Source organism: Streptomyces sp. NPDC006516, from assembly GCF_040611875.1.
In the GTDB taxonomy this organism is placed as follows: domain Bacteria; phylum Actinomycetota; class Actinomycetes; order Streptomycetales; family Streptomycetaceae; genus Streptomyces.
Genome location: NZ_JBEXPD010000016.1, coordinates 1 through 115,343, shown reverse-complemented (window position 1 = coordinate 115,343; position 115,343 = coordinate 1). Strand labels below are relative to the sequence as shown.

Below are 115,343 nucleotides of genomic sequence, written 5' to 3'. Positions count from 1 at the left end.
GACGACGGCGGAGATCGCGTCGAGTTCCATGCCCACACCGACGATGGTGACGCCGGAGGAGAGCCTGGCCGCGTTGAGGGCGCCGGCGAGTCCGGCGAGCAGGCCGCTGAGTGTGTAGACGAGGATCTTCGTGCGTGCGACCGGCAGGCCCATCAGGGTGGCCGCGTCGCTGCTGCCGCCGACGGCGAAGAGCGTCTGCCCGAACGAGGTGCGCTGGAGGACGATCCCGCCTGCTCCGAAGAGCACCAGCGCGATCAGGATCGGGTAGCCGAACCCCCAGACGCTGCCCTGGCCGAGCTCGCCGAAGGCTGAGCCCTTGGGCACCAGGTAGGTGGTGGCGCCCTCGTCGGTGAGGGCCAGGAGCAGGCCGCGCGCACCCAGCAGGGTGGCCAGGGTGACGATGAACGGCGCCATGTTGCCCCGGGCGATCAGCAGCCCGTTGAGCAGGCCGATCGCGCCGCAGACGAGGAGTGGCAGCAGCAGGGCGGCGAGGATGCCCCATTGGGAGGCCCAGGCCGCGAGGACCCCGCCGAGGGCGAAGACCGATCCGACGGACAGGTCGATGCCGCCGGTGATGATGACCATCGTCATGCCTAGCGCGACCACGGCGAGGAAGGACGCCTGGATGGTGACACCGCGCGCGTTGTCCAGGGTGGCGAAGCTCGGGTAGATGAACGAGGCGGCGATCACCACGGTCAGCAGGACGGCGAGGACGCCCTGGCGTTGCAGGAGTTCGGTGACGCGCTGCCGGCCGCTCTGCTCGGGTCCGTCCGAGGGGCGGGGCGCGGTCGATTTCCGTGGTGCCGCGGCCGGGGCCGGGGCGACGGTGACGGGCTTGGTTTCGTTCATCGGGACCGACGCTCCCGGGCGACGTAGACGGCGGCGATGATGATGGCCGCCTGGGCGATCTGTGCGGTGGAGTCGGGCAGGTCGTGCTTGACGAGGGTGGCGCGCAGCAGCTGCATCAGCAGGGCGCCCGCCACGGTGCCGAGAACCCGGACGGATCCCCCGTTGAGGGGCGTGCCGCCGACCACGACCGCCGTGATGGCGGAGAGTTCCATGAGGGTGCCGAGCGAGGAGGGGTCGCTCGCTGTCAGCCTGGCCGTGGCCAGGATTCCGGCCAGCGCGGCGAGCACTCCGCAGAGCACGTAGACGCCGATGAGGACCCGCTTGACGGGCAGCCCCGCGAGCGCGGCGGCCGAGCGGTTGCCTCCGACTGCGACGATCTGCCGGCCGAACGTGGTGCGCTGCACCAGGAAGGCGACGGCGACGGCCAGTACGCCGGCGATCAGGACGACCAGCGGTATGCCGAGGAAGGAACCGGTGCCCAGCGACAGCAGGTCGGGGTTGACGATCTGCTTGAGCTGGCCGTCGGCCATGACCAGGGCCAGTCCCCGGCCCCCGACGAACAGGGCGAGTGTGGCGACGATGGGCTGGAGTCCGACGAGGGAGACCAGAGCGCCGTTGACCGCTCCGACGACCGCGCCTGCCAGCAGCGCGACGACGAGCGCGGGCACGAGCCCGTATCCGAGGTAGAGAGGGAGGAACGCGGCGGCGAGCGCCATGGTCGAGCCGACGGACAGGTCGACGCCCTCGGTGCCGATGACCAGGGCCATGCCGAGGGCGACGATGACGATCGGCGCCACCTGGACGAGCTGGGTGCGGAAGTTGTCGGTGGTCATGAAGTGGTCGGTGAACAGCGCGTTGAAGAGCAGCACCACGGCCACGGCCACATAGACGCCGTACCTCTGGTACCAGGCGGGATCACGCAGCCTGGCCAGGGGGTTCGCGGGCTTGTGCGGGGTGTCGCCCTTCGTGGGCGGGGCGACGGCGGTCTGGGTCATCGGAGGTCCTCCTGGGCGGCCGGGGCCCTGTCCGCCGGCTGCGGTGCGTGGTCGGCGAGCACTTCGAGCAGCCGGTCCTCGGCCACGTCGTCGCCGGACAGCTCGCCGGCGACGGCTCCGCCGCGCAGGACGACGATCCGGTCGGCGCCCTCGATGAGTTCCTCGATGTCCGAGGAGATGAGCAGGACGGCGAGGCCTTCGCGCGCGAGGTCGTCGATGAGGCTCTGGACCTCGGCCTTGGCTCCGACGTCGATGCCCCGGGTGGGTTCGTCGAGCAGCAGGACCTTGGGTTCCAGACACAGCCAGCGAGCCAGCAGGACCTTCTGCTGGTTGCCTCCGGAGAGCTCGCCCACCTTCTGTTCGGGGCTCGACGCCTTGATCCGCAGGCGCTTCATGAAGATGTCGACGATCCGGTCCTGCTTCGCGCGCGAGACGACACCGGCCCGGGAGAGACGGGGCATGGCGGCCAGCACGATGTTCTCGCGCACGGAGAGACCCGGGACGATCCCCTCGGCCTTGCGGTCCTCGGGCAGCAGGCTGATGCCTGCCCGTATGGCGGCGGCCGGGGTGAGGCGCTTCAACGGGACCCCGTCCACCGCGATTTCGCCCCCGTCCAGAGGCAGCGCGCCGGACAGCGCCTTCGCCGTCTCGCTGCGGCCGGAGCCCAGCAGCCCGCCGAGGCCGAGCACCTCACCCGCGTACAGCGACACGGATATGTCGTGGAGCTGGAGGCGGCTGGTGAGCCCGGTCGCGGTGAGGACGGGCGTGCGGGCCGCTTCGTGGCCCTCGGCGGCGAAGCTGGTGACGCCCGAACGGCGCACCTCGGAGAGGTCGCGGCCGAGCATCATCGACACGAGCTGCATCCGGTCGAGGTCCGCCAGGTCGCCGGTGTGGATGTGGCGGCCGTCGCGGAGGACGGTGACCCGGTCGCAGATCCGGTAGAGCTCGTCCATGCGGTGGCTGACGTAGAGGACGGCGATGCCCTGGTCACGCAGGTTGCCGATGACCCGGAAAAGGGTCTCCACCTCGCGCGGTTCGAGCGAGGAGGTGGGTTCGTCCATGATGACGACCTGGGCGTTGACGGACACGGCCCGGGCGAGGGCGACCATCTGCTGCGTGCCGATGCCGAGGGTGTGCAGGGGGCGGCGCGGATCGACGCGTACGCCGAAACCGTCGAGCAGCTCGCTCGTCTCCCTGTGCATGCGGGTGAAGTCGATGAGGCCGACGCGGTTCCTGGGTTCGCGGCCGAGGAAGATGTTGCGCGCCACGCTCATGAGCGGGACGAGGTTGACTTCCTGGTAGATCGTGGAGATCCCGGCCTGCTGCGCCTCGAACGGGCGGGCGAACCTGACCGGTTCGCCGGCCATCCGCAGTTCGCCACCGTCCGGCCGGTACACACCGGTCAGCACCTTGATGAGGGTGGACTTGCCCGCGCCGTTCTCCCCGACCAGTGCGTGGGTCTCCCCCGCGCGCAGGGAGAAGGAGACGTCGTCGAGGGCGACGACGCCGGGGAACCGTTTGCTCACCGAGCGGGCTTCGAGCACGCCGGAGGCCGTGGCGGCGGCCTCCGCGGGTGCGTGAGGTGTTGCTTCGGGTGGTGCCATGGGTCTTCTTGGCCTTCCGCTGTCCAAGGGGGGAGGGCCCAAGGCCGCCGTGGCCCGGTGCGGGCGGCCACGGCGGCGGGGGCCGGTGGGTTCAGGCGCGGATCAGTACGCCCCGCCGAGCGATTCCTTGGCGTTGGTCTCGTCGTAGGCACGGTCGGAGATGATGACGTTCTCGGGGATCTCCTCGCCGCCGTAGAACTTCTGGGCCGTGGCGAAGGCCAGCGGCCCGAAGCGCGGGTTGGACTCGATGACGGCGTTGTACTCGCCGTTGACCAAGGCCTGGACGGCGTTGCGGGTGCCGTCGACCGAGACGATCTTGACGTCCTTGCCGGGCTTCTTGCCGGCGGCCTTCAGGGCGGTGACGGCACCGAGGCCCATCTCGTCGTTCTCCGCGTAGACGGCGGTGATCTCCGGCTTGGACTGGATGAGCTGTTCCATGACCTGCTGGCCCTTGTCGCGGGCGAACTCGCCGGTCTGCTGGGCGACGATCTCGATGCCGGGGGCCTCGGCCGCGATCTGGTCGACGAAGCCCTTGGTCCGGTCGGTGGTCACGTTGTTGCCGGAGGCACCGAGGAGGATCGCCACCTTGCCCTTGCCGCCGGTCGCCTTGATCATCGCGTCGGCCGCCCGCTTGCCCTGCTCGACGAAGTCGGAGCCGAGGAAGGCCACGTAGTCCTCGCAGGCCTTGGAGTTGACCTTGCGGTCGATGGTGAGGACGGGGACCTTCTTCGCCGCGGCGGCCTTGAGCGCGGGCTCCAGGCCGTCGGAGTTCAGCGGGGCGATGATGAGGAACTGCGCGCCCTGGGAGAGCATGTCCTGGATGTCGCTGATCTGCTTGGACAGCTGGGACTGCGCGTTGGTGGTGAGCAGCTTCTTGACGCCGATCCTGGCGGCCTCGTCCTTGATGGACTGGGTCTCGGCGATGCGGAACGGGTTGGCCTCCTTCTCCGACTGGGAGAAGCCGACCACCGCGTCCTTGAGGTCGATCTTGGGCGCGCCGTAGCTCTGCAGCGAGCAGCCGGGGCCGGAGGCGGCCTCGGGGGACTTGGCCGCCTGTGCGCCCTGGCTGCTGTCACCGCCCGCGCTGTTCGTGGTCTCCGACTTGGAGCAGCCGGAAACGGCCAGCGTGGCGGTGGCGGCAAGCAGGCAGGCCGCGGCGAGGGTACGGGATCGACGCTGGGTCATCATGCGCGGGACGCTCCTTGGCGAGGTGACGGCACACCGTTCGGCGTGTGGTCAGGCATGGCGGGACGGCACGTCAGCCGCTCGGCGGCGGATGACGCTGACTCCCTCACGACCCGCTTCCAGCTGCGGAAACTTCGGTCATGAGGGCCTTGGGCGGCCTCTCGGCGGCTCGGTTTACAACGTTATATAAGCAAGGCGGCGGAAGCGGCAAGAGAGTTGCCGCTGCGTTTCCAAACTGTGTCACCCGGCGACCGGGGTCTTCGGCGCGCACGGCGGGACCCCGCAAGGCAACAGGTGCTGCGCCACCCCTGGACACTGACTTGACCGCGTGCTGTCATACCGCCGACATCAATTTTGCAACGTTGGAAGAACGGTGCCGCGTCATCAGGCCGGACGCGGCAGCCACCTTCGTCATGCGCCGGCCCGGTCCGGGTCGGTCGCCTCTCCCTGTCCTGCAGAGCAGAAGCGGAGTCCCCACGATGCCCCTGGACCGCAGACAACTCGTGACCGGCGCTCTGGTCACCGCCGCCGCGACCACCGCGGCAGGCCGCTGGGCCACCACGGCGACCGCCGCCGACGGCGTGGCGGCACCGTCGCGCGGAGGCCACTACTCCCCCAGCGCCGCCCCGCTGCACCCGACGGCGTTCCTCAGGCTGCCGCCGGGGCGGGTCACACCCCGGGGCTGGCTCGCCGGCCAGCTCAGGCTCCAGCTGGACGGACTCTGCGGCCGCTACGAGGAGTTCTCGCACTTCCTCGACTTCCAGGCCTCCGGATGGGTCCGCCCCGACCGGGCAGGCTGGGAGGAGGTCCCCTACTGGCTCAGGGGATACGCCGACCTCGCGATCGTCACCGGGGACGCGACGGCGTTGGCCGCCACGCGCAGATGGATCGACGCGATCCTGACCACACAGCAGTCCGACGGTTTCTTCGGCCCGAAGTCCCTGCGTACCTCGCTGAACGGCGGCCCGGACTTCTGGCCCTTCCTGCCCCTGATCCAGGCACTGCGCTCCTGGCAGGAGTACGACGGCGACACCCGGATCATCCCGTTCCTCAGCAGGTTCTTCCGCTACATGAACGCGCAGGGCCCCGGGGCGTTCGACACCAGCTGGATCGCGCTGCGCTGGGGCGACGGCCTCGACAGCGTGTACTGGCTGTTCAACCGCACCGGCGACACCTTCCTGCTCGATCTCGCCGACAAGATCCACCGGTACGGCGCCGACTGGGGCGACAACCTGGTCGACCCGCACAACGTCAACATCGCGCAGGGCTTCCGCGAGCCCGCCCAGTACGCCCTGCGCAGCGGCTCGCCGCAGGACACCCGGGACACGTACGGGACCTACGCCAAGGCCATGGCCCTGTACGGGCAGTTCCCCGGTGGCGGCTTCGCCGGGGACGAGAAGGCCCGGCCGGGACACGGCGACCCCCGGCAGGGCTTCGAGACCTGCGGGATCGTGGAGTTCATGGCGAGTCACCAGTTGCTCACCCGGATCACCGGCGACCCGCTGTGGGCGGACCGCTGCGAGGAGCTCGCCTTCAACTCGCTGCCCGCCTCGCTGGACCCGTCGGGAAAGGCGATCCACTACGTCACCAGCGCGAACAGCGTCGACCTGGACAACGTGCCCAAGCGTGACCGGCAGTTCCAGAACGGATTCGCCATGCAGGCTTTCCTGCCCGGCGTCGACCAGTACCGCTGCTGCCCGCACAACTACGGGATGGGCTGGCCCTGCTTCGTCGAGGAGCTCTGGCTCGCGACGCCGGACGGTGGTCTCGCCGCGGCGATGTACGCCGCCTGCGAGGTCACGGCGAAGGTCGCCGACGGCACGGAGGTCACCTTCACCGAGGAGACGGACTACCCCTTCACGGACACGGTCACGCTCTCCCTCACGGCCCCGCGCCCCCTGCGCTTCCCCCTGGCGCTGCGCGTTCCCGCCTGGTGCGCCGAGCCGGACATCAGGGTCAACGGTCAGCGGGTCACCGCCCCGGCCGGCCCCGCCTTCACCCGCATCGAGCGGACCTGGGCCCACGGCGACAAGGTCACACTGCGCTTCCCGCAGCGGACCGTTGTGCGCACCTGGACGGACAACAAGGGCTCGGTCAGCGTGGACCACGGGCCGCTCACGTACTCCCTGCGCATAGGGGAGTCGTACGAGCGCATCGGCGGGACCGAGCAGTTCCCGGAGTACGCCGTCCACGCGACGACTCCGTGGAACTACGGCCTCGTCCTGGACGGGGCCCGCCCGGCCCTCTCCTCGCGCCGCCGTTCCACCCGCCTCACCCCCGGCGACAACCCCTTCACACTCGAGAACACCCCGCTCGTCATGACGGCACGCGCCCGCCGCATCCCGGAGTGGAGCGCCGACGACGAGCACGTGGTGGCGCCACTCCAGCAGAGCCCCGCGCGCAGCGCCGAGCCGGTGGAGGAGGTCACGCTCGTCCCGATGGGAGCCGCCCGGCTGCGGATCACGTCGTTCCCGACAGCGAACCCGGATGCGGCCGCCTGGCTCGCGGACCGGTGGTACCGCATCGGCAACCGGCACTCCGGCAAGGTGCTGGGGGTGGATCTCATGTCGACCGCGAACAGCGCCCACGTCGTCCAGTTCGGGGACACGGGAACGGCCGACCATCTGTGGCGGCTGGTGCCGAACGGCGACGGTTGGTACCGCATCCGCAACCGGCACTCCGGCAAGGTGCTCGGCGTGGACCTCATGTCCACAGCCGACAGCGCCCACGTCGTCCAGTACGACGACAACGACACCGCGGACCACCTCTGGCAGCTCGTGCCCGACGGCGACGGTTGGTACCGCATCCGCAACCGGCACTCCGGCAAGCTGCTCGGCGTGGACCTCATGTCCACAGCCGACAGCGCCCACGTCGTCCAGTACGACGACAACGGCACGGCGGACCATCTCTGGCAGCTGATCTGAGAGCCGGTCCGCGACCCCCATGGACACTTCCCGCGCCGCTCCGGAGCGGGAAGTCCTTCCCTCCGTCGAGGAGATCCCGCAATGACATCCGCATCCGCACCGCGCCCTCGCACCTGGTGGAGACGGTTAGCCGCCGGCACCGGCCTGCTGGCGCTGCTCGCCACCGCACTGGTGGGAGCCGGCACCTCCCCGGCCTCTGCCGCACCCGCCGCCTGGACACCGAAGCCGGCACCCATGTCGACGCCCTGGACCAACCAGGTGCCCGTCGACAACCCTCTTCCGGAATACCCGCGCCCGCAGCTCACCCGCCCCGACTGGGCGAATCTCAACGGCATCTGGGACTTCGCGGTGACCGGCCGTGACGCGGGCCAGCCCGCGGCCTTCACCGAACAGATCAGGGTCCCGTTCGTCGCGGAGTCCTCGCTCTCCGGCATCAAGCGGAAGATCACCGAGAACGACAAGCTCTGGTACAAACGCACCTTCGCCGTGCCGTCGAACTGGAACGGCCGCCGCGTCGTGCTCAACTTCGGCGCGTCCGACTGGCAGAGCACGGTCTGGGTCAACGGCACCCAGGTCGGCGCCCACAAGGGCGGCTTCGACTCCTTCTCGTACGACATCACACCTCAGCTGAACGGCGGTACGAACACCCTCGTCGTCTCCGTCTACGACCCGACGCAGACCGGCGGCCAGGCCGTCGGCAAGCAGCGCATCAACGACGTGAACCCGCACGCGGGCGGCGGGATCTTCTACACCGCCGCCTCGGGCATCTGGCAGACGGTCTGGCTGGAGCCCGTCGCGGCGTCGCACGTCACACGTCTGGACATGACACCGAACCTCGGCAACAGCACCCTGCGCGTGAAGGTGCAGGCGGCCTCCGGGGCCGGCCGGACCGCACGGGTCACCGTGTCCGGCGGCGGCACCGTCGTGGGCACGGCGACCGGGACCCCCGGCAGCGAGATCTCGGTGCCCGTCCCGAGTCCGCGGCTGTGGAGTCCGGAGGACCCGTTCCTGTACGACGTGCGCGCCGAACTCCTGGACGGGACGGCCGTCGTGGACTCGGTGGGCAGCTACGCGGGCATGCGGTCCATCGCGGTGGCGAAGGTCGACAACATCCTGCGCCCGGTCCTCAACGGGAAGTTCGTCTTCCAGACCGGCACGCTCGACCAGGGCTACTGGCCGGACGGCATCTACACGGCTCCCACCGACGCCGCGCTGAAGTCCGATCTCCAGGCGCACAAGGACCTCGGGTTCAACATGGTCCGCAAGCACATCAAGGTGGAGCCGCAGCGCTGGTTCTACTGGGCGGACAAGCTGGGCCTCCTCGTCTGGCAGGACATGCCGGCGATGGACACCGGCAAGACGCCCGACAGTGCGGCACGGGCCCAGTGGGAGGCCGAGTACCACGCGATCATCGACCAGCACCGCAGTTCGCCCTCGGTGGTCATGTGGGTCAACCAGAACGAGGGCTGGGGGCAGTACGACCAGGCCAGGATCGCCGACGAGGTGAAGGCCTACGACCCGTCCCGGCTGGTGAACAACATGAGCGGGGTGAACTGCTGCGGTTCCGTGGACGGCGGCAACGGCGACGTCGTCGACAACCACATCTACGTCGGCCCGGGCAACACCGCGCCCACGGCGACGCGTGCCGCGGTACTCGGCGAGTTCGGCGGCCTGGGCTACAAGGTCTCCGGCCACGAGTGGTACCCGGGCGGCGGCTTCAGCTACGAGGACCAGGCGAGCATCGCCGCGCTGAACAACCGCTTCGTGGGACTGCTCGACGCCATCCGGATCGGCCAGCTGCCGGCGGGGCTCTCCGCCTCGGTCTACACGGAGATCACCGACGTCGAGAACGAGGCGAACGGGCTGCTCACCTATGACCGGCAGGTGGTCAAGGTGGACACCGCCCGGGTGAAGGCCGCCAACCAGGCCCTCATCCAGGCGTCGAGGACGCCGGCGCCGCCGGTCACCCTGCCCACCGGCCAGTACAGGTCCCTCCGGGTCACTACGCCGGGGCACACCACCAAGTACCTGCGCCATTCCGAGGCACTCGCCTACACCGCGGTCGTCGACAGCGGCAGCGGCGCGCTGCTGAAGAACGACGCCACCTGGAAGGTCGTCACGGGCCTGGCGAACAGCAACTGCTATTCGTTCGAGTCCCGCAACTACCCTGGCGAGTACCTTCGCCACCGGGACTTCCGGGTCCGCCGCGACGCGAGCGACGGCTCGGCGCTCTTCAAGGCCGACGCCACCTGGTGCACGGTCGCGGGTTCGGGCGGAGTACGGCTGACGAGCGTCAATCTGCCCGGCAGCTATCTGCGCCACATCGGCTCCGAGGTGTGGCTGGCCACGCCCGGCGGCGGTCATGCCTGGGACAACGCGGCCACCTTCACCGAGGACACCACGTGGGCGGTGGAGGCGCCCTGGGCACCGTGAGGTGAGTACCGGGGTCCGGTTGCCTCCGTGCCGCCGGACCCCTTCCCACCGGGCGTCGCCCCTGACCAGGCCGCCGGGCCCCTTCCCGTCAGGCGTCCCCCATGACGAGGCCCTCGATGGTGTGCTTCTGGACGATGGGCGTCAGCTCCTCCACCACCGGGCAGTGCAGATGGGCCCGGACCCGGCCGGGCAGCGATGCCCAGTACTCCCGTGTGACCGCCATGTCGTGCTGGGCGTCGTTGCCCGCGCCCGGGGCGTCCACGCCCAGCACCAGCACGGGCCGGGGGTCGGGCGAGTGGTTCGCCGTGCCTCGGTGGATCGTCAGGGCGGAGCGGGCGGAGATGTCGCCCCGCTGCGGGTACTTGCGCTCGGCGAGCGCGGTGTAGCGGGGGTAGTCCTCGCGGGGCGGGAACATGGCGTGCCCGAAGCGCGCGTCGTCGTCCCACTGGGTACCCGGCGCGATCTCGAAGGGACCCATGTCCTCGCGCGTGTCGACGGCGGTGAGGTTGAAGGCGAGCGAGGTCAGCCTGCGGTGGTGGCGGGTGGCGTCCGGCATGGGGAAGTCCCGGTGCCAGGGCTGGTTCACGGCCCCTGCCAGTGGCACGTCGAAGCCCAGCTCGACGATCCGGTAGTCGGCGCCGAGGACGGCCTCACACACGCTCCGGACCCACGGGTGGTCGACGAGCTCCACGAAGCCGCGCAACTGCTCGGGGTGGATCTCGACGTAGTAGCGGTGGGGGCCCCTGCCGACGGCTCCGCCCTCCCGGCCGCGGGCCTCGGCGAAGGCGATGTCGATGTCCTCCCGCATCCGGTCGGCCCACTCCGGGGCGAAGGCGCCCCGGTGCGCGGTGATCCCAGCCGTGTACAGGTCCCGAACAGCCGCGTCCGGGTGCGGGACCACAGCGGCGGAGGTGACGGCCTCATGCATGGGAGTGTCCTTTCATCGAGGAGCCGGAGCGCGACAGCCGTGCCTCAGTGGTGTGTCCACCACAGGAAGCGACGTGCGCCGCCACCCATGTTGCAACGTTGCAACCAACGTGGCAAGAGTGGTGGCGCACGAAGTGGGGCACCACCTGTTACGGTCACTGCGCAGAGGGCGCGGTCCGCCGCCCCGCGCACAAAGGGACAGGAGCACCGTGGCCGCGAGACTCAAGGACGTCGCCGAGCTCGCGGGCGTGTCCGTGCGGACCGTCTCCAACGTCGTGAGCAACACGGCCGCCGTCGCCCCGGACACGCGTGCGCGGGTCATGGCCGCGGTGGAGGAACTGGGGTACCGCCCCAATCTCGCCGCCCGCAATCTGAGGCAGGGGCGCACCGGGCTCATCGGACTGGTCGTTCCCGAGATCCACTCCCCCTACTTCGGGGCGCTGACGGGTCTTCTCATCGACGCGGCCCAGGCGCGCGGCTGGACGGTGCTCCTGGAGCGGACCGGCGGGCGGGCGGATCTGGAGAGACGGCTTCTCGACGGCTCGAAGGGCCAGCAGGTGGACGGGATGATCGTCAGCCCTTGGTCAACGCCTCCGGCCGAACTCGCCTCACTCGCGGGCAGCCTGCCCCTGGTCGTCCTCGGTGAACTGGACCCGCTCGGGTCGATCGACCATGTCGCCCTGGACAACGTGGCGGCGGCGCGAGCCGCCGCCCGGCACCTGGTCTCGCTGGGCCGCCGGCGCGTCGCCGCGATCGGGCTGCAGTCCGCACTCGGGCACGGCACGGCCGAACTGCGTGCCGAGGGCTTCCGGCTGGGGCTGGAGGATGCCGGGCTGAGCCCGGTGGCCGAGATCGAGGTGGCAGATCTGCACCGTGCGGAGGGCGCGCGAGCCCTGCGTGAACTGCTGCTCCTGCCCGAGTGCCCGGACGCCGTCTTCTGTTTCAGCGACGAACTGGCCCTGGGGGCCCTGCGTGTGGCGGCCGAACAGGGCGTGCGGGTGCCGGAGGACCTGGCGGTGATGGGGTTCGACGACATCGAGGACGGCCGGTTCTCCACCCCGTCGCTCTCCACGATCGCCCCGGACCGGGAGCAGATCGCCGAGCGCGCGGTGCAATGCCTCGCCGAACGCGTACTCGGCCGGCTCGACGCCCTGCCGGCGCGCCGGGTCGTCGTCCCGCACCGGTTGCTGGTCAGGGAGAGCACCGGAGCCGCTGTCTCCCCCGTGTGACCCGGATGCGGATGTGCCCGCGCTCCCGGCGGTGCGGCGCTGTCGCTCGCACCGCCGGGAGCGGTCGTCCGGGCCGGGGCCCTACGGCTGTTCGCCGTCGTGCAGCGCGGTCACCTCCTGGTCGGTGAGCGCCTTGTCGTACACCTTCACCTGGTCCACGGAGCCGTTCCAGAAGTCGGTGTTCGCACCGCCCCACTTGGCACGGCCGACGGACAGCGCGCCGGTGCTCACGTCGGCGGTACCGGCCGCCGCGGTGGCGGCGAGTTCGCCGTCGACGTACAGCTTGATCTCGTCACCGCTGCGCACGCCGACGAGGTGGTACCACTGGCCGAGCTCGGGCTTGATCTCCAGCCGGGCGCGGTGGGCGCCCGGAGTGGAGAAGGCGAACCCGCCCTGCCCGTACTGGAGGTAGAACGGGTTCTCCTGGCGTCGGCCGTCCTGGCTGACGACGGTGGCGTAGTTGCCCGGCAGCGCGTCCAGCGACGCCCAGGCCGAGACGGTGTAGTCACCGGTGGTGTCGACGACCGGTCCTTCGGTCTGGGCGTACTGGCCCTCGCCGTCGAACTTCAGCGCCGAACCCCGGACGCCCGGCGCCCAGGACGTGCCCTCGGAGAGGGTGAGGTCCTTGTGGTTGGGGCCGCTGTCGGCCGCCGTGGTGCCCCTGTTCTCGTCCAGGGACCAGGCGCCGCCGCCCTTGACCTCGTCGCGCTCGCCCGCGGCGGCTCCGGCCGCGATGACCTCCTCGTTGATCTTCCGCACCTTGGCGGCGTCGACCTTGATCTCCCGTCGGTCGTACGTCCAGAGGCCGTTGAGCTCGTTCTCCAGGTCGGTCACCTGGGTGTAGATGGAGCCGGACAGCTCGGCGCCGGCCGCCTCCAGGTAGTACGTGCGGGTGTTGTCGACGTACTTGGCGGTCAGGGCGTCCTTGTCGGCGACACCGCTGTAGATCGCGGTGGGGGCACCGGGCCACATGCGGCCGGGGATGCGCAGGGTGAAGCCGCCGTGCTCACCGTCGATCGCGGCACGCGTCTCGTCCGGGAAGGCCGGGTCGGTGTTGTTGTAGTCGTGGTGGTCGATGATGTCGCCCTTGCCGGAGTCACCCTTCGAGTTGCAGCAGTTGACACCGCTGTGGGCACTCACGACACGCGACGGGTCGGCGGCCTGGACCTTCTCGGTGATCTTGCCGGTCTCGGTGCGGTCCCACTCGCCCCAGCCCTCGTTGAAGACGATCCAGGCACCGATCGACGGGTAGTTGTGCAGCTGCTCCATCATCTCGGCGCCCTGGTCGAGGAAGGCCTTCTGGCCCTTCTCACCAGTGATGTTGCCGGAGACGAAGTCCTGCCACACCAGCAGCCCCAGCTGGTCCGCGTGGTAGTACCAGCGGGCCGGCTCCACCTTGATGTGCTTGCGGACGGAGTTGAAGCCGAGGTCCTTCTGCGCCTTCAGATCGAAGACCAGGGCCTTGTCGCTGGGCGCCGTGTTCAGGCCGTCGGGGTAGAAGCCCTGGTCGAGCTGGGCGAGCGAGAAGAACGGCTTGCCGTTGAGCACGAGCTTCTGGTAGCCGCCGACCTCGGCGACGCCGAACGAACGCATACCGAAGTAGCTGTCGACGGTGTCCTTGGAACGGCCGTCCTTGAGGGTCACCTCCAGGTCGTACAGGTACGGGTCGTCCGGCGTCCACAGGTGCTGCCTGGCGACCGGGAGGCTCAGCTCACCGTTGGCCGGACCGGTGACCGTCCCTACGACCTTGCCCTTCCTGTCACGGGCGACGGCCGTGACCCTGGCGGAGTCGGACGCGTTCTCGGAGTTGACCGTTACCGAGAGACGGCCCTTGCCGATGTCAGGAGTCGTCTTCAGCGAGTCGACCGCGGCCGGAGCGACGGGCTCCATCCAGACGGTCTGCCAGATGCCGGAGGACGCGGTGTAGAAGATGCCGCTGGGGTTCGCGGACTGCTTGCCCGTCGGCTGGTCGGCCCCGGTGGTGTCGGTGACCGCGACGACGATCTCCTGAGGGCCGCTGCCCTTGAGTGCGTCGGTGATGTCGGCGCTGAAGGCTGTGTAGCCGCCCGTGTGCTCGGCGACCTGCTCGCCGTTGACCCAGACCCGCGCGTGGTGGTCGACGGCGCCGAAGTTGAGCTTCAGACGGTCGTCACTGCCCCGCTTGCCGACGGACCAGCTCTTGGGCACCGTGACGAGCTTGCGGTAGAACATGTGGTCTTCGTGGCGCTCCAGCCCGGAGAGCTGGGACTCGACGGGGTAGGGCACGGTGATGCGCTCGTCGAGCTTCTTGCCGAAGACGGGCTGCTCACCGGCAGCGGCTCCCGCGAACTCCCACTGGCCGTTGAGGTTCTTCCAGTCGTCGCGGACCTGCTGCGGCCTGGGGTACTCGGGCAGCGGGTTGTTGCGGTCGACCTTGTCGCCCCACGGCGTGGTCAGCCGGTGCGTGGAGAGGTTCTTCGCCCTGCGGCTGATCTCCGGGACGGTCTCGTCACCGTTCTTCAGGCCGCCCTGACCGTCGTACGCGAACCGGACCTGCTGGCCCTTCTGGACGGCCGCGTCCAGCGTGACGACGAGCGCCTTGCGGTTGCCGGACGCCCTGACTGCGGACTTGACGGGCATCGGCGTCGTGTCCGCTTCGACCTCGAGGTGGTCCTTCAGGTCCTCGACGCCGCTGAGGTCGTGGTCGAACGTCGCCTGCAGCTTCAGACCGTTCTCGGCGACGCTCAGCGCGACCGGGTAGACCTCGAAGTCGGCGGGCGGGGTGAAGGCGGACTCGGGCACGATCTGCTTGGCGAGATCGGCACTCGACCAGCGCAGGAACATGTTCGCCCCGCCGACGTCCTGGAACATCTCCAGCCGGAAGGTGTGCTGCTCACCGGCCTTCAGGGCGACGGGCGCGCTCGTCTGCTCCTTGTCCCAGTCGGGCACCCAGTGGTCGATGACCGGCTTGTCGTCGATGAAGAGCCGGAAGCCGTTGTCACCGATCGCGGAGAAGGTGTAGTCGCCGTCCTTCGGCGCCGAGATCTGCCCCGTCCAGCGGGCGGTGGTGTGCTCGGTCCGGCCGGTGGCCGACTCGAACGCCCCGGTCAGACCCGGGAAGTTGATCTCCGGGTCGAGCGCGGTGGCGCCGAGCTCGGCGAAGTCACGGACGCCCGGCGCGGACATGGCGAAGTATTCGCCCTTGAGTCCGTGCGGCTCGGTGGACGGGTCGTCCTTCACGAACGCCGATGCCGAGGCGGCCCCTTCGGCGGGAGCGGCGGCGGGAGCGGCGGAGGCGGCGGTCGGGACCAGGGCGGCCCCGACGGGAAGCAGCAGCGCCGCCGTACAGGCGAGCGTTCTCAAAAACGTGCGTGGGCGGGCTAGTTGTCGTATCAAGGCGTCGTCCTCGTCGAAGAAGCCGGAGTGCTCCGAACCGCGAAGCACTGCACATAGTCGAACATTGAGCCACAGCCTCAAACACCTGACAACGGTCGTGCACGCAGAATTTTCAACGATAGAAAATCGAGACCTCGCTCCTGCCCGGCGCCGGGCATGCCGGACCCGGTGGCCGGCGCCTCGCCGCCCACCGGGTCCCGGTCCAGGCTCTGTCGGGGTGTTACCGCGGGAGACCCGCAGGTCCGGTGGCCCAGGACGTGTTCGGCCGGTCCGCGAGCCGGTAGGTCAGCGCACCTCCCCTGGTGACCAGCCGGGCGTCCGTCCACGACCTGTCGCTCGCCCGTCCGTCGACCGCCACCGCGTCGATGTACGGATGTGTCGCATCGGCCTGCGGGGCGCTGATGGTGATGTCCCCGCCCTGCGACCGGTCGAGCACGGCCGACGGGAAGAGCGGCGCCCCGAGCAGCATGGTGGCGCTGCCCGGCGTCTGCGGATAGATGCCCAGGGCAGAGAAGACGTACCAGGCCGACATCGTGCCGAGGTCGTCGTTGCCGGGCAGACCGCGCGGGCCGGTGCCGTACACCGTGCCGACGATCTCGCGTACGGTCTCCTGCGTCTTCCACGGCTGCCCGAGCGCGTTGTAGAGCCACGGGGCGTGGATGCCCGGCTCGTTGGTCGGGTCGTAGCGCAGCGCGTCACCGCCCTTGACCGACCAGGAGCCGTCCGCCTTGTGGAAGAACGCGTCCAGTCGCTTCGCCGCGATGTCCCGGCCGCCCATGGCCTCGGCCAGGCCCTGCACGTCCTGCGGGACCATCCAGGTGTAGGTGGCGCTGGTCCCCTGCGCGAACCCCCGGTCACTGCCCGGGCTGAACGGGGTCACCCAGGAACCGTCGAGGTTGCGCGCCTGGATGTAGCCGGTGGTCCCGGAGCCGTCGCCGGCCTCGGGGTTGAAGACGTTGCGCCACCAGGTGCCGCGCTCCTCGAAGGCGGCGGCCTCCTCGTCACGCCCCAGGAGCCGGGCCCACCGGCCGAGCGCCGCGTCGGCGACCGCGTCCTCCAGTGTCTCCGCCGCGCCGCCCCAGCAGTGGCAGACGTCCTGGGCCGCGTAGTGGGACTCCAGGTACTGGGCGAGGTTGGGGCGCTGCCCGGTGCACTGGCCGGGGCAGCCCGCGTCGGAGAGGCCGTCGGGGTGCGGCACCGTGGCCTGGCGGGCCAGCGACTCGAAGGCTCCCTCGTAGTCGAAGTTGCGTACACCCATGGCGTAGAACGTGGCGAGGGTGGCGGCCGTGGGGTCACCGGTCATGACGTGTGTGGCGCCGTTGACGTGCACCCAGCGGTCCCAGACCCCGCCGTTCTGCCGTGCGAAGTTGTACAGGGACTGGGCGAAGTCCCCCGCGATCCTGGGCTTGAGGAGCGCGAGCAGCTGGATCTGGGCGCGGTACTGGTCCCAGCCGGAGAAGTTGCTGTACTGCGCCTTCTGGCCGCGCGTCACACGGTGCGGCTTCCCGTCCATCCCGGGGTAGCGGCCGTCGGTGTCGCTGATCAGGTTCGGCTGCATCAGCGAGTGGTACAGCGCGGTGTAGAACGAGGTGCGCTGTGCGTCGCTGCCGCCTCCGATCCGTACGGAGGCGAGCTCGCGGTCCCAGGCGGCGGCTCCCGCCCGGGCCACGTCGTCGACGCTCCGCCTGGGCGCGATCTCCTTGCGGAGGTTGGCTTCGGCCCCGGCCTGACTGACGTAGGAGATGCCGATGCGCATGCGGACGTCGTCGTCGGCCGAGGTGTCGAACCCGACCCATCCTCCGGAGCCCCGTCCGGCGCGGTCGGCGCCCGTGGCGTAGCCCTCGCCGCCGCGGCCGCTGGTCGCACCCGGTGCGAGGGTGTTGTCGCGCCAGGTACCCGTGGAGGCGAAGTCGCGGTCGAAGGACGCGCTGAAGTAGAGACGGTAGTAGCTCTTGCGGTTGTTGGTGCCGCCGTTGGCACGCCGGCCGCAGAACGCTCCGGTGAGGACCGAGCCGGTCACCTTGCGGTGGGCGGTGTCGATCTCGATCTCGGCGTCCTCGCTGCCGTTGAGGGAGTTGGACACCCTGAAGAGCAGGTTGGCGGGCTTGTCGGCCGGGAAGCTGAAGTCGGCCACGCCGGCACGCTCGCTCACGGCCAGGTCTGCGGTGGCGCCCGAGTCCAGCCCCACGGTGTAACGGCCGGGCACGGCACGTTCGTTGTCGTGCGAGAAGCCGGAGGCGTAGACGGCGTCCTTGGAGTCGGCCGACGGCGAGGAGGTGACGTCGCCGACGAACGGCATGATGGGCACGTCACCCGCGGCGCCTGGGTTGCACCCGGCACCGTTGACGTGGGTGAGGCTGAGTCCGCGCATCCGGGTCACGCCGTACTCGTAACCGTTGGCCGCCCCGGTGCTCGTCTGGTCGCCGGTGGTGCTGGTGGGCGACCAGGCGATCATCCCGTAGGGGCGGACCGCGCCGGGATAGGTGTTGCCGCCGTTGGCCGTGCCGATCATCGGGTCGACGTAGGCCGTGGGGTGCGCGACGAGCGGGGCAGCCTGCGCGGCCGGGGGCAGGACGGCCCCGGCCAGGGCCCCGGTCAGGACGAGAGCGGCGGTCCGTGCGGTGAACCGCCGGGCCGGGGACGGTCTGGAGGGCATGTTCTCGGGATACCTCCGGTAGCGGGGACAACGTTGTCAGTACCGCTCGGTGCGCGGCGCGGGACAGCATTGATCGATTACGGCCGAGCGTAGATGCCCCTGACGTTCCAGGGAACGCCCTCGACGGTGCCGAGCGGTGAACGAGTGGTGAACGGGGCCGGGAGGGACGCCCCTGACACGATGTGACCTGCCGGACAGGCCGAGCCACCCCTGAAGGAGCATCGTGATCCTCTGGACGTACGCCTTCGTCGACCGCCCCGCCCCGACCGCCGGACGCGCCACCGCGTTCTGGGGCGCGGTCACCGGGACCCTTCCTTCCGCACCCTGGGGCGAGCGGGGCGAGTTCACCACACTGTCCCCGGACGGGGCGGACGCCTGCCTGGTGACACAGGCCGTGGGCGGGCCGGGCGGCGCCCATCCTGATTTCGCCGTGGAGGACATGACCGCGTTCGGTGCCCGGGCGCGGCAGTTGGGCGCAGTGTCCGTGTCGACGAGCCCGGAGCTGGCCGTGATGCGCTCTCCCGGCGGCCAGGCGTTCTGCGTCGTCCCGTGGCGCGGACAGCGGACCCGCCCGCCCGTCGTCACGCAGCCGGAGGGCATGACGAGCCGGCTGGACCAGCTCTGCCTGGACGTGGCACCCGCCGCGTTCGACGCCGAGGTGGCGTTCTGGGCGGAGCTGACCGGCTGGGACTCGCGCCCCGGCGACCACCGGGAGTTCCACGTGCTGCGCCCGCCGGCAGGCGTACCGGTGCGCCTGCTCGTCCAGCGCCTGGACGAGCCCCGCGCCGCTTCGGCCCATCCGGACCTCGCCTGCTCGGACCTCGTAGCCGGACGGATCCTGCACGAGCGGCACGGCGCGCAGTTCGTCGGCGACGGTGACGGATGGACGGTGATGCGGGACCCGGCTGGCGGCGTCTACTGCCTCACCGGACGCGATCCCGCCACGGGGGAATAGACCGCCCGGGCCGTCGCGCCCGGCCTCACCCCAGGCCGAGCCACCCCGCGACTCCGTTCCCCACCCCTTCACGCCCACAAAAACGTCAGGTAGCCTGACGATTCCATCGGAGCCGATCCCGGAGGTCCGCCGTGACCATGGAGTACGCCACCTCGTACCGCACCCGTTCCCACATCCCCCCGGAGCCGGGCAAGCCGTATTTCATCGAGAAGGGCATGGGTGACCGCGCCCACCTCTTCGGTGACCTCGTCACCGTCTACGCCGGCGGGGAGCAGACCGAGAACGCCTTCAACTTCTTCACCGTCGAAGGCGCGAAGGGCGACATCATCCCCGCCCACCTGCACGCGGACACCTACGAGGTCTTCTACATCGGCAGCGGCGCCGCGCGGCTCTTCGTCGAGGACCAGGAGGGCGAGCAGTACGAGAAGCTGCTGACCACCGGCGACTTCGGTTTCGTACCGAAGAACTGCCCGCACGCCTACCGGATCGAGCGCCACAACAGCCAGATCATCGGTGTGGCCGCGGGACCGGGCGGGACCTTCGAGCGCTTCTTCGAGAACCTCGGTACGCCGACCGATGAGCTGACCCTGCCGCGCGAGCCCTTCGTGCCCGAGCCGCACAAGTTCGGCACGGTGCCGCAGCGGTTCGATGTGCGCTTCATGCCCGAGCAGCAGTGGCGCACCCAGGGGTGACGGCCATGTCCTACGTCGGCGCGCTGGGCGCGGGCCTGTTCACAGGCGTGCTGTACGCGGTGCTCCGGGTGAAGTCCCCGGCGCCGCCGCCGACGGCCCTGTTCGGGCTGCTCGGCATGCTGCTGGGTCAGGCACTGCTGGCGGCCGTCCTGTGAGCGCGCGCGACGCGGGGCCCGCGTGGCGCGGGGCGGCCGTCTCGCTCGCCGCCGGTCTGCTGATGGGGGCCGTCTACCAGCTCATGGGCGTCACCTCCCCCGCGCCGCCGCTGATCGGCCTCACCGGGCTCCTCGGCATCGTCCTGGGCGAACGCGGTGTCGCGGCCTGCCGGGAGAGGTCCGCCCGGCGGGACTCCGGCCACCCGGTCACCCCCGCCGCCCCGAACAGCACCCGGCGCCCACCGCGCCCGGGTGAACACCCACAGGAGAGTCACGATGGCAGGCAGTGAGAACCCCGGACTCGTCGACGTCCACGCACACTTCGTGACCGACTCCTACGTGCGCCGCGCACGGGCCGCGGGCCACGAACTCCCCGACGGCGTCCCCGCATGGCCCAGCTGGTCGGCCACCGAGCATTTGGAGCTGATGGACCGCGGCGGAATCAGCACCGCCGTGCTGTCGGTGTCCTCCCCCGGGGTCCACTTCGGGGACGACGCGGCGGCGCGTGCCCTCGCCCGTGAGGTCAACGAGGACGGCGCGCAGACGGTCCGCGACCATCCCGGGCGCTTCGGGCTCTTCGCGTCCCTGCCGCTGCCCGACATAGAGGGTTCGCTGGCGGAGGCCGCCTACGCCCTGGACGTGCTGGGGGCGGACGGCGTCGTCCTGGAGACCAACACCCACGGCGTCTATCTGGGCGACCAGCGCCTCGAACCGCTCTTCGCCGAACTCGGACGCCGTGAGGCCGTGGTGTTCGTGCACCCCACGTCACCGGTGTGCTGGGAGCAGTCGGCACTGGGCCGGCCGCGCCCGATGGTGGAATTCGTCTTCGACACCGCGCGGACGGTCACCGACCTGCTGTTCGCCGGTACGCTGCTGCGTCATCCCGGGCTCAAGGTCGTGGTCCCGCACTGCGGCGGCGCGCTGCCCGTGCTGGCCGACAGGATCAACGGCTTCATGCGGTTGTTCATGCCGTCCCAGGACGGTGCCCCGGACGCGGTGGCCCAGTTGCGGGAGCTGTACTACGACGTGGCCGGCCCGGCGTTCCCCCGGCAGGTGCCGGCTCTGCTCAACCTCGCCAGGCCCGAACGGCTGCTGTACGGCAGCGACTACTGCTGGACCCCGGCGCAGGCCGCCGTCGCCCACGCTGCCGCGTTCACCGGCGCTCCGGACCCGGTGGAAGGCACGTCCTGGCCGGCGCTGACGACACGTAACGCCCGAGGGCTGCTCCCCCGCCTGTCCCGCTGACAGGCTGTCCCGCCCGCACCTCACGAAAGGCCGGCCATGACGCCACCCGATGTCCCGCCCGTACCCTTCGAGTTCCCGGCCCCGCCCGATCCCGCCGCACTGCCGCTGCCGCCGGCGGCGCATCCCGCGCCCGGGGTGAAGCTGCTGCGGGGCGTGGTGTACGAGATGCACAGGGGCAGCCGGCCCCTGGAGCTGGACCTGTGGCTGCCGGCGGGAGGTGACGCGCCCGCCCCGGTAGTCGTCTTCGTGCACGGCGGCGGCTGGCGCACGGGGCTCCGGGACGACATGGGGCCCCGTTTCCGGTCGTGGCGGCCCGGACCCTTCGCCCGGCTCGTCGAGGCCGGCTTCGCGGTCGCCTGCCCGGACTACCGCCTCAGCGGCGAAGCGCACTTCCCCGCGCAGCGGGACGACCTGGCCGCCGCGCTGCGCCTGCTGCACGGCCGGGCGGGCGAACTCGGCATCGACGCCTCCCGGACCGTCCTGTGGGGCGAGTCCGCGGGCGCGCACCTGGCCGCCCACACCGCGCTCACCACACGGGCGATGGGCATCGCGCCGGTGCGCGGGTGCGTGTGCTGGTACGGGCCCAGCGACCTCGGCGCTCTCGCCGAGGACCACGGGGGTGCCTTCGACCCCGACGACCCGGGCACCTTCGAGGCGCTCCTCCTCGGCACGGCGCCCGGCACCGACGCGGGGCGGGCGAGGGCGGCGAGTCCCGTGGCGCACGTCACCGCGCAGGCCCCGCCCTTCCTCCTCCTGCACGGCACGGCCGACACCGTGGTTCCCGCCCGCCAGAGCGTCCGGCTCGCCGAGGCCCTGCGCGAGGCGGGGGTGTCCGTCGACCTGCGCCTGGTCGAGGGCGCACAGCATCTGTGGACCGGGATCTCCGACGAGCGGCTCGCGGAGTGCTTCGGGACGTCCGTGGAGTTCGCCCTCGGGCGCACCCGCTGACGGGGCGGCAGGCGGGGGGCCGCGCGGGGGCGAGCGGTCGATATGCTCGGGTCTCCCCCTGCCCCACGAGGAACGATGACCGACGCCGCACGGAACATGCCCCAGCTGCTCAGCGAAGCCAAGCGCTGGTTCGACGACGCACTGCTGGCCGGGATGCGGGCCGCGGGTGAGCAGCCCGTGACCGCGGCGCAGGCGGCGGTCTTCGCGTCCCTCGATCCGGAAGGCACCTCGATCTCCGAGCTGGCCCGCCGGATGGGAGTCACCCGTCAGACCACGCACCAGGCGGTGCACAGCCTGATCGGCATGGGAATGCTGGACCAGACGGCGGATCCGGACTCCGCCCGGTCCCGGATCGTGCGCTTCACCCCCGACGGAGCCCGCGCCCACGAGCGGGCGCAGATCATGCTCGCCGAGATAGAGGCCATCCTGGCCGAGCGCATCGGGGACCAGGCCGGCCGGCTGCGCGACATCCTGTCGCGCCCCTGGGGCGAGCCGCCCCAGCTGACGGCCAGTTTTTGAACCGCACGCGAACGGGCTGTGGCCCCCTCGGGAGGGGCCACGGCCCGCTCGGTCGCGCTACGGCGTGGTGATGTCCGGCCGGGGCGCGGTCGCCATGCCGCTCCCGATGGCGAAGCTGGGGTGCGGCGGCTGGTTGTAGGCGGTGTTCTGCCACGCGAGCCCCGTGCGGTACATGGTGTCGTGCAGCAGTGTCGTGATTTTCGTACCGGTCTCGTGCGGCGTCGAGTAGATCCGCAGGGCCGTGTTGTCGGTGGTCGGCCAGACGACCTCCTCGCGCCAGTCGCCGAAGATGTCGCCGGAGAGGGCGGGCGTGGCCTTCGTCCCGTTGCTGGAGTGGACCGAGGCTCCGGTCAGCAGCCGGGTGTCGGACGAGGTGCCGTACTTGTCGATGTGGGTGCCGTCGAGGAGCTCACGGGTGGTGTCGCCGTCCCACCAGGACAGGAAGTTCGAACTGGACGGCTTACGGCTGCTGACGACGTCGCCCTTCGGGCCGCGCACCCCGGAGACGACGGACGACCAGGACTCGGCGCCCGCGCTGCCGGACCAGATGTCGGCGGACACGCCGCGCCCGTTGTCGCCGCTCGCCGGGGTGGACCAGAGGATCTGACCGGTCTTGACGTCCGCCATCCACGAGGACGGCTTCGAGCTGTCCTCGTCGACCTTGAACTCCTCGAGACCCGCCCTGGACGGGTCGAGGTCCCCCACGTGCATGGCGTCGCCGTGGCCGTTCTTCGTCGTCCACAGCCCGCTGCCGTTGTCGTCCACGGCCATGGCGCCGTAGATGATCTCGTCCTTGCCGTCACCGTCGGCGTCGGCGACGGACAACTGGTGGTTGCCCTGGCCGTCGTAGCCCTTGCCGGTGTTGGTCGAGCTGTTCGTGTCGAAGGTCCAGCGCCGCGTGAAGGCGCCGCCCCGCCAGTCCCAGGCCGCGATGACGCTGCGCGTGTAGTAACCGCGCGCCATGATCAGGGAGGGCCTCGCGCCGTCCAGATAGGCCGTGCCCGCGAGGAAGCGGTCGACCCGGTTGCCGTACGAGTCGCCCCAGGAGGACACCGTGCCGCGCGCGGGGACGTAGTCGACAGTGCCCATCGCGGCACCCGTCTTCCCGTTGAACATCGTCAGGAACTCGGGGCCGGACAGGATGTAGCCGGAGGAGTTGCGGTAGTCGGCGGAAGAGCTCCCGATGACCTTGCCTGCTCCGTCGACGCTGCCGTCGGCGGTCTTCATCGCCACCTCGGCCTGGCCGTCACCGTCGTAGTCGTACACCTGGAACTGCGTGTAGTGCGCGCCGGAGCGGATGTTGCGCCCCAAGTCGATGCGCCAGAGCCTGGTGCCGTCCAGCCGGACCCCGTCGATGATCGTGTTGCCCGTGTAGCCGGACTGGGAGTTGTCCTTGGCGTTGGTGGGCTGCCACTTCAGTACGAAGTCGAGGGCGCCGTCGCCGTCCAGGTCACCCACGGAGGCGTCGTTGGCCTCGTAGGTGTAGGCGACCCCGTCGGGTGTGGTGCCTCCGGAGGGCGGGCTGATGGGAACGTCCTTGTACCCGGCGCGGAACTGGATCGCGTGCACCGAGTCGGCCTGCTCCACCCCGTTGACGACCGCCCGCACCGTGTAGTCGGCGGTGGCGGGCGCGCCGGAGTGGAAGTAGTTGGTCGACGCGGTGACCGGCGAGGCGTTGACCTTGGTGCCGGCCCGGTAGACGTTGAAGGAGACGTTGTCGGGGTCGGTACCGAGCCAGCGCCAGCTGACGAGGTTGCCGCTGTCCGTGTGGACGCTCACGACACCGCGGTCGAGCGCCTCCGCCTGCCGGGCGGTGGCGGCCTGCGAGGTGGGGCTGAGGGCGACGAGCCCGCCTGCGGCGAGCAGCCCGGCCGTCAGTGCGCCGACGAGCGCACGCGTACGGGTGATGCGGTGTCTGCGGTGGGGAGGGGAGTCGGGGCGGGGAAGGGGAGGCTCCACGGGAGGCACCTTCTGGCAGGGGATGGCTTACGCCCCCTCAGTTGCTGCCCGACACCGAAAGGTTGCCGCCGGCTTCCTTCGGCGTGGCGCTCCCCCGTCCCCGCCCCGCGCCGGCCGCGTGCGCCGCTGCGTGCAGCGAGCGCAGGGCCAGCAGCAGGAAGCCGATGTCGTCCAGGTAGACGGGGTCCGGCAGAAGGTCGACCGGCGAGACCGTGTAGATCACGGCCGCCCAGACGAGGGCCTTGCCGCGGAAGGGGACTCCCGCGTCGACCAGCAGCTTCCTCGCCCGGATCACGCGCACCAGGAGGACGGCGGCGAAGCCCGCCACGAGCAGGAGGACGAGCGCGCCGATGCCGAGCCATACCCAGGTGTCCATGGCTCATCTTCTCCCGGCGCGGCGGCCGGGGCCGACGGGCGTCATCCGTGGCTCCTGGCCTGGCGCCGCGACCGGCGGCGCTTCAGGGCACGCCGTTCGTTCTCGTCCATGCCTCCCCACACGCCCGCGTCCTGGCCGTTCTCCAGGGCCCAGTCCAGGCACCGTTCCTGGACCGGGCAGGTCCTGCAGACCGCCTTGGCCTCCTCGGCCTGTACGAGCGCCGGGCCACTGCTGCCGATGGGGAAGAACAGGTCGGGGTCCTCTTCGCGGCACGCCGCGAGTGTGCGCCAGTTGTCCATCTTTCTCACTCCCTGTCGAGCGGGACGGTCCCGCCGATCGCGTGGTTCGCGCTTGGTTGCTACGGGTTCCGCACTGTGTCGCGTGACCGTCCCCGGCCGTTCGAAACCCCAACAGGCCCGTTCTTCAGAGGTTTCCGGCACTTCCGCCGTCGATCGGCAGGGGTGTGCCCGGGTGCGGAGCACTGGCGCAGGCGCCGTCGAGACGGATGCGGTAGTCCATGACGACGCCGGGTTCGTCGATGATGTCCACCTTGCTTCCGGGAATCTCCAGGACCGCGCGGTCACCGATCTCCGGGGCCGCCACCCGGAGCAGGTGCAGGGCCGGGACGCCGGTCATGGGGTGCGGCGGAAAGCCGAGGGGCACGACCTGGACCGTGAGGTGCTGCCGGTGTCCGGCCTCCTCGAGCAGCGCCCGCTGCCCCCGCATCACCTGCGGGCCCCCGACCCGGGTGTGCAGGGCCGCGGCGGGACAGAGGGCCCACAGCACCGCTCCGCTCTCCTGGAGGCGCCGCTGTCGCTCCCCGAGCAGCTCGACACGCCTCTCCCGCCGTGCGGGGGTCTCGTCGGGGTGCAGGGCGCGGCACAGCGCCGCCTCGTAGTCGGGAGTGCGCAGGAGCTCGGGAACCAGTGCGGGATGCCAGGTCCGCACGAGCCGGGCGGAGGACTCGATGCCGATGACCTCCTGCTGCCACGGCTCCATCGTGTCCCGCCAGCGATGCCACCAGCCGGGCAGGTTCGCCGCGGCAAGTCCCGTCATGATCGGCTCGGCCTGGGCGGCGGGCACCCCGTAGCGCTCCAGGAGGACACGGACCTGATGGGCGTCCAGCCCGGTCTCCGCACGCTCGATGCGCCGTACGGTGGCGGGGTGTGCACCCAGTGCCACGGCGGCGGCCTGGAGACTGACGCCCGCGCGCTCCCGCAGGATCCGCAGGCGCGCGGCCAGGACGCGGTGCTCGACCGTGGGGCCGGATCGGGGCCTCATCGACGCACCTTCCTCGCGGGCTCCCGCACGGGGTGGGCCCGGCGCGGAGCGGGTTCCCGGCGCGGAGTGGGTGCCGCCTGGACGTAGCACCGATGAACATAAGCGGAATTATTCGTTCATTCTGTCCCTTGCAAAGTATGCCCTTTGCACGGAGAGTACGAACATGTCGGAAATAGTCGCGTGCGTGCGCCTCGCCTCGGAGAGCTCGGGCGGGCGTAGCGCACAGAGCTGGTGGATCCCCCGCCTCCCCCATGGCGTCCCCGAAGCAAGGCACCGCGTGCAGGAAGCCATGCGGAGCTGGGGAGAGCCCGACGAACGCGTGGAGACCGCCGCCCTGGTGGTGACCGAGCTGGTCACGAACGCCGTGGAGCACACGGCGGGCCGCCGGATCCGGTGCCGCCTGCTGCGCACCTCCGGCCGGGTCCGCATCTGCGTGTGGAACCGTCGCCTGCGGCACGGGCCACCACTGCCCGGCCCGAGAGTCCCGGCCGCGAGGCCCCACACACACCGCGACGGGCGGCTCACCGGCCCGCACGGCACCGCCGGGGAGCGACTTCACGCTCCCCGCATGCCCGACGGCATGGAGGGCCCCGGTCCGGCGCCCCTCACGGGACGTGAGGGGACGGACGAGCCGGACGGATTCAGTCTCGCCTCGATAGCCGAAGGCGGACGTGGCCTGATGCTGGTGGACACGCTGGCGGCACGGTGGGGCACCCGCACCAGCGTCTCCGGCCGGCTGGTCTGGGCCGACATCTGAGCACCTGGACGGCTCGCCTCAGACGAGCGCCCGGCACTCCGGGTGGCCCCAGCCGTTCGGATTCTTCGCGATCATGTCCTTGGCGGCATACGGCTTCCCGCACTGGCACCGGCCGGCGAATCTCGCCTTGATCGTCGTACCGGACCGGGCCGGCGCACCGGAGCGCGCGGATCCGCTCCCCGCTCCGCCTCCTGCCGCGCCCGTGGACCGCGTACCGCCCGACCGGCTCTTCGTGGAGCGGGCAGGGGCCGGTACCGGCAGGTCAGCCGTGCCGTGGGCGGTCCCCGCCGCCTGCTGCGAGACGGCCACCTCGCTCGCGGCCTGGTCGGCCAGCGCGTTGAGCGGATCGCCGTCCACCTGATGGGCCGGCACGTAGCGGAACTCCACGCTGCGCCCGGACAGCAGTTCGTCGATCCCGACGACCAGTTCACGGTTGGCGACCGGCTTGCCCCCCGACGTCTTCCAGCCGTTGCGTTTCCAGCCCGGCAGCCACTTCGTGACCGCGTTCATCGCGTACTGCGAGTCCATGCGCACCTCGACGGGCACGGTGGGATCGGTGGACCTCAGCAGCTCCAGCAGGGCGGTGAGCTCGGCGACGTTGTTCGTGGCCGTGCCCAGCGGGCCCGCCTCCCACCGCTGGGGGCTGCCCTGGCCGTCTGCCACGACCCACGCCCAGGCCGCAGGCCCCGGATTGCCCTTCGATGCCCCGTCACACGCGGCGATGATGCGCTCGTTCATGCCCCTGATCATGCCAGCCCGAAGATCCGGGGCCGGATGTACCGCGTGCGGGGCCCCGGCCGGGAACATCCGGCCGGGAGCCCCGTCAGGTGCGTCAGAGAACGCCGGAGGCGGAGACCGCGATCCGCGCCTTGGTCTTGCCGGACTGCGAACCGTACGACTCGATCTTGCGGACGAGCTCCATGCTGGACTCGTCGGCGACCTCGCCGAACACCACGTGCTTGCCGTCCAGCCACGGGGTGACGACGGTGGTGATGAAGAACTGCGAACCGTTGCTGTTCGGGCCGGCGTTGGCCATCGAGAGCAGACCCGGCTTGTTGTGCTTGAGGGTGAAGTTCTCGTCGGCGAACTTCTCGCCGTAGATGCTCTTGCCGCCGGTGCCGTTGCCGTTGGTGAAGTCGCCGCCCTGGAGCATGAAGTCCGGGATGACGCGGTGGAAGGGCGAGCCCGCGTAACCGAAGCCGTGCTCACCGGTGGCCAGCGCGCGGAAGTTCTCCGCCGTCTTGGGGGCCACGTCGTCGAAAAGGTTGAACACGATCCGCCCAGCGGGCTGGTCGTCGATGCTGATGTCGAAATACGCCTTGATGGTCATGAGGCCATCCTGACATCACCGGCAGCCTCACGTTGCACAGCCCCCGCCCGACGCGGCCGCGGACCCGTGTGCGGACGGTCACGAGAAAGGCGTACCACGGGGGTGAGCCGTGGTACGCCCGTCACTCAGGGAGAACGCCGCTTCCCCCTAGTCACCTCGTTCAGCGGTTGCCGCGGTGCCCGCCGTCACGATGCCCGCCGTCACGGTGCCCGCCATCGCGGTGGCCGCCGTCACGGTGCCGGCCCCAGGACTCGGAGTCGATCTTGCGCCCGCGGTTGTCGCGGAGGGTGGCGGTGTCCCTGCTGTCCCACACGTAGTTGCGACGGTCCTGGTAGACGTCGTGCCGGGTGTCGCGGCCCACACCGGTGTGGACGCGGACCGAGGAACGGCCTGCGAGCCGCAGGTCGAAGGTGTACGAGCGACGGCTCTCGTCGGTGAGCGTCCAGCCACGGAGGTTGACGGTGTGGCGGCTGGTGTTGGTGACGGTGACCCACTCCGCGTTCAGGCTGCGGTTGGAGCCGTTGTCACGACCGGGGCTCTCGTACTGGATCTCGCCCAGGACGACCGCCGAGCGGTGGGCGGGCCGGCTGTGACCGTGGTCCCATCCATCGGCCGTGGCGGGCAGAGCCGCTGCTCCGAGCAGTGCGCCCGAGGCGAGCAGGGTGGCGGTGATCCGTCGTGCGGAACGGGACATGGAAACCCCTCATCATGCGGGCCCGGAATGGGACTCCAGGCGTTTTCTCCGATCCCGGCGTAGTGCCGGGAACGCAAACTTTGTCCCGCTTTCGAGGTGGCTGGAAGGTGTCCCGCTTCGTGTGACGAAGTACGGACATTTCTGTCACACACAACTGCATTCGGCATGAATTCCGGCGGTCGTAGACCTGTCAACCGTTGATCATTGCACCGACCCTTTCAGGGCCCCGTTCCGCAGGTCGAGGCGCCCCGTTCACCCCCGCTCCACCACCCCGGGCGCCCATGACCGGAACAGGCGGATCCGTGTAACAGGAGCGAGAGCGCTTGCCTGGACAGGCATTCCATTACCGCCTGGACAGGAGCTCACGCGTTCGAGCCCTCAGGACCCAGCGCGAGGGGGCGATTTTGGGCCGCTGCCCGCCGCTGGTGACCAGGGCGTTGACCGACGTCATCGGATCCATCGCCGACGCCCTGGCCAGCAGGACTCCGACGGCCAGCGGCAGCAGGGTCACGGCCAGCGCCGTTCCGGCCGTGGTCAGGGTCTGGATGCGAGGGCGCGTCGGCGCGTCGGGGAGCATGGTCCCCATTCCACCGGCACCGGGCCGCGCCGGTATCGGTCCGGGTACTCAGACGCGTGGCGCCGCCCTACTCATTCCGGCCCCGGCCTTCACCCGGCCTCGGACGGCGGGCCCCAGTGGGAGAAGCGCGGCAGCCACTTCACCCGGTAGTCGGGGTGCCCCGCGTGTTCGGCGGCCATCTGACGGACGACGAACCCGAGCCCGACGGCGCGGCCCGAGGCGAAGTCCTGGGCCGGCCGGTCGGTGTCCAGGGCCGCGATCTCCTCGTACTCGTCCAGCAGTACCCGAGTGGTCTCGATGCGGCGCAGGGTCCGGGCGGGGTCCTGGAAGGCGATGTGCCGGTCGTAGCCACGCGACCGCACGACGAACGCGATGCCGCTCGTCCGGTCGTGCACCTCGCCGGGCGCCTCGGCCGGGGTGCGCCAGCCGTCACCGCCGGCTTCCCGCGCGATGAGCTCCTCGTCCGCGAGGCGCGCCCGCACGAAGGCCAAGAGGTCCGAATTGTCTGCCATCTGGTTCCGCATCCTTCTTGGTAACCGCGGCCGATCCTCGTTCACCGCCGCGGACCCGTTCTGCCCGACCAGCAGAGGATGCCTCACCCGGGCGTCCGGCCCGCAGCCCGGGGCGAGGTTCAGCGGGCTGTGTCCCGGCGGGCGGCCAGCAGGAGCGCGATGTCGTCGGGGCGGTCGTCGTCCAGCCCCGCCCGTGCGATCACCCCGTCGGCCGCCTCGGCCAGCGGCAGGTGGCCGACGTCGGCCAAAGTGCTGCGCAGCCGCTCGATGCCCTCGTCGATGTCCGCGCCCGCCTTCTCCACCAGTCCGTCCGTGAACAGTGCCAGGACCGCGCCGGTCTCCAGCCGCAGCGCGGTGACGGGATACGACGCCTCGGGGGCCACGCCGAGTACCACTCCCCCGGCGAGGTCCAGCACCTCGGTGCCGCCGTCGGGGTGCCGCAGTACCGGCTGGGGGTGCCCGGCGCGCACGGCCGTGGCGTCGCCCGTGAGGGGGTCGAGCAGCACGTAGCAGCAACTCGCGAACTGACCGGGGTCGAGGCCGATGAGCAGCCGGTTCGTGGCGCTCATGATCTCCTGCGGCCCGTGCCCGATGAGCGCGAAGGCACGTACGGCGCTGCGCAACTGGCCCATGGTGGCGGCTGCCGCGACACCGTGTCCCTGCACGTCCCCGATGACCAGGGCGAGGCCGCTGCCGGTCTCGATGACGTCGTACCAGTCGCCGCCGACCTCGATGTCCTGGGTGCCGGAGAGGTAGCGCCCGACCGTGGCGACCTGTTCCACGTGGGGCAGCCGGTGCGGCAACAGCGCGTCCTGGAGCCCACGCGCCAGAGCGGACTCGGTGTCGTACCGCTGCGCGCGCTGGAGGGCCTGGGCGATGAGACCGGCGAGCGCGGTGAGGGCGGTGCGCTCCTCGGGGCTGAAGCCGCGCGGCTGGTCGAAGCCGAGGATGCACGAGCCGACCGGGCGGCCCGAGGCGATGAGGGGCAGGAAGGCACGGGCTCCGACGTCGGTGTCCATCGGGATGCCGGGGTAGGCGTCGGCCAGTTGCTCCATGGACTCGAAGAAGAGCGGCCGCCCGGTCGTGAGTGTCTCCACGCCGGGGATGTGGGCGTCGAGGCCGACCCCGTCGAAGCGGTCCAGGAAGCCCATGGGAAAGCCCGTCTCCCACGCCATGCAGAGGCGCCGCTCGTGCTGGAGGTAGATGGCCAGCTGCCTGCCGCCGAACGCGGGAAGGAGTTCCTCGGTCACCACGGCGGACACCTGACGCGCCGTGACGGCCTCCGTCAGCGCGATGGCCAGGGCCACCGGGCGGTACAGGACGGCGGTGCGCTCGTCCGACGCGCCGAACCCTCCTCCGGCAGCGGCGGTGGGCTCGGGCGCGTGACCGGGCCGGCCGGAGGGGCTGAGGGTGACCGTGACCCCGTCGCGGCCGGGGAACATCGCCACCGACAGCCACTGCGTCGGAGTGTGCCGGGCGAGGAAGTGGACCGGGTCGTCGGAGAACAGGGCGGCTCGGTGGTGGTCCTCGTACGCCGGGTTCGCGAAGAAGGGCAGGGCATCCCACAGGATCCGGCCGGTCAGCTCCTCCCGGGTGCGGCCCACGATCTCCTCGGCCCTGCGGTTGGCGTAGGTGATCCGGCCGGTGCGGTCGAAGGAGAGGATGCCGCGTGGGACCCGGCCGGCGGTCTCCGGGACGACGGGTCCCGATCCCGGGTCGAGCAGGACGCCCGCCAGCCGCCCCTCCGGTTCCCCGGTGCCCTCCTGGGGGACGCGGGTGAGTTCGGCCACGAGGGGGCGGGCGTCGGCCCCCCACAGGCGCATCCGGCGCACGGGGGGCTCTGCCGACCGCGCGGTCTGCCTCCCGAGGACGAGCAGGCCGTGCACGTCCTCCGGCCGCAGCTTTGCCGTCAGTGCTTCCATGGTGCGCGCGGGCGGCGTCGTGGACCCGAGACCGAGCAGCGCGTGGGCTTCGCCGTCCGCCGTGAGGGCCCCGCTGTCCACGTCCCACTCGAAGCGCCCGATCCGCAGCGGCCGGCCGGACTCCGAGGGCAGCCGCAGCAAGGCGGGCTCGCCGTCCCACTCGACCGCCGCACCCTCCTGTTCCAGGGCGGTGAGATCCTCGCCGAGCCGCCGCGCGACGGCCTCCATCGCGTGCCGGTCGGCTCCGCTGACGGGGACACCACGGGTGGCGTAGCGCAGCACGACGAGCACGCCGGCGGGTGCGGTTCCGCACAGCACGGGTACGCACAGGCATCCGAAGGGGAAGGGCAGCCCCGCCATGAGCTGCGGGAACCGCCGCATGCTGTCCTCCGCGTCGCCCAGGTACACGGGGGCGCCGGAGCGGTACGCCTCGGCCACGGGGAAGGGCCGGTTCACGTGCATGCGCCACCACGGCCGCATCAGCGAACCGGGCAGCCCCGCGAGCACCGCCAGCATCAGGAGGTCCGGCGTGCGGGAGCGCAGGTAGACGCCGCCGGCGTACCCTCCGCCGGCGTCGACGGCGCTCACCACGGCCTGGGCGAGCACCGCCGGCAGCCCGCCGGGCGTTCGGCTGCCATCGGGGCTCCAGGTCACACAGCCAGGATGCGCACCCGTTCCCGGGTGCGCATGTCCACGGCCGTGCTTCCCTCAGGTGCCCGCGGGTACCGAGGGCTCCGTACCGGCCCGCCCGCACACCGATGCGGCGGCCTCGGCGGCGAAGGACAGCATGTCCCGCACCGTCTCAGGGTCCGGGCTCGCCGTGAAGGAGCCGAGGTCTCCCATGCGGCTGAGCAGGCCCGCGGCGAACGCGTCGCCGGCCCCGATGGTGTTGACGACCTCGACGGGAACCGCCGGGACGGACACGGGCGGGGCGGTGGCGGTGTACGCCGTGCTGCCCCGGGCGCCCCGGGTCAGGACGACCAGCCGCCCTCCGGCGGCCAGCCTCCGGCAGGTCTCCTCGGGGCCGGCGCCGGGCCACAGGTGTTCCAGGTCCTCGTCGCTGGCCTTGACGACGTGTGCGAGGCCGCACAGTGCGCGCAGGGCCGCCGAGCCGTTGCCGGGGCCAAGGGTGCGGTCCCGGCGGACGTTGGGGTCGACCACCAGGAGGGAGCCGGAGGCGGCCGCGTGCGCGGTGGCCCGTACGGCGGTGGCCGCCGGCTCCACGACGGCCGCGAGCCCGCCCACGTAGACGGCGCCGAAGCGGGAGGTCTGCGCGGAGAGGTCGGGCAGCCGGAAGGTCGCCGTGTCCTGGAGGTGGAAGTGGTAGCCGGTGCCCTCCGTGCCGGGATCGGCGACGGCGAGCGCCGTGGGCAGACCGGAGCGTGTGCACGGCGTGAGGTCGACCCCGGCCGCCGCCAGCCGCGCCTCGATGGTGCGGGCGAAGCCGTCGCCGCCCAGACCCCCGGCGAACACGGTCGTGGTCCCGAGCCTCGCGAGCCCGACGGCGACGTTGGCCGCCGCCCCGCCGAACTGCGCGGCCCGCAGGTCCCCCTCCCCGGCCACGGGTACGAGATCGATGAGGGCCTCACCGAGCACGAGGACGGAGGCGGGCCGTCCGCCCCTCACGGTTCGACCACGATCTTGCGGCCGATGCCCGCCTTGAAGCGGTCGATGGCCTGCGGGTACTGGTCGAGCGGCAGCCGGTCGCTGATGAAGACGGCCGGGTCGAGGACGCCGGTGGCGAAGAGCGCGGCGGCGCGTTCGTAGCTGTGCAGGACCGCCATCGATCCGGTGATGGTGATCTCCTGGTTGTAGATGCGGTACGGCTCGATCACCGCCGTCGTGGCGTAGTCGGCCACCCCGAACTGGAGGAACGTCCCTCCCTTGGCCACCCGGCCGAGGCCGTCCTGGATGGCCGCAGCGTTACCGGTCGCGTCGATGACGACGTCCCAGCCGCCGGGCCGGTCCAGTTCGTCGGCCCCGGCCGCCGAGCGGGAACAGCCGAGGAGGGCGGCCGTGGCGAGGCGGTCGGGGTTGACGTCGAGGACGTCGACGCCCGCGGCCCCGGTGCGCTTGGCGAGCTCCAGCATCATCAGGCCCATGGTCCCCGAGCCGTAGATGAGCACTTCGGCGCCGAGCGTGCTGCTGAGGACGTCGTACCCCCGGACCGCGCAGGACAAGGGCTCGATCAGGGCCGCGTCCTTGACGTCGATGTGCTCGGGCAGCTTCACGCAGTTGGCCACGGGTGCGACGGCGTACTCGGCCGCGCCGCCGGCCACGGTGACGCCGATGGCGGCCCAGCGCTCGCAGAGGTTGCCGCGCCCGATGCGGCAGTAGCGGCACTCGTGACAGTGCAGGGAGGGGTCGACGGCCACCAGGTCGCCCACGGCCAGCTCCGTGACCTCCTGGCCGACACCCACGACCTCCCCGGCGAACTCGTGGCCGGGGACGAGGGGCAGGGACGGTGCGAACTCGCCCTGGAGGATGTGCAGGTCGGTGCCGCACAGTCCGCACGAGGCGACCGAGACGACGACGTCGCGCGGGCCGGGGTCGGGGTCGGGGACGGTGGTGACGGAGACCTTGCCGGGGGCTTCGACGATCGCTGCCCGCATTATTTCACTGCTCCAAGAGACAGGCCCTGGACGAGTTTGTCCTGGGCGGCGTAGCCGGCGGCGAGCACCGGCAGGGACACGACGACGGACGCGGCGCACAGCTGGGCCAGGAAGAGGCCCTGGCTGGTGACGAATCCGGTGAGGAAGACGGGCGCCGTCTGGGCGACGACGCCGGTGAGCACCCGTGCGAAGAGCAGCTCGTTCCAGCTGAAGATGAAGCAGATGAGGGCGGTGGCGGCGATGCCCGGCGCTGCCATCGGCGCGACGACCCTGCCCAGGACGGTCGGCAGCCTCGCGCCGTCGACCTGGGCGGCCTCGATGACGGAGACCGGTACGTCGGCGAGGAACGACTGCATCATCCAGACGGCGATCGGCAGGTTCATCGAGGTGTAGAGCAGGACGAGGAGCCAGATGTTGTCCAGCAGCCCGGCGTTCTTGGCGAACAGGTAGACGGGCAGGAGCCCGGCGACGACGGGCAGCATCTTCGTGGAGAGGAAGAAGAACATCACGTCCGTCCACTTGCGGACGCGGCGGATGGACAGGGCGTACGCCGCCGGGAGCGCCAGCAGGAGCACCAGAACCGTGGAGAAGAAGGAGGCGCCCAGGGAGTTGAGCAGCGGTGGCCACGGCGTCACTCCGGTGTCGGCTCCGAAGAAGGCCCGGTAACCGTCGAGGGTGAGCGGCGCGAAGAGGGAGGGCGGGTTGGTGGCGGCGTCCGGCTCCGCGTGCAGCGAGGTCAGCAGCATCCACAGCGCGGGCAGGCAGAAGGCGAGTCCTGCCGCCCAGGCCAGCAGGCCGAGCGCCGTGTTGCGCCGTTTGGCTCTGCGCAGGGCCCGTCGCGCGGACGGGGCCGGCGCGGGGACGGTGGCAGTGGTCATGCGCGGTTCGCCTCCTCACTGAAGAGGGACGAGACGGTCCGGAGCGCGAAGGTGGCGATGATGATCGTGCCGATCACCACGACGACTCCCGCGGCGGACGCCAGTCCGTATTCGTGGGCCTGGTAGAAGGTCTGGTAGATGGTGTACGGAAGGTTGGCGGTGCCGAGCCCACCGGCGGTGATCGTGAACACCGCGTCGAAGTTCTGCACGATGTAGACAGCACCGAGCAGAACCCCGAGTTCGAGGTATCTGCGCAGGTGAGGCAGGGTCAGGTAGCGGAAGGTCTGCCAGGCGCTCGCCCCGTCGAGCCGTGCCGCCTCGACCACCTCGGCCGGCCGGCTCTGGAGCCCCGCGAGCAGGATCAGCATCATGAACGGCGTCCATTGCCAGACCAGTGCGGCGATCACGGCGAGCAGCGGCATCTCGGCGATCCAGTCCGGCTGGCTCGGGCTCGTGTCGCCGAAGAGCTCACCGACCCAGCTCAGGGCGCCGTTGAGGAGGCCGTACTCGGGGTTGTACAGCGCGTGCTTCCACAGCAGGGCGGCGGAGACGGGCACGATCAGGAACGGGGTGATGAGCAGGGTGCGGACCATGCCCCGGCCGAAGAACGTACGGTCGAGGAGGAGTGCGAGGGCCAGGCCGAGCACCACGGTGGCGACGACCACGCCCACGGTCAGCAGGATCGTGGTGAGCACCGAGTCGCGGAGTGCCGCGTCGGTGAACACGGAGACGTAGTTGTCCAGTCCGTTGAAGGCGCGCTTGTCGGGCCTGAGGGAGTTCCAGTCGAAGAGGGAGATCACCAGGGTCGCCACGAACGGCAGCTGGGTGACGGCGATCAGGAACACGAGCGCGGGCAGGAGCGGCGCCCTGGTGGCCCAGGCCCGGGGGCCGGGCCTCCTGCGGGCCGGGGCGGCGGCCTGGCCGGGTGGTGACTGCGGGGTGGTGCTGACAGCTGTGGTCATCGGTACTCCTTGGCGACCTCTTCGGCCAGCTTCTGGGAGGTGGCCAGCGCCTTGTCGACGGACTGGCGGCCGGCGATGGCCGCGCTGATCTCCTGCGCGACCCGGGTGCCGAGATCGGTGAACTCGGGGATGCCGACGAACTGGATCCCGGGCACGGGGCGCGGCTGCGTGCCGGGATTCTCGGGGTCCGCCGCGGAGATGGCCTGCTCGGTGACGTCCGCGAACGCGCCTGCCGCCTTGCGGTACTCGGGGTTGTCGTAGGTGGAGGCCCGTTTGCCGGCCGGCGCGTCGGCCCAGCCGCTGGTCTCACCGACGAGCGATTCGTACTCCTTCCCGGAGGCCCAGGAGACGAATTTCCAGGCGTCGTCGGCCTTCTTGGACGCCTTCTGGATGCCCCAGGCCCAGGTGTAGAGCCATCCAGAGCTCTTCGTCTCCTCGACCGGGGCCGGTACGTAGCCGATCTTCCCCTTGACCGGGGAGCCGGCCGCCTCCAGTGAGCCCGCGCCCGCTGTCGCGTCGTACCACATGGCGGTCTTGCCCTGGGTCATGTTGTTGAGGCACTCGGCGTATCCGGACTGGGAGGCCCCGCGCTCGCCGTGCTCGCGCACGAGGTCGACGTAGAACTTGGTGGCCTTCTTGAACTCGGGCGAGGTGAGCTGCGGTTTCCAGTCCTCGGTGAACCAGGTGCCGCCCATGGTGTTGACGACGGTGGTGAGCGGAGCCATGAGCTCCCCCCAGCCGGGCAGCCCGCGCAGGCAGATGCCCTTCATGCCGGGCTCGGCCCCGTCGGCCTCCGCCGCGAGTCCCGCCACCTGTTGCCAGGTGGGGTGCGGGGGCATCGTCAGCCCCTTCGCCTCGAAGACGTCCTTGCGGTACATGAGGAAGGACGACTCGCCGTAGAAGGGTTCGGCGTAGAGCCTGCCCTCGGCGGTGAGCGATTTCCGCAGGGGTTCGAGGATGTCGTCCTGATCGAACGCGGGGTCCTGTTCGGCGTACGTGTCGAGGGGGTGCAGCCAGTCGTTCTCGGCGAAGAAGGGCACCTCGAAGTTGCTGATGGTGCCGATGTCGTACTGGCCGGCCTGGTTGGAGAAGTCCTGGCTGATCTTGTCGCGTACGTCGTTCTCCGGGAGCACCGTGAAGTGGACCTTGATGCCGGTCTCCTCGGTGAAGTGCTCGGCGGTGAGCTTCTGCAGTGCGAGCATCTGCGGGTTGTTCACCATCAGGACGTTGAGCGCGTCACCCCCTCCGAAGGCGGTGCCGCCCGCTCCCGCGCACCCGGCGGTGAGAAGGACCATCGCTGCCGTGCCCGCGACCGCACGCACGCGGATCCCACGGCGTCGTTGCTGGTGGGGCATAAGTAGATCTCCTGTATCGGTCGTAGCGGCTCGTGTGTCGGCGCCCCGTGCCGTCGGTGCTCCTGCCGTTCCGGGGCATGGCTGGTCCGCCCTCCGGCTCCTCACCGGGGCGAGGAGCCGGAGGGGACGGGCATCGGTGGGACGGCGGGCCCGGGCACCGCCGCCTGCGGGGTCAGACGCGGATGACGTTCGGGCCGAGGAGTGAGTAACGCTGGGCCTCGGCCGAGGGCAGGCCGGTGTCGGTGACGATCGTCTCGAAGTCGCCGACGCCCGCGAACCGGCAGAAGCTCACCGCTCCGAACTTCGTGTGGACTCCGGTGAAGACCCTGCGGCGGGCGCTGCGCATGGCCTGCGCCTTGACCTCGCACACCGTCGGGTCCGGGGTGGTCAGCCCGTACTGCCGGGAGATTCCGTTCGCGCCGACGTACGCCAGGTCGATGACGAAGTCGGCGAGCATGCGGGTGGCCCAGTGGTCGACCGTGGCCATGGTGCTGCCTCGCAGACGCCCGCCGAGCACGAGGACCGACGTCTTCTCCACGTCCGCGAGGACGGTCGCGACCGCGAGGGAGGCGGTGACCACCGTCAGGGGCCGGTCACGGGGCAGGGCTTCGGCGATGAGCTGGGGGGTGAAGCCCTCGTCGACGAACACCGTCTCGGCGTCACCGAGCAGGTCGGCGGCGGCCCTGGCGATCCGTGACTTCTGGGGTACGTGGTGCGTGGTGCGCATCGCGAGCGTGGTCTCGAACCCCGCGCTCTCGACCGGGTACGCACCACCGTGGGTACGCCGTACGAGGCCGTGCTCCTCCAGGATGTGCAGATCGCGCCGGATGGTCTCCTTGGCCACCTGGAACCGCTCGGCCAGCCGGTTCACGTCGACGGAACCGTCCTGCCGGGCGGCTTCCAGAATCCCTCGTCGGCGTTCCTCGGTGCCCACGGAACCATCCCTGCTCTCGTACGAATCCGGTGGAGGCCCTGCGTCCGTTCGGGCCCACGCACTGTTTGTACAAGCAGAAACGGTTGTTCGACCAGCTCCTTCGCCCGACGCGCTACGCCCGTTCGCGCCCGTTTCATCTCAGGTCTTCGCGCTGGTCACCCGCGTGAAGCGGGCGGCGGGCGGGCCCGGCTGCGCCCGATCGACCGATGCGGGCACCCGTTTCACGCCCGTTCCCGGTCACACCCGCACGCGGCCCCGCGGATTTCGGCCGCGCAGCCGGATGCCATGGGCCTTCGGCTGGATCGCGATGACAACGACCGCCCCTCGCCGTGGCGTTGCTGTGAAAGACTGCGCGGGCGGAGCGCTTCGCCTCGTCCGGGGTTCCAACTCTCCGCCTCCCTGCGCTCGGACGGCCCGCCGGAAGCGAGCGAGCCGTGTCGCGCCGTACCGCTCCGGAAGGGACCGTTCCATGACCGAGGCGCACCAGCACCCGGCAGCCCGGGCGTTCGACGCCATCGGCGCCGACTACGAGCGGGCCTTCGCCGGCTCGGCGGCGCACCTCGCCTCGCTGGACCGGCTGCTGGGCGCCCTGGCCCCGCGGAGCCGGGTCCTGGACGTCGGCAGCGGCACGGGCCGGCCGACCGCCGGGACGCTGGCGGACGCGGGGCACGAGGTGCTGGGGGTCGACGTCTCGCCCGTCATGGTGGAGCTGGCCTCCCGCCGCGTGCCCGGGGCGTCCTTCCGCTGCGCCGACATCCGTGAGGCCGCCCTGGAGGAGGAGAGCTTCGACGCGGTCTGCGTCTACTTCTCGCTCCTGCAGATGCCGCGCGAGGAGCAGCGCACCCTCGTGGGGCGGCTGACGAGGGCGCTCAGGCCGGGGGGCCGTATGGTCCTGGCGACGGTACCGCTGGACGTGGAGGATGTGAGCGCCGTGTTCATGGGCCAGGAGGTACGGGTGACCAGCTTCGGCCCCGAGTCGTTCAGGGCGCTCGCGACCGGCGCGGGGCTCACCGTCGAGCACGAGGACGACACGGTGTTCACACCGTCCCATCCGGCGGCGGGCCCCGAACCCCATCTCTTCCTGCACTGCCGCAAGTGATCCGGCGGCAGCGTCACACCGGGCCGTCGGTGTCCGTCGGCAGCGGCTGTTCCGTCCAGATGACCTTGCCGCCGTCGTCGGTGTAGCGGGTACCCCAGCGTTCGGCCAGCTGGGCGACGAGGAAGAGCCCCCGGCCGCCCTCGTCCATGCTGGCTGCCTGGCGCAGGTGGGGTGAGGTGCTGCTGCGGTCGGACACCTCGCAGATCAGCGTCCTGTCACGGATCAGCCGCACGCCGATGGGGCCGGTGGCGTAGCGGATGGAGTTGGTGACCAGTTCGCTGAGGATCAGCTCGGTCGTGAAGGCTTCCTCGACCAGCTCCCACTCGGCCAGCTTGCGGGACACGTCGGACCGGACCCTGGCGACCGCCGAGGGGTCGGACGGCACGTCCCAGTCGGCCACGTTCTCGGGGGCCAGCCGGAGGGTGCGGCCGACGAGCAGGGCCACGTCGTCCCGTGCCCTGCCGGGCACCAGGGCGCGCAGGACGGCCTCACAGGTCTCCTCGGGGGTCCGGTCGGGGTGGCCGGCCAGGGTCTCGCGCAGCAGTTCCAGCCCTTCGTCGATGTCACGGTGCCGCTCCTCCACCAGCCCGTCCGTGTAGAGCACCAGCCGGCTGTCCGGGGGAAGCTCCACGTCGTACGTCTCGAAGGGCAGGCCGCCGAGCCCGAGGGGCGGGCCACCGGGCACGTCGGCGAAGACCGCTTCCCCGTCGGGGCTGACGACGACCGGCTGGAGGTGGCCCGCCCGGGCCATCGCGCAGCGTCCGGTGGCCGGGTCGTAGATGGCGTAGAGGCAGGTCGCGCCGGTGACACCGCCGCCCTCGGAGCCGTCGGCGGCCTCGTCCTGGTCGATGCGGGCGACCAGCTCGTCCAGATGCCACAGCAGTTCGTCGGGGGGCAGGTCCAGGGTGGAGAAGTTGTGTACGGCCGTGCGCAGGCGCCCCATGGTGGCGGCCGCGTGGAGTCCGTGGCCGACCACGTCACCGACCACGAGTGCCACCCTGGCGCCGGGCAGCGGGATGATGTCGAACCAGTCACCGCCGACACCGCCGAGGCCACCGAGCCCCGCCTGTGCGGGGAGGTAGCGGTAGGCGGCGTCGATGGCGGTCTGGTCGGGGAGGCCGCGCGGGAGCAGGCTGCGCTGCAGGGTGACGGCCACGTTGTGCTCGCGCGAGTAGCGCCGGGCGTTGTCGATGCTCACCGCGGCGCGGGCGACGAGCTCCTCGGCCACGGAGAGGTCCTCGTCCTCGAACGGGTCGGGCATCCGGGCCCGCCAGAACATGGCCACGCCGAGGACCACACCCCTGGCCCGCATCGGGACGGCTATCAGCGAATGGAACCCGCATTCCACGATGTGGTCGGCGTTCGCCGGGTCGGGCTCCTGCCATCCCGACCTCGTCGTCAGGTCGGGGTCGAGTACGGCTTCCCCTCTGAGGAGCGCGGCGCCGATGTCCGTGCCCGGCAGGAAACGGATGACCGCCCCCAGGGGGGACAGGCCTGTGTCGTCCCGGGAGCCGCTGAAGGCGGTGCGGCGCAGGCCGTGGATGGCGGCTCCGGCTGCCGTGGGCTCCTCGCCGCGCAGCACCTCCTCGGCCACGTCGACAGTGGAGTAGTCGGCGAACCTGGCGGTGGCGAAGTCGGAGAGTTCCTCGCAGGTGCGCATGACGTCCAGGGTGGTGCCGATCTCGGTGCCCGCGTCGTAGAGCAGTTTCAGCCTCCCGCGCGCCATGGCGGCCCGGCCCGAGAGCGCCTGGAGCTCGGTGGTGTCGCGCAAGGTCGTCACGCTGCCGGGCGGTCCGCCGTTCCGGTCCGTGGACCGCTGGCTGACCGCGAGGAGCCGGTCGCCCACGGAGTGCACCTCGTCCGTCGCGCTGCGTCCCGAGGTCAGCAGCGTCGTGATGACGGGGTCGAGTCCGAGTTCGGCGACGGGCACCCCCTCGACCTCCGCGGGAAGACCGAGGAGCCTTCGCGCCTCGTCATTGGCCAGCAGGAGGCGCCCGTCACCGCTGACGATGACCACGCCTTCCCGTACGGCGTGCAGAACGGCGTCGTGATGCTCGTACATGCGGGTCATCTCGGTCGGGCCGAGACCGTGCGTCTGGCGTTTGAGCCGGCGGGTGACGAGCGCGGTGCCGCCCATGGTGAGCAGCAGGATCCCTCCGGCGGTGCCGAACAGCAGGGGGAACTGGCTCTCGGTGACCCCGCTGACGGTCTTGATCGTGATCCCGGCGGACACCAGGCCCACCACTTCGCCGTCCGCACCGAAGACGGGCACCACGGCCTGGACCAGCGGGCCGATGGTCCCGTCGACCTTCTCGGTGACGACCCGCCCGTCGAGAGCGGGGCCGACCTCACCGACGAACTTCTTGCCGATGCGGTCGGGCAGCGGATGCGTGTAGCGGACGGCGTCCAGATCCATGACCACGATGAAGTCGACGCCGGATCCCTTCCGTGCCGCCTCGGCCTTCGGCTGGAGCACCGCGGTGGGATCGGGGCTCCGCAGGGCCGCTTCCATTCCGGGGGCGTTCGCGAAGGTCTCGGCCACGGCGACCGAGCGATTGCGGGCTTCACGCTCACTGCCGGCCCGCGACTGCAGCACGAGCGCAGTCACGGAGGCAGCGACGAGCAACACCACGATCGCCACCTGCAGGAGAAAGACCTGACCAGCGAGGCTTCTCATCCCGAGAAACGAACGCGGGCGGCCGTAGCGTCCGGCCATGCCCCCCTTTCTACACGGCTTCCCGCTTCCTCGCCGCCCCGCCGCCCCCGTGGGCGGGCGGGTACGCCCGGTGGTCAGGCGGTCAGACGCCCGGGATGAGGGAGGCGACCAGCACGGACCGCACGACGGGGGTGTCCGTGGATCCGCGCGTGGATCGCCTCGGGTCCGATGCCGCGGGCAACCGGTCCCGGGGATTCCCTGGGATGCAGGCCGCACCCTCCCGCACCGCCGCCGGGCCTGTTCAGCGCCTTCCGGCGGGCTGCCGCCGGACGCGTACGGCGGGGTGTCCAACAGCCGGCGCGGCTACTGCAGGGCGCGTACGGCGGCCTTGAACACCAGGGGCAGGCGCTGGGCGGCCGGGACGATCAGGCCGGCGGAGAGCGGGTGTCCGGCCGTCGCCAGCAGCGCCTGGGTGAGCAGCCGATGGCGGCGCGTCAGGCGTGTCCACCGTGCGGGGTAGAGCTCGGGACGACCCGCCGCGAGGCAGTCGACCGCGGCCGAGGCGGTCGCCGTCGCCAGGGCGATGCCCTCGCCGGTGAGCGCGTCCACGTAACCCGCCGCGTCCCCGACCAGCAGCACGCGGCCGGCTCTCGGCGCGGCGGCGGTCCGGCGCAGGGGGCCCGCGCCCCGCACGGGGCCGGCGTCGAGACCCCGGAGCGCTCGGGCCAGGGCGGGGAACGCGGCGAGGTGCTGCTCGTGGGAGCACCGGTGACGGCTGAGCACGGCCACGCCGATCAGCCCCTCCCCCACCGGGGTCACATACGCCTCGCCGTGGCGTGACCAGTGCACCTCGACGAAGTCCGTCCAGGGGGCGACACCATAATGGCGGCGCAGCCCGTATCTGCGGGGCGCGGTGCCGGCCCGCTCCAGGCCCAGTGCGCGGCGCGAGGGCGAGTGCAGGCCGTCCGCCGCGATCAGCCAGCGTGCCGTCATGCCCGCCGCCGTGACGCTGTCGTGCCGCTGGCGCACCTCCTCAACCCGGCCCGTGACGACACGTACGCCGAGCTCCCTGGCCCGCCGGTGCAGGGCCGCGTGCAGTTCGGTCCGGCGCACGCCGAGTCCGGGGCCGCCGCTGAAGGCCGCCTCGGCCCGCCGGGCGCCCTCGACGTAGCGGATTCCGCGCAGTGCGCTGCCGGCCGGGGTGACGCCCAGTGCGCGCAGGGCCGCCACGCCGCTGGGCATGATGCCCTCGCCGCAGGCCTTGTCCACCGGGGCCGGGCGGGGTTCGACCACGACGGCCTCCAGACCCGCCGCGGCGGCCCGGATGGCCGCCGCGAGCCCGGCCGGTCCGCCGCCCGCCACCAGGATGTCGATCACGCGCGCGCGTCCGCCCCGGCGAAACGGGCCAGCGCGCTGTCCTCGCACCGGACGCGTACGGCCATGAGTGCCGCGTTGAGCACGGTGAACAGGACGGCGGTGACCCAGGCGCCGTGCACCAGCGGCAGGGCGGCTCCCTCGGCGGCGACGGCCACGTAGTTGGGGTGGCGGAGGAAGCGGTAGGGGCCGCCGGTCACCAGGGGCAGGCCCGGGACGACGATGACCCGGGTGTTCCAGCGGCGCCCCAGCGTACGGACGCACCACCAGCGCAGCCCTTGTGCGGCGGCCACCACAGCGACCATGCTCCAGCCGAGCCAGGGCAGGAAGGGCCGGTCCGCCAGCCATGTCTCGGCGAGGCAGGCGCCGAGCAGGGCGGTGTGCAGGGTCACCATCGCCGGGTAGTGGCCGCGTCCGGCTTCGGTGCCGCCCCGGGCCAGACTCCAGCGCGCGTTGCGCAGCGCCACCGCGAGCTCGGCGAGGCGTTCGGCGGCGACCGCCAGCACCAGGGCGGTGTACCAGATCATGTGTTCCTCCGGACTACCAGCGCAGCAGCACCAGTTCGCAGCAGAACCCGGGGCCCATGGCCATCAGGAGGCCGGGGCTGCCGGGTTCGGGCCTTCGCCGGTCCATCGTGTCCCGCAGGACGTGCAGCACCGAGGACGACGACAGGTTGCCGGTCTCGGCCAGCGATCTCCGGGTGACGTCGAGGGCGTCATCGGGCAGGTCCAGGGCGTCCGTGACAGCCTCCAGGACCTTGGGGCCTCCGGGGTGGCACACCCAGCGGGCGATGTCCTTCGGCTTGAGCCCGTGCGGTTCCAGGAAGCCGGTGACGTCCTCGGCGAGATACCGGCGCACGACGTCGGGGACGGCCGGGTCGAGCACCACGGTGAACCCGGAGCCCCGGATGTCCCAGCCCATGATGTGCCCGGTGTCCGGATACAGACGGCTGCGGGTGTCCAGTACCTCGGGACCGCCCGTGGCCGAGGGGTGTGCGCCGCCGACGAGGACCGCCGCCGCGGCGCCGTCACCGAACAGTGCGGTGGCGACCAGGTTGGCGGGGGTGGCGTCCTCGCGCTGGAAGGTCAGGGAGCAGAGCTCGACGGAGAGCAGGACGGCGACCTGTCCTGGGCGCCCGAGCAGGTAGTCGTGCAGCCGCGCCGTCCCGGCGGCGCCGGCGACGCAGCCCAGTCCGAAGACGGGGAGCCGTTTGACGTCGGGGCGCAGACCCAGGCGGCCGACGAGCCGCGCGTCCACCGAGGGCGCCGCGATCCCGGTGACGGAGGTGAACATCAGCAGGTCCACGTCGGCGGGCAGCAGTCCGGCCTTGCGCAGGGCGCCGCGTACCGCTTCAGCTCCGAGGTCGACGGCCGCGTCGATGAAGACGTCGTTGGCCGCGCCGAAGTCGTCCAGTTCGGCGTAGTCCCCCAGGGGCAGCACCGTGTTCCGGCTGCGCACTCCGGCGTTGCCGTGGATCCGGTCGAGCACACGACGGTCCGCCCCGTCCGGCAGGCAGGTGCGCGCCACCATGTCGGTGATCTCCCGCTGGCCGTGACGGTGCGGTGGCAGCACCCCGTGGACGGCCGCGATCCGGGTCATCCTGGCCACCGCTTCGGAGAGGTCATGACCCACATCCTGCCCGCAGAACGGGGCAAATCGCCGCAGGTGCGGCGCGCGGCTGTCGTGTTCGTGTGCTCAGGAGTACCTACGATCGGCCCGTGGACACCACGGACCGGCTCGCATCCCGGACAACGGCCGTACGGCTGCCGCGCCCGCTGACCGGCCTGCTCCGCTCCTGCCACCCGGGTCCGGTCGCGGCGGTGACCGCGCTGGTCGCGGCGCTGGGCGCCGGTGCGGGCCTCGGGGGCGGCCGTTGTGCGCTGGTCGCGTCGGCCGTGCTGGCCGGCCAGCTCTCGGTGGGCTGGTGCAACGACGCCTTCGACGCCCGCCGCGACGCCGACGCGGCCCGGCCCGGCAAGCCGGTGGCCCTGGGCGCGGTCGGAGCGGGCACCGTGTGGGGTGCCGCGTTCACCGGTCTGGCCCTGTGCGCGCTGCTGTCCTTCGCGTGCGGGGCCGCCGCGGGTTCCGCGCATCTGGCGGGAGTCCTGGCGGCCTGGGCGTACAACCTGAAGCTCAAGGAGACGGTGCTGTCCTGGCTGCCGTATGCGGTCGGCTTCGGCAGCCTGCCCTGTCTGGTCGCCCTGAGCCTGCCCGGCCACCCCTGGCCCGCCTGGTGGGCGGTGGCCGCGGGCGCCCTGCTCGGTGTCGCGGCACATCTGGGCGACGTACTGCCCGACATCGAGGCGGATCTGCGGGCGGGGATCCGCGGCCTGCCGCAGCGGTGGGGCGAGGCCCGCGCCCGGCGCCTGCTGCCGCTCCCCCTGCTGGCGGCCACCGCGGTCCTGCTCCTGGGCCCCCGCGCGAGCGGCGAGCCCGGCCCGCCCGCCCTCCTGGTCGCGGTTGCCCTCTGTGCCGTGGTGCTGGCGACGGCGTGCGCCGCTCCCCGGCCGGTCAGGACGTGGCGCAAGGCAGCGCTCGCGGGGACGGTCGCGGTGGCCGCCGCGGACGTGGCGCTGCTGCTGGCGCAGGGTACGTCGATCGCGTGACGGCCCGCGCGGACGGGGGGAGCCGTCCGTACGGGCCGCCGGCCTCGTACCGCTACTGCCCGGCGAGACCGGTGTGCGCGATGCCCCGCACGATCTGCCGCTGGAAGAACGCGAAGACGACCAGGAGCGGCATCCCCGCGATCACGAGCGAGGCCATGATCTGCGCGTAGCGCACACCGAAGGTCGACTGGACGTTGACGAGGCCCACGGGCAGGGTCATGCCGCCCGGGTCGGTGGTCACGAGGAACGGCCAGAGGAAATTGTTCCAGGTGGAGATGAAGGTGAAGATCGCCACGGCGGCGAGCACCGGCCGGGACAGCGGGATGACGATCGTCCAGAAGACCCGCCAGCGGCCGGCGCCGTCGACGAAGGCCGCCTCCTCCAGCTCCCGTGGCACGCCCTCGAAGAACTTGACCAGGATGAACACCATGGCGGGTACGGCGACCTGGGGCAGGATCACGCCCCAGTAGGTGTCGACGAGGCCGAGCTGGACCATCTCGCGGAACAGGGGCGCGATGAGGACCTGCGGCGGCACCATGATGCCGGCGAGCACCAGACCGTAGATGAGCCGACGGCCCCGGAAGTCGGTGCGGGTGAAGCCGTAGGCGGCCATGGCGCAGGTCACGACGGTCAGCAGCGTCGTCATGACGGAGATGTACGCCGAGTTCATGAGCCAGACCATGAGGTCGCCCGACTCCCAGACCTTGCTGTACGCCTCGAAGGTGACGCGCGAACCGATCCAGGAGAGCGGGGTCTTCGCGGTGTCCCCCTCAGGTTTGAGGGAGGTGGCGACGGCCCAGGCGAGGGGCAGGAGCCAGGCCGCGGTGAGCAGCAGGGCGATGGCGAGCAGGACGATCCTGCCGGGGGTCCACCGCGGGCGGCGGCCCCCCGCGTCGGCGGGCCGCCCGGGCCTCTCGGGCCGGGGGGTGCGGGACGGTACGACGGTGATGGAACCGCTCACTTCGCGGCCTCCTCAGCTCGGCGCCGGGACAGCAGCGGCTGCACCAGGGAGACGGTCAGGATCAGGGCGAAGAAGATGTAGGAGACGGCCGAGGCGTAACCGATGCGGTAGCCCGTGAAGCCCTGCTGGTAGACGTACTGGAGGATCGGCCGGGTGGACTCGTCGGGGCCGCCGCCGGTCATGATGTAGACCTGGTCGAAGATCTTCAGCGAGGCGAGCACCTGGAGGACGACGACCAGTCCTGTGGTCCGGCGCAGCATCGGCAGGGTGATGTGGAGCAGCCGCTTCCACGCGCCCGCCCCGTCGAGTTCCGCGGCCTCGTACAGGTGCGCCGGAATGGCCTGGAGGGCGGCGAGGTACAGCAGGAAGTTGAAGCCGACGGTCCACCAGACGGTGGTGGCCACGATGCTGAGCATGGCGTAACGCTCGTCGGTCAGCCAGCCGATCTCCGGGGTCAGGCCGACGGAGGCCAGCAGTTGGTCGGCGAGACCGAAGTCGGACGGCAGGATCATGTTGACGAACAGCAGGCAGACGACGCCGGAGGGCAGCAGGAACGGGGCGAACCAGCTGAGCCGCCACAGCCACTGCACGACCCGCAGCTGATGGGCGAGCAGTGCGAGGACCAGGCCGACGACGACGAGGGGGACGGTGGACAGGACCGTGAACCAGACGGTGTTCCACAGCGAGGACCACACCTCGGGGTCGCGGACCGCCTCGGCGTAGTTGTCGAGGCCGACGAACTCCCCTCCGCTGCCGGTGATGTTCTCGCTCGTCAGGCTCATGCCCAGGCCGGATATCAGCGGCCAGATGAGGAACATGGCGTACACGAGGAGGAAGGGCGCGATGAACACCAGGCCGTGTTCGGTCCACTTCCTGCGCACGGAGCGGGCCGGGCGTCCGGCCGCGCTCCCTGCGGGCTTCGACGCGGGCTCCGTCGCCGCGGCGGTGGTCGTGGTCATGACGCGTCTCCCGGGAGGGGGTTGCGGGTGTCGAGGAGGGTCCGCAGCCGGGCCTTCGCCTCGGTCAGGGCGTTGCGCGGGCTCCTGGAGCCGGTGAGGACCCCGGAGAACACTGCGCCGAGCTCGATCCACAGCCTGGAGGCCGAGCCGGCGAACCACGCGGGCTCGTCGAGTGCCACGTCGTCGATCACGGTGCGGTATTCGGACTGCGGCTTGAGCGCGAGGTAGGCCGGGTCGTCGAGCACCGGGAGGTAGGCGGGCACATGGCCGCCCTCGGCCCAGGCCACCGAGTTGCGCAGCATCCAGGCGACGAGGGTGTGCGCCGCCTCGTTGCCCGCACCGCCCCGGTCCGCCTGGTGCGGCAGGACGAAGGCGTGGCAGTCGGCCTGGGTGGCCGCTGTGCCGAACAGCGCGGGGATACGGGCCATGGAGAACGGGAGCCCGGTGGCCTTGAAGGTGCTGATCTCCCATTCGCCGTTGAGGTGGAAGGCGGTCTTGCCGCCGTTGAAGACGCCGACGGATCCGGCGTAGTCGACGCGGCGCACCATCAGCCCCTCCTCGATGAGCCGGGCCAGGTACTCCAGGACCCCGAGGGCCTTGGCGTCGTCGAGCGCGAGGCGCTTCCCGTCCGGGGAGAGCACCTTGCCGCCGGTCTGGGCGTAGAAGCTGGAGAACAGACGCCACGGGGTGATGCAGTCGGGGCCGAGCGTCTCGGTCACGAGCCCCGGCTGCCCGGTCGCCTTCTTCGCGGCGCGCAGGGCCTCGGCGAACTCCTCGGCGCCGCTGATCGGCTTGAGCCGGCCGCCCGACAGGAGTCCGGCCTTCTCGCAGACCTCGGTCTGGTAGTAGAGGACGAAGGGGTGGGTGTCGAGGGGTACGGCGTACTGCTTGCCGGCCACCTGGCCCCGGCGCCAGATGTCCGGCGGGAAGTCCGCCTCGCGCACCCCGTGTTCGGCCAGCAGGTCGAGGTCGAACGGGTCGAGGAGCCTGCCGGGGGCGAAGCCCGTGAGCCGGGCGAGGTGCAGTGCGGCGAGTTCGGGTGCCCGGCCCCCGGCACCCGCCATGCCGAGCTTGGTGTAGTACGGGGCGCCCCATTGCAGGGTCGAGGCCTCCAGGGCGATGCCGGGGTGCTCTCCGCGGAAATCGTCCAGCATGCCCTGCATGTTCACCCCGTCACCACCTCCGAAGAGGTGCCAGAACCGCAGCAGCGTCTGTCCCGGACCTGCTGCGGTGGCGGGGGCGGCACAACCGGACAGGGAACCGAGGGCTCCGGCGGCGGCCAGGGCGCCGGCACCGCCCGCGAGGGCTCGGCGCCGGCTGAGGAGGGGTGCATGCATGGCGGCTCGTCTCGACTCGTCTCTGAGGTGCGGGGACGCGGCGAAGGAGGGCGGGGTGTTCGATATTTCGGCTCCCGACCGCTACTTCGGACGGGACCGTAGGCCGGGGAAAACCCGGCGTCAATGACTCGCGCTGAAATTGCGAACAATGTTCGAAACCGCGAACGCCACGCTGCTCCACGCGCGCGGAAACGGCCACCGGAAGCACCCTCGCCGGGGCGCGGCGAGGAGATGTCGCGAGGATGCGCGCACATTTCTTACTGGGGGGTAGGCCCGCCGGGCATCCTTGCTATACCTTCCGTCTAACAAGAGGGGCGAGAAGGCGGAACGGCCGGGCGGACACCGGCCCTCCACGCATGCTGCCCGCACAACAGAGCTGCCCGACACCGTCTTTGCCGCTCCGTCACCGCAGCCACGCAATGTGAACGCACCAAGGAACATCGCTGACGAACCGAGGAGCCGCACCATGGCAAGCAGCACCGTTCGACCGGATGCCCAGGACCGGCCGCCCGAGGACGACCTCACCCGTCGCCTCCTCGAATCGGCCGCCACGCTCGCCTACGACCCCGCCACCGAGGTCGACTGGGAGACCCCGCTGGACAAGGACTTCCACGGCGCGAGCCCGGAGTGGAGCACTCTGTACGGCACCGCCTACTGGGCGGAGCTCACCGAGGAACAGCGCAAGGAACTCACCCGCCAGGAAGCCGCTTCGGTGGCCAGCACCGGCATCTGGTTCGAGATGATCCTGCAGCAGATGGTGCTGCGCGACGTGTACGCGAAGGACCCGACGAGCGCGGACGTCCAGTGGGCGCTCACCGAGATCGCCGAGGAGTGCCGGCACTCGATCATGTTCGCCCGAGGCGCGCAGAAGCTGGGCGCCCCTCCCTACCGGCCGCACCGGGTCGCCGTCGAGCTGGGACGGGCCTTCAAGACGCTCGCGTTCGGCGAGGCGGCGTACGCGGCGATCCTCGTCGCGGAGGAGGTCCTGGACGTCATGCAGCGCGACTGGATGCGCGACGAGCGCGTCGTGCCCTTCGTCCGCACCATCAACAACATCCATGTGGTCGAGGAATCCCGGCACATGAAGTTCGCCCGTGCGGAGACACGCAAGCACCTCAGCGGCGCGGGCCCGGTCCGGCGCAGGATCAACGCGCTCGTCATCGCGATCGCGTCGTACGTGATCGTCACGAGCATGGTGAACAAGGGCGTCTACGCGAACGCCGGGCTCGACGCGGAACGCGCGATCGGCGAGGCGAAGGCCAACGAGCACCACAAGGCGATGATGCGGTCCAGCTGCTCCGGCCTCATGGAGTTCCTGGCCTCCGCCCGGCTGCTGACCAAGCCCGCCCTGATGTTCTACAAGCGCGCCCATCTGATCTGAGCGGACGACATGACCTACGCCATCACCCAGACGTGCTGCAGCGACGCCACGTGCGTCACGGTGTGCCCCGTCAACTGCATCCATCCGACGCCGGACGAGCCGGATTTCGGCCGGACGGAGATGCTGTACATCGACCCGGCCTCCTGCATCGACTGCGGGGCCTGCGCCGACGCGTGCCCGGTGGACGCGGTCTTCCCGGTGGACGCGCTGCCGGCCGCGCAGCGGGAGTACGGCCCGCTGAACGCCGCGTACTTCGCGGGCAGGGAGGCCGTTCCGGCGTCCGAGGGGCCGAACTTCCACGTGTGGGGCGAGCCGGTCTTCGACCGGAACCTGCCGGCGGACTTCGCTCCCCTGCGCGTCGCGGTGGTGGGCACCGGCCCGGCGGGAATGTACGCCGCCGAGGACCTGCTGCTGCACACCGGCGCCGAGGTGACGCTGATCGACCGGCTGCCCGTCGCCGGCGGGCTCATCCGCTACGGTGTGGCGCCCGACCACCTCTCGACCAAGAAGGCCGGTGACACCTTCGCGAGGTTCCACACGCATCCGCGCGTGCGCATGCACCTGGGCCTGGAGGTGGGCCGCGACCTCACCCCGCAGGAGCTCGCCGACCACCACGACGCGGTGATCTACGCGGTCGGCGCGCCGGCCGGCCGCAGTCTCGGCATCCCGGGCGAGGACCTGGCCGGCAGCATCTGCGCGACGACGTTCGTCTCCTGGTACAACGCCCATCCCGACGTCGCCCCGGAGGCGGTGGACCTGTCGGCGGAGCGCGTCGTCGTGGTCGGCAACGGAAACGTTGCACTCGACGTGGCCCGCATCCTGGTCTCGGACCCCGCGACGCTGGCGGCGGGTGACATCGCGGGCCACGCGCTGGAGGCCCTGCGCGCGAGCGCGGTGCGCGAGGTGGTGCTGCTGGGGCGCCGGGGCCCCGCCGACGCGGCGTACACCCGGTCCGAGCTGCTCGCGCTGAAGCATCTGCCCGGCGTGGAGCTCGTCGTCGACGACCACGACCCCCGGACCGGCGCGGCGATCGACGCCGCGGCGCCGGGTGAGCGGGCGGCTCTGCTCCAGGACGTCGCCCGCGCGAAGGTGGACTGGCCGGGGCCGCCCTCTGCCGGGCGTCGCATCGTGTTCCGCTTCCACTCCGCGCCGGTGGAGGCGCTCGGTGACGGTGGTGTGCGAGCGGTCCGGGTGACCGGCGGGCCCGACGGCGCCGAGCGTCTGGAGATACCGGCGGGGCTGCTGCTGCGCGCCGTCGGCCAGCGCGGTGTGCCGGTCACCGGACTGCCGTTCGACGAGGTGACGGGCACGGTTCCGCACGAGAACGGACGCGTGGCGGACCGTCCCGGTACGTACGTCGTGGGCTGGATCAAGCGCGGGCCCTCCGGGGGCATCGGCGCCAACCGGACCTGTGCCGCCGAGACCGTCACCGCGCTCCTGGAGGATGCCGTGGCCGGTGCGCTGCCCTCCCCCGGACAGGGGGCGAAGGCGTTCCAGCGGCTGGTGCGGCGCCGTAACCGGCGGGTCGTGGACGCGCGGGGCCTGGAGCGGATCGAGCGGGCCGAACTGGCCCTGGGGCAGCGCGCGGGCCGGCCCCGGATCAAGCTGGCCACGGTCCCCGAGCTGGTGGCGGCGGCGAAGAGCCGTCGCGTCCCGGGCTGACCGGGGGCTGCCCGGAGGAGCCGTCGCGTCCCGGGCTGACCCGGGGCTGCCCGGGAAGGGGCCGTGATCGTCGTACGGACGGCTCCGGCGGGTCGTGAGGACCCGGCCGGAGCCGTGCCGGCGTCGCGGGCTCCCTCTTCTGTGGCCCGGCGTGCGGCGGAGCCCCGCTCAGGCCCTCGCCTTGGACTGGGCCTCGGCCTCGGCGCGGTAAAGGCGGCGCAACCGGACCACGCCGAGGTCGTGCTGGTACAGGTTCTCCTGCTGGTCGGCGTCGACGGGCATGGCCTCCAGCATGACGCGGTCCTGTTCCAGGACGTCCCAGTGGCGCTGCTCGATCAACGTCCGGTAGAGGAAGCGCCAGGACGCGCGCTGCCAGTCCGCGACCCGGCGGTAACGCCAGAAGAAGACCCCGCTGCGCTGTTCGTCGACCGGGCAGACCATGCCGACGATGCCGAACGCACCGCCGGGACCGGCCGACGGGGGGTAGGGGATGGAGAGGTCGACCCAGTCCACCCCGGTGCGGCAGAGTTCCACCCAGTCGAAGTTGACGCCCCGCTGGTCGGTCTTCTCGAAGAAGTAGCCCCGGGCGGTCTCCCGGATGCGGAACTTGGCGGTCGTGTCGCCGTCGAACATCGTGTGGGAGTCGTGGTGCAGGAACGCGCCGTGCATCGGGTCGAGCAGGTTCTCCACGGCGTAGCGCCAGGGCGTGTTCCACTCCGCGTAGCAGAGGAACGCCTCCACCTCGGGGTCGGTCAGCGGCTCCGGAAGCGTCAGTTCGGCGGGCTCAGGGTGCTCCTCGTCCCCGAAGTAGGCGAGGATCGCGCCCCCGACCTCGCGTACGGGCAGCGAGGTGACCAGCCGCTTGCCCTCCAGGCTGCAGCCGGGCAGGCCGGGCACCGAGGAGACCGTGCCGTCGGACTCGACCTCGACGCCGTGGTACCAGCACGCCACCCGGTCGCCGAGGTGCTTGCCGAGCGACAGCGGGGCGCCGCGGTGGGGGCAGCGGTCGGCGAGCATGGACAGGACACCGTCGGAGCGCCGGAACAGCAGCCACTGCTCGCCGAGCGCGGTCACCTTGCGCATCGCGCCCGGCGCGACGAAGTGGGAGGGGACGACAGGGTGCCACTGGTTGCGCAGGCCGGTCGCGTAGATGTGTTCCGCGGAGGCGGAGGACGACAGCGTCATGGTCAGGCTCCCAGTCGGTTCATCTCGGCGCGGAAGGACTCCTCGGTCCAGGGCGTGCCGTCGGCGGCGTGGACCTGGCGGGCGTTGAGCCCGCGCACCACGTCGGTCAGCTCGTGGCCCTCGCGGGTGAAGACCTCTTCGAGGGTCGCCGCGAGCTTGTACTCGTACGGCGTCGGCTCGTGCGTGCGGGACTGGTGGATGTCCAGGTACGGCCAGGTGTCGTTCACGGTGTCTCCTGAAAGTGCGGGGGAAGGGGTCACAGGTCGAGGACGAGCCGGCCGGATGCGCACCGCGAGACACAGATCATCATCGAGGCGCCCGCGGCCCGTTCGGCCTCGCTCAGCAGGAAGTCGCGGTGATCGGGCGTGCCTTCGAGCACCCGGGTCTCGCAGGAGCCGCAGATCCCGTCGCGGCACGAGTTGTTCACGGTGATCCCCGCGCCCTCCGCGGCCTCCAGCACCGAGGTCCCCGCGCCGACGGTGAGCGTCACCCCGGAGGTGCGGCACTCGACCTCGAAGGCCTCGTCGTCGCCGGTGTGTTCCACCGTGGGCGCCGCGAAACGCTCCAGGCGCAGCCGGTCCACGGGGCAGCGCTCTTCGACAGCGGCGAGCAGCGGCTCGGGGCCGCAGGAGTAGACGAGGGTGTTCGCGGGAAGGCCGGCGAGCACGGAGTCCAGGTCGATGTGGCCGTGTTCGTCCTGGGGAACGAGCGTGAGGTCACCGCCCAGTGCCTCGAGTTCGGCGGTGAAGGCCATGGACGACCGGTTCCTGCCGCCGTAGACCATCCGCCACCCTGCGCCCCGGCGCGCCGCTTCCCGGGCCATCGCCAGCAGCGGGGTGATCCCGATGCCCCCGGCGACGAACACGTAACTCTCGGCGTCCTCCAGCGCGAAGTGGTTGCGCGGCTCGGAGACGATGATCTGCTGGCCGGGCCGCAGCTGGGTGTGCACGAAGCGTGAACCGCCGCGCGAGGCGGGTTCGTTGAGCACGCCGATGCGGTACACGTCGGCGGCGAGGGGATCCCCGCACAGGCTGTACTGGCGGACCTGCCCGCCGGCGTGGACGTCGACGTGGGCGCCGGGGGTCCATGCGGGCAGCGGTTTGCCGTCGGGGTGGGTGAGTTCGACGGACAGGACGCCTTCGGCCTCCCAGGTCATACGACGGACGGTCAGCCGCAGCGAATCCTCGCTCATGGTCTGTTGCCTCCTTACCGGCAGTTCAAGGCGGCCGGGTTACTGGCCCGGGATCCGCACGGGCGGGGTGAACGGGTTCTTCATCGGGCCCAGCGCGGCCAGGTCGACCTCCACGAGCGTGGGGCCGTCCGAGGCGACCGCTGCGCCGATCACCGCGTCCGCGTCCTGCGCGGCGCCGATGCGTGCGTAGGGCAGGCCGCAGGCCTGGGCGAGCAGGGCGAAGTCGGGGGTCGTCAGGTCGACGCCCGAGCGCCGGCCGCCGTGATGGTCCTGCATGTTGCGCAGGACCCCGTAGCCGCCGTCGTTGAAGACGATCAGGGTCAGGCGGGGCCGCTCCTGGGCGAGGGTGAGGAGCTCTCCGAGGTGGACGGCGAGTCCCCCGTCTCCCGCGATCACGACGGTGGGCGCGTCGGGCCGCGCGAGCGCCGCGCCGATGCCCATGCCGAGCCCCTGTCCGATGCCGCCGCCGCGCGGGAAGACGTTGTCCTTGGGGTCGTACATCTCCAGGAGGCGGTTGCCCCAGCTGCTGGAGGGGATGGTGACGTCGCGTGCGACGACGGCCTCGCGGGGCAGTGCGGCGCGGATGGCGTCGCAGATCGCGGCCTGGGGCCCGATGGAATCGTGCAGGACCGCGCGCACCTCGGTGCGTACGGCGCCGACGCGGTCGGTCCAGCCGGGTTCGGCGGGCCGTGCGTGTCCCAGCAGGCCGGCCAGGGTGGCTGCCGCGTCGCCGTGCAGTGCGTGCGTGGCGGGGTGGACACGGCCGAGCGCCGCGGCGTCGACGTCGATCTGGATGTGCGCCTCGGGGAGCCCGAGCGTGTAGTCGGCGGTCTCGTTCGACCGGAAGTGCGTGCCGATCGTGAGCAGGAGGTCGGCGTCGGCGAGGAGAGCGCGTACGGCGGGCGTGGTGGCGAAGTTGCCGATGACCTGCTCGTGGTCCTCGGGCACGCTGCCGCGCCCGGAGTTCGAGGTGATCAGCCCGGCGCCGGTCGCTTCCAGCAGGGCGGCCAGCTCGCCGCGTGCGGTGTTCGCACCGCCTCCCGCCCACACGAGCGGGCGGCGGGCGACCGCCAGGAGTTCGCCCGCTGCGGCGAGTTCGGCCTCGGCGGGGGTCAGGGGGGCGGGCGTCGCGGGCTCGGCGGATTCGTCCGTCTGGGCCGCGTACTGGAGGTCGATCGGCCATTCCACGCTGGCCGGGCCGCCGGGGGCGGCGAGCGCCGCACGGGCCGCCTCGCGCAGGATGCTTCCGGCCTGTTCGGTGTCCGGCACGGTCCGCGCGTATGCGGAGACGGCCGTGAGCATGCCGAGCTGGTCCTTGGTCTCGTGGATGAACCCCCTTCCGCTGCCGAGGAACTCGCTCTCCACCTGGCCGGTGACGTGCAGCACGGAGCTCCCGGCGCTGAGCGCCTCGATCAGCGATCCGGCGGCGTTGCCGGCGCCGGTGCCGGTGGAGGTCAGGGCGCATCCGAGGGTGCCCCGGGCCCGCCCGTAGGCGTCGGCGGCGTTCACCGCGGACGCCTCGTGGCGCACGGGGACGAACCGCAGCTCACGGTCGACGGCTTCGACGAGCGGCAGGTTGTGGACGCTGACGATGCCGAAGACGGTGTCGATGCCGAGTTCGCGCAGGACGGTGACGAGGAGATCGCCTCCGTTGTCGTGACGCATGGTGGTGTCTCCTCAGAGGATGGAGCGGCCGACGCCGCCGCAGACGTCGATGCTGGTGCCGGTGATGTAGGAGGCGCGGGGCGAGAGCAGGGCGACGACCGCGTAGGCGACCTCTTCGGCCCTGCCCAGGCGGCCCAGCGCGATGCCGCGGTCCTCGGCCAGTCCGGCCTGCCATTCCTCGTACGTCAGGCCGGAGTCCGCCGCCGCGTGGCGGCGGGTCCACTGCCCGGTGTCCACCAGGCCGAGGCACACCGAGTTGACCCGGATGCCGTCACCGGCGAGCTCCACGGACAGGGACTTGGAGAGGTTGAGGATGCCCGCGCGGGCGGCGCTCGTCGTGATCAGCCGGGTCTCGGGCTGCTTGGCGAGGACGGCGTTGATGTTGACCACGCTCGCCGCACCGGACGCGGCGAGGTGGGGGCGCGCCGCCTGGAGGGGATGGAGGACTCCGGCGAACTTCAGCTCGAGCTCGTCGCGCCAGTCCTCGGCGGTGGAGTCGTCGAGGCCCTTCATGCGGGACTGCCCGGCGTTGTTCACGAGTCCGTCGATGCCGCCGAACTCCTCGGCGGTGCGCCCGACGAAGGCGCCGACCGCGTCGGCGTCCCGTACGTCGCACACGCCGGTCAGCAGGCGGTCGCGGTCGGCGCCGAGGCCGGCCACCGCGCCGGCGAGCCGGTCCGCGTCACGGCCGCAGGTGGCCACGCGGGCGCCTTCGTCGAGCAGGGCGCGGACCGTGGCCAGGCCGACGCCCGAGCTGCCGCCGGTGACCACGATGGTGCGGTCGGCGAGGCCCAGATCCATAACTCTTGTCTCCTGCGCTTCAGTTCATGGTGAATCCGCCGTTGACGGCGATCACCTGTCCGGTCAGATAGCGGGACTCCTCGCCGAGCAGGAAGGAGACGATCCCGGTGAGGTCGTCCGGCTGCTGCGGCCGGGAGATGGCCCGGTTCATGCGGTAGAGGTCGTGCCGCTCGGCGGGCACGGTCTCGGTCGCCTCGCATTCGGTGAGGCCGGGGGCCACCGCGTTGACGGTGATCCCCTTCTCGCCGAGTTCGCGTGCCATGGCGCGGGTCAGCGCGATGACGGCGCCCTTGGAGGCGATGTAGTGGGCGAGGCGTGGGGAGCCGTACAGGGCGGCGTCCGAGGCGAGGTTGACGATGCGCCCGGGCCCGGCGAAGAGCGGGTACAGCACCTTCGACACCAGCCAGGGACTGCGGGCGTTGACCGTCATCAGCCGGTCCCACACCTCGACGTCGATGTCCTGGAACTCGCTTCCGCCCACGCCGTTCGCCAGCGCCGCGTTGTTGACCAGGCCGTACAGCGGGCCGAGTTCTCGCACGGAGGCGGCGAGCGCCTCCACCGACGCGGGGTCCGCGACGTCGCAGCGTACGAAGTGGGCGTCGATGCCCTCCCGGCGCAGCTCCGCCGCGGCGTGCTCGCCGCGCTCACGCTCCAGTTCGGCGAGGACGACCCGGAAGCCGTCGGTGCCCGCCCGGCGGGCCATGGCCAGTCCCAGGCCACGGCCCGCTCCGGTGACGACGACGGTGCGCCGGCCTGCCGGGGGCTGGTCAGCCACGGGTGACGCCGTGCATCGGCGAGTACTCGGGGTAGGTCGGCACCTGCGGCTTCTGAGTGCCGATGACGACGCAGAACAGGGCGTCGGTGTCGCCCTCGTTCTTGAGGGACCGGGTCACACCGGCGGGGACGACGATCATGTCGCGGTAGCCGAGGGTGCGGTACTCGGCCTCGTCGGCTCCGCGGTGGATGCCGACCTTGACCTCGCCCTCCAGGACGAAGAACGCTTCCTCGACGTCGTGGTGCGTGTGGGCCGGGCCCTCGGCGCCGGGCGGGAGCAGCATGTTGGAGAAGGTGAACCCGCCGGACGGGAGGATGCGGCTGTCGCTCTCGTGGTTGCCGGTGGCACCCGAGCCGACGTAGCGGATCTGGCCGCGGCGGAACTGCGGGCCGGCCTTCTCCTGGAAGGAGAGGGTGTCGAAGTCGGCTACCCGGGAGGCCTTGGTGGCGATGAGGGAGTCGGTGTACGCGGAGAGGTCGTCGCCGTTGTCGTACGCGTCGGTGGTCAGAGGCATGGTGAGGGCTCCTGTTCGAGGATGGATGCGGTGATGCGGAGGTGGGAGAGCACCCAGGCGTTGAAGTGGCCCGGCTGCTCCTGGTTGGCCAGGTGACCGGCGTCCTTGACGATCACGTAGGCGGTCTTGTGGATGGCCCCGGCGATGGCCTGGCTCGCCTCGATGCCGGTGACCCGGTCCTGTTCGCCGCAGAGGACGAGGGTGGGGGCGGCGATCGAGGGCAGCTCGGCGCGCAGGTCGGCGGAGGCCATGGACTCGGCGGCGTGGGCGTAGCCCGGCAGCCGTACCGAGGCGGCCATGGTGTCCACGACGCGGCGCACGAGCTCGTCCGGCGCTCCGGACGAGACCAGGCGCGGTCCCCGGGCCTCGGCGAAGGCCCGGGGGCCGAGCTCGGCGAGGTCGGCGGCCCTGGCCCGCATGCCTGCGGCCTTGGCCTCGTCCGTGCCGGATCCGGGGCTGGAGTCGGCGATGATCAGCGAGTCGACGAGCTCCGGGTGCCTGGCGGCGAGCCGCAGCGCGATGACTCCGCCCCAGGAGACGCCCAGGACGTGCGCGGAGTCGGCACGCTCGCGGATCAGGGCGGCAGCCGTGTCCGCGTAGTCGTCGAGGGTGAGCGTGGACTCCGGATCGGGTGACTGGCCGTATCCGGGGGCGTCCCAGGCCACGACCCGTACGTAGGCGGAGAGTTCGGCGAGCTGGGGGGCGAAGGCGGCCGACGAGGAACCGATGCCGTGCAGGCACAGCAGCAGAGGGCCGTGGTCACCCGCCTCCTCGACGTGGACGCCGACGGCGCTCACAGGATCTGCCCGGTCCGGCCGGCGAGCGCGGCCAGGCTGCGCAGGACGGCGTACGGCACCACCTGGCTGGTGGCCGGGTTGCCCGGGTCAGGGAGGTGCGCGACCTCGAAGCGGTACGCGCCGTGGGCTCCGGACGCCTCGATCACGTGGCGGGTGTGATGGGCCGCCGGGTCGGCGACGACCTGGACCCGCACAGTGTCCAGGTCGCCGACGGCCAGCGCGACCGAGGCGGCCACGTTCGTCGACTTGGGGAACTTGACCGGCACGTCACGGGCCGTGCCGGACATGACCTCGACGGGGCCGGTCGCCTCGCGCATCCGGCTCAGCAACTCCTGGTCCATCCAGGGCTGTTCGAGGGTCGAGGGCAGCTTGGTCGTGGTCAGCCGGACCTCGTCGAGCGGGCCCAGGGTGCGCACCGCCTGGAGCAGGTCGAGGCCACCGACGGCGCCGCCGGTGAAGTACACCCGGCCGGGGCCGGCCGCCAGCAGCCGCTTGGCGAGCTCGTCGTCGGTCAGCGCTCCGGTGGAGGCGACCAGCAGATCGGTGCCGGATTCCAGGACCCGCTCGCCCCACTCGCGTACGACGCCCTGCCCCGCGGCCTCGACGACCAGGTCGCAGAGCTCCAGTGCCTCCTCGAAGGTGGCCTGGCGCACGGGGGCGGCCTCGCCGAGCGGGCGGTTGTCCACGACGCAGACCAGCTCGGCGCCGGTCACGCGGCCTTCGGCGAGCGCGGTTCCGACGACCCGGCCGATGGCGCCCCAGCCGACGACGGCGACCTTGCGTACGGTGCTCATGCGGTGGCCTCCTGGGCGTCGAGGGGAGTGAGCGGGCCGGGGTCCTGGGCATCGAGGGGGGCGAGCGGGCCGGGGTCCGGGGAGCCGGCCATGCTGCAGCGGATCTCCTTCGACGGCGGGCCCGCCGTCCCCCACAGGTCGGACAGTTCGGGGACCCTGCGCCATACGCGGGCGATCCAGGCGTCCTCGACGATCTGGGCGACCTCGGAGGTGTATTCGCAGACCAGCCCGGAGGGGTCGGTGAAGTACGAGAAGGTGTTGTTGCCGGGGCCGTGGCGTCCGGGTCCCCACTGCGGGGTGATGCCGTGGTGGCGCAGCCGTCCGAGGCCCCGCATGAAGTGGTCGACCGAGGTCATCTCGTACGCCACGTGGTTCAGCGAGGTCCACTCGGCCTGGTTGAAGGCGATGCAGTGGTGGTCGCTGTTGCAGCGCAGGAACGCCATCTGGTGCTCGGACCAGTCGGAGACGCGCAGGCCGAGTACGTCGCAGTAGAAGGCGACGGCGGCGTCGATGTCGGTGGTGTTGAGCACGGCGTGCGTCACCCCGACGGGGACGGCGCCGTCCCGGCCGCGCGGGGCGACGGCCTCGACCTGGGCACTGATCTCGATGAGGCGTCCCTCGGGATCGGTGAACCTGAGCCCGTAGCCGCCGCCGGCCTGTTCCAGCGGGCCGGGGCCGGCGACGGGCACGAGGGCGCGTGCCGCCAGGCGCCGTGCGGCCTCGTCGACCTCGGCGGGGGTGGCGACGGCGAAGGCGATGCGGCCGAGGCCGACCCGGTCCCGCTGGGTCAGGTGCAGGACGTGGTGCTCGTCGCTCGTACCGCGCAGCCAGCGTGCGCCGGTGTCGGACTCGACGGTCTCCAGGCCCCAGACGTCCTCGTAGAAGTCGGCGGCCTCGCTGAAGGCCGGGGTGTGCAGCTCGACGTAGCGCAGCGAGCGGAGCCGGGCGATCGGACCGGGCGGTGGGTGGTGCATGAGTCCTCCAGGACGGGCAGGGTGCCGGGTCAGTTGGCCCAGGGAAGCGGGTGGTCCGAGATGCCCCAGTACAGGGACTTCTGACGCTGGTAGGCGCGGATCGCGTCGCGGCCCTTCTCCGTGCCGAGACCGCTGTCCTTCCACCCGCTGAAGGGGGTGGAGGCGCTGAACTGCTTGTACGTGTTGATCCAGACGGTTCCGGCCTCGATCCTGCGGGCGAGGGCACCGGCGGCCCGGAGGTCGCGGGTCCAGATGCCGCAGGCCAGGCCGTAGACGGAGTCGTTCGCCTGGCGGACCAGATCGTCCTCGTCGTCATAGGGCAGGGCGACCAGGACCGGGCCGAAGATCTCCTCCTGGCAGGTGCGCGAGGTGTTCGCGAGACCGTCGAGCACGGTGGGCAGGTAGTAGGCCCCGTCCTCGTAGAGCTCGCCCTCGGGCACCGCTCCGCCGCACAGCACACGAGCACCCTCGGAGCGGGCGAGGTCGACGTAGGCGGCGACGGAGTCCCGGTGGCGGTGGTGGACCAGCGGGCCCACCTGGGTGGCCGGATCGGTGCCGGGGCCGACGCGCAGTCTGCGTACGCGCTCGACGAGCTCCCCGACGAAGGAGTCGTAGATCTCGCGCGCCACGAAGAGCCGGGATCCGGCGATGCAGGACTGACCGCTGGACGAGAAGATCCCGAACAGCACACCGGCCAGCGCCTGCTCGATGTCGGCGTCGGCGCGCACGATCGTCGGCGACTTCCCGCCCAGTTCCAGCGAGGCGGGGATCAGCTTCCGGGCGGCGATCTCGGCGATGGACCGCCCGGTCTCCGTACCTCCGGTGAAACCGATGCGGCCGACCAGGGGGTGGCGTACGAGGGCGTCGCCGACCACCCGGCCGCTCCCGGGCAGCACGGAGAGCAGGGCGGCCGGGAGCCGGAACTCCTCGAAGGCCCGGGAGATCAGCCGGCCGAGTGCCAGGGAGACCAGGGGGGTCCAGGCCGCGGGCTTGAGGACGACCGCGTTCCCTGCCGCGAGGGCGGGGGCGATCTTCTGGGCGTCGCTGGCGACCGGGGAGTTCCAGGGGTTGATCGCGCCGACGACGCCGATGGGCTCGTGCGTGCTCACGGTGACGTAAGGGCCCCGGGAGGGCGTGACGGATTCCTCGGCGGTCTCCAGCACGGCCGCCATGTAGCGGAAGGTGCCGGCGGCGCTGAGCGCGAGGGCCCGGGTCTCCGTGAGCGTCTTGCCGGTGTCGGCGGTCTGCACGGCCGCGAGCTCGTCCGCCGCCTCCTCGACGAGTGCGCCGATGCGGTGCAGCACCCGAGCCCGCTCGTGGGCGGGCAGATCGCGCCAGGCGGGGTCCGCCACGGCCTGCGCCGCGGCCTCGGCCGCTTCGTCGACCTCCCGGGCCGAGGCGGAGTGGACGGTGGCGAGTACGCGGCCGGTCGCCGGGTCGACCGTGTCGACGGGCTCGCCCGCGCCGCGCCGCCACTGGCCCGCGATCAGGATGTCGGTGGAGAACTGCACGGGTGGACCTCCGGACGGGGCGGAAAAGGGGTGGACTCCGGTGACGGACAGGCTCGTTGCGTACAACCACCGGACTGCCGAAGTGCTAGAAATCTAAGCGCTTAACTTTCTCGACACAAGACCCCGAGGTGAAATCGTTGCCGGGAAGCTCTTGAGCACCGCATCCGCGGCATCGATGATGGTGGCCGAGTCGCAGGGACACATCTCCCTAAGCTCTTAACTATTGACCGCTTAGGTATTGGACCCTACTGTCTCCGCAACTCATCTGCCCGCGGAAGGATCCCCTCCATGACGACTGTGGCCGGCAAGCCAGCACTCGGTTCCATTGCGGCAAGACTTGAACGACTGCCGCACTCGCGCTGGCACATCAAGGTCCGGTTCCTCATCGGGGCCGTCACCTTCTTCGAGGCGTTCGACCAGCTTCTGGCCGCCTCCGCCCTGCCTGTCCTGATGAAGGAATGGGATCTCACCACCGGGCAGGCGACGTTCGCCGTCACGGCCGCCTCGGTGGGCATGCTGCTCGGCGCCCTTGTCGCGGGCTGGCTGGGCGACCACATCGGCCGGGTGCGCACGGTCGCCCTCGGCGTCGCGGTGACGGGGCTGGCCAGCTTCGCCGTCGCGTTCTCGGGCAGCATCGAGACGTTCTCGCTCTTCCGGTTCGCGCAGGGTCTCGGCATCGGTGGCGTCGTGCCGGTCGCCGCGACGTACATCAACGAGATCGCCCGCTCCGACAAGCGGGGCCGCTTCGTCCTGCTCTACGAGATGATCTTCCCGGCCGGGCTCGCGGCGGCCACGCTGCTCGCCGTCTGGGTGGTCCCCTCCTTCGGCTGGCGCGCGATGTTCGTCGTCGGCGCCCTGCCCGTCCTGATCGCCGCACTGCTGCCCCGCCATGTCGAGGAGTCCCCGCGTTGGCTGCTCTCCCGTGGACGCACGGAGGAGGCGGAGGCGGCCATCGCCAGGATCGAGGCGGAGGTGGCCCGCGCCACCGCCGAGGAGCTTCCCGCCCCGGCCCCGTCCGCGAACCCGGTGGACGAGCCCAAGGGCAGCGTCATGGACCTGTTCCGAGGGCGCTACCTGCGCCGGACCTCCGTACTCGCGGGCCTGTGGTTCGCGGCGTACTACGTGAACCACGGCATCTCCACCTGGCTGCCCTCGCTCTACACGAAGGAGTTCGGCCTGGATCTCACCACGGCCCTCGTCTTCACCCTGCTCAGCAACGTCACGGGGCTGCTGGGCACCTTCGTCATGGCGATGCTGATCGACCGCACCGGCCGGAGGCCCGCCCTGATCGGCGCGTTCGTCGGGACGACGCTCTCACTCGGCGTACTGGCGCTCGCCGGTGCGACCTCGGGCGGCCAGGTCGCCCTCTTCGCCTCCTGTACGACGTTCTTCCTGTACGCGATCAACGCGGGGCTCTACCTGTACTCCCCCGAGCTGTACCCCACCTCCAACCGGGCCACGGGCGCGGCCTTCGGAGGCCTGTGGAACCGGTGCGGCGTCATCCTCGGCCCAGTGGCCGTCGGCGCGATCATCGGGGCCGGTGGCGGCCTGGCCCTGGTCTTCGCGCAGCTCGCCGTGATGGGGGCCGTGGGAGCGGTGATCGCATGGTTCGCCGTGGAGACCAAGGGCAGGACGCTGGAGGAGCTCAACTCCTGAGCGCGGTGCGGCGGCGGTCCCGCGACTGAGCCCTCCATCACCTGAGCGGTAAGATTCTCAGTGCTGTGAGAAGCCGGGGGGGACCGCCGGCTCACGCCGTACGAGGGGATGAGATGGCAGTATCAAGGTCTGGGGACCAGGACGCCGTGGCGAAGGTGATCGAAGACTGGGCACGGGAGAGGCCCGAGCTGGACACGAGCCCGCTCGAGGTCCTGGCCCGTCTCCATCGGTCCTTCCTTCGTTACAGCACCGGCCTCACCGAGTCCATCGAGCGGCACGGTCTGTCCGTGGCGGGCTTCGACGTCCTGACCGCGCTGCGCAGATCCGGCGATCCCTACCGGCTGACGGCCGGGCAGCTCGCCGACTCCGGCCTGGTGTCCTCGGCGGGGGTGACCCTCCGGATCGACCGCCTGGAGAAGGACGGCCTCATCGTCCGTGAACGGGACACCCAGGACCGCAGAGTCGTGTACTGCCGCCTGACGGAGAAGGGTCTCGCCACGGTGGACACGGCGTTCGCCGAGCATCTGGACAACGAGAACCGGATGCTCGCAGGGCTTTCCCCTTCCGAACGCCGGCAACTCGCGCGGCTCCTGCGCAAGCTGGAGATCTCGATCCTCGACGCCGACGAGGAGCGGGCCGGCGCGGCGCAGTAGCCGGGCTCCGGCTTCCAGGTGTGGGACTCCTCGGCGCGCCCGGCGACGGTCCCGGCGCCCGCCCCTCGGCCTCGCGGCGGCTCGCAGCGGGGCCGGGCAGGCCTCGTCAGCGTTTCACGCGGTTGCGGACCGCCAGGACGGCAAGACCCAGCAGGACGGGTTCCGTGAGGCGGGAGGCCATCTCGCTGTAAGTGCCGACGGTGGTGAGCTCTTGGCCGGACGAACGGAAGACCACGGAGTTGATCACTACCCGCACGGCCTTCTCGAAGCGCTCGGTGGTGAGACGACCGGCCACCGGTCCGGCGGGGTTGACCGGGTCCGGGGTCTCGGTGACGAAGGCGATGTCCTGCCCCACCGCCACCTGCCTGCCCTTGGTCAGAGGCTTCGGATCATCGGCCGGCAGCCCCCACAGCATCATCACCAACAGCGTGCCGGTCATGGCCGTCAGCAGCCAGATCAGGGCACGAGAGGCCCGCAACCCGTAGCCGCTCAGGGCCCAGTACGAGGTCAGCAGGGCACGTTCCGGCATCGTCCTGCTCGCGTCGTGGCGGCGCATCTCCATCTCACCGTAGTAGAAGTCCGCCGCGTCGGGCTCGTTCCTGCCGTCCTCCAGTGACTTGCGCAGTTGCCGGTACAGCGCGGCGATCGCGGCCGGCCGCAGGCCGGGGGTACCGTCCGGTGCCTCTGTCCAGCCACGTCTTCGTCCAGGCGTCCGGCCGGCCCGAGCGCGCCAGTGATGCTCCTCGGCCAGCACTTTGCGAGGGCTCCACGGCCGCCTCGTAGCGGTGGGGGGCACGGCGAAGGTGCACCAGCCGTCCACCCGCAGCTGGTCGAGATGGACGGCGCCCGCGAACCGGCAGGCGCTCAGGTCGATGTCGTGCAGCATCAGGTGCGCCGCGTCCACCCCGTTCACGGAAACCAGCCGCACGCCGGGGTCGCCGGGGAGCCCGTCCTCCGGCAGCGGGTGCGAGCCGCCGACGGCGAACGGAGTGGCCCGGGCCGCGACCGTCACCGGGTACTCGCACACCGCGTCGGTCAGATCCAGATCGGCATGGCGCAGCCGCAGGGTCGCCGTCGAGGCGAAGCGGGTCCGTCCACCGTCCAGACCGGAGGCCGCCGCTTCTATGACGACCGGACCGTCGAACACCGCGTTCCGCAGTGAAAGCGTCTGCCGGCTCACCAGCGGCCCCAGGACCGGGGGCATGGCGAAGTGAGCCCAGCCGAATGACACGCCGCACTCGAAACGGGCCCCTGAGAAGGTCGCCCGCCCCCCGAACTCGGCAGAGGTGAAGCTCGTTTCGCTGTCGAAACGCACTTGGTTGAAATCGGCGTCGCCGTCGAAGCCTGCGCCGTCGAACTGCACCGTGCCGAACCTCGCGCCGCCCATCCAGGCCACGTCGTGGAATCGGGCGCCGAGAAACTCGGCCTCGCCGTGGAAACGCGCTCCGTAGAACAGCGCCTGGCCTTCGAACCGCGCCTGCACGAAGCTCGACTCGTCCTCGAAGCAGGCGTCGGCGAAGTCCGCCGGTCCCGCGAAGCGAGTCCTGCGGAACCCCGCGAAGCGCAGGAACCGCGCAGCACGGAAGTGAGCCTCCGAGGAGAATTCGGCTTCGTGGAAGAAGGCCCCGTCGGGAAAGACCGCCTCCTCGAACCGGGCGCGCCCCAGGATCGGGTGGCGGCTCTCCGGATCGCGCACGGCCAGGAGCAGTTCGCCCAGCAGGGCTCGGCCGAGGGTGGTACCGCGGTGATCGAGGTCGGCGCCGGGATGCAGCGATGCCAGATAGACGGCACGGTCGGCGGACTCCAGGTGTGCCAGGCAGTCGCTGTGACCCGTCACGGGGGTGCCACAGCAGTCGGGACGGCCGCAGCCGTAGGAATACCGTCGTTCGGGGTTCGAAGGCGAAGGCGTCATGCCTCGATGACGTTCCGCGGGGTTCCGCGGTTGCCTGACACCTGTGCGATGCCCCGGCCAGGTCAGGCCTGCGCGCGACCGCAGCCGTAGGGCGGCGCCTCTCCCGGGCGTTCCCGATGCGCACCAGCCAGCGGCAGGGGCCGGATTCCGGAGGGGCGCGAGGTCCGGCCACCGCCCCGGCCTCTCGAGTGGGCGCGAGGCCACATGACCGAAGCGCTTCCGTCCCGACGGGTCCGGACGGACGGCACCGAGTGCATGATCAAAATCTGGTGCGGTTAACATATGAGCACCGCCTAGCTCGAAAGATGGACTTGTGACTGCCACCGAGGACTCGTTCACCAATTGGAAGACCCGCGAGGAGATCGCGGAGTCGATGATCCCGATCATCGGAAAGCTGCACCGGGAGCGGGACGTGACGGTCCTGCTCCACAGCCGCTCCCTGGTGAACAAGTCGGTGGTCAGCATCCTCAAGACCCACCGCTTCGCCCGGCAGATAGCCGGCGAGGAGCTCTCGGTCACCGAGACGCTGCCCTTCCTGCACGCACTCACCGCGCTCGACCTCGGCCCGTCGCAGATCGACCTCGGCATGCTCGCCGCGACGTACCGGACCGACGACCGCGGCCTGTCGGTGGAGGACTTCACCGCGGAGGCCGTCGCCGGTGCCACCGGCGACAACAAGACGGAGCGCCGCGAGGCGCGCGATGTGGTCCTCTACGGGTTCGGCCGCATCGGCCGCCTCCTGGCCCGCCTCCTGATCGAGAAGACCGGCTCGGGCAACGGCCTGCGGCTGCGCGCCATCGTCGTACGCCAAGGCGCCGGGCAGGACATCGTCAAGCGCGCCTCACTGCTGCGCCGCGACTCGATCCACGGCCAGTTCCAGGGCACGATCACCGTCGACGAGGCGAACAGCAGGATCATCGCCAACGGCAACGAGATCCAGGTCATCTACTCGGACGACCCGACGGCCGTCGACTACACCGCGTACGGCATCAAGGACGCCATCCTCATCGACAACACCGGCCGGTGGCGCGACCGCGAGGGCCTCTCCAAGCACCTGCGGCCCGGCATCGCGAAGGTCGTCCTGACCGCCCCCGGCAAGGGCGACGTCCCCAACATCGTGCACGGCGTCAACCACGACGCGATCAAGCCGGACGAGCAGATCATCTCCTGCGCCTCCTGCACCACCAACGCGATCGTCCCGCCGCTGAAGGCGATGGCGGACGAGTACGGTGTGCTGCGCGGCCATGTGGAGACCGTCCACTCGTTCACCAACGACCAGAACCTCCTGGACAATTACCACAACTCGGACCGCCGTGGCCGTTCGGCGCCGCTCAACATGGTCATCACCGAGACGGGTGCCGCCTCCGCCGTCACCAAGGCGCTGCCCGACCTCCAGGCGAAGATCACCGGCAGCTCGATCCGCGTACCGGTGCCGGACGTCTCCATCGCGATCCTGAATCTTCAGCTCGCGCGGGGCACCAGCCGCGAGGAGGTCCTCGACTACCTCCGTAACGTGTCGCTGACCTCTCCGCTCCGGCGCCAGATCGACTTCATCACCGCCCCGGACGCGGTGTCGAGCGACTTCATCGGCTCGCGCCACGCGTCGATCGTCGACGCCGGGGCCACCAAGGTGGAGGGCGACAACGCGATCCTCTACCTCTGGTACGACAACGAGTTCGGCTACTCCTCGCAGGTCATCCGGGTCGTCCAGCACGTCTCCGGAGTGGAGTACCCGACCTACCCGGCACCGGCGGCCTGATCTGCTGCCAGGCGGCTCCCTCGGACAGGGAGCCGCCTGGCCTGCTCTCCGGCCTCTCGGCACGGAGGCGGGGCGACCCGCCGCCCCGCACCGCACGGATGCCCACCCGGCCGGGGCTGACGGGCGGCGGGCCTCAGACGGGGTCGGCCTCCTCGGCGCCGGGCAGCGGCTGCTCCGCCCAGATGGTCTTTCCCGTCGCCGTGTAGCGGGTTCCCCAGCGCTCGGTGAGGCTGGCGACGAGCAGGAGGCCGCGTCCCCCCTCGTCGAAGATGCGGGCGCGGCGCAGGTGCGGGGCGGTACTGCTGCCGTCGACGACCTCACAGATGAGGGCGGTGCCCCTGATGAGCCGGAGCTGGATGGGTTCGCCGCCGTAGCGGATGGCGTTGGTGACCAGTTCGCTGACGACCAGTTCCGTCGTGAACACTGCGTCGTCCAGGCCCCATGCCATCAGTTGGGCGGAGGCGCGTTTGCGTGCGTTGGACACGACGGCCGGGTCCGCGACCAGGTCCCACGAGGCGTAGTGTCCCGCGTCCAGGCGACGCGTGCGGGCCAGCAGCAGGGCGACGTCGTCGTTCGGCTGCTCGGGGACCATGGCGTCCATGACGGTGTCGCAGGTCTCTTCCAAGGTCTGCGCGGGATGCCCGAGCAGACCCCGCAGCTCGGCGAGTGCGGCATCGATGTCCCCGCCCGCCGTCTCGATCAGCCCGTCCGTGTAGAGCGCCAGCCGGCTGCCCTCGGCCAGTTCGAAGTCGGCGGCCTCGAAGGTCAGGCCCCCCACTCCCAGCGGTGGGCCGGCGGGAAGGGACAGCTGCTCGACAGTGCCGTCCGGCCTGGCCAGCATCGGCTCGGGGTGCCCCGCCCTGGCCATCGTGCAGCGTCCGGTCGCCGGGTCGTACACCGCGTAGAGGCAGGTCGCGCCGGCGACCGTCGCGCTTTCGGCGCTGTCCGCGGGCTGCTCCCGGTCGAGTGTCATCACCAGGTCGTCGAGCTGGGTGAGCAGTTCCTCCGGGGCGAGATCGACGTCGGCGAGCGTCCGTACGGCGGTGCGGAGCCTGCCCATCGTCGCCGAGGCGTGGAGGCCGTGGCCGACGACGTCACCGACGACCAGGGCGACGCGGGCGCCGGAGAGCGGGATGATGTCGAACCAGTCCCCGCCGATGCCCGCGCCGTCGGTGTTCGGGAGATAGCGTGCGGTGGCCTCGACGGCCTGCTGACGTGCGGCGCGGCGCGGCAGCAGACTGCGCTGCAGAGCGAGCGCCGTGGCGCGCTCGCGGGTGTAGCGCCGGGCGTTGTCGATGCAGACGGCGGCCCGTGAGCCGAGCTCCGCGGCGAGTTGCAGGTCGGCGGTGACGAATCCGCCGGGTGTCCTGTGCCGGCAGAACAGGGCTGTGCCGAGGATGACCCCTCGGGCCCGCAGCGGAACCACCAGCACCGAATGGACCTTGTGGTCGCGCAGGCTCCGCGCCCGTGCGGGGTCCTCCGTCCACTGCCGCAGGAGGGACTCCTCGTCGACCGAGCAGCGGGATGGTTCCCCGCGGGTCAGGGCGCGGCCCACGACCGATTCCCGGTCGTAGGCGTGCAGCTCTCCGAGCGGCACCACGGATTCGGGGGAGTCTCCGAGTACGGAACGCTGGGCCACCCGGCGGAAGGTGATTTTCTCCCTGTGCAGCACGGAGCGGGCCTCGTCGCCGGTGAGCACCTCGGAGAGCAGGTCGACCGTCACGAAGTCGGCGAAGTCCTCGATGGCGAGTTCGGCCAGTTCCTCGGCGGTGCGGCCCACGTCGAGGGTGCTGCCGAGCTGCATGCTGGCCTTGGTCAGTACGGCCAGGCGCCGACGCGCCCAGAACTGCTCGGTCGTGTCGAGCGTCACGACGGACACGCCCTGGACCTCGCCGGCGGCGTCGCGTACGGGCGACAGGGCCGCCTGCCAGATGTGCTCGGCGTCCCGCACGACGAGGTGCGTCTCGTACGGCTCGCCCTCGCCTGTGTTCATCACCCGTGCGACCGCTTCGGCGAGCCCTTCGCCGCCCTCCAGGACCAGCCCGGGCTCGACCTCCCCCGGCAGCAGCCCGAGCATCGACGCCTCGCTCCTGCCGACCGCGCCCGCCGCCGCCGCGTTGGCCATGGCCAGCATCTGGTCACGGCCGAAATAGGCGACCGGAACCGGCAGCTGCTCCAGGATCCGGCAGCGGACATCGTCCGGGGGCAGGGGGGCGGGCCGCCGGCCGGCGGCATCCGCCGGGGTCGGCTCATCGCCGTCCGGGGCCGGCCCCGCACCGCCCGCCTCATCCGTGCTCATGGGCCCATCACTCGTCCTCCCTGCCTGGGCAGGTCGCCCACGAACATATATTTTGCGACCTTTGTTCAAGAATGCCCTCGCCGGTTCCGGCTCTCAACCGTCCCTCTCCCCCGCACAGCCGTTTGGCTCAGCCGGCGCCGCGTCCATTCCGCCCCCTGCGGGCGGAGCCTGTCGTGGCGAGGACTGCACGTCGAGGACTTCACGCAGCGCCCTCCTGCGGCAGGGACCGCCCCATGCGGGCGAGCGGGGAGAGCGCGAACAGCACCGGGGAGAGCAGCATTCCGGCGGTCACCGCCAGGAGACCGCCGCGCAGCCCCCACTCCTGCGCGAGCTGTCCGCCGAGCAGCGAACCGAGGGGCGCGAGGCCCAGTCCGGCGAAGTTGACCGTCGCGGCCACCCGGCCCTGCATCCCGTCCGGGGTGACGGCCTGCCGCACTGCCATGACCGTGACGTTCACCAGTTGACCGAACACCCCGAAGACGGCGTTCACGGCCAGCAGCACGGGGACCGTCACCGCGGGCGATCCGTGCAGCGCGGGCACGCACAGCATCACGGCGTCGCCGATAGCGGCGGCGTACACCAGTACGGGGCCGTAGCCGAAGCGGCGCGGCAGCCGGGCGGCCAGCAGGGAGCCGACCAGCCCGCCCGGCCCGGTCGCGGCGAGCGCCAGGCCGATGGCGGCGCCGGACAGGTGCAGTTCACGCGGCAGGAAGAGGAGCTGGACCGTCAGGGTCGCGGCGAGGAAGAACTGGAAGGCGCCCGAGGCGAGCACCACGGTCCGCAGCGAGACATCCGCGGCCACGAAGGCGAGACCTTCCTGGATCCTTCGCCGTACCGGGACGCGTCCCGATGACGTGGGTGCGGTTTCGCCCCCGCGGATCCGCCTGATCGACAGGAAGGACAGGGCGAAGAAGGCCGCGCCCGCCGCCGCGCCGGCCGCTGCCGACAGGAACGACACCAGCGCGCCTCCCAGGGCGGGGCCGCCGAACTGGGCCGCGGACCGGCTGCCTTCGAGTGCGCTGTTGCCCTGTAGCAGATACTCGCGGTCCACCAGACGTACGAGGGAGGCTTGGTAGGCCACGTCGAAGAAGACGGACAGGGCCCCGGCCAGGAAGACGGTGGCGAACAGAGCCGGGAGGCCGAGCAGGCCCAGGAAGCCGGCTGCCGCCGCGCAGGCCAGCAGCGCCGTGCGGCCGATGTCGGTCAGCACCATCACGGTGCGGGTCCGCCATCGGTCCACCCACACGCCGGCGACGAGCGAGAGCAGCAGGACGGGCACCTGGCCCGCCGCGCGAAGCGCGCCGACCCGGTCGGCGCCCGCGTCGAGCGTCAGCACGGCGAACAGCGGCAGGACGATCAGGCTGGTGTGCTCGCCGAGCTGGGAGGCCGTCTGGCCCACCCAGAGCCGGCGGAAGTCCCGGTCCCGCCACAGGCTCGGCGGAACCGGGCGTCCGGAATCGGACACAGCGGAGGAGGACGGCATGGATGCCCCTGGGTACGCCGGAACACGAGGCCTGCTGCCCGGACGGACGGCAGACGCCGTCGGCGGGCCCGGGACAGGAAGGATCGCTGTGCCGCGTGACAGGGGCAGCACGCGATGACGGGCCGATGACGGCCTGAGACGTCAGCGCGCGCCTGGACTACCGGGCATGCCTCAGCTCCTCGGGGTCACTCTCCGCACCGGAGGGTACGCGCCGCGGTCCGGCCGCGAAAGTGGTTTCGGGAAGGTCCGCGCGCTCGGTTCCCCCGCTCCGCGCCGCGCGGCAGTACGTCCGCTCCCCTCCACCGCCAGTTCACCGCGACGGCCCGCGCGCTCAGCCCTCGCGACGGCGTGCGCGGCTTCGCTCAGTCCCCCGCGACGGCCAGAGGGCCCGCGGTGCGGAACGCCAGCTCGGCGAAGCGCTCGCCCATGAGGCGGTGGGTGGCGGCGTCGGGATGGAGTGCGTCCGGGAGCGGAAATTCGGCGGAGTCCGCCTCGCCGTAGAGCTCACGGCCGTCGAGGTGGTGCAGGTCCGGGTCCTCCGCCGACCGCTGCGTGACGATGCGGGCGAGCTCGTCCCGGATGACGCTCAGGGTGAGCTTTCCGGCGGCGGGCTCGGCGGGGTCACCGGCGGCACGGAAGCTCAGCCGCCCCTCGCTCATGGCGCCGAGGTCCGGGGTGCTGGGGCCCGGGGTGTCCTCGTGGATGGGGCACAGGACGGGAGAGACGACCAGCAGCGGGGTGGTGGGGTGGCCTTCACGGATCGTGTCCAGGAAGCCGTGGACCGCCGGGGTGAAGGCGCGCAGGCGCATCAGGTCGGTATTGACCAGGTTGATTCCGATCTTCACGCTGATCAGGTCGGCGGGGGTGTCACGCATCGTGCGGGCGGTGAACGGATCGAGCAGGGCGCTGCCGGCCAGGCCGAGGTTGATCAGCTCCACACCGCCGAGGGCAGCGGCCAGCGCCGGCCAGGTGGTGGTCGGGCTCGCGGCGTCGGAGCCATGGCTTATGGAGCTGCCGTGGTGCAGCCAGACGGGACGGCCCCGGTCGGGCGCCGGCTCGACGGGGGCGTCGCTGCGCAGGGCGACCAGCTCGGTGGCCTCGTTGTGCGGCAGCCAGATCTCGATGTCCTTCGGGTCGGCGGACAGACCGCTGAAGCGCACGGTGCCCACCGGGCCCGGCAGGAGTTCGGCCGAGCCGGTGGCCATGTCGACGGCCAGGGTGTTACCTCCGGCCACCGTGCCCTGGCCGGCGAGGCGGCCGTCGACCAGCAGGTCGTAGATCCCGTCGGGACGAGGCGGGGCGCCGGCGTACGCCCGCTTCGTGGGCAGGGTGTCCAGCTCCACGACGGTGGCCCGGGTGCGCAGGGCGAGCCGTACGCCGGCGGGCTGGGCCTCGGCCATGGCCAGTTGGCCGTCGGTGTACCGGGCGCGGACGCGGGCGGGCAGCCGGTGCGGCCGCAGACCGTGTTCGGTCCGCTCCAGATCGAGGGCCCCACGCAGGAGCTTCTCGGTGAGGGGTGTGGTCATCAGCTCGGGGTGGGTGCTCATCTGCGGCTGCCTTCGTCTCTGATCTGTTCGTCCTGCTGGGGGAGGTCGCGCCCTGATCAGGGCGCGGGCCAGTTCCGCAGCAGGGCGTCGAGCGCGTCCAGGACCCTGGACCAGGTCTCCTCCGTACCGGGGGCGCTGTGGCTGAAGCTGCCGCCGCTCTCCAGGCTGATGTAACCGTGGAAGACGCTGCCCAGGAGCCGTACCGCATGCGTCTGGTCCGGCTCCGTGAGGTCGTATCCGCGCAGGATCGCCCGGGTCATCTGCGCGTGCCTGACCCCCGCACTGGCCGCCGCCTCGTCCGGACCGAGCCGGAGCTGCGCCGCGGCGTAGCGACCGGGATGCTCCCGGGCGTAGTCGCGGTAGGCGTGCGCGAAGGCCTCCAGGGCGTCCTTGCCGGCGCGCCCCGCGAGCGCCGCCGCGACACGGTCGGCCAGCTCCTCCAGAGCCAGCAGGGCGATCCTCGTCTTGAGGTCCTGGGAGCTCTTCACGTGCGAGTAGAGGCTGGCGTCCTTGACACCGAACTGCCGGGCGAGTGCCGCGACGGTCACCTTGTCGAAGCCGACCTCGTCGGCCAGCTCCGCGCCCGCCTTCGTGAGGCGTTCCGCTGTCAGACCCACTCTTGCCACCCCGGCTCCTCACCTCCACCGAGCCCGTCCGGCCTCGGCCGATCCGATTATGCATTTACCTAAGGTGGTTAGGCAAATACCCAAGGGCACTAGAAAGTGTGCCGGCTCACGGAGCGCGGGAGCAGTGCGTACGGACCGCGTCAAGAAGTCCGCCCGGCCCGTATGGAGCCCGTCAATGGGGTGCGACGCGCGGCTGACCTCGCGGTTTGCTCTAGTTCGGCCACCCCGGCCGATTCGGTTCCCTTCACTTCACACAGGAGCTCACGATGGCCGATCTGGCCTTCGTCGCCACCACGATCGCGGTCTTCGCACTGGTGGCACTCATCGCACGGGGGGTGACGAAGCTGTGACCGCCGAGAACATCGCCGGACTGATCGTGGCCGTCGCCCTGCTGACGTACCTCGTCCTCGCGCTCGTGTACCCCGAGAGGTTCTGAAGCCCGCCATGAGCCCCGTATCCGCAGGTGTGCTCCAGCTGCTCGCGCTGATCTCCGCGCTGGCCCTGGCATACCGTCCGCTCGGCGACCACATGGCCCGGGTGTACTCCTCCGGCAGGCACCACAGGCCGGAGAAGTGGATCTATCGTGCCATCGGCGCGAACCCGTCGGCCGCGATGCACTGGCCCGCCTACCTGCGCGGCGTACTCGCGTTCTCCGCGGTGGGCGTCCTCTTCCTCTACGCGCTGCAGCGCGTCCAGGGGCACCTGCCCGGCTCGCTCGGCTTCGTGTCGATCGACCCGGACCAGGCGTTCAACACCGCGGCGTCCTTCGTGGCGAACACCAACTGGCAGTCCTACTACGGCGAGCAGGCCATGGGCCACGTCGTGCAGACGGGCGGCCTGGCGGTGCAGAACTTCGTCTCGGCCGCCGTCGGCATGGCCGTCGCCGTGGCTCTCGTACGCGGATTCGCGCACTCCCGCACCGGCGAACTCGGCAACTTCTGGACGGACCTGGTGCGCGGCACCCTGCGCATCCTGCTGCCGATCTCGGTGGTCGGCGCCGTGGTCCTGGTGGCGTGCGGTGTGATCCAGAACTTCTCCGGCATCCACGAGGTCGGGCAGTTCTCGGGCGGCGTCCAGCAGTGGAACGGCGGCGCGGTCGCCTCGCAGGAGGTCATCAAGGAACTGGGGACGAACGGGGGCGGCTACTTCAACGCCAACTCCGCCCACCCCTTCGAGAACCCCACCCCGTTCTCCAACCTCTTCGAGATCTTCCTGATCCTCCTGATCCCGTTCGCGCTCACCCGGACCTTCGGCCGTATGGTCGGCAACCTGCGGCAGGGCTACGCGATCCTCGCCACGATGGCCACGATCTGGATCGCGTTCACGGCCCTGATGATGTGGACCGAGTTCGCCCACCACGGCCCCGCCCCCGAGCTCGCGGGCGGATCGATGGAGGGCAAGGAGAACCGCTTCGGCATCGCCGGCTCCTCCATCTTCGCCGTGGCGACGACCCTCACGTCGACCGGCGCGGTCAACTCCTTCCACTCCTCCTACACCGGGCTCGGCGGCGGCATCACCATGCTGGGCATGCAGTTGGGCGAGATCGCACCCGGCGGCGTCGGATCCGGCCTCTACGGCATGCTGATCATGGCGGTCATCGCGGTGTTCGTCGCGGGTCTCATGGTCGGCCGTACGCCCGAGTACCTCGGCAAGAAGATCGGCACCCGTCAGATCAAGCTCGCGGCCTGCTACATCCTGATCACCCCGGCACTGGTCCTCTGCTTCACCGCGCTGGCGCTGGCACTGCCCACCCCCGGCGACTCGATGACCAACAACGGCGCCCACGGCTTCTCCGAGATCCTCTACGCCTACACCTCGGGGGCCAACAACAACGGTTCCGCCTTCGCCGGGCTGAACGCCGACACCCAGTGGTTCAACAGCACCATCGGCATCGCGATGCTGCTCGGCCGGTTCCTGCCGATCGTCTTCGTCCTGGCGCTGGCCGGCTCGCTGGCCGAACAACCGCCCGTCCCGGCCACAGCGGGCACCTTGCGCACCGACAAGCCCCTGTACGCGGGCCTGCTCGTCGGCACCATCCTCATCCTCACCGGTCTGACCTACTTCCCGGCCCTGGCGCTGGGTCCGCTCGCCGAAGGGCTCGCCTCATGAGCACCGTCACCCCCACCCGTTCCCCGCGCGAGGGCCTGACCGGCGACGCTCCGGCCGCTCCGCGCCGTGTCGGCGGGGGCCTCTTCGATCCGAAACAGCTGCTCGCGTCGTCCCCTGACGCGCTGCGCAAGCTCGATCCGCGCGTCATGGTCAAGTCGCCCGTCATGTTCGTGGTGCTCGTCGGCTCGGTGGTCACCACCGTGCTGGCACTCAGGGATCCCGGTGACTGGTTCGGCTGGGCCATCACCGCCTGGCTGTGGCTGACGACGATCTTCGCCAACCTCGCCGAGGCGGTCGCGGAGGGCCGTGGCAAGGCGCAGGCGGACACCCTGCGCCAGGCCAAGTCCGGCACGGTGGCCCGGCGCCTGAGCGGCGGCGACGAGGTGGAGGTTCCCGGCACGGGGCTGCGCGTCGGCGACCTCGTCGTCTGCGAGGCCGGTGACATCGTCCCGGGCGACGGTGACGTGGTGGAGGGTGTGGCGTCCGTCGACGAGTCCGCGATCACGGGCGAGTCCGCCCCCGTGATCAGGGAGTCGGGCGGCGACCGCAGCGCGGTCACCGGTGGCACGAAGGTGCTCTCCGACCGGATCGTCGTCCGGATCACCACCAAGCCGGGTGAGACCTTCATCGACCGGATGATCGCCCTGGTCGAGGGCGCGGCGCGGCAGAAGACCCCGAACGAGATCGCGCTCAACATCCTGCTGGCGTCGCTGACCATCGTCTTCCTGCTCGCTGTGGTGACGCTCCAGCCATTCGCGGTCCATGCCGGTGCCAGGCAGTCCATGATCGTGCTCACGGCGCTGCTCGTCTGCCTGATCCCCACGACCATCGGCGCGCTGCTCTCCGCGATCGGCATCGCCGGGATGGACCGCCTCGTCCAGCGCAACGTCCTGGCGATGTCGGGGCGAGCGGTGGAGGCGGCGGGTGACGTCTCGACGCTGCTGCTCGACAAGATCGGCACGATCACGCTCGGAAACCGGCAGGCGGCGGACTTCATACCGGTCCGGGTAGCCGGCGAGGCCGAGCTGGCCGGGGCCGCGCAGCTGTCGTCGCTCGCCGACGAGACCCCCGAGGGCCGCTCGATCGTGGCGCTCGCGCAGGAGAAGTACGGCCTGCGCCCCCGGCACCGGGACGAGCTCAGCGGTGCCGCGTGGGTCGCCTTCACCGCCCGTACGCGTATGTCCGGGGTGGACGTGGACGGCCTCAAGGCCCGCAAGGGCGCGGCCGGTTCGGTCATGGCCTGGGTCAAGGAGCGCGGAGGTACCGTGGCGGATGACGCCGCCGCACTCGCCGCCCGGGTCTCCGAGGCGGGAGGCACGCCCCTGCTGGTCGCGGTCGAGGACGCGGAGGGCGCCCGGATCCTGGGTGTCGTCCATCTCAAGGACGTGATCAAGGAGGGCATGCGGGAACGGTTCGCCGAACTGCGCCGGATGGGCATCCGGACGGTCATGATCACCGGCGACAACCCGCTGACCGCCAAGGCGATAGCCGAGGAGGCGGGGGTCGACGACTTCCTCGCGGAGGCGACTCCCGAGGACAAGATGGCCCTGATCAAGCGCGAGCAGGCCGGGGGCAAGCTCGTCGCGATGACGGGCGACGGCACGAACGACGCCCCCGCACTCGCCCAGGCGGACGTCGGCGTGGCGATGAACACGGGCACCTCGGCCGCCAAGGAGGCCGGGAACATGGTGGACCTGGACTCCGACCCCACCAAGCTCATCGAGATCGTCGCGATCGGCAACCAACTCCTCATCACACGGGGCGCGTTGACCACGTTTTCCATCGCCAACGACGTGGCCAAGTACTTCGCGATCATCCCGGCCATGTTCGCGGTGGTGTATCCGGGCCTGGACAAGCTCAACCTCATGGGTCTCGCGTCACCCGAGTCGGCGATCCTGTCGGCGGTCATCTTCAACGCGCTGATCATCGTCGCCCTCGTGCCGCTCGCCCTCAGGGGTGTCCGCTACCGCCCGATGGGCGCCGACACGATGCTCCGGCGCAATCTCGGGATCTACGGACTCGGCGGCCTGATCGCCCCGTTCATCGGCATCAAGATCATTGATCTGCTCCTCTCCCTCATCCCCGGGCTCGCCTGAACAGGAACGTGCTGACCGATCATGAACACCTCCCTCAAGAACACCGCACGGCTGCTCGGAGCCGGGACGCGCGCCCTGCTCGTCCTGACCGTCATCTGCGGAGTCCTCTACCCGCTCGCCGTCACCGGCGTCGCCCAGGCATTCTTCGGCGACGAGGCGAACGGTTCCGAGATCAGCGACGCGAGTGGCCGCACGGTCGGCTCCTCCCTGATCGGGCAGCGCTACGACCTGCCGAAGAAGGACGCGGACGAGGCTGCCGAGCCGGATCTGAAGTGGTTCCAGCCCCGGCCCTCCAACGGCCTGGGTACCAACAGCGTCAACACCGGGTACTCCCTGATCCTCTCCGGCGCCACCAACCGCTCCGCGGACAACGAGGAGCTCGTCGCATGGGTGACCGACACCAAGGCCGACGTCGTGGCGGACAACTCCACCGACTCCTGGACGGTACGGCCGGAGGACGTGCCCGCCGACGCGGTCACCTCCTCCGGCTCGGGCCTCGACCCGGACATCTCCCCGGCGTACGCGAAGCTCCAGGTCCACCGGGTCGCCGAGCGCAACAGCCTCGACGTCGACCAGGTCTCCAGGCTCGTGGCCGAGCACACCGAGGGCCGCGTCCTGGGCTTCATGGGTGAGCCCCGCGTCAACGTCCTGGAACTCAACACCGCACTCCGGGATCTGGGCAAGGAGCCGAGCCGGTAGACGAACCACGCGCGTCCTCGAAGGCCACCGCGTGCGGGCATGCGGTGGCCTTCGCCGTCCCTCGCCCATGTTCCGACCGGCCGGACGTACGAGCCGGTCACCGACCCCGGTGCGACAGCACATCCCGACCCGAAAGTCGCTTCGAAACTTTCGAAAGCTGTCGCCACGCACTCTCACAGCACTCTTCGGGACGCCCTCCTGAACTCCTCACCACACAACCACGCATGCCACTGACCAGCAGCAATGCGCTCCCCCCTCCAGATCCGATCCAGCGACGCTTTCGTAATCTCTGCCGAAACTATTGACACCCCCTGTGCCCGGATCAACACTGTTCGCCGTCGACAGACCTCAACCACTGTCGATCCGGGCCCACTTCGGACCTGGTACTCCGGCCGGGTTCCGCGCCACCGGCGCGCGGTCGCCGTCATCGCATGTTCACCGTCAGCCCCACTGAGGGTGTCCCGCGCTGCCCGGAACCCACCGGCTTCACGAGGACAGGGAGGAACGCACGCACATGAACGACGCACCCGCACAGTCGACGAGCCGTACGAGCAGCCGCTTCAGACGGTTCATCCGCAACGCCTTCGCCATGGCGACGGCCGTGGTGGCCGTGCTGGCACTGCCCGGCACCGCCAACGCCGACACGGTCGTGAACTCGAACCAGACCGGCACGAACAACGGCTACTACTACTCGTTCTGGACCGACAGCCCCGGCACGGTCTCGATGAACCTCGCTTCCGGGGGCAGCTACAGCACCTCGTGGAGCAACACCGGGAACTTCGTCGCCGGCAAGGGCTGGAGCACCGGCGGCCGCAGGAGCGTGACCTACTCGGGCACCTTCAACCCGTCCGGCAACGCCTATCTGACCCTCTACGGGTGGTCGACGAACCCGCTGGTCGAGTACTACATCGTCGACAACTGGGGCACCTACCGGCCGACGGGCACGTTCAAGGGAACCGTCACCAGCGACGGCGGCACCTACGACATCTACGAGACGACCCGGGTCAACGCCCCCTCCATCGAGGGCAACAAGACCTTCAAGCAGTTCTGGAGCGTCCGGCAGTCGAAGCGGACCGGCGGCACCATCACCACCGGCAACCACTTCGACGCGTGGGCACGCAACGGGATGAACCTGGGCACCATGAACTACATGATCATGGCGACGGAGGGCTACCAGAGCAGCGGTAACTCCAACATCGCCGTCGACAGTTCATCGGGCGGTGGCGGCGGCAACGGTGGTGGTGGCGGCGGTAGCGGCTGCACCGCGACGCTGTCCGCCGGCGACAAGTGGAGCGACCGCTACAACCTCAACGTCGCGGTGACCGGCTCCAGCAACTGGACGGTCACCATGAACGTCCCCTCCCCCGCCAAGATCCTCTCCACCTGGAACATCAGCGCGAGCTATCCCAGCTCCCAGGTACTCACCGCCAAACCCAACGGCAGCGGGAACAACTGGGGAGCCACCATCCAGGCCAACGGAAACTGGACCTGGCCCACCGTCACCTGCACAGCGAGCTGACACACACCGAACCCGACCCGGAGGGGGCGGCTGCCCCACGCCGCCTCCTCCGGTCCCTTCGACCTGCCGCCCCGGGCCGGGGCGGTCTGCCGGTGTCCCACCAGGACGAGGAGGATCCACCCCATGCAGATCACGTCACGTCTCTCCGCACGCTCCGTGGTCACAGCGCTGGCCGTCGCGGCGATGACCGCGACGAGCGCCGTCGCCGCCGTCACCACCCCCGCGAACGCGGCTCCCGCCGCCGCCTGCAACGGATACGTCGGGCTCACCTTCGACGACGGGCCGTCCAGCAGCACGCCGGGACTGCTCAACGCCCTCAAGCAGAACGGCCTGCGGGCCACGATGTTCAACCAGGGCCAGTACGCGGCCTCCAACCCGGCGCAGGTGCGCGCGCAGGTGGACGCCGGCATGTGGGTCGGTAACCACAGCTACACCCATCCGCATCTGACCCAGCAGAGCCAGGCGCAGATCGACTCCGAGATCTCCCGCACCCAGCAGGCCGTCGCAGCCGGGGGCGGCGGCACGCCGAAGCTGTTCCGCCCTCCCTACGGCGAGACCAACTCCACGGTGCAGGCGGTCGCCGCCAAGTACGGTCTCACGCAGGTGATCTGGGACGTGGACTCCCAGGACTGGAACGGCGCGAGCACCGACGCGATCGTGCAGGCCGCTGCCCGCCTCACCGACGGGCAGGTCATCCTCATGCACGACTGGTCCGCCAACACACTCGCCGCGATCCCGCGTATCGCACAGGGTCTGGCCGGCCGAGGGCTCTGCTCCGGCATGATCTCCCCCCGTACCGGCCGAGCGGTGGCTCCGGACAGCGGCGGCACGGGTGGTGGCGGTACGGGGAGCTGCACCGCGACGTTGTCCGCAGGCAGCAGGTGGAGCGACCGTTACAACCTCGACGTCGCGGTGACCGGCTCCAGCAACTGGACGGTCACCATGAACCTCCCCTCCCCCGCCAAGGTCCTCTCCACCTGGAACATCAGCGCGAGCTACCCCAGCTCCCAGGTACTCACCGCCAAGCCCAACGGCAGTGGAAACACATGGGGAGCCACCATCCAGGCCAACGGAAACTGGACCTGGCCCACCGTCACCTGCACAGCGAGCTGACACGCCCACCCGCACCGGGGCGGCGGCCCCACACGCCGCCCCTCTCCGCCTGCCGGACCGAAACGTTATGGACCTCCGGCGCCCCAGTTGGGCCCTCCCCGGCCTTTTCGGCCCTCGTGTTCCCTATTCTGTTCGAAAGCTGATCATCCGCTGCCGCGTACACCCTGGAGCCCGCCATGTCCCGACCGGAGAACGATGCCCCCGCCCTGCGCATCGACACCAGCAGACCTCATCCCGCGCGGATGTACGACTGGTTCCTCGGCGGCAAGGACAACTACCCGGTCGACGAGGCGATGGGCCGTCAGATGCTAGCCGTCGAACCCGGGGTCCCGATCATGGCGAAGGTGAACCGGGCCTTCATGCACCGCGCCACCCGATGGCTGACGAGCCAGGGGATCCGCCAGTTCCTCGACATCGGCACGGGGATCCCGACCGAGCCCAACCTTCACCAGGTGGCCCAGCAGAAGGATCCCACCACGCGCGTCGTCTACTGCGACAACGACCCGATCGTGCTCGCCCACGCCGAAGCCCTGCTGAAGGGGACGCCGGAGGGAGCCATCGACTACGTGGAGGCGGACGCGCGTGATGTGGACTCCATCCTCGAACGCGCGGGCAAGACCCTGGACTTCGGCCGGCCCGTCGCACTGTCGTTGATCTCGCTCCTGCACTTCGTGAGCGACGAGGACGGTGCCTACGAGCTGGTGGACCGGCTCACCGAGGTGCTGGCACCGGGCAGCCACGTGGTCATATCGCACCTCACCGCCGACTTCCATCCGGCGGAGGCCCGCAAGGTCGACGAGCTCTACAAGGCCAACACGCTCACCCTCGCGCCCCGCAGCCGCGATCAGTTCGCCCGCTTCTTCGCCCCGCTCGACATCGTCGAACCGGGCATCGTGGCGGCCGAGTTGTGGCACCCCGAGCTCGGCGACCCGGTCCCGGGCCAGGACGACGTGGTGAGCGCGGGATACGTGGCGGTGGGCCGCAAGGCGTAGTCCACCGCGCGGCACCGCACGACCCGGCCCCGTCGATTCCCGCGCGCAGCGGAACGGCGGGGCCGGGTCATGCCTCCCGCCCTTCGCCGTCGGTGTGCCGGAAGCACGAGACGACCACCGCGAGCGGCCAGAACGACTGGAGGAAGGTGATGACGCGCTCGGCCGCTCCGGCGGTGTCCAGGTAGAACAGGGCCAGCAGGAACCAGCCGCCGCCCAGCCACATCAGCGCGGCGGCCGTGGCGGACGGCACGGGGCGCAGCCCCCAGGGCGGCCTTCGGCCGGCCGACGGTCCGGGGCGCGGCCAGGACGTGGTCCCTCCTTCCGGTGCGCTCCGCCGTACGAAGGCGTCGCGTGGCACGGCGAGGACCGGCCACAGGGCGAGGAGCGAGAAACCTGTTGTCACGACCACGCCGTGGGCGAAGGAGCCACCACTGCTCGGCGCCGGGAACAGCGCCAGCAGTATCGCCGTCAGTCCGCCACCGGCCAGCGCCAGCCGTCCGAAGGGTGCGGCGGGGCGCAGTCCGCAGGCGGTGACCACGTGGCAGACGCCCAGGGCGATCAGGGTTGACGTCATCACCCAGTATCCGGCAGCGCCATCTGCCGCGAGGATGCTGATCGTGGTGGTCGCGGGGTCGTAGCCAGGCCCTTGCAGCTCGGCCGAGACCGTCCAGCCTCCGACAAGGAGGACCGGAGCGGACATCGAGGAGATGAGGACCCACCAGGGGACAGATCGCATCGGAGAACGGTAGAACGCCGGGGCCGCCGAGGCAGGGTGCACACGCAGGCGGAGGCGTACTCCGCTCGTGGGCGGGTACACGCGTGAGGCCATGCGAGGAAGCGTGGCCCGCACCGGACGTGGATCGAACTCCGAGGAGAACCTGCTGTGCTGACCCCTGTTCCGCAGGACCTGCGAATCGCTCTGGCCCGCTACGCCGACGCCCGCATCGAGGACGCCCGCCGCTCCACCGGCGCCACCGCCCAGGCCGTGGAGGACGCCACCTACACGCTGTGTGTGATGACCGGCACCCGTGAGATCTCCCAGGCCCTGAGTGTCGCCGACTCCATGCTCGGCGTGGACCCCGCTGAGGCACCGGCCGGGCGGCTGCACACCGGCCCGCAGCAGGACGACAGGCTCCAGACCGCCTGAGCGGTCACCGGAAGCAGCACGGCGCCGGGTGGGATCGAGGACGCCGGCCCCGAACGGGGGCCGGCACCTGATCCCACCCGGCGCCTGTGTGCGCCCTCATTGCGGGGCAGCCTGCAGGGACTCGTAGTACGTGCCCAGCTTCCGCAGATAGAAGAGGTCACCCGTGTCCTGGTCCCGCTCGAAGCGCGGGGCTTCCTTGATCTGCTCCCTGGTGCACCCGACCCTGACCACGCGTGCGGAATCGTCGACGGCGGTCACCGTGCCCGCGGGCACGACGACGCTTCTGCCGAACTTCCAGACCCCGGCGTCGACCACCAGGTGATCGAAGCCAGGGACCTGGGAGACCCTGACGACGACTCCCACGTTTCCGTCGTCCGCCTCCACCGCGTATTCGATCAGGTCGTCGTCCAGCGAGCGGTTCAGCTGTGCGGGACAGGCCCAGACCGTTTCCATGGTCATCTCCTCATGGCAGGGGCCGAATCCGGCCGCGGGACTTCCATATGCCCCCGGAAGCGCGGTCGATGCGGCCTGGAACCTGTCTCGTGCCCCGGTCGGCCTACTGCGCCGTCTCGTACGCCCCCGAGAGCGCCTCGACGCGCTCCCAGATCCGTGCCGCCCGGGCGCCGTCGGCGACGGGACGCCGTACCGCGGCGATGGCCCAGGCCTGCTGTTCCTCGGTGGCGGAGTCCTTGCCGTGCAGTTCGACGGCGTGCGCGGAGAAGTCCCGGACGAGCACGGAGAACAGCTCGTCGAGCACGTCCTCGTCCAGATCCGTCAGCCTGGCCTGTTCCAGGATCAGCTGGCCGTGCACCACCAGCGCGAACAGCTGGCCGACGGACAGCAGGAAGTCGAGATCGCGGGACTGCTCCTCACCGGGGGCAGCGTGGGCGACGAAGTCGCACAGGGCGTCGGCCTGCTCGCGGAAGCGGGCGACGTTGGGGACACCCGCGTATGCGTCGTAGGCGGGGCGCCAGTCGTGGAAGCGTACGGAGCCCAGGCCCCTGGCCGGTCCCTGCCGGAAGAGGAACGCGTCGTCCGCCGCTTCGAGCCGGGTCCCGACGGGCTCGTACCCCGCGGGCTCCAGCAGGTGGTTGCGCATGAACTTCAGGATGAGGGCGAGGTTGACGTGGACCGTGCCCTCCAGCTTGGGCAGGCTCCGGATCTCCACCGCGGCCTGGGCGAAGTAGGTGTCCTTCTCGAAGCCCTTGGCCGCGATGACGTCCCACATCAGGTCGATGACCTTCTCGCCCTCCGTGGTCACCTTCATCTTCGTCATCGGGTTGAACAGCAGGTAGCGGCGGTCGTCCGGGCCGGCCGAGCGGAAGTAGTCGACGGCGCGGTCGCTGAACAGCTTCATGCCGACGAGCCGGACGTACGCGTCGGCGAGCTCACGGCGTACGTGCGGGAAAGCCGTCACGGGGCGGCCGTAGAGGATGCGGTTGTGCGCGTGGGTGACGGCCTCGTACATCGCGTGCTCGCAGATGCCGATCGAGGCAGTGCAGAGGTTGAACTTGCCCACGTTGACGGTGTTGAGGGCGGCGTCGAAGGCGGCGCGTCCGGTGTGCAGGACGTCGTCGGGTCCCACCGGGTAGCCGTCGAGGCGGAACTCGCTGACGTACTTGGAGGAGTCGACGACGTTCTGCACCAGATGGTAGGCGGGATGGCGGCTGTCGGCCGCGAAGAAGACGTATCCGTCGGGGCCCTCGACGTCGGTGCGGCGGCCGAAGACGGAGACGAGACCGGCGGCGTTGCCGTTGCCTATGTAGTACTTCGAGCCGGTGGCCCGGAAGCCGCCGTCGCTGTCCGGTTCCAGAAGCATGTCGGTGGAGTAGATGTCGGCGCCGTGCGCCTTCTCCGACAGGCCGAACGCGAACACCTCCCCCTCGGAGAGGAGCCGGGCCGCGCGGCTGCGGGCGGCGGCGTTGTCGCTCTGCCACACCGGGCCGAGCCCGAGGATCGTCACCTGCCAGGCGTACCAGTAGTCGAGTCCGTAGAAACCGAGGATCTCGTTGAGCGCGGCGATCCTGGCCGTGTCCCAGCGCCGGTCCTCGCTCTCCGTGGCGGACGCGGGGGTGAGGAAGGTGGCGAACAGGCTCTCCTTCGCCGCGAAGTCGAGGAACTCACCGAGCCAGGCGCGGGAGCGGTAGTCCTCGACGAGCCGGCGCTTGCCACGCGCCTCGAACCAGTCGACGGTGGCCCGCAGCAGCCTGCGGGTCTCGGGGTCGAAGTGCGCCGGGTCGTAGGTGCGCGGGTTGAACAGCAGCGGGTCGGCCATGGCTGTGTGCCTTCCGGAGGGAGAGGTGCGGGTGGGAGGTTGTGTGGTTCAGGTGCGAGGGCGGGCGCGGCCGAGCCGGTCGAGCGTGGCGAGTACGTCGTCGAGCCAGGCCACCGTCATGCGTTCGTACGCGATGCCGCCGCGCAGCACGACATGCTGCAGCTCCTGACCGGTGTCGAGCGGTGCGGGGGCGTCGGGTCCGGTGAAGTCACGCAGTTCTCCGGCGAGGTAGTGCGCGAGCCGTTCGCTGTGCACCTGGTGGTGCCGTACGACCTCGCGGACCAGTGCGGCCGGGTCGTCGAACGCCGCTCCCCGGATCTTCACAGCGAGATCGTGGCGGAGGCTCTCGGGTTCGATCGGTTCGTGCAGCCATCGGGAGAGCGTGGCGCGCCCGGGGCCGGCCACGGAGTACTCCTTCTTGTCCGGCCTGCCCTCCTGCGGCACCTCGCGGACGTCGAGCAGGCCGTCGCCCTCCATGCGCTTCAGTACGCGATAGATCTGCTGGTGCGTGGCGGTCCAGAAGTATCCGATGGACCGCTCGAACCGCCGGGCCAGCTCGTAGCCGGAGCCCGGCTGTTCCAGCAGGGAGACGAGGATCGCGTGGTCGAGCGCCATGCCCCGATCGTTCTATGCAACTCGTTGCATAGCAAGGGGCGGCGGCCGGGTGAGACGCGCCTCACCCGGCCGCCGCCGCCTGGGCGCCCACGACGGGGTTACCAGTCGTGGACCGTGCCGTCCTGGAGGCGGTTGACGGGCAGGTACGCCGCTTCGTAGGGGTGGGCCGCCGCCGCCTTCTCGTCGAGCTCCACACCGATGCCCGAGGCCTCGCCGGGGTGCAGGTGCCCGTCGGTGAAGGTGTAGGCGTGCCGGAAGACCTCGTCCGTGAGCGGTTCGTGGCCCGCGTACTCCTGGATCCCGAAGTTGTGCACGGCGAGGTCGAGGTGGATCGCTGCCGCCATTCCGACCGGCGAGATGTCCTGCGGGCCGTGCACGGCGGTCTTTATCTGGTGGAGCGCGGCGAAGTCGGCCAGCTTCCTGAGCGGAGTGACACCACCGAAGTGCGTGACGGCGGACCTGACGTAGTCGATCAGCTGCTCCGTGATGAGCGTCTGGTAGTCGTGGACGGTGTTGAAGACCTCGCCCACGGCCAGCGGGGTGGTGGTGTGGCGGCGTATCAGGCGGAAGGCCTCCTGGTTCTCCGCGGGAGTGCTGTCCTCCAGCCAGAACGGCCGGTACGGCTCCAGGTCGTTGCCGAGCCGGGCCGCCTGGGCGGGCGTGAGGCGGTGGTGCGCGTCGTGGAGAAGGGGCAGTTCCTCCCCGAACTCCGCGCGGACCGCCTCGAAGACGGCGGGAGCGTGGCGCAGGTAGGCGTCGGTGTCCCAGTCCTCGACCAGGGGCCTGGCCTGCTGATGGAGGACGGGCGACCCGTCGTCGTGCGTGGTGTGCACCCCGTACACGGCCTTGAGACCGGGGACCCCGGACTGGACGCGCACCGCCTGGTATCCCTCGGCGAGGCGGGCCCGCACGGAGTCGAGCAGTTCCGGGATGTCCTTGCCGTTGGCGTGGCCGTAGGTGCGGACGCGGTCCCTGCTGGCGCCTCCGAGGAGCTGGTACAGCGGGAGTCCGGCGGCTTTGCCCTTTATGTCCCACAGCGCGACGTCGACGGCGGCGATGGCGGCCATCGTCACCGGTCCGCGCCGCCAGTAGGCCCCTCGGTACAGGGATTGCCACATGTCCTCGATGCGGTGCGGGTCGAGACCGATCAGCAGGGGGACGACGTGGTCGGTGAGGTAGCTGACCACGGCCAGCTCCCGGCCGTTGAGCGTGGCGTCGCCCAGTCCGGTGAGCCCTTCGTCGGTCGTCAGCTTGAGCGTGACGAAGTTCCGGCCGGGGCTGGTGACGACCACCGTGGCGTCGACGATCTTCATGCGGATGCACTCTCCGATGCGAGGGGCGGGGCGGACCGGCTCAGCCCTTGGCTGCACCCGGCGTCAACCCTGCACCACAGTGATCGGCTCGGGCGCGCCGGGGGCGCGGTGCGCCGGACTCGCGCCGGACTGGTGTCGGGGGACGGTGCCTCAGTCACCCGTGCGCAGGAGGCCGGCCGCGACGAGTCCGGCGAGGCCCAGGTCCGTGTCCGTGTACTCCCCGCCGAGAAGGTGGGCCGTGTAGGCGTCACGCTCCAGCAGGAGCGGCTCCAGGAACTCCTCCGCGTCGGGGGTGGGTTCGGCGATCTTGTGGCAGCCCCGCGCCAGCACCCCGTACCGCACGTGCGTCGCGAAGGAGGCGAGGTACGTCCGCATGAAGACCTCGACGGTCCCCGCCCGGTGTCCGGTCTCCTCCAGGAGCTCCCGTTCCGCCGCGCGCAGTACGTCCTCGCCCGGCTCGACCATGCCACCGGGGAGCTCTGCCAGCACCTTGCCGGGGCCGGGACGGAACTGACGTACGAGAACGCCCCGGCCGTCCTGGGTGAAGGCGACGAGGGCGACCGTGCGGGGACCGTGGAGGACGTCCCAGTCCGACTCCCTTCCGTCGGGCTGCACGTAGGTGCGGCATCGCACGTCCAGGTAGCCCGCCGGCCCGGGACGCTCGCTGCTCAGCGTCCACTCCAGCGGGTCACGGCTCTGCGTCATGAGCGGGAGGATGTCCAGCCCACGGCACGGCAAAACGGTCCCGTACCTGAAGCGCGCCACCGGTGCACCCGGCGGGACGCATGGCGGGCCGCCGGGCGGGCACGAGCTTCCTGGAGGCGGCGCCCTTCGACGCACGATGATTTTCGGCCGGCCCGCAGCCCTCCGCGCCACTGTCGCGTGCCTCACCTGTGCACGCGTTCGTGCGGAGCACTCGACGCCTCTCACCCCAGGGGAAATCATGCGTCTTCACAGGACATCCGCCGCCATCGCCGTCGCCGCCGCGACCGCCCTCTCCCTCACCGCGTGCGACGGTGAAGGCGCCGCCGACAGCGCACCCGCCGGTGCCTCGGCGTCGGCCATCCCTGACACGGGGGCTTCCCGCGACGGCGGCACCGAGAGCCCAAGTGCCGCGGAGAGTACGGAAGCCACGGGCGGAGGCGACACCCAGGCCTCCGCATCCGGCGCCCCGCGCGTGGGGGACGGCACCTGCCGGACCTCGGACCTCTCCTTCAGCAGTTCCGGGGGTATGGCGGAGGGTGAGGTACTGATCAACCTGAAGAACACCGGATCCGCCGCCTGCTCCATGCGCGGATTCCCGGGGCTGGACCTGGAGGGCAAGGACGGCACGGTGAGCGCCGAGCGCAGCGACCGGTCCGCTCCGACCGTCACCCTGGCCCCCGGGGAGGGGACCAACTTCTCCCTGCACTTCCCGCCAGGCACGGGCGACGGCTCGGGGGTCACGTTCACCTCGGCACTGGTGACCCCGCCGAACGAGACGCACGCGCACCGCATGTCACTCGCCGTCGGCGTCCCCGTGGACGCCGGCACCGCACACCGGATCACGGTGGATCCGGTCGGGTCTGGGAAGTAGGCATGCCGAGATCCGGGGTGCTCCGCTCCGACACATCCTGGACATTCTGTCCGTATGATGAGACGCGTTTGCGGAGCCCGGGGCACACGGCGTCTCATCGCGCCTGTGCAGAACGAACAGATAACCCCTGATCAAACCCCCTCCGACGACAAGGGAGCGAGGCGCGCCGTCACGGTGTTCCCCGTACTCGTGCTCGTGGCGGGTGCAGCCGGTCTCGTCACTCCCGGCACGTTCGCCGGCTGGACGGAGTCGGTCCCCTACCTGCTCGGCGTCGTCATGTTCTGCATGGGGCTGACGATGACCCCGCTCGATTTCAAGGGTGTGGCGAGGCGGCCGTGGGCCGTGGCGATCGGTCTGGTCGCGCACTATGTGATCATGCCGGGCCTCGGCTGGATCATCGCTCATCTGCTGGGGCTGCCTCCGCAGCTCGCGGCAGGACTGATCCTTGTCGGCTGCGCGCCGAGCGGCACGGCGTCCAACGTGGTGACCTTCCTCGCCCGCGGCGACGTGGCGCTGTCGGTGTCCGTGGCGACCGTATCCACTCTGGTCGCTCCCCTGGTGACGCCTCCCCTGACGCTGCTCCTGGCCGGTGAGTACCTGCCCGTGGACGCCGGTTCGATGATCACGGACATCCTCAAGACCGTGCTTCTCCCGGTCCTCGGCGGCCTGGTGGTGCGGCTCGTCTTCGGCAAACTCGTCGACAGGGTCCTGGGCGTCATGCCGTGGCTGTCGTCCCTGGCGGTCGCCGCGATCGTGTGCGCCGTCGTGGCGGGCAGCGCGAGCATGATCAAGTCGGCCGCTCTCACCGTCCTGCTCGCCGTCGTCCTGCACAACGGCCTGGGACTAGCCCTCGGCTACGCCGCGGGCAAGGCCGCCCGGCTCGGCCGGCCCGCCAGCCGCGCCATGGCTTTCGAGGTCGGCATGCAGAACTCCGGACTCGCCGCCTCGCTCGCCACCGCCCATTTCAGCCCGCTGGCCGCTCTGCCGGCCGCGGTGTTCTCCGTGTGGCACAACATCTCGGGCGCGCTGGTGGCCGCCTGGATGGCCCATCGCTCGCGGCGTGACGACGACGTGACCCCCTCGGCGGGGCGGACACAGGACAGCACCGCTGCTGCCGCCACCGGCAGCGCCTGACGCGAGACGCCCGGCCGGGACCGCCCGGCCGGGACCGCCCGGCCGGGCCTTTCGCCGGGCTGCCGTACGGTCCGTCAGTCACGCGGCACAGTCTGTCGGCCGCGCCGTACGGTTCGTCAGTCGCCCGGGTGGCTCACGACGGTCTGTGTCACCGCCGGGGAGTCCTGCGTCGAGCAGGTTCAGCGGTTGGGCCCGGACCGGGACGTCGAGTGCCGCCACCGCCTCGTCGCAGATCAGCAGGCTGGGCCTGGCCGCCAGGCCCGGGCCGGCGCGACCCGCCGGCGTTCACCGCCGGAGAGCGCGGCAGGACGGCAGCCGGCGTACGGGAGCGGCACCCCACTTGCGAGATGCAGGAGGCCGTTGACCATGCCCGCGCGGTCGGCCGCGTGGGCGAAGGCGCGGCGGACGTGAATGTCGTCGAAGGGTGCCTCGGTCGTGTCGAAGGCCAGGGAGACGACCGAACGATCGCCGGTGTATGTGACGCGCGCGCTATGTATGCCCTGAATTGCGGACTTCGGGCGTTGCACTCTCGGATGGAGCGCGGTGGCAGCTGTCAGGCTCCGGGGCGCACCCGGTGCAGCGCGAGCACAGCCTGGTCGTCCTGCGGCCGGCCACCGCTGTGCCGCCGGACGTCCTCGATCAGGGTGTCCAGGATCTGCCCCGGCGCCAGGCGGTCACGGGAGCGCGCCGTCCTGCCGAGCGCGATCGGCAGGCGGGCGACGGGGTCGTAGAACACTCCGTGCGGGTCCCTGGACTCAGTGACGCCGTCCGTGTAACAGAGCAGAGTGGCGCCGGGCGGAAAGCGGTAGCTGTCGACGGGCGCGGACCAGGTGCCCAGTCCGCCCATTCCCAGGGGGGGCGCCTCCTCGGAGGGCTCCAGGAGTGTGGCGCGGCCCTTCGCGTCGAGGAGCACCGGCGGAGGATGCCCCCGGTTGACGAGGCGCACGACGTCCAGGTCTTCGGAGAGCTCCGCGATGAGCGCCGTCGTGAACCCCTCCTCCTGTTCCTGGCCGCCGCGCCGCCCGCCCTCCCGCATCAGGGCCCGTTCCAGCCTGTCGACCAGCTGCGGGAGGTCCTCGGCCTCGTCCGCGGCATAGCGGAAGGCGCCCAGATCGACGCTGACGGCTCTGACCGCCCCGAGCCCCTTCCCTCGCACGTCACCGACCATGACGCGGATACCGAAGGGCGTGCTCTGCACCACGTACAGGTCACCGCCGATCGCGGCCTCGCTCTCCGCGGGCACGTACCGCGCGTCGATGCGCAGGTCCCCCAGACGCGACGGCGGGTCGGGCAGTACCGCCTGCTGGGCGACAGCCGCGACGTGCTGGGCCCGCCGGGTCCGGGCGTCCTGTCTGCGCAGTGTGCGGTGGATCAGGACGGCGAGCACGGTGAGGGCCGCGAGGGCGAGCTGGTTGGCCGCTCCCGCGTGCCAGCCGAAGGTACCGTCGATCCAGGCGAGAAACGCGTGTACGACCATCGAGGCGAGGCCCACCCCGATGATCCCGCGGACGCCGTGGAGCGGTGCCGCGGCGACGGGCGCCGCCATGAGGAGCGGGGCCGACGTCACGCCGTGCGGCGTGACCAGGTCGATCACCACGGCCATGACGATGAGACCTACGGGGATCCACTGGACTCTGAGCAGCTGCGGCACTCCCCCACGCTGCCTTCCCGCACGCTCCCGCGCATCCCGAGCGGCCGGCCGGCCTGCGGGGGCCACACCTGCCCCAGCCGTCGCGGCCCGCCCGGCCGCGCCCCCGCACTCGTCGCGGCCCGGAACCGGCACCACACCGGCCGCGGTCCGGAACCGCGACCACCCGCCCACGAAGCGGGCCCCCGGTCGTCGCCGCGCGCACCTCGGACGGCGGGCCCGCAACGGCCCGCCCGTCCGGCCCGCGTCGACCCGCCGCACGTGCTGTCCCGCCGCGCGGCGAGCCGCGCCGCGGGCCTCCGCCGTCAGGTCCCCGCGCCGCCGGTGACGCCTCGTCACCGCGCCCTCGCGCCCTTCGCGCGCAGAGGGCCGAGGCCGCGTGCGCAGTGGTCAGCACCCCACCCCGGACATACACTTGAGGTGTCTTCCGGCGCCCTCGCGGTCTCGCCGCAGCCGATGAACGACGCGAACGGGCGCACCCGGCACGCCGCATGCGGGGTGACCCTCGGCCCGACGCCGCGGAGCAGTTCATGGATGTCACATCCGAACGCATGGGACTCCCGCTCGTCCACGTCCGTGGATCCGTGGGAAAAGGCGTCCCTGGCCTGCGTCACGCCCCGCATCCGCGCGTTCCCGCGCTGCGGGAGCGACGAGGAATCCTCCCGTTCGAGGTCCGCCTGGGACAGGCCGCCGATTCCGGCGGCACACTGATCGTGGGCGTCGGCAGGAGAGAACCCGGGCCCGGAATCCGGGTGACGTGCAGTTCCACCGTTCCGGGCGCCGTCCGGGACCCCGCCCTCTGCGGCGATCCGCTGGGAGGGTGCGAAGGGACGGCTGGTCGTCGCCCCCTGGAACGGATCGCGCCCACCCTGCGGCTGCCGGGCTCGGCCCACCGGACGGGACCACCCCGCCGGACGGTTGAAGAGAGGCCGACATCATGCATCAGTCCGTACGCGACCAATGGATCAGGTTCAACGACCCGCTCGAAGGCCGAGTCGATTTCATGTACCTCGACCAGAAGGGATGGGTGAGCACGGGGATCGGCAACAAGATCGACCAGACGGCCGCGCCCAACTCCGCCCCGAGTGCTGCGGAGCGGGCCGCCTCGCTCGCCCTGGCCGGCGAACTGCTGTGGCTGGACGCCGGCGGTGACCCGGTGTCGGCCGACCTCGTCGCCGCCGAGTGGGACAACGTCAAGGGACGCCTCGATCTGGCCCCCCAGGGACACAACGCGTTCCGGCCCCCCTTCACGTCGCTGCACGTGGACGACGCGGAGATCGACCGGCATGTGTTCGCCAAGCTGGACCAGATGGAGTCCTTCCTCACCGCCCGTCCCGAGTTCACCGACTTCGGCACATGGCCCGCCAACGCACAGCTGGCGACTCTGAGCATGTGCTGGGCGCTGGGACCCGCGTTCAAGTTCCCCAAGCTCCAGCAGCACGTGTCGGTGCGCAGTTGGAGCGGCGCGGCTGACGAATGCCACTTCACTCCGGACGAGGGAACGATCAGGATCCGGAACAAGCTCGACCGGGCGCACTTCCTCCTGGCCCAGACCGTGGAGAGCCAGGGGCTGCCCACCGAGAGTCTGGCCCTCGACCTGTCCGACGTGTTCGGCGTGCAGGGTGCGCTGCTCGCCCTCGGCTACGACCCGGGCCGCCAGGACGGCGGGGACGGCCCCCGCACCCAGGGTGCCGTCCGTCAGTTCCAGGCCGACCACGGACTCGAACAGAACGGGGCCTTCAACGACCCGGCCACTGTGAGCACTCTCGGCGCCCGGCTCGCGGAGGCGGGTTTCACTGTGGTGGGTGTCTGACCGGTTCCGGCACACGAGGTCCGGTGGCAGTGGCGCCACCGGACCTCGTGTGCCGGAACCGGTCGAACCGGCTCTGCCGGGAGCTGTCAGGAGTGCGCAGGGACACCGGCCAGGCGCCCGCGCGTCCCCCGTCGCAGGTCCGTCATCTCCAGACCCCTGGGGTCTACCTTGCCGGGCTGCCATTCACGGTGGCCGATCACGCTCCGCTCGCTCCAGCCGTGCGCTCGGCAGAGGGCGGCGGCCACCTTCTCGATGGCCTGCACCTGCTCCTTCGGCCACGGGTCCTGCCCGTCACCCAGGTTCACGCACTCGAAGCCGTAGAAGCGGGCGTTGCCGTCCGTGTCCGCGGTTCTGTCCGGCGGCAGAGCGGTCTCTGCGATCACCGCGCGCAGGACGTCCTGGTCGCCCTTGCCCGCATGGTTGGTGCGGCCGTAGCCGACCAGGAAGACCGTGCCGTCCTTCGCGATGACTCCGTGGCACAGGGGGCCGGGCAGAGCGGAGTGGCCCTTGCAGCACAGGTCCACACTGCCGGTCGTGCCTGAGGTCACCGTGTGGTGGATCATCACGCCGTGCACGGGGCCCCAGGGGCCCTTGTGGTTACGGTTGTGCGTACGCCACGACCGGTGCTCGACCACGGTGAGCCCTTCGGAGCGCAGCGCGGCGAGGAATCGGTCGGCTGAGAGTGGAGTGGCCATGACTCTCCTAGGGAATTACCGGGCCCGCCCCGGGTACGAGGCCGGCCTCTGCCCCTGCCACTCTTCACCGGAGAGCGTGACCGCCGCGTGACGGCTGCGTGACGCGCTCCCTGGGTGCTGCCGGGGGACGGACCCGCGCCGCTCCTTCACGCCGAGCCCTCGTCCGGGGCCGCCGCGACGGCCGCCCTCGCGGGCCGGGCGCATCCCGACACCAGCCGGTACAGGTGTTGCGGCGGATCCAGACCCAACTCGTCGCGCAGGCGGCGGGCGTAGCGGGTGAACGCGTTCAGGGCCTCGGACAGGTTCCCGTCGGACAGATGGGCCAGCACCAGGCAGGTCTGGCCGCTCTCGCGCAGGGGCTCGGCGTGCACCGCGGCCTGCGCGGCGGCGATGGCCTCGGCATGCCGCCCTGCCGTACGCAGCCGCCCTGCCAGCGTCTCCAGGGCGTGCAGGCGCAACTGCCGCCACTCCTCGGCCTCCGACAGGGCCCAGTCCTCGTACCAGCCGGGCAGCAGCTCGGCCGAGAGGACGCGGACGATCTCCAGCGGCGCGCCGGGAACCCCGTCCGCGCCGGTGGGATCGGCGGTGGGGTCGACGAGGCGTTGCGCCGTCCGGCGCACGTGATGCAGATCGACGGTGGTTCCCGTCGCGAGACGCACCTCGGCCGAGGTGACGTCCAGCGCCTGCCGGCCCCTGTGGTTCAGGCGCGCCAGTGCCGCGCGCAGATCGGCGTGCGCGCACCGCTCGGAAGCCTCGGGCCACAGGGTGCCGGCGACGAGGGGCCTGGGCACCGCGGCCCGGCAGCGCAGGGCGACGAACGCGAGCACCTTCTCCGACCCGACGGGTACGGTCACCTGGTCATCGCCCACCCACAGCCCGAAACCGCCCAGGACTCCGATCCGCACGCGGGGACGTTCAGGGCCGGCGCGTCGCTCGGAGCCCATGAGGGGCGGCTCAGGACCCATGTCCGTCCTTCCGGCGTCACCAGCCGGGCTTCGCGACCTGGCCGTAGGCCCACCGGGAGCCCTTGGACATCTCGAAGTGCAGGTGCGGGCCCGTGGAGTTACCGGTGCTGCCGACCTTGCCGATGCGCTGTCCGGCCTTCACCGTCTGGCCTCGCTTCACCTGCCGTGCCGAGAGGTGGCAGTAGGTGTACACGTGGCCGTTGTCCGCGTGCAGACCGATCCACTGGCCGTACGCGCCGCCGTCACCGTTCGACCACTCGACGGTTCCGTTGCGCACGGCCACGACCGGTGAACCGGCGGCAGCCGCGAAGTCCTGCCCCGTGTGCCTGCCGATCCCGTCGGGCTTCCAGGCGTACGGACCCGGCCGGAAGAATTCGAACGAAACCTTGTGCCCCGGCACGGGTGTGGCCACCCGCCCGCCGTGTGAGGACGCCCCCTGAGTCTTTGCCGCGGCTTTGCCGCAGTCCACCTGGAAGTGCTCCTGCTTGCCGAGGTCGGTGAGCGAGCGGCAACCGGGCACACCATCGGCGTCGTCGCCCTTGAGTCCCTGCTTGAGCTGATACTTGCGGTAGGCCTTCTTGGTCTGCTCGCCGAAGTGACCGGTGGCACCGTCCGGGATGTCGAAGCCCCGCTTGATCAGAGCACGCTGGACGGTGCGGACCTGTTCGCTGGTCTTTCCGAATCGGATTTCCGACAGATCGATCTTGGTCATGGTGACCATGATGGGCTCCTGACAGCCGCAGGGGTGCCGACCCGTCGATGCAGCTCCCGAGCATGTCAGCCGCCGTCACGGCGGGCCGGCCAGGAGGGAGATGTGACAGCGCCGGGAGGGTCACGACGAATTCCCTGACGCTGCCTCATGTAGTCCACCGTCCCCGCTCAAGCAGGCAGTTACAAGGCGCTGCGCGGGCGAAGCCGGTTCAATTCCGACTATAAACCTGCCCACCGCGACCGGCCACCATAACCGTCGACCGCATTCCACGCACCCTACGCCCTGGGGTCGTTCACTCCGCGCGTGAGCTGTACAACCGACAACAATTCTCCTCGCCGGCGATCGATGAATCTCCAACTTCTCCGAAACGGGGCTTCAATTGACTGCCGAGCACGGACAGGAGTTCCTTGGCGGCGGGTTTCCGCGCGCTCTTTCCCATCCGGTCGCGACGGCACCCTCGGCGTCATACGCTGAAAAGCGTCGGCCCGGTCCCGCGAGAACAGGAAACGGGCCGGGGACGGAACCACCGCATCGCGAAATGGAAGAAGCGCGCTCGGAGGCACGTCATGGCAGCGTTCGACATCGAAGTGTCCAGCCCCGTCTCCGCGGGCTTCACAGCCGGACTCGGCGGTCCCCATATCGGAACACACGCGCCGCCCGCGAAGTGGTACATCGAATACGGGATGGACCTGGGTGCGCAGGAGGGGTCCATGGTCCGAGCCGCCTTCGACGGCCACGTCACCGTCTTCCACCCGCACGTCCCGGCGGAGGACACTTCCAAGATCTATGGCGCCCAGGTCTTCGTGCGCGCGCCCAACGACATGATGGGCGGTTTCTACACCCACATGAAGGACGTGCCGGACGGACTCGGCGTCGGTTCACCCGTCGGCCGTGGCGACGAGCTCGGCTCCGTACTCCGGTTCCCCGGCACCACATCCCATCTCCACATGGCGCTCGTCGAGATCCTCGGCGGCGCGCCCGCGCCGGAGGACCGCTACTGCGGCGTGGACAACATGTACGACTTCTTCCTGGATACGGCCACGTCCGACGCCGCCACCAGCGTCCAGTTCCTCCAGGACGGCTCGCCCCCGGTCGTCGGAGACGGCGGCGGTGGAGGTGGAGGCGGCTCCGCGGTCATACACCTCGGCACCGTGCGGGGCATCCAGCAGGGGCTGGTACTGCTCGGCTACTCCCCCGGGGTGGTCGACGGCATCGACGGACCGAACACCCAGGCCGCCGTGCTCGCGTTCCAGGCAGATCACGGACTGCCCCAGACCGGACAGTGCACCGATGTGTCGCTGGCGACGCTGGCGGCCCTGCTCATCGCCGGCGGCCATCAGGTGGACGGTGTGACGGTGTGACCCCCGCACCGCCGCTCCGGACCACGGGCCCGCGACGACCGGCAGACCGCTGAGGAGGAGTTCTCATGGCCACCTGGACCGTCGGCGCGGCCAGGAGACGAGCGGCCCGTGCTCCGGCGTCCGCCCAGGACGACACCACCCCGGACCCGGCCCCCCCTGGGGCGGTACCGACGGCCGCCTACGCCGGAGGGGAGGAGCCACCGACCTGGACGCAATTCCTCACCCCGCGCGACGACATGGGCCCGTGGGAGCAGAAGGAAGGGCTGAGGGCCCGGATCACGGAGCTGGAAGCCATCATCGACGCCCTGAGCACCCGGGCGTCCGTCGATTCCGACCGGCGCAGAGTGGTACGGAACTACGCGTCCAACGCCCACAGAGAGCTCGCGGAGGCCGAGCGCTCCCTGCTCGTCAGGCAGCCCGGCAGGAGGCGCGCGGCTCACCTGGGCGTCGCGCAGGCACACATGGACGCGGCGCTGAACCTCATGGTCTGGATGGCGTCCGCCGAGGACATCAAGGCCATGCTTCCGCAGATCGTGGCCCTGGTCGAGGAACACCTCGCGGCCGGCGACCCACGGCGGGTACGGGTCATCGACATCGCGCGCGGGATGCAGCACAACGCCGATCGAAAGCTCCGCCCCAGCGAACGGGCCTTCCTGGCCGAGACGGTCAGCCTCGCCCGCAAGCTTCTGTGGAACGAGCGGCTGCGCGTACGGAGCTTCGTACGCATCGTGGGTACGGTCACCATCGGCCTGACGATCGCCGCGGTGGCCGTCGCCGTGATCACCGTCATCTGGGAGGCGCTGGTCCCGCTCTGCTTCACACCCGAGGTCAACGGCGGCTTCAACGTCGTATGCCCGACACGCAGCCGATTCGTCATCCCGTTCCCGCCGGACTCGCCCGTCACCAGCGAGATGACCGCCCAGGTCGCACAGGCCGGGGACTATCTCGTCATCGAGATCATCGGCGTCCTGTCCGCCGCCGTCGCGTCGGCTGCGGCGCTGCGGCGCATCAGGGGCACGTCTCTGCCCTACAACGTACCCGTGGTCCTGGCCCTGCTGAAGCTGCCGCTGGGCGCCCTGACAGCCGTTCTCGGCCTGTTGCTGATGCGCGGCGGATTCGTACCGGGCCTCAGCGCTCTCGATTCCACCGCCCAGATCATCGCCTGGGCCATCGTCTTCGGATACTCGCAGCAGTTGTTCACCAAGTACGTCGACCATCAGGGACAGGCACTGCTCGATTCCGTACGTGGGCCGGCCAGCAGGAGCAGTTCGTCCCCCGACGCGGGGTGAGGGCGAGGTGCGGGATACCGCGACGGAACCGTTTTTCCACCAGGTACGCCGGCATCCCGCCGGTCACCCCTGATCCGGCTTCCCGTCCACGGCGGGCGGGAGGCAGCACGGCGCAAGGCGCGGCCGTGACCCGGTACTGGAGGTCCGATGTCAGCCATCGACGACAAATGGGCGCAGATCCAGTGGATCGGTCAGCCGGTCGACACCGGCGCCGGCAGCGCGGAGGGCGCGAATCCCGACGGGCGCGGCCGATCACGGGACTACGAGCACGGGTCGATCTACTGGTCGCCGCAGACCGGCGCCCACGAGATCCACGGGGACATCCGTCTCCACTACGCGCGGCTCGGAGGCTCGAGCCACTTCCTCGGTTACCCCCTCACGGACGAGTCGGGCTGCCCTGACGGTGTGGGCCGTTTCAACCACTTCGAGGGCGGGTCGATCTACTGGACCCCTCAGACCGGCGCCCACGAGGTGCACGGCCCGATCCGGCAGACGTGGGCGGACCTGGGCTGGGAGAACAGCTTCCTCCGCTACCCGGTCTCCGACGAGATGGGCCCTCAGGAGCGGCGCAACAACCGTTTCCAGGGCGGCCACATCGTGCGCAACGCGGACGGCAGCGGGGCCGTGGCCCACGAGTCCGTCCCCTTCGACTGACACGCCCCGTGCGTCGGCCGGCTCTTCGGTCCCTACCGTGCCAGGAGACAGTCATGTTCCACATCCGCACCCAGCTCCTTCTTTTGCGGTTCTGGAGGGAGGTGCTGCTGACACGGCACGGTGAAGGCCCCCGCGGCGGCGGAGGCGGGAGAGGATTCGGCCGCGGCGGGGAGGGCCGCGGGGACCGAGGGCGTGAAGGCCGCGGAGATCGCGGTGGGGAGGGCGGCCGTCCCGGACACCGCGGCGACGATGACGGATTCCGGCGGGGCGACGGCGGGGACCGTGGCGGAGACGGCCGGCGCGGACCTCACGGGCCCGAGCACGATGGTGGCCCGCACGGCCCCCACGGCCCCCACGGCCCCGGCGAAGGCCCGCACGGCCCCGGGCACGACGGCGACCCGAACCGCCCCGCCCCAAGGGACGGCACACCCGTCACAGGTCCTTTCCGCGTGCTCAGGCCGCAGGACATGCTGGTCCTGGAGATCGGTCTGGTGAACCTCCGTCAGGACGGGGACCGGCTCGTGCGTCAGGCTCCGGGCCCCGCCCAGATCCTGGTGACGCTGCCGCCTCAGCACGTCGCCGAAGCAGCTCTCCCCCTTCCGCCCACCGCGAGTTCACGTGTTCCGTCCTTCTCCGCGCGGCCGTCCACACTGGCCTTCTCCCTGCCCGACGACATGGACGGTGTCGGCCTCTCCCTCGCCTCACTCCTCGACTGGACCCGGCTGGTCCCCCAGTCGGTGCCGGTCGTCGGAGCGCCCGATCCCGGCACCTCGGCCGTCTACGGCGGTGTCCACAGGACCACGATCGAGTTCCCCCTGCGGCTCCTGCTCACCCACGACGACGCCGTCTCCCGCTGGGAGCACCTGGCCGATCCGTTCGTCGCCGACGGCCGCTCCGAGCTCTGGCACACGAGCCTGCTCGGCCCCGAAGCGGGCGAGCCGCCCCTCTTGCGTGCCGTGGCGACAGCCGGTGTCCTGCCGCCCGGACTGCCCCTGCTCCAGGAGCATCTCGACGGCATCGTCATCCAGACCAGCAGGCACGAGGTGTTCGACAAGAACGGGCTTCCCATCGAGATCCTCAGCGATCCGCTGCACGCAGAGCAGTTCAGACTCACGTCACTGGGCGCCTCCGCCCATCTGCACGGCAGCTGGACCCTCGACAAAGCTGCGCTGAACCAGTTCGCCGAGGCCGGCCGGCCGGCCCCTCTGGCCTCGTACGACCACATCACCGGTCTCGGCAGGGACCAGTTCGTCCGGACGGCTGATCGCTATTTCTGCCACACCGGCCACCAGGCCCTGTTCATCATCGAAACCCGACGGGTCTTCACAGCCGCTGGGGACGGCACCATCGTGGCCGGCCTTCACTCGGAGCGGCACGCGGAGTTCCCGCAGCCGGACATCAGCTACGGGGCGACCACCGGTTACACGCACCAGGGGCGGGAGATGCCCCTGACCTCGCTGCACATCGACGAGCGCGTCACCCCGAAGCTCAAGGACGCCGGCCCGCCGACCGGGCCCTTCTTCGCCGTGCTCGAGGACACCGGGTCCGATTACCTGCTCCCCGTCACCGGCACCGACCAGGAAGGCCGGAAGGTCAGCTTCCGCATGCCTCTCCTCCTCGTCCCGTCGGCAAGCGGAGCCAACGGTTCGATCGCGGCCTCCTTCCCGCACGCCGCGCCCGCTCCGGCGGCGTTCGGGCCGGGTGACACGCGTGCGATCGCCCAGCTGGACGGACAGGAGATGGCGATCACGGAACCCCTGCCGGGCTCGCCCGGCAGCACCTGCCACCCCGTGAACACGCTGCGCTTCGACGTGCAGCCCAGAGCGCAAGGCGGCGATCACCCGCTGGACGCGGTGCTGTTCGTGGCGGGAGCCGAGGTCCGCGAACCCGCGGTCGAGGCCTTCGCGCCGGGCGGCGGCCGAGTACAGGTGCGGATGAACGCCGGCTATCTGGAGCGCGGGTTCACCGACAACCCCTCCGGCGCCTACCTGACCATGAACACGCCGGTGCAACTGCTGCTCAAGGCGGAGCAGGCCGGCGGGCTCGCCAGTCCCAACTCGGCGGTCTCCGAGATCACCGGCCGTGCCGGGGTGCTGGCCGAGACCTTCTCGAAGGTCACGGCCGCCCCCGATGTCCCCATCCCCGTCGACGAGGTCACGAAGGCATTCAAGATCGGGAAGCTCCTGGGCATCGTCGAGCTGTCGGACATCCTGGGCACGATCCCGCAGTCGGCCGTCACCGATCTCGCGCAGCTCTCCGACAACAGGATCGAGGAGATCATCAGGAGCGGGGATCCCCGGACCCTCCTGCCTGTCCCCGTCCTGCGCGTCACGGAGCTCGCCGAGGGGGCGGGCAAGGAGCTGCGCTACGTGTGGAAGCCGTCCATCAAGAGCTCCGGAATCGTCGGTCTCGAGGACGCCTCGCTCGTGCTGGACTCCCGTACGACCGTGTCCACCGACGGCCTGGACAAGTCCAGCGTCAGCGGGGAACTGACCAACCTCAAACTGAGGTTCGCGGGCCTGGCCGAGGTGAGGATCGCCCGCCTCTCCTTCACCTCCACGCCCGGCGGCAAACCCGACATCGATGCTTCCGGCCTTGAGCTCGTGTTCGAGGGTGCGCTGTCGTTCATCAACAATCTGCGGAGCCTCCTGCCCGCCGACGGTTTCGGCAAGGGCGCGTACATCGACATCGACCCGTCCGGGATCAGGGCCGGCTACACGCTGGCGATACCCAGCATCGCCGTCGGTGTGTTCAGTCTGCAGAACCTGTCCCTCACCGCCGGGCTGGCGATCCCCTTCGAGGCCTCGCCCATCCGCTTCAGGTTCGGTATCTGCAGCCGGGAGGACCCGTTCCTCGTCAGCGTCTCCCTGTTCGGCGGTGGCGGATTCTTCGCCATGGAGGTCTCCTCCCAGGGCATCGAGCTCGTGGAAGGAGCACTGGAGTTCGGAGGGACGGCCTCGCTGAATCTGGGTGTCGCCAGCGGCGGTGTCTCGATCATGGCCGGGGTCTACTTCAAGCTCGAGAAGAACGCCCAGGGCGGCCAGGACATCACTCTGAGCGGCTATCTGCGCTGCAACGGCTATCTGTCGGTGCTCGGCATCGTCAGCGTGTCCGTCGAGTTCTACCTGGAGCTCAGCTACCAGAAGTCCGGGGGCGAATCGGTGATACGCGGCAGAGGCACCCTCTCCGTCAGCGTACGGATCGCCTTCTTCAGCAAGACCGTCTCGCTCACCCTGGAGCGCAGCTTCGCCGGCGCACCGGGTGACCCCACCTTCGCCCAGTGCGTGGAGCCGGACGACTGGGACACGTACTGCCTGGCCTATGCAGCCTGAGCCCGCCCTCGACCCACGCCCCGCAGCGGGCCCGGCCCCAAAGGAGACCTCCAGCCATGGCCCTCGAACAGCGGATCCACTGGACCGTCCTTCCTGGTGGTTTCTCGGCCGACGGGACGAAACTGCTCGTCTCGGTCTTCGTCTCGCCGCAGCTGTCAACCGGCGAGGCGCAGGCGCCCGGTACCCGAGCCACGCTCGGCCCCTTCCCCGACTTCCTGCGGTGGCCCGATCGAGTCGCATCGGCGACATTCGCATTCGCCACCACCGACGGCGTCACAAAGCCGCAGGACTTCCCGATCGGGCCGGTCGAACCGACCGGCGCGCCTCCCGACACCGTCCTGTGGCAGCGTCTCTTCCGCGCGGAGACGGTACTGGACTCCTTCACGTTCGACCGGCACCAGGAGCGTGAGGTCACCACCTGCCCCTCCCGAGCCATGACGGCGAGCGCCCGGCACATCTACGCCATGGCCGCCACCCGCTTCCCCGACGGTCCGCCGCGACGGAGTGAGCTGGACACGATGAGCGCGGAGGGCGGGATGCAGGGCCTGGCTCCGTCGCCCGCCGAAGGCATGAACACCTTCACGCGACTGCAGGACTTCCACCACCCGTCCCCGGCCCAGCCCACGCTCGCACGCCCCATGGAGAACACCGATCCTCCGCTGGAACCCCCTGTGCCCGACTTCCACACCATGCTCAGTTCGCTCGGCGACCACCCGGCGCTGTTGCGCCGTCTGGGGCTGGTCCTGGACTTCGCTCTCCCCGCCGACGGTGTCCCCGACTCGGCGGGCGGTCTCTTCCTCGTCGTCAAGCCCACCTGGGAGCCGCTGCTGCGTGGCCCCGCCCCGGACCCGCCGCCCAGCCACGACGTGACCCCGCACACGAGTTACGTCCTCGACCGGGCGAAGCATGCCTTCGTGGCCGGAGCCCGTGACGCGCAGCCGGCCGACCCGCTGGCACCCCCGGCCCAGGGCCTGGTGCCGCTGCCCTCTGAGGAGTTCTCGATCGAGCAGGCCGATGCCGACGGCGCCCTTCTGCAACTGGACGCCACCGAAGCGGAGTCCGTGGGCCTTCCGGTCGTACGCACAGGCGGTCTCACCCTGGCACGCAAGGACCGCATGGCTCATATCACCGAGGACTTCCAAGCTGCCGCCGAGCAGAAGCAGAAGGCCGACGAGCTCGTGGCGGACGCCGACGCCACCGGCCAGGTGAAGCTGTTCGCCGAGGACCTCGTCCGCGGGCACCGGCTGGACGTCTGGGACGAGAGCCGCGCCCAGTGGTTCTCCCTGCACCAGCGCGACGTGGCGTACTGCCCGCCAGGGCTGCCGCAGACCCCGCTGTTCGCCGCGTCCGACGAGGGGTTCTTCCAGGTCGGCCTGGCCACCCGGCCGGAGACCGCACAGCGGCTCTACCTGCACGACAACATCATCACCTGGGACGGCTGGTCCCTGGCCGCACCCCGGCCGGGCAAGGTGGTGAGCGCAGCGGAACGGGCCCCGGACCCCGAGGACGAAGCAACCCAGCCCCAGCGCATCGGCAACCCGGCCGCCCCCGGAATCCCGCTGGAGATCACGTCCGTCGCGCGTCCGGGGACACTGCCGAAACTCCGGTTCGGCCGGTCCTACCGGGTCCGCGTACGCACCGTCGACCTCGCGGGCAACGGGCTCACCCCCGCGCAGGCCGACGCACTGATGCAGGCGGAACCCGGGAGGACCGATCTGGCACTCCCCGCCGAAGGTCCGCAGCCGTTCCGCCGCTTCGAGACGGTCCCTTCCCCTGTGCTGGTGCCACGTCTCCCGCTCGTCGACGGCGCCCGCACCCAGCGGCTCGTCGTCCGCAGCGACCGCGGAGTGACGACCGACCAGTACGCCGCCGCCTTCAACGCGACACCTTCGGTCACCGGCGGCGCCCACGCGCCGTACACACCACACGACGAGCGCCATGTCGTGGCTCCGAAGGCCTCGCTGGAGTGCGTGGAACGCCACGGGATGCTGGACACCGCCATCGGTTCGGCCGACCCGGCCGTGCGGACCGCCGTGTATCAACTCGCCCTGCACGAGAGCGGATCTCTGGACGATGCGACGCTGCCAGGCGCGCAGGTGCAGGAGGGGGTCGACGCCGCCGACGGAGGGAAGTCGCCGCCGCTCGTCCTGCACACGGGCGAGCAGGTGCCGATGCCCTACCTCCCCGATCCGCTGTCCACGGGTGCTGTGTTCTTCGGCCTCCCCGGGCTGCCACCGGGTCAGCCCTTCCCGGTCGAGTGGAAGGGCACCGCCTGGCACAGCCCGGCGTCCTTCCGGATCCGCGTCACGGAGGGCGACGGCCCGCCGCAGTTCGACGAGCAGGCGCGTGTCCTCACCGTTCAACTGCCCAAGGCCGCCGTCCACACCGTCCGGGTCTCCTCGCGGATCACCGTGGAGGACAGCGTGCTGGGCCTGGCCGACTGGTGCCGCGAGTCGACGGCGACCGACGACGCCCAGGTCGGTGAGCTGATGACATCGGCGCACGAGAGCCGCCACTGGCTCTTCACCCCCGGGCAGGAGTTCACCCTCGTCCACGCGGTGGCACGCCCGTTGCAGGATCCGCTGCTGCAGCTCGGCACAGCACCGGTCCGCACCCCGTCGGCGACGACCGAGCACCTGCTGGGTGCCGTCACGGTGCACACCGAGAGCACCGAACGCGTCGACGTGTTCGCCGAGTGGACCGATGTCACGGACGAGGGACCGGAGGGCAGGACAGAGCGGCCGGGCAGCGCGCACGTTCTCTCCCTTCCGCTCTCCCTCGCCGACGCCGAGGACGCCCAAGGCGTGCCATACCGGGTTCCTCCCTCCTGCACGCTGACCGACGGGGTACTCACGTTCAGTACGGAGCTGGCCGAGACGCTGGCGAAGAATGCCCAGCCTCCGGCGGCTCCGCCCTACAGCCGGCAGGAGTTCGGCGACACCAAGCACCGAAAGGTGAGCTACCGGCCGGTGGCCACCACCAGGTTCGCCGAGTACTTCTCCGGGCAGCCTTCGGCACAGGATCCGCCGGAGGGCGAAGTGCCCCACTCGGTCCCGAGCAGCGCTCCTCCGGCAGCCCCCGGGGTCCTGTACTGCATGCCCACCTTGGCCTTCGAGGAGCCGGACAGCCCTCCCGGCACCGTGGTGCGACAACGGCGCGGCGGAGGCATCCGGGTCTTCCTGGACCGCCCCTGGTTCTCCTCCGGCGACGGAGAGCTCCTGGGCGTCCTCATCGACGACGCACCCGGCCCGGGCTCCCCCGACGAGGAGCCGGTCGTCACCCAGATCGGACGGGACCCGATCCACCTGTCGGCTTCCGTGGGCCCCGCGACGGCCGCGATGTTCACGAACAAGGTCGCGAGCGTGGGCCCGCTCCGCCGCCCCTCGCGCGGTACGGCCGGCGCCGTGGCCGGGGCCTCCACGGTCACCGCGCTCGGCTTCGCCCCGCAGTTCGACAAGGCCCGCCAGCGGTGGTTCTGCGACCTCGACCTCGACACCGGGGACAGCTACTTCCCCTTCGTGCGCCTGTCCCTCGTACGTCTCCAGCCCGCGTCGATCGCGGGGGCGGAGATCTCCGGTGTGGTGCTCTCCGATCTCGTACGGACGCTGCCCGACCGCGAACTCACCGTCAGCGGTGACTCGCCCGTGAGCATCACGCTGACCGGGCCGTCCTACCGACCGCAAGGTGCTCCGGCCCCCAGGGTCAGGGCCCGTCTGGAGCGCAGGCACCCCGCCGTCGAGGACGAGGACCTCGGCTGGGTGACGGTCGAGGACAGTGCCGTGGAGCTCGTGTCCGTGGACGCCGAGACGTCCGACAGGGCGGTGTTCACCGGCGAGGTGGCTCTGCCGCAGCGCTGGCACGGATGGCACGGGCGCCACCGGCGGTGGGGTACCGGCGGGCGGCCCTGGGGCCGGCGAGGCGACCACGAGGGCGGCCGGGGACGGGGCCTGCGGCTCACGGTCGAGGAGACGGAGCCGATCAGCACGGACGGCTCGGCCGAGACGCAGGAGCGGGTGGTCTACTGCGACTTCGTGGACCTCGGCGACATCGACCTGGACGGTTGAACAGACCCGGCTCCCCCGCCGCCTCCCTCGCAAGGAGGACCCGTCCGGCGGGCCCCACGCGGGTCCGCGAAGCGGGCTGTACGCGGGCGCACACGGCGACGGGGCCCCCACCGGCGACGCCGATGTGACCGCCCGGCCGCCGGGCGCCGTCCGTCCCGATGACTACTCAGGGCTCCCCCGTGGCCCTCAGGTATGACCCACGACGAGATCGGAGAGGGATTCGCCTCACCCCCGCTCGCTCCTAACGTCCTGATCAAGACGGTGGGGCAACCGCCGCACGGCAGCGATGCCGAGGACAGGCGAGACAGTGAGCGGGTGGCACGGGTGACTCAGCAGGACCGGCCGACGGACAAGGCGTTCGCTCCGGAGTATCAGGGGGCCCTCGGCTCCCTGTCGGTCAATTCCTCTCTCACCGAGGTGCTGGCCAAGGGCGTCGAGGAGCTGAGAGCGGCCGAACGCGCCGGGCAGCAGGGGGAGATGGCCCGCTGTGGGCTGGCGGTCGCGGAGGCCTGCCGGCGACTGGGCCGGATCGAGGAAGCCGATGCCGCGTGGAAGGCGAGCTACCGCGCGGCCCGTTCGGCGCAGGACACGGGGGCGATGGCGTGGGCTCTGTGGAGCGGAGGCACGCTCGCCCGCCAGCGCGGTTCGCTGGCCCTGGCCTACCGGCTTCTCCGGCTCGCGGCCGAACTGGGCGAACGGGGCGGCGACGTGGTCGTACGCGGTTACTCACTGGCCGGTCTCGCGGAGACCGGCCGCATCCAGGGCGACTACCAGGCCGTCGGCGAACTGCACGAGCAGTTGCTCGCCGAGGCCCGCCGGCGCGGGGAGGCCAGGCACACGGTGTGGGCGCTGGAGGGCATCGCGCAGATGCACCGCAACACCGGTTCGTACGACAAGGCGCTGGCTCTCTTCGAGGAGGCGGCGGAGACGGCGGGCCGGGCCGACGACCGGCGAGGTCGGGCCTGGGCGCTGCGCGGCATCGCCGACGTGGTCTCCGTACGCGACGGTGACGTGGACCGCGCTCTCGCGCTGCTCGGCGAGGCCGAATCCCTGTGCCGCGAGATGAAGTTGTCCAGCGCGCTGGCCTACAACCACAAGATGCGGGGCAACGTGCGCTACCGGGCCGGGCAGTATGCGCAGGCCCGTGACGACTACGCGCTGGCGCTCGCGGAGTTCGAGGAGATGAACGAGCCACGCGGGACGGCGCTCTCCCGGCTGGGGCTCACCAAGGCGCTGGCCCGGCTCGGTCGCAACCCCGCGGAGACGGTCGTGGACCTGGCCGGGCTCCGCGAGACCCTGGACCGGATCGGCCTGCGCCACGCGCGGGACATGGTGGACAGGGCCACGGCGGAGCTGGGAGTGGGCCCGCTGCCGGGGAGCAGCCCTCGGGCCGAGGAGGCGATGACGCGATGACCACCTCCGCGACCGTGCCCGCCGGGCCCGCACACGCCGCCCGCCCGGAGCTCGCGGGCACCGCTGCCCGCACCCTCGTCCGCTGCCGTGATCTGGTGCGCCCCTCCCTGTCCGCCGCTCTGGAACGGCTCCATGCGTGGCCGGGTGAGATGGCCGCGTACTCTCTCGGCTGGTGCGAGGTCGGCGGCGCCCCCACCGGGGGAGCCGTCGAGGGAAAAGGCGTGCGCCAGGCCCTCGCCGTCCTGTCCGCCGAGGCGGCCGGAGCGCCCGGGGAGAGCGCACTCGCCGGTGCGGTGGCCGTCGAACTCGTCCACACCTTCTCGCTGCTGCACGACGACATCATGGACGGTGACGGGATGCGCCGGCAGCGCGAGACCGTGTGGAAGGCGTACGGCACGGGGCCCGCCGTACTCGCGGGCGACGCGCTGCTCGCCCTGGCGGTGCAGGTCCTGGCCGAGACGCCCGGTCCGCACGCCGCCGCGGCGGTCGGCCGGTTGTCCGGAACGCTGACCGGTCTCGTACGCGGTCAGGCCGAGGACCTGCTCTTCGCGGCCCGTCCCTGGACCGGGCCGGACGCCGTCCGGCCCGGTGAGTACCGCGCGATGGCGGAACTGAAGACCGGCACCCTGCTGGGGTGTGCCGCGGCGCTCGGCGGCCTCCTGGGCGGCGCACCGCCGCGGACCGTATCCGCTCTGGACCGGGCGGGGCGGCACCTCGGGGTGGCTTTCCAGGCCGTCGACGACCTGCTCGGGATCTGGGGCGACCCGGCAGTGACGGGAAAACCGGTGCACAGCGATCTGCGGCAGCGGAAGAAGACCTGTCCCGTCCTCGCCGCACTGGCCGGGGACGGCCGCCAGGCCAGGGAGCTCGCCTCCCTTCTGGAGGCGCCGCTGCCCCTCGACGATGCCGGCGCGGAGCGCGCGACGGCACTCGTCGAGGCGTGCGGCGGGCGTACCGCGACGCTGGAGGAAGCCCGCCGCCACCTCGATGCCGCCCGTGGCTGCCTGCGTGGTGTGCCCCTCGCCCCACGTGCGGCGTGCGAGATCGAGGGGCTGCTCGAGTTCCTGCTCCACCGCGAGGTCTGAGGAGGGGTGCCCGGCTCCGTCACCCTGGGCCTGTCACGTCCGGATCAGCCGGTCGGTGAAGGCGTTCCCGAAGACGCCGTGCGGATCCAGCCGGTCGAGCACTCCTACGGCTTCCGCCCACTGCCCGGGGCCGTACGAGGCGGGCACCGTCGTTCCGATGACCTCCGGGTCCGCCCACGCCTCCGCGTCCGTGTACGCCCAGCCCTTGGACCACTCGACACGGGTGAGGGCGTAGTCGCCGTCGAAGGTGGTGAGCAGGAAGCGCTCCAGGTCCCGGTAGAACGCGTGGGCTCCTGGGGTCGTCGGCTGGGTGAGGACGTCGATCCACACCGCGCAGTCGAAGTCCGGCCGGTCCGCGGGGGGCCGGACGACGGAGAGCAGCGGCGGCCGGGCTCCGGGGGCGGCGGACTCCTCGGGCCGGTCCAGCCCGCCCACGCGGATCTCGACCTGGCCGTTGACGGGGAACTCCCCGCGTGCGGCCCGGGTCTTCAGCTGCTCGCTGTAGTAGGCCGCGAACTTCGAGATGACGCGCTGCACCTCGGCCCGCCGGGTGATGATCGCGTACCCGTTGGCCGTCTCCCTCAGGGTCGTGGGACGGAGGTAGAACTGCAGGTTGTGCGCCGCTCCCCAGAGGTCCGTGGCGAAGGCCGCCGCCAGCCCCGTGGCGGCCACGGTGTACTGGGCCGCGCCGAAGGCCGGGGCGAGGTACCAGGCCCCTTCCCCCAGGATGCGTCCGGCCAGCCGGGCGACGGGGGTGGGCAGCGAGTCGCTGAACGGATAGTTGTACGGGTGGTGCACGGCCCTCGCGGTCGCCGGACGCTCCGGGCTGAGGCTCCACACCTTCAGCCATGGCTTGTCCGTGAAGGCGAACCAGATCGCCTCCACCCGCCCCGCGCTGTCGAGGAAGTCGGCGAAGGTGTTGCCCCGGGCGGCGAGGGCGCTGCCGGGAGCGGCGAACAGTTCGTCGCTGGTGAGGTCGACACGGCTCCGGCAGCGGAGCGGTACCTCCTCACCCGCCTGGAGCACCGCCTCCACGACGAGACCGCGGCCGACGTGTGTGGCCAGAGCCTCGCATTCCTTGTCGGAGCCCCGGTGGAAGGTGCGCACCACGTATGCGGACCGGGCCGCGTCCCAGACGACCGCGGTGAGCGAGAGGACGAGGTTGCTCAGGGTTCCGTAGGTGTGCCCCGGACGCGGGTCCTCCCCCACGGCGGGCACGCTGGTGCCGTGGGCGTCGATGGCGAGCGTCCCGCCGAGTGTCAGCTCACCCGGCGCCGGGGTGTTGGTGACGCCCAGGCCGTGTTCGGCGAGGAAGGCCGTCAGCGTCTCCAGGGTCACTCCGGTCTGCGCCCGGACGGCACCGGGAGCGCCGGGCGGCGGCGTCACGAGTTCCATCCGGGTGAGGTGCTCGGTGGTGTCCATGAGCAGCACGCGCCGGTCCGATTCCTCCGGCCCGGTGATGGTGAGGGGCGACCAGTTGTGCGCCTTGCCCCGTGCGCGCAGCCGCCAGCCGTTGGCGTGCGCCCAGTTCGCGAGATCGGCGAGGTCCTGGCCGGTGCGGGGAGCGCAGGCCCACAGTCCGGTGTGGGTGATCTCGCCGGCCCAGTTGATGTAGGGGGTGCGGTACGCCACCAGGTCGGCGGGCAGTTGGGGAGGCGAAGACGGGACGATCGAGGGCGTTGCCGCGGCGGAAGGCTGCCCGCCGGCCGCCGCCACCCCGCCGGGTACACCGAGTGCTCCGCCGACGACGGCCGCCGCTCGCAGCACCCCACGGCGGGAGGGGACGGCCGGTGACGTTGAGTCAGAAGAATCAGGCATGCGCACGACCGTAGGCGCCTCCCTCTGTGCCCCTCACACATACACCGGAAGACCTGCACGATCCTCACCGTCGGGTGTAATGGACGGAACCCCGCCCCCCAAGGTCCGCCAGGAACGGCGACTGGCCGAAACACCTTTGTCCGCTCGGCACGAAGCGCGTGTTGCTGCCGGATCCACTCCTGCGACGGCCGGTGTGCCCCCTTCGTCGCGCTGGTCCGCCTCGAAGCTGAGGACCTGGGCGGAGGCTCTCGACAGACTGACCGCCGGCGAGGACGTCGCCTGGATGGAGTGGGACAGGGGGCCCACCGTCTCGATCCAGCTCACCGGGGAGCGCGGGTGTCCGGAGGTGATCGTCGAAGACGATTCGTCCATGGTCACCGTGCGGGTTCCACTCGTCCCGCCGGACGACTGGATCGTCAGTCATCGGCTACGCCTGGACCGAGTAGTGGATCACTGGGTCCCGTTGCTGTCCGAGTAGCGCGCCGGGCCGGCGGCCGCAGCGGGACCGGTCAGTCCCAGGGGCGGTGCGGGCTGGAGCCTCGGGAGTTCCGGGAAATGGATGGCGGAGAAATCACAATCCGGCCATCGGCAGTTGAGTTCAGGCCGTGAAAGCCTGGGGGCCGTATCACCGGCGACCACAGAGAGACGGATTCCCTGATGACCTCAGTACTGGAGACGACCGAGCAGCTGATCGACCTGAAGCTGTGCGCCGGCCGGATTCACCTCGACGGCGAGTGGGTCGAGGGAGGGGGCGGGACGGCTGATTCGGTCGAACCCGCCACGGGAGACGTCCTGGCCACCGTCGGCCTCGCCGATGCGTCGGACGTCGCCCGCGCCGCGGAGAGCGCCGAGCGCGCACAGAGGGAATGGGCGGCTCTTCCTCATCCGCAGCGTGCCGCCGTGCTGCGCCGGGCGGGCCGACTGTGGGAAAGGCACGCCGATGAGGTCGTCGGCTGGAATGTGCGGGAGGTGGGCTCCATACCGGCCTTCGCCGGATTCGCCGTTCATGTGACAGCTTCGGAGTGTTACGAGGCTTCTGCTCTCCCGTCGCACCCACTGGGGCAGCTGCTGTCCAGCGAGGAGCCGCGCCTGTCCTTCGCCCAGCGCGTGCCCGCCGGTGTCGTCGGTGTGATCTCTCCCTTCAACGTGCCGCTGATCCTCGGGATCCGCGCCGTCGCCCCGGCTCTCGCGCTCGGTAACGCCGTGCTGCTGAAGCCCGACCCGCGCACGGTCGTGACGGGCGGGATCGCGATGGTGCGGATCTTCGAGGAGGCGGGCCTGCCGAAGGGGCTGCTGCAGCTGCTGCCGGGCGGCGCGGAGGTCGGCACCGCGATCGTGGAGGACCCGAGGGTCCGCGTCGTCGCGTTCACCGGTTCCACCCGGGCGGGTCGCGCGGTGGGAGAGCTGGCCGGGCGCCACCTCAAGCGCGCGCACCTCGAACTGGGCGGCAACTCGGCGTTCATCGTGCGCCACGATGCCGACGTCGACCAGGCCGTCAACCTCGCCACCTGGGGTAATTACCTCAACCAGGGCCAGATCTGCATGTCGATCGGCCGTCACATCGTGCACGAGTCGCTCTTCGAGGACTACGTCGCCAAGCTCGCCGCCAAGGCGGAGTCGATGGTCGTCGGAGACCCCTCGACCGGCCAGGTGCACATGGGTCCCGTGATCGACGAGGTCCAGCGCGACCGTATCCACGCATGGGTGCGGGAAGCGGTGGAGCAGGGCGCCACTCTCGCCGCCGGGGGCACGTACGACAAGCTCTTCTACCGCCCGACCGTGGTCGCCGCCCCGCCCAAGGACGCCCTGGTGTTCCGTGAGGAGGTGTTCGGCCCCGTCGTGTCGGTGGTCCCGTACACCACCGACGAGGAAGCCGTGGCACTTGCCGCGGACACCGGGTACGGTCTCTCCCTCGGCATCGTGACGGCTGACGGGCTCGCCGGGCTGGAACTCGCCCGGCGCGTCCCGACCGGCATCGTGCACATCAACGACCAGACGGTGAACGACGAGGCGAATGCCCCGTTCGGCGGGGTCGGGGCGTCGGGCACCGGATCGCGCCACGGCGGTATGGAGGCGAACATCGAGGCCTTCACGGAGACCCGCTGGATCACTCTGCGCCGCGAGCCCGCCGGCTACCCGCTCTGACGGAGGCTGACAAGCCGAGCCACCGTACGAGGACTTCTCGCCGCCCGCGCGGGCGGCGAGAAGTCCTCGTACTCGAGAAGGGCCGGTCATCCGCCCTCCGGATCAGTCGGTGCGGCGAGTCGCGATCACCGTCTCCTCCGGCCACGGAGACTGACGGGCCGTCACCTGGTGACGGTCCATTTCTGGTTGGCGGCACCGGTGCAGGTCCAGATCTGCAGCCGGGCTCCGTTGGCGCTGCTGCCACCGGACACGTCCAGGCACTTGTTCGCCTGCGGGTTCACGATGTCCTTGGCGGCCGGCGTCGCCCATTGCTGCGCCGCGGTTCCGTTGCAGTCGTACAACTGCACCAGGGACCCGTCGGCCGTACCGCCCGAGGCCACGTCCAGGCACTTGCCCAGCGCGCGGATGGTGCCGTCGGAGCCCACGGTCCACTTCTGCGCCGCGGTTCCGTTGCAGTCGTACAACTGCACCGCCGTACCGTTCGCCGCCGCACCGCCGGCGACGTCCACGCACTTGCCTGCGAGCCCGGTGATGGGCCCACCGCCCGAAGAGGTGTCTCCCGTGGTCACGCGGACGTAGTCCACGACGAGTCGCTGGGGGAAGCTGGTACTGCCGTCCGGGTCACCGGGCCAGTAGCCGCCGACGGCAAGGTTGAGGATGAGGAAGAACGGCTTGTCGAACACCCAGGCTTTGCCGTTGAGGTCAGCGGGTGTCCTGCGCTGGTAGACCGTGCCGTCGACGGA

Annotated in this window: 96 protein-coding genes and 1 pseudogene (1 of these 97 running past the window's edge); 38 read left to right on the top strand and 59 right to left on the bottom strand. The window is 71.0% G+C overall.

The features are described from left to right. The 4 genes from ABZY45_RS31120 to ABZY45_RS31105 all read right to left on the bottom strand — a co-directional run. Positions 1 to 849, bottom strand: partial view of an ABC transporter permease gene (locus ABZY45_RS31120; RefSeq protein WP_356745377.1) — the 5' portion only. The gene continues 201 nt to the left of window position 1, outside the view; only the first 849 of its 1,050 coding nucleotides appear in the window; its start codon is at positions 847 to 849; the stop codon falls past the left edge of the window. Continuing rightward, a complete protein-coding gene (locus ABZY45_RS31115) occupies positions 846 to 1,844 on the bottom strand; it encodes an ABC transporter permease (RefSeq protein WP_356745375.1) in 999 nt (332 codons plus the stop codon). The genes ABZY45_RS31120 and ABZY45_RS31115 overlap by 4 nt, the downstream gene beginning before the upstream one ends. Then, a complete protein-coding gene (locus ABZY45_RS31110; RefSeq protein WP_356745373.1) occupies positions 1,841 to 3,448 on the bottom strand; it encodes a sugar ABC transporter ATP-binding protein in 1,608 nt (535 codons plus the stop codon). The genes ABZY45_RS31115 and ABZY45_RS31110 overlap by 4 nt, the downstream gene beginning before the upstream one ends. A 102-nt stretch (positions 3,449 to 3,550) precedes the next feature. Continuing rightward, a complete protein-coding gene (locus ABZY45_RS31105; RefSeq protein ID WP_356745371.1) occupies positions 3,551 to 4,636 on the bottom strand; it encodes an ABC transporter substrate-binding protein in 1,086 nt (361 codons plus the stop codon). A 476-nt stretch (positions 4,637 to 5,112) separates the two neighbouring features. Here ABZY45_RS31105 and ABZY45_RS31100 point away from each other — a divergent pair, with 476 nt between their 5' ends. Then, the gene (locus tag ABZY45_RS31100; protein ID WP_356745369.1) at positions 5,113 to 7,557 is read left to right on the top strand and encodes an RICIN domain-containing protein; all 2,445 of its coding nucleotides are present in this window, start codon (positions 5,113 to 5,115) and stop codon (positions 7,555 to 7,557) included. An 81-nt stretch (positions 7,558 to 7,638) separates the two neighbouring features. Beyond that, a complete protein-coding gene (locus ABZY45_RS31095) occupies positions 7,639 to 9,990 on the top strand; it encodes an AbfB domain-containing protein (RefSeq protein WP_356745367.1) in 2,352 nt (783 codons plus the stop codon). 88 nt (positions 9,991 to 10,078) lie between these two features. On the opposite strand, the gene ABZY45_RS31090 is transcribed toward ABZY45_RS31095, so the two are convergent. Further along, on the bottom strand, positions 10,079 to 10,918 hold the full coding sequence (locus ABZY45_RS31090; RefSeq protein WP_356745365.1) for a phytanoyl-CoA dioxygenase family protein: 840 nt from the start codon (positions 10,916 to 10,918) through the stop codon (positions 10,079 to 10,081). A 208-nt stretch (positions 10,919 to 11,126) separates the two neighbouring features. Between ABZY45_RS31090 and ABZY45_RS31085 the strand changes: the two genes are divergently transcribed. Further along, a complete protein-coding gene (locus ABZY45_RS31085; RefSeq protein ID WP_356745363.1) occupies positions 11,127 to 12,146 on the top strand; it encodes a LacI family DNA-binding transcriptional regulator in 1,020 nt (339 codons plus the stop codon). 81 nt (positions 12,147 to 12,227) lie between these two features. Here the strand turns inward: ABZY45_RS31085 and ABZY45_RS31080 are convergent, their stop codons facing one another. Together ABZY45_RS31080 and ABZY45_RS31075 are read right to left on the bottom strand one after the other, a co-directional pair. Further along, the gene (locus ABZY45_RS31080; RefSeq protein ID WP_356745361.1) at positions 12,228 to 15,569 is read right to left on the bottom strand and encodes a LamG-like jellyroll fold domain-containing protein; all 3,342 of its coding nucleotides are present in this window, start codon (positions 15,567 to 15,569) and stop codon (positions 12,228 to 12,230) included. 172 nt (positions 15,570 to 15,741) lie between these two features. Further along, positions 15,742 to 18,177 carry a GH92 family glycosyl hydrolase gene (locus ABZY45_RS31075; RefSeq protein ID WP_356745359.1) on the bottom strand — a complete coding sequence of 812 codons (2,436 nt, stop codon included), beginning with the start codon at positions 18,175 to 18,177 and terminating at the stop codon, positions 15,742 to 15,744. 220 nt (positions 18,178 to 18,397) lie between these two features. Here ABZY45_RS31075 and ABZY45_RS31070 point away from each other — a divergent pair, with 220 nt between their 5' ends. From ABZY45_RS31070 to ABZY45_RS31040, 7 genes are all read left to right on the top strand, one after another. Beyond that, entirely contained in the window at positions 18,398 to 19,132 is a 735-nt protein-coding gene (locus ABZY45_RS31070) for a VOC family protein (RefSeq protein WP_356745445.1), read from the top strand. Positions 19,133 to 19,263: 131 nt separating this feature from the next. Further along, complete coding sequence (locus ABZY45_RS31065) at positions 19,264 to 19,824, top strand: quercetin 2,3-dioxygenase (RefSeq protein ID WP_356745357.1); 561 nt, start codon at positions 19,264 to 19,266, stop codon at positions 19,822 to 19,824. 5 nt (positions 19,825 to 19,829) lie between these two features. Further along, positions 19,830 to 19,979, top strand: a complete 150-nt coding sequence (locus tag ABZY45_RS31060; protein ID WP_356745355.1) for a DUF1427 family protein — start codon at positions 19,830 to 19,832, stop codon at positions 19,977 to 19,979. Continuing rightward, a complete protein-coding gene (locus ABZY45_RS31055) occupies positions 19,976 to 20,269 on the top strand; it encodes a DUF1427 family protein (protein WP_356745353.1) in 294 nt (97 codons plus the stop codon). The genes ABZY45_RS31060 and ABZY45_RS31055 overlap by 4 nt, the downstream gene beginning before the upstream one ends. Continuing rightward, the gene (locus ABZY45_RS31050) at positions 20,256 to 21,224 is read left to right on the top strand and encodes an amidohydrolase family protein (RefSeq protein ID WP_356745351.1); all 969 of its coding nucleotides are present in this window, start codon (positions 20,256 to 20,258) and stop codon (positions 21,222 to 21,224) included. The genes ABZY45_RS31055 and ABZY45_RS31050 overlap by 14 nt, the downstream gene beginning before the upstream one ends. 36 nt (positions 21,225 to 21,260) lie before the next feature. Then, the gene (locus ABZY45_RS31045; RefSeq protein ID WP_356745349.1) at positions 21,261 to 22,172 is read left to right on the top strand and encodes an alpha/beta hydrolase; all 912 of its coding nucleotides are present in this window, start codon (positions 21,261 to 21,263) and stop codon (positions 22,170 to 22,172) included. A gap of 75 nt (positions 22,173 to 22,247) precedes the next feature. Then, entirely contained in the window at positions 22,248 to 22,691 is a 444-nt protein-coding gene (locus ABZY45_RS31040; protein WP_356745347.1) for a MarR family transcriptional regulator, read from the top strand. A 57-nt stretch (positions 22,692 to 22,748) separates the two neighbouring features. Here ABZY45_RS31040 and ABZY45_RS31035 read toward each other — a convergent pair whose 3' ends face one another. The 4 genes from ABZY45_RS31035 to ABZY45_RS31020 form a co-directional block, all read right to left on the bottom strand. Next, on the bottom strand, positions 22,749 to 24,650 hold the full coding sequence (locus ABZY45_RS31035; RefSeq protein WP_356745345.1) for a rhamnogalacturonan lyase: 1,902 nt from the start codon (positions 24,648 to 24,650) through the stop codon (positions 22,749 to 22,751). 37 nt (positions 24,651 to 24,687) lie between these two features. Then, positions 24,688 to 25,026: a DUF1232 domain-containing protein gene (locus ABZY45_RS31030; RefSeq protein ID WP_356745343.1), complete on the bottom strand. Its 339-nt coding sequence runs from the start codon at positions 25,024 to 25,026 to the stop codon at positions 24,688 to 24,690. A 41-nt stretch (positions 25,027 to 25,067) separates the two neighbouring features. Further along, positions 25,068 to 25,325: a WhiB family transcriptional regulator gene (locus ABZY45_RS31025; RefSeq protein ID WP_356745341.1), complete on the bottom strand. Its 258-nt coding sequence runs from the start codon at positions 25,323 to 25,325 to the stop codon at positions 25,068 to 25,070. Between the two features lie 124 nt (positions 25,326 to 25,449). Further along, positions 25,450 to 26,307 (bottom strand): helix-turn-helix transcriptional regulator, encoded by an 858-nt coding sequence (locus ABZY45_RS31020; RefSeq protein ID WP_356745339.1) that lies wholly within the window; start codon positions 26,305 to 26,307, stop codon positions 25,450 to 25,452. A 163-nt stretch (positions 26,308 to 26,470) separates the two neighbouring features. Between ABZY45_RS31020 and ABZY45_RS31015 the strand changes: the two genes are divergently transcribed. Beyond that, positions 26,471 to 27,064: an ATP-binding protein gene (locus ABZY45_RS31015; protein WP_356745337.1), complete on the top strand. Its 594-nt coding sequence runs from the start codon at positions 26,471 to 26,473 to the stop codon at positions 27,062 to 27,064. An 18-nt stretch (positions 27,065 to 27,082) separates the two neighbouring features. Here ABZY45_RS31015 and ABZY45_RS31010 read toward each other — a convergent pair whose 3' ends face one another. The 12 genes from ABZY45_RS31010 to ABZY45_RS30955 form a co-directional block, all read right to left on the bottom strand. Beyond that, entirely contained in the window at positions 27,083 to 27,802 is a 720-nt protein-coding gene (locus ABZY45_RS31010) for a ribonuclease H (RefSeq protein ID WP_356745336.1), read from the bottom strand. Positions 27,803 to 27,896: 94 nt separating this feature from the next. Then, the gene (locus ABZY45_RS31005; RefSeq protein ID WP_356745334.1) at positions 27,897 to 28,394 is read right to left on the bottom strand and encodes a peptidylprolyl isomerase; all 498 of its coding nucleotides are present in this window, start codon (positions 28,392 to 28,394) and stop codon (positions 27,897 to 27,899) included. A 160-nt stretch (positions 28,395 to 28,554) separates the two neighbouring features. Further along, the gene (locus ABZY45_RS31000; RefSeq protein ID WP_356745332.1) at positions 28,555 to 29,088 is read right to left on the bottom strand and encodes a lamin tail domain-containing protein; all 534 of its coding nucleotides are present in this window, start codon (positions 29,086 to 29,088) and stop codon (positions 28,555 to 28,557) included. 343 nt (positions 29,089 to 29,431) lie between these two features. Next, complete coding sequence (locus ABZY45_RS30995; protein WP_356745330.1) at positions 29,432 to 29,665, bottom strand: hypothetical protein; 234 nt, start codon at positions 29,663 to 29,665, stop codon at positions 29,432 to 29,434. Between the two features lie 89 nt (positions 29,666 to 29,754). Next, the gene (locus tag ABZY45_RS30990) at positions 29,755 to 30,177 is read right to left on the bottom strand and encodes a DUF6221 family protein (protein WP_356745328.1); all 423 of its coding nucleotides are present in this window, start codon (positions 30,175 to 30,177) and stop codon (positions 29,755 to 29,757) included. Positions 30,178 to 30,296: 119 nt separating this feature from the next. After that, positions 30,297 to 32,753, bottom strand: coding sequence for a SpoIIE family protein phosphatase (locus ABZY45_RS30985; RefSeq protein ID WP_356745326.1), 2,457 nt, complete (start codon positions 32,751 to 32,753; stop codon positions 30,297 to 30,299). Between the two features lie 54 nt (positions 32,754 to 32,807). Continuing rightward, complete coding sequence (locus ABZY45_RS30980; protein WP_356745324.1) at positions 32,808 to 33,725, bottom strand: PfkB family carbohydrate kinase; 918 nt, start codon at positions 33,723 to 33,725, stop codon at positions 32,808 to 32,810. Then, positions 33,722 to 34,711, bottom strand: a complete 990-nt coding sequence (locus ABZY45_RS30975) for a zinc-dependent alcohol dehydrogenase family protein (protein WP_356745322.1) — start codon at positions 34,709 to 34,711, stop codon at positions 33,722 to 33,724. The genes ABZY45_RS30980 and ABZY45_RS30975 overlap by 4 nt, the downstream gene beginning before the upstream one ends. Continuing rightward, positions 34,711 to 35,589, bottom strand: coding sequence for a carbohydrate ABC transporter permease (locus ABZY45_RS30970; protein ID WP_356745320.1), 879 nt, complete (start codon positions 35,587 to 35,589; stop codon positions 34,711 to 34,713). Before ABZY45_RS30970 ends, ABZY45_RS30975 begins: the two co-directional genes overlap by 1 nt. After that, a complete protein-coding gene (locus tag ABZY45_RS30965) occupies positions 35,586 to 36,551 on the bottom strand; it encodes a sugar ABC transporter permease (RefSeq protein WP_356745318.1) in 966 nt (321 codons plus the stop codon). Before ABZY45_RS30965 ends, ABZY45_RS30970 begins: the two co-directional genes overlap by 4 nt. Then, positions 36,548 to 37,906, bottom strand: a complete 1,359-nt coding sequence (locus tag ABZY45_RS30960) for a sugar ABC transporter substrate-binding protein (RefSeq protein ID WP_356745316.1) — start codon at positions 37,904 to 37,906, stop codon at positions 36,548 to 36,550. Before ABZY45_RS30960 ends, ABZY45_RS30965 begins: the two co-directional genes overlap by 4 nt. A 172-nt stretch (positions 37,907 to 38,078) precedes the next feature. Further along, the gene (locus ABZY45_RS30955; RefSeq protein WP_356745314.1) at positions 38,079 to 38,840 is read right to left on the bottom strand and encodes a DeoR/GlpR family DNA-binding transcription regulator; all 762 of its coding nucleotides are present in this window, start codon (positions 38,838 to 38,840) and stop codon (positions 38,079 to 38,081) included. Between the two features lie 469 nt (positions 38,841 to 39,309). Here ABZY45_RS30955 and ABZY45_RS30950 point away from each other — a divergent pair, with 469 nt between their 5' ends. Next, positions 39,310 to 39,939 carry a class I SAM-dependent methyltransferase gene (locus tag ABZY45_RS30950; protein ID WP_356745312.1) on the top strand — a complete coding sequence of 210 codons (630 nt, stop codon included), beginning with the start codon at positions 39,310 to 39,312 and terminating at the stop codon, positions 39,937 to 39,939. Between the two features lie 13 nt (positions 39,940 to 39,952). On the opposite strand, the gene ABZY45_RS30945 is transcribed toward ABZY45_RS30950, so the two are convergent. The 4 genes from ABZY45_RS30945 to ABZY45_RS30930 all read right to left on the bottom strand — a co-directional run bounded on the left by ABZY45_RS30945 (position 39,953) and on the right by ABZY45_RS30930 (position 45,568). Next, positions 39,953 to 42,655 carry a SpoIIE family protein phosphatase gene (locus tag ABZY45_RS30945; protein WP_356745310.1) on the bottom strand — a complete coding sequence of 901 codons (2,703 nt, stop codon included), beginning with the start codon at positions 42,653 to 42,655 and terminating at the stop codon, positions 39,953 to 39,955. Positions 42,656 to 42,958: 303 nt separating this feature from the next. Beyond that, positions 42,959 to 43,972 carry an FAD-dependent monooxygenase gene (locus ABZY45_RS30940; protein WP_356745308.1) on the bottom strand — a complete coding sequence of 338 codons (1,014 nt, stop codon included), beginning with the start codon at positions 43,970 to 43,972 and terminating at the stop codon, positions 42,959 to 42,961. Further along, positions 43,969 to 44,496 carry an isoprenylcysteine carboxyl methyltransferase family protein gene (locus ABZY45_RS30935; RefSeq protein ID WP_356745306.1) on the bottom strand — a complete coding sequence of 176 codons (528 nt, stop codon included), beginning with the start codon at positions 44,494 to 44,496 and terminating at the stop codon, positions 43,969 to 43,971. The genes ABZY45_RS30940 and ABZY45_RS30935 overlap by 4 nt, the downstream gene beginning before the upstream one ends. A gap of 13 nt (positions 44,497 to 44,509) precedes the next feature. Further along, complete coding sequence (locus ABZY45_RS30930; protein ID WP_356745304.1) at positions 44,510 to 45,568, bottom strand: 3-oxoacyl-[acyl-carrier-protein] synthase III C-terminal domain-containing protein; 1,059 nt, start codon at positions 45,566 to 45,568, stop codon at positions 44,510 to 44,512. Positions 45,569 to 45,687: 119 nt separating this feature from the next. Between ABZY45_RS30930 and ABZY45_RS30925 the strand changes: the two genes are divergently transcribed. Continuing rightward, positions 45,688 to 46,575, top strand: a complete 888-nt coding sequence (locus tag ABZY45_RS30925) for a UbiA family prenyltransferase (RefSeq protein WP_356745302.1) — start codon at positions 45,688 to 45,690, stop codon at positions 46,573 to 46,575. Between the two features lie 52 nt (positions 46,576 to 46,627). On the opposite strand, the gene ABZY45_RS30920 is transcribed toward ABZY45_RS30925, so the two are convergent. From ABZY45_RS30920 to ABZY45_RS30910, 3 genes are all read right to left on the bottom strand, one after another. Further along, the gene (locus ABZY45_RS30920) at positions 46,628 to 47,431 is read right to left on the bottom strand and encodes a carbohydrate ABC transporter permease (protein WP_356745443.1); all 804 of its coding nucleotides are present in this window, start codon (positions 47,429 to 47,431) and stop codon (positions 46,628 to 46,630) included. A 101-nt stretch (positions 47,432 to 47,532) separates the two neighbouring features. Beyond that, positions 47,533 to 48,495, bottom strand: a complete 963-nt coding sequence (locus tag ABZY45_RS30915; RefSeq protein WP_356745300.1) for a sugar ABC transporter permease — start codon at positions 48,493 to 48,495, stop codon at positions 47,533 to 47,535. Then, positions 48,492 to 49,832 (bottom strand): extracellular solute-binding protein, encoded by a 1,341-nt coding sequence (locus ABZY45_RS30910; RefSeq protein WP_356745298.1) that lies wholly within the window; start codon positions 49,830 to 49,832, stop codon positions 48,492 to 48,494. Before ABZY45_RS30910 ends, ABZY45_RS30915 begins: the two co-directional genes overlap by 4 nt. Before the next feature lie 466 nt (positions 49,833 to 50,298). Here ABZY45_RS30910 and ABZY45_RS30905 point away from each other — a divergent pair, with 466 nt between their 5' ends. Together ABZY45_RS30905 and ABZY45_RS30900 are read left to right on the top strand one after the other, a co-directional pair. Continuing rightward, positions 50,299 to 51,213 (top strand): diiron oxygenase, encoded by a 915-nt coding sequence (locus ABZY45_RS30905; protein WP_356745296.1) that lies wholly within the window; start codon positions 50,299 to 50,301, stop codon positions 51,211 to 51,213. A gap of 9 nt (positions 51,214 to 51,222) precedes the next feature. Then, entirely contained in the window at positions 51,223 to 52,875 is a 1,653-nt protein-coding gene (locus ABZY45_RS30900) for an FAD-dependent oxidoreductase (RefSeq protein WP_356745294.1), read from the top strand. A gap of 168 nt (positions 52,876 to 53,043) precedes the next feature. Here the strand turns inward: ABZY45_RS30900 and ABZY45_RS30895 are convergent, their stop codons facing one another. From ABZY45_RS30895 to ABZY45_RS30845, 11 genes are read right to left on the bottom strand one after another with little or no spacing between them, the layout of a single operon-like run. Continuing rightward, positions 53,044 to 54,060: an aromatic ring-hydroxylating dioxygenase subunit alpha gene (locus ABZY45_RS30895; protein WP_356745292.1), complete on the bottom strand. Its 1,017-nt coding sequence runs from the start codon at positions 54,058 to 54,060 to the stop codon at positions 53,044 to 53,046. 2 nt (positions 54,061 to 54,062) lie between these two features. Beyond that, entirely contained in the window at positions 54,063 to 54,287 is a 225-nt protein-coding gene (locus ABZY45_RS30890) for a recombinase-like helix-turn-helix domain-containing protein (protein ID WP_356745290.1), read from the bottom strand. 29 nt (positions 54,288 to 54,316) lie between these two features. Continuing rightward, on the bottom strand, positions 54,317 to 55,252 hold the full coding sequence (locus ABZY45_RS30885; protein ID WP_356745288.1) for a PDR/VanB family oxidoreductase: 936 nt from the start codon (positions 55,250 to 55,252) through the stop codon (positions 54,317 to 54,319). A gap of 39 nt (positions 55,253 to 55,291) precedes the next feature. Further along, a complete protein-coding gene (locus ABZY45_RS30880; protein ID WP_356745286.1) occupies positions 55,292 to 56,917 on the bottom strand; it encodes a thiamine pyrophosphate-binding protein in 1,626 nt (541 codons plus the stop codon). Positions 56,918 to 56,929: 12 nt separating this feature from the next. Further along, entirely contained in the window at positions 56,930 to 57,718 is a 789-nt protein-coding gene (locus ABZY45_RS30875; RefSeq protein ID WP_356745284.1) for an SDR family oxidoreductase, read from the bottom strand. Positions 57,719 to 57,737: 19 nt separating this feature from the next. Continuing rightward, positions 57,738 to 58,493 carry an SDR family oxidoreductase gene (locus tag ABZY45_RS30870; protein ID WP_356745282.1) on the bottom strand — a complete coding sequence of 252 codons (756 nt, stop codon included), beginning with the start codon at positions 58,491 to 58,493 and terminating at the stop codon, positions 57,738 to 57,740. Further along, on the bottom strand, positions 58,486 to 59,007 hold the full coding sequence (locus ABZY45_RS30865) for a cupin domain-containing protein (protein ID WP_073749699.1): 522 nt from the start codon (positions 59,005 to 59,007) through the stop codon (positions 58,486 to 58,488). Before ABZY45_RS30865 ends, ABZY45_RS30870 begins: the two co-directional genes overlap by 8 nt. Further along, entirely contained in the window at positions 58,998 to 59,804 is an 807-nt protein-coding gene (locus ABZY45_RS30860; protein WP_356745279.1) for an alpha/beta fold hydrolase, read from the bottom strand. The genes ABZY45_RS30865 and ABZY45_RS30860 overlap by 10 nt, the downstream gene beginning before the upstream one ends. Then, positions 59,801 to 60,598, bottom strand: coding sequence for an aspartate dehydrogenase domain-containing protein (locus ABZY45_RS30855; RefSeq protein ID WP_356745277.1), 798 nt, complete (start codon positions 60,596 to 60,598; stop codon positions 59,801 to 59,803). Before ABZY45_RS30855 ends, ABZY45_RS30860 begins: the two co-directional genes overlap by 4 nt. Beyond that, a complete protein-coding gene (locus ABZY45_RS30850) occupies positions 60,595 to 61,572 on the bottom strand; it encodes a VOC family protein (protein ID WP_356745275.1) in 978 nt (325 codons plus the stop codon). The genes ABZY45_RS30855 and ABZY45_RS30850 overlap by 4 nt, the downstream gene beginning before the upstream one ends. A gap of 29 nt (positions 61,573 to 61,601) precedes the next feature. Then, positions 61,602 to 63,083, bottom strand: coding sequence for an aldehyde dehydrogenase (locus ABZY45_RS30845; protein ID WP_356745273.1), 1,482 nt, complete (start codon positions 63,081 to 63,083; stop codon positions 61,602 to 61,604). Positions 63,084 to 63,371: 288 nt separating this feature from the next. On the opposite strand from ABZY45_RS30845, the gene ABZY45_RS30840 reads away from it, so the two are divergent. Further along, the gene (locus ABZY45_RS30840; RefSeq protein ID WP_356745271.1) at positions 63,372 to 64,739 is read left to right on the top strand and encodes an MFS transporter; all 1,368 of its coding nucleotides are present in this window, start codon (positions 63,372 to 63,374) and stop codon (positions 64,737 to 64,739) included. Positions 64,740 to 64,852: 113 nt separating this feature from the next. Further along, a complete protein-coding gene (locus ABZY45_RS30835; protein WP_356745269.1) occupies positions 64,853 to 65,392 on the top strand; it encodes a MarR family transcriptional regulator in 540 nt (179 codons plus the stop codon). Between the two features lie 106 nt (positions 65,393 to 65,498). On the opposite strand, the gene ABZY45_RS30830 is transcribed toward ABZY45_RS30835, so the two are convergent. Further along, on the bottom strand, positions 65,499 to 67,229 hold the full coding sequence (locus tag ABZY45_RS30830; RefSeq protein WP_356745267.1) for a pentapeptide repeat-containing protein: 1,731 nt from the start codon (positions 67,227 to 67,229) through the stop codon (positions 65,499 to 65,501). A gap of 388 nt (positions 67,230 to 67,617) precedes the next feature. Here ABZY45_RS30830 and ABZY45_RS30825 point away from each other — a divergent pair, with 388 nt between their 5' ends. Beyond that, on the top strand, positions 67,618 to 69,063 hold the full coding sequence (locus tag ABZY45_RS30825; RefSeq protein WP_356745265.1) for a glyceraldehyde-3-phosphate dehydrogenase: 1,446 nt from the start codon (positions 67,618 to 67,620) through the stop codon (positions 69,061 to 69,063). Between the two features lie 133 nt (positions 69,064 to 69,196). Here ABZY45_RS30825 and ABZY45_RS30820 read toward each other — a convergent pair whose 3' ends face one another. The 4 genes from ABZY45_RS30820 to ABZY45_RS30805 all read right to left on the bottom strand — a co-directional run bounded on the left by ABZY45_RS30820 (position 69,197) and on the right by ABZY45_RS30805 (position 75,018). Then, positions 69,197 to 71,362, bottom strand: coding sequence for a SpoIIE family protein phosphatase (locus ABZY45_RS30820; RefSeq protein WP_356745263.1), 2,166 nt, complete (start codon positions 71,360 to 71,362; stop codon positions 69,197 to 69,199). Positions 71,363 to 71,561: 199 nt separating this feature from the next. Then, a complete protein-coding gene (locus ABZY45_RS30815) occupies positions 71,562 to 72,845 on the bottom strand; it encodes an MFS transporter (RefSeq protein WP_356745261.1) in 1,284 nt (427 codons plus the stop codon). Between the two features lie 362 nt (positions 72,846 to 73,207). Beyond that, positions 73,208 to 74,392, bottom strand: a complete 1,185-nt coding sequence (locus ABZY45_RS30810; RefSeq protein ID WP_356745259.1) for an SGNH/GDSL hydrolase family protein — start codon at positions 74,390 to 74,392, stop codon at positions 73,208 to 73,210. Positions 74,393 to 74,448: 56 nt separating this feature from the next. After that, positions 74,449 to 75,018: a WHG domain-containing protein gene (locus tag ABZY45_RS30805; RefSeq protein ID WP_356745257.1), complete on the bottom strand. Its 570-nt coding sequence runs from the start codon at positions 75,016 to 75,018 to the stop codon at positions 74,449 to 74,451. Between the two features lie 346 nt (positions 75,019 to 75,364). Between ABZY45_RS30805 and kdpF the strand changes: the two genes are divergently transcribed. From kdpF to ABZY45_RS30770, 7 genes are all read left to right on the top strand, one after another. Next, complete coding sequence (kdpF, locus tag ABZY45_RS30800) at positions 75,365 to 75,454, top strand: K(+)-transporting ATPase subunit F (protein ID WP_356745255.1); 90 nt, start codon at positions 75,365 to 75,367, stop codon at positions 75,452 to 75,454. Between the two features lie 8 nt (positions 75,455 to 75,462). Then, positions 75,463 to 77,127: a potassium-transporting ATPase subunit KdpA gene (kdpA, locus tag ABZY45_RS30795; RefSeq protein ID WP_356745253.1), complete on the top strand. Its 1,665-nt coding sequence runs from the start codon at positions 75,463 to 75,465 to the stop codon at positions 77,125 to 77,127. Beyond that, positions 77,124 to 79,223, top strand: a complete 2,100-nt coding sequence (kdpB, locus tag ABZY45_RS30790) for a potassium-transporting ATPase subunit KdpB (RefSeq protein ID WP_356745251.1) — start codon at positions 77,124 to 77,126, stop codon at positions 79,221 to 79,223. The genes kdpA and kdpB overlap by 4 nt, the downstream gene beginning before the upstream one ends. Before the next feature lie 21 nt (positions 79,224 to 79,244). Next, positions 79,245 to 79,922, top strand: coding sequence for a potassium-transporting ATPase subunit C (locus ABZY45_RS30785; RefSeq protein ID WP_356745249.1), 678 nt, complete (start codon positions 79,245 to 79,247; stop codon positions 79,920 to 79,922). Between the two features lie 589 nt (positions 79,923 to 80,511). After that, positions 80,512 to 81,441, top strand: a complete 930-nt coding sequence (locus tag ABZY45_RS30780; protein ID WP_356745441.1) for a glycoside hydrolase family 11 protein — start codon at positions 80,512 to 80,514, stop codon at positions 81,439 to 81,441. 123 nt (positions 81,442 to 81,564) lie between these two features. Further along, on the top strand, positions 81,565 to 82,554 hold the full coding sequence (locus ABZY45_RS30775; protein WP_356745247.1) for a polysaccharide deacetylase family protein: 990 nt from the start codon (positions 81,565 to 81,567) through the stop codon (positions 82,552 to 82,554). Between the two features lie 176 nt (positions 82,555 to 82,730). After that, entirely contained in the window at positions 82,731 to 83,546 is an 816-nt protein-coding gene (locus ABZY45_RS30770; protein WP_356745245.1) for an SAM-dependent methyltransferase, read from the top strand. A gap of 67 nt (positions 83,547 to 83,613) precedes the next feature. Here the strand turns inward: ABZY45_RS30770 and ABZY45_RS30765 are convergent, their stop codons facing one another. Then, a complete protein-coding gene (locus ABZY45_RS30765) occupies positions 83,614 to 84,282 on the bottom strand; it encodes a DUF998 domain-containing protein (RefSeq protein WP_356745243.1) in 669 nt (222 codons plus the stop codon). Between the two features lie 147 nt (positions 84,283 to 84,429). Here ABZY45_RS30765 and ABZY45_RS30760 point away from each other — a divergent pair, with 147 nt between their 5' ends. Further along, the gene (locus tag ABZY45_RS30760; RefSeq protein WP_356745241.1) at positions 84,430 to 84,693 is read left to right on the top strand and encodes a DUF5133 domain-containing protein; all 264 of its coding nucleotides are present in this window, start codon (positions 84,430 to 84,432) and stop codon (positions 84,691 to 84,693) included. Positions 84,694 to 84,789: 96 nt separating this feature from the next. On the opposite strand, the gene ABZY45_RS30755 is transcribed toward ABZY45_RS30760, so the two are convergent. From ABZY45_RS30755 to ABZY45_RS30735, 5 genes are all read right to left on the bottom strand, one after another. Then, positions 84,790 to 85,146 carry a hypothetical protein gene (locus ABZY45_RS30755; protein WP_356745239.1) on the bottom strand — a complete coding sequence of 119 codons (357 nt, stop codon included), beginning with the start codon at positions 85,144 to 85,146 and terminating at the stop codon, positions 84,790 to 84,792. A gap of 103 nt (positions 85,147 to 85,249) precedes the next feature. Continuing rightward, on the bottom strand, positions 85,250 to 86,968 hold the full coding sequence (locus ABZY45_RS30750) for an acyl-CoA dehydrogenase family protein (RefSeq protein WP_356745237.1): 1,719 nt from the start codon (positions 86,966 to 86,968) through the stop codon (positions 85,250 to 85,252). A gap of 48 nt (positions 86,969 to 87,016) precedes the next feature. Then, entirely contained in the window at positions 87,017 to 87,583 is a 567-nt protein-coding gene (locus tag ABZY45_RS30745; protein WP_356745235.1) for a PadR family transcriptional regulator, read from the bottom strand. Positions 87,584 to 87,681: 98 nt separating this feature from the next. Further along, positions 87,682 to 88,896, bottom strand: a complete 1,215-nt coding sequence (manD, locus tag ABZY45_RS30740; RefSeq protein ID WP_356745233.1) for a D-mannonate dehydratase ManD — start codon at positions 88,894 to 88,896, stop codon at positions 87,682 to 87,684. 150 nt (positions 88,897 to 89,046) lie between these two features. Then, on the bottom strand, positions 89,047 to 89,601 hold the full coding sequence (locus ABZY45_RS30735) for an NUDIX hydrolase (protein WP_356745231.1): 555 nt from the start codon (positions 89,599 to 89,601) through the stop codon (positions 89,047 to 89,049). A 238-nt stretch (positions 89,602 to 89,839) separates the two neighbouring features. Here ABZY45_RS30735 and ABZY45_RS30730 point away from each other — a divergent pair, with 238 nt between their 5' ends. Further along, positions 89,840 to 90,472: a DUF4232 domain-containing protein gene (locus ABZY45_RS30730; RefSeq protein WP_356745229.1), complete on the top strand. Its 633-nt coding sequence runs from the start codon at positions 89,840 to 89,842 to the stop codon at positions 90,470 to 90,472. Between the two features lie 105 nt (positions 90,473 to 90,577). Beyond that, a complete protein-coding gene (locus ABZY45_RS30725) occupies positions 90,578 to 91,606 on the top strand; it encodes a bile acid:sodium symporter family protein (protein WP_356745227.1) in 1,029 nt (342 codons plus the stop codon). A 553-nt stretch (positions 91,607 to 92,159) separates the two neighbouring features. On the opposite strand, the gene ABZY45_RS30720 is transcribed toward ABZY45_RS30725, so the two are convergent. Next, on the bottom strand, positions 92,160 to 93,257 hold the full coding sequence (locus ABZY45_RS30720; RefSeq protein WP_356745225.1) for a PP2C family protein-serine/threonine phosphatase: 1,098 nt from the start codon (positions 93,255 to 93,257) through the stop codon (positions 92,160 to 92,162). Positions 93,258 to 94,191: 934 nt separating this feature from the next. On the opposite strand from ABZY45_RS30720, the gene ABZY45_RS30715 reads away from it, so the two are divergent. Next, on the top strand, positions 94,192 to 95,067 hold the full coding sequence (locus tag ABZY45_RS30715; protein ID WP_356745223.1) for a peptidoglycan-binding domain-containing protein: 876 nt from the start codon (positions 94,192 to 94,194) through the stop codon (positions 95,065 to 95,067). A 152-nt stretch (positions 95,068 to 95,219) separates the two neighbouring features. Here ABZY45_RS30715 and ABZY45_RS30710 read toward each other — a convergent pair. From ABZY45_RS30710 to ABZY45_RS30700, 3 genes and pseudogenes are all read right to left on the bottom strand, one after another. Then, positions 95,220 to 95,762: pseudogene (locus tag ABZY45_RS30710) on the bottom strand (peptidoglycan recognition family protein); the annotation flags it as partial. Between the two features lie 146 nt (positions 95,763 to 95,908). Then, entirely contained in the window at positions 95,909 to 96,667 is a 759-nt protein-coding gene (locus ABZY45_RS30705; RefSeq protein WP_356745221.1) for a bacterial transcriptional activator domain-containing protein, read from the bottom strand. Positions 96,668 to 96,743: 76 nt separating this feature from the next. After that, entirely contained in the window at positions 96,744 to 97,439 is a 696-nt protein-coding gene (locus ABZY45_RS30700; RefSeq protein ID WP_356745219.1) for a peptidoglycan DD-metalloendopeptidase family protein, read from the bottom strand. Positions 97,440 to 98,005: 566 nt separating this feature from the next. On the opposite strand from ABZY45_RS30700, the gene ABZY45_RS30695 reads away from it, so the two are divergent. The 3 genes from ABZY45_RS30695 to ABZY45_RS30685 all read left to right on the top strand — a co-directional run bounded on the left by ABZY45_RS30695 (position 98,006) and on the right by ABZY45_RS30685 (position 100,743). Next, on the top strand, positions 98,006 to 98,800 hold the full coding sequence (locus tag ABZY45_RS30695; protein ID WP_356745217.1) for a peptidoglycan-binding protein: 795 nt from the start codon (positions 98,006 to 98,008) through the stop codon (positions 98,798 to 98,800). A gap of 65 nt (positions 98,801 to 98,865) precedes the next feature. Beyond that, positions 98,866 to 100,089, top strand: coding sequence for a hypothetical protein (locus ABZY45_RS30690; protein WP_356745215.1), 1,224 nt, complete (start codon positions 98,866 to 98,868; stop codon positions 100,087 to 100,089). 147 nt (positions 100,090 to 100,236) lie between these two features. Then, the gene (locus ABZY45_RS30685) at positions 100,237 to 100,743 is read left to right on the top strand and encodes a hypothetical protein (protein WP_356745213.1); all 507 of its coding nucleotides are present in this window, start codon (positions 100,237 to 100,239) and stop codon (positions 100,741 to 100,743) included. A gap of 32 nt (positions 100,744 to 100,775) precedes the next feature. On the opposite strand, the gene ABZY45_RS30680 is transcribed toward ABZY45_RS30685, so the two are convergent. Continuing rightward, positions 100,776 to 101,132, bottom strand: coding sequence for a hypothetical protein (locus ABZY45_RS30680; RefSeq protein WP_356745211.1), 357 nt, complete (start codon positions 101,130 to 101,132; stop codon positions 100,776 to 100,778). 60 nt (positions 101,133 to 101,192) lie between these two features. Here ABZY45_RS30680 and ABZY45_RS30675 point away from each other — a divergent pair, with 60 nt between their 5' ends. The 4 genes from ABZY45_RS30675 to ABZY45_RS30660 all read left to right on the top strand — a co-directional run bounded on the left by ABZY45_RS30675 (position 101,193) and on the right by ABZY45_RS30660 (position 110,637). Further along, the gene (locus ABZY45_RS30675) at positions 101,193 to 104,075 is read left to right on the top strand and encodes a hypothetical protein (protein ID WP_356745209.1); all 2,883 of its coding nucleotides are present in this window, start codon (positions 101,193 to 101,195) and stop codon (positions 104,073 to 104,075) included. Between the two features lie 56 nt (positions 104,076 to 104,131). Then, the gene (locus tag ABZY45_RS30670) at positions 104,132 to 108,139 is read left to right on the top strand and encodes a hypothetical protein (RefSeq protein WP_356745207.1); all 4,008 of its coding nucleotides are present in this window, start codon (positions 104,132 to 104,134) and stop codon (positions 108,137 to 108,139) included. 315 nt (positions 108,140 to 108,454) lie between these two features. Next, the gene (locus ABZY45_RS30665; RefSeq protein ID WP_356745205.1) at positions 108,455 to 109,552 is read left to right on the top strand and encodes a tetratricopeptide repeat protein; all 1,098 of its coding nucleotides are present in this window, start codon (positions 108,455 to 108,457) and stop codon (positions 109,550 to 109,552) included. After that, positions 109,549 to 110,637: a polyprenyl synthetase family protein gene (locus ABZY45_RS30660; protein WP_356745203.1), complete on the top strand. Its 1,089-nt coding sequence runs from the start codon at positions 109,549 to 109,551 to the stop codon at positions 110,635 to 110,637. Before ABZY45_RS30665 ends, ABZY45_RS30660 begins: the two co-directional genes overlap by 4 nt. Before the next feature lie 33 nt (positions 110,638 to 110,670). Here the strand turns inward: ABZY45_RS30660 and ABZY45_RS30655 are convergent, their stop codons facing one another. Further along, positions 110,671 to 112,455 (bottom strand): cholesterol oxidase substrate-binding domain-containing protein, encoded by a 1,785-nt coding sequence (locus tag ABZY45_RS30655; protein ID WP_356745201.1) that lies wholly within the window; start codon positions 112,453 to 112,455, stop codon positions 110,671 to 110,673. A gap of 193 nt (positions 112,456 to 112,648) precedes the next feature. On the opposite strand from ABZY45_RS30655, the gene ABZY45_RS30650 reads away from it, so the two are divergent. Both ABZY45_RS30650 and ABZY45_RS30645 read left to right on the top strand, forming a co-directional pair. Next, positions 112,649 to 112,933 (top strand): DUF5959 family protein, encoded by a 285-nt coding sequence (locus ABZY45_RS30650; protein ID WP_356745199.1) that lies wholly within the window; start codon positions 112,649 to 112,651, stop codon positions 112,931 to 112,933. A gap of 179 nt (positions 112,934 to 113,112) precedes the next feature. Further along, positions 113,113 to 114,600 carry a benzaldehyde dehydrogenase gene (locus ABZY45_RS30645; RefSeq protein WP_356745197.1) on the top strand — a complete coding sequence of 496 codons (1,488 nt, stop codon included), beginning with the start codon at positions 113,113 to 113,115 and terminating at the stop codon, positions 114,598 to 114,600. A 161-nt stretch (positions 114,601 to 114,761) separates the two neighbouring features. Here ABZY45_RS30645 and ABZY45_RS30640 read toward each other — a convergent pair. Then, the coding region (locus ABZY45_RS30640; protein WP_356745195.1) for a lectin at positions 114,762 to 115,343 on the bottom strand (582 nt) is incomplete at its 5' end.

Coding starts and splice junctions, on each gene's coding strand:
- ABZY45_RS30695 (WP_356745217.1), top strand. CDS start 98,006: ATGGCAGCGTTCGACATCGAAGTGTCCAGCCCCGTCTCCGCGGGCTTC.
- ABZY45_RS30715 (WP_356745223.1), top strand. CDS start 94,192: ATGCATCAGTCCGTACGCGACCAATGGATCAGGTTCAACGACCCGCTC.
- ABZY45_RS30855 (WP_356745277.1), bottom strand. CDS start 60,598: ATGAGCACCGTACGCAAGGTCGCCGTCGTCGGCTGGGGCGCCATCGGC.
- ABZY45_RS31015 (WP_356745337.1), top strand. CDS start 26,471: ATGTCGGAAATAGTCGCGTGCGTGCGCCTCGCCTCGGAGAGCTCGGGC.
- ABZY45_RS30895 (WP_356745292.1), bottom strand. CDS start 54,060: ATGACGCTGTCGTCCTCCGCCTCCGCGGAACACATCTACGCGACCGGC.
- ABZY45_RS30910 (WP_356745298.1), bottom strand. CDS start 49,832: ATGCATGCACCCCTCCTCAGCCGGCGCCGAGCCCTCGCGGGCGGTGCC.
- ABZY45_RS30945 (WP_356745310.1), bottom strand. CDS start 42,655: ATGGCCGGACGCTACGGCCGCCCGCGTTCGTTTCTCGGGATGAGAAGC.
- ABZY45_RS30745 (WP_356745235.1), bottom strand. CDS start 87,583: ATGGCGCTCGACCACGCGATCCTCGTCTCCCTGCTGGAACAGCCGGGC.
- ABZY45_RS30820 (WP_356745263.1), bottom strand. CDS start 71,362: ATGAGCACGGATGAGGCGGGCGGTGCGGGGCCGGCCCCGGACGGCGAT.
- ABZY45_RS31075 (WP_356745359.1), bottom strand. CDS start 18,177: ATGCCCTCCAGACCGTCCCCGGCCCGGCGGTTCACCGCACGGACCGCC.
- ABZY45_RS30765 (WP_356745243.1), bottom strand. CDS start 84,282: ATGCGATCTGTCCCCTGGTGGGTCCTCATCTCCTCGATGTCCGCTCCG.
- manD (WP_356745233.1), bottom strand. CDS start 88,896: ATGAAGATCGTCGACGCCACGGTGGTCGTCACCAGCCCCGGCCGGAAC.
- ABZY45_RS30840 (WP_356745271.1), top strand. CDS start 63,372: ATGACGACTGTGGCCGGCAAGCCAGCACTCGGTTCCATTGCGGCAAGA.
- ABZY45_RS30755 (WP_356745239.1), bottom strand. CDS start 85,146: ATGGAAACGGTCTGGGCCTGTCCCGCACAGCTGAACCGCTCGCTGGAC.
- ABZY45_RS30770 (WP_356745245.1), top strand. CDS start 82,731: ATGTCCCGACCGGAGAACGATGCCCCCGCCCTGCGCATCGACACCAGC.
- ABZY45_RS30730 (WP_356745229.1), top strand. CDS start 89,840: ATGCGTCTTCACAGGACATCCGCCGCCATCGCCGTCGCCGCCGCGACC.
- ABZY45_RS30780 (WP_356745441.1), top strand. CDS start 80,512: ATGGCGACGGCCGTGGTGGCCGTGCTGGCACTGCCCGGCACCGCCAAC.
- kdpB (WP_356745251.1), top strand. CDS start 77,124: ATGAGCACCGTCACCCCCACCCGTTCCCCGCGCGAGGGCCTGACCGGC.
- ABZY45_RS30685 (WP_356745213.1), top strand. CDS start 100,237: ATGTCAGCCATCGACGACAAATGGGCGCAGATCCAGTGGATCGGTCAG.
- ABZY45_RS31050 (WP_356745351.1), top strand. CDS start 20,256: ATGGCAGGCAGTGAGAACCCCGGACTCGTCGACGTCCACGCACACTTC.
- ABZY45_RS31045 (WP_356745349.1), top strand. CDS start 21,261: ATGACGCCACCCGATGTCCCGCCCGTACCCTTCGAGTTCCCGGCCCCG.
- ABZY45_RS30865 (WP_073749699.1), bottom strand. CDS start 59,007: ATGCCTCTGACCACCGACGCGTACGACAACGGCGACGACCTCTCCGCG.
- ABZY45_RS30965 (WP_356745318.1), bottom strand. CDS start 36,551: ATGACCACAGCTGTCAGCACCACCCCGCAGTCACCACCCGGCCAGGCC.
- ABZY45_RS31090 (WP_356745365.1), bottom strand. CDS start 10,918: ATGCATGAGGCCGTCACCTCCGCCGCTGTGGTCCCGCACCCGGACGCG.
- ABZY45_RS31060 (WP_356745355.1), top strand. CDS start 19,830: ATGTCCTACGTCGGCGCGCTGGGCGCGGGCCTGTTCACAGGCGTGCTG.
- ABZY45_RS30975 (WP_356745322.1), bottom strand. CDS start 34,711: ATGCGGGCAGCGATCGTCGAAGCCCCCGGCAAGGTCTCCGTCACCACC.
- ABZY45_RS30880 (WP_356745286.1), bottom strand. CDS start 56,917: ATGCGTCACGACAACGGAGGCGATCTCCTCGTCACCGTCCTGCGCGAA.
- ABZY45_RS30960 (WP_356745316.1), bottom strand. CDS start 37,906: ATGCCCCACCAGCAACGACGCCGTGGGATCCGCGTGCGTGCGGTCGCG.
- ABZY45_RS31010 (WP_356745336.1), bottom strand. CDS start 27,802: ATGAACGAGCGCATCATCGCCGCGTGTGACGGGGCATCGAAGGGCAAT.
- ABZY45_RS30885 (WP_356745288.1), bottom strand. CDS start 55,252: ATGAGCGAGGATTCGCTGCGGCTGACCGTCCGTCGTATGACCTGGGAG.
- ABZY45_RS30660 (WP_356745203.1), top strand. CDS start 109,549: ATGACCACCTCCGCGACCGTGCCCGCCGGGCCCGCACACGCCGCCCGC.
- ABZY45_RS30690 (WP_356745215.1), top strand. CDS start 98,866: ATGGCCACCTGGACCGTCGGCGCGGCCAGGAGACGAGCGGCCCGTGCT.
- ABZY45_RS31100 (WP_356745369.1), top strand. CDS start 5,113: ATGCCCCTGGACCGCAGACAACTCGTGACCGGCGCTCTGGTCACCGCC.
- ABZY45_RS30775 (WP_356745247.1), top strand. CDS start 81,565: ATGCAGATCACGTCACGTCTCTCCGCACGCTCCGTGGTCACAGCGCTG.
- ABZY45_RS30735 (WP_356745231.1), bottom strand. CDS start 89,601: ATGACGCAGAGCCGTGACCCGCTGGAGTGGACGCTGAGCAGCGAGCGT.
- ABZY45_RS31030 (WP_356745343.1), bottom strand. CDS start 25,026: ATGGACACCTGGGTATGGCTCGGCATCGGCGCGCTCGTCCTCCTGCTC.
- ABZY45_RS30850 (WP_356745275.1), bottom strand. CDS start 61,572: ATGCACCACCCACCGCCCGGTCCGATCGCCCGGCTCCGCTCGCTGCGC.
- kdpA (WP_356745253.1), top strand. CDS start 75,463: ATGAGCCCCGTATCCGCAGGTGTGCTCCAGCTGCTCGCGCTGATCTCC.
- ABZY45_RS30990 (WP_356745328.1), bottom strand. CDS start 30,177: ATGGCAGACAATTCGGACCTCTTGGCCTTCGTGCGGGCGCGCCTCGCG.
- ABZY45_RS31115 (WP_356745375.1), bottom strand. CDS start 1,844: ATGACCCAGACCGCCGTCGCCCCGCCCACGAAGGGCGACACCCCGCAC.
- ABZY45_RS30700 (WP_356745219.1), bottom strand. CDS start 97,439: ATGACCAAGATCGATCTGTCGGAAATCCGATTCGGAAAGACCAGCGAA.
- ABZY45_RS31005 (WP_356745334.1), bottom strand. CDS start 28,394: ATGACCATCAAGGCGTATTTCGACATCAGCATCGACGACCAGCCCGCT.
- ABZY45_RS30930 (WP_356745304.1), bottom strand. CDS start 45,568: ATGACCCGGATCGCGGCCGTCCACGGGGTGCTGCCACCGCACCGTCAC.
- ABZY45_RS30785 (WP_356745249.1), top strand. CDS start 79,245: ATGAACACCTCCCTCAAGAACACCGCACGGCTGCTCGGAGCCGGGACG.
- ABZY45_RS31110 (WP_356745373.1), bottom strand. CDS start 3,448: ATGGCACCACCCGAAGCAACACCTCACGCACCCGCGGAGGCCGCCGCC.
- ABZY45_RS31095 (WP_356745367.1), top strand. CDS start 7,639: ATGACATCCGCATCCGCACCGCGCCCTCGCACCTGGTGGAGACGGTTA.
- ABZY45_RS30875 (WP_356745284.1), bottom strand. CDS start 57,718: ATGGATCTGGGCCTCGCCGACCGCACCATCGTGGTCACCGGCGGCAGC.
- ABZY45_RS30950 (WP_356745312.1), top strand. CDS start 39,310: ATGACCGAGGCGCACCAGCACCCGGCAGCCCGGGCGTTCGACGCCATC.
- ABZY45_RS30670 (WP_356745207.1), top strand. CDS start 104,132: ATGGCCCTCGAACAGCGGATCCACTGGACCGTCCTTCCTGGTGGTTTC.
- ABZY45_RS30915 (WP_356745300.1), bottom strand. CDS start 48,495: ATGACCACGACCACCGCCGCGGCGACGGAGCCCGCGTCGAAGCCCGCA.
- ABZY45_RS30815 (WP_356745261.1), bottom strand. CDS start 72,845: ATGCCGTCCTCCTCCGCTGTGTCCGATTCCGGACGCCCGGTTCCGCCG.
- ABZY45_RS31105 (WP_356745371.1), bottom strand. CDS start 4,636: ATGATGACCCAGCGTCGATCCCGTACCCTCGCCGCGGCCTGCCTGCTT.
- ABZY45_RS30970 (WP_356745320.1), bottom strand. CDS start 35,589: ATGACCACTGCCACCGTCCCCGCGCCGGCCCCGTCCGCGCGACGGGCC.
- ABZY45_RS30810 (WP_356745259.1), bottom strand. CDS start 74,392: ATGAGCACCCACCCCGAGCTGATGACCACACCCCTCACCGAGAAGCTC.
- ABZY45_RS30905 (WP_356745296.1), top strand. CDS start 50,299: ATGGCAAGCAGCACCGTTCGACCGGATGCCCAGGACCGGCCGCCCGAG.
- ABZY45_RS31020 (WP_356745339.1), bottom strand. CDS start 26,307: ATGAGGCCCCGATCCGGCCCCACGGTCGAGCACCGCGTCCTGGCCGCG.
- ABZY45_RS31040 (WP_356745347.1), top strand. CDS start 22,248: ATGACCGACGCCGCACGGAACATGCCCCAGCTGCTCAGCGAAGCCAAG.
- ABZY45_RS30835 (WP_356745269.1), top strand. CDS start 64,853: ATGGCAGTATCAAGGTCTGGGGACCAGGACGCCGTGGCGAAGGTGATC.
- ABZY45_RS30645 (WP_356745197.1), top strand. CDS start 113,113: ATGACCTCAGTACTGGAGACGACCGAGCAGCTGATCGACCTGAAGCTG.
- ABZY45_RS30750 (WP_356745237.1), bottom strand. CDS start 86,968: ATGGCCGACCCGCTGCTGTTCAACCCGCGCACCTACGACCCGGCGCAC.
- ABZY45_RS30900 (WP_356745294.1), top strand. CDS start 51,223: ATGACCTACGCCATCACCCAGACGTGCTGCAGCGACGCCACGTGCGTC.
- ABZY45_RS31025 (WP_356745341.1), bottom strand. CDS start 25,325: ATGGACAACTGGCGCACACTCGCGGCGTGCCGCGAAGAGGACCCCGAC.
- ABZY45_RS30935 (WP_356745306.1), bottom strand. CDS start 44,496: ATGATCTGGTACACCGCCCTGGTGCTGGCGGTCGCCGCCGAACGCCTC.
- ABZY45_RS30995 (WP_356745330.1), bottom strand. CDS start 29,665: ATGCTCCCCGACGCGCCGACGCGCCCTCGCATCCAGACCCTGACCACG.
- ABZY45_RS31000 (WP_356745332.1), bottom strand. CDS start 29,088: ATGTCCCGTTCCGCACGACGGATCACCGCCACCCTGCTCGCCTCGGGC.
- ABZY45_RS30655 (WP_356745201.1), bottom strand. CDS start 112,455: ATGCCTGATTCTTCTGACTCAACGTCACCGGCCGTCCCCTCCCGCCGT.